This window comes from Pseudomonas mendocina (assembly GCF_003008615.1).
GTDB classification, from domain to species: Bacteria; Pseudomonadota; Gammaproteobacteria; order Pseudomonadales; family Pseudomonadaceae; genus Aquipseudomonas; species Aquipseudomonas mendocina_C.
The window spans coordinates 3622117-3737459 of record NZ_CP027657.1 but is presented as its reverse complement, the minus strand read 5'-3'; the positions used below and the strand labels follow the sequence as shown (position 1 = coordinate 3737459).

103 protein-coding genes and 2 tRNA genes (2 of these 105 only partly in view) are annotated in these 115343 nt (G+C 64.2%); 75 read left to right on the top strand and 30 right to left on the bottom strand.

Annotated features, from left to right (window positions below):
- From C7A17_RS17480 to C7A17_RS17375, 22 genes are all read left to right on the top strand, one after another.
- Positions 1-518, top strand: the 3' portion of a protein-coding gene (locus C7A17_RS17480) for a response regulator transcription factor (protein WP_106739208.1). It extends 148 nt beyond the left edge of the window; the window shows 518 of its 666 coding nt (coding positions 149-666); its start codon lies off the left edge, out of view; it ends in the stop codon at positions 516-518.
- The gene (locus C7A17_RS17475; protein WP_106739207.1) at positions 505-1917 is read left to right on the top strand and encodes a sensor histidine kinase; all 1413 of its coding nucleotides are present in this window, start codon (positions 505-507) and stop codon (positions 1915-1917) included. Before C7A17_RS17480 ends, C7A17_RS17475 begins: the two co-directional genes overlap by 14 nt.
- A 352-nt stretch (positions 1918-2269) precedes the next feature.
- Positions 2270-2470 (top strand): Flp family type IVb pilin, encoded by a 201-nt coding sequence (locus C7A17_RS17470; RefSeq protein ID WP_106739206.1) that lies wholly within the window; start codon positions 2270-2272, stop codon positions 2468-2470.
- A 22-nt stretch (positions 2471-2492) separates the two neighbouring features.
- Positions 2493-3053 carry an A24 family peptidase gene (locus tag C7A17_RS17465; RefSeq protein ID WP_106739205.1) on the top strand — a complete coding sequence of 187 codons (561 nt, stop codon included), beginning with the start codon at positions 2493-2495 and terminating at the stop codon, positions 3051-3053.
- A gap of 14 nt (positions 3054-3067) precedes the next feature.
- A complete protein-coding gene (cpaB, locus tag C7A17_RS17460) occupies positions 3068-4099 on the top strand; it encodes a Flp pilus assembly protein CpaB (protein ID WP_106739204.1) in 1032 nt (343 codons plus the stop codon).
- A 47-nt stretch (positions 4100-4146) separates the two neighbouring features.
- Positions 4147-5679, top strand: a complete 1533-nt coding sequence (locus C7A17_RS17455) for a type II and III secretion system protein family protein (protein ID WP_199796337.1) — start codon at positions 4147-4149, stop codon at positions 5677-5679.
- A gap of 11 nt (positions 5680-5690) precedes the next feature.
- Positions 5691-6341, top strand: a complete 651-nt coding sequence (locus C7A17_RS17450) for a CpaD family pilus assembly lipoprotein (RefSeq protein ID WP_106739203.1) — start codon at positions 5691-5693, stop codon at positions 6339-6341.
- Positions 6342-6508: 167 nt separating this feature from the next.
- On the top strand, positions 6509-7729 hold the full coding sequence (locus tag C7A17_RS17445) for a histidine kinase (protein ID WP_158704675.1): 1221 nt from the start codon (positions 6509-6511) through the stop codon (positions 7727-7729).
- A 13-nt stretch (positions 7730-7742) separates the two neighbouring features.
- Positions 7743-9107: a CpaF family protein gene (locus tag C7A17_RS17440; RefSeq protein WP_106739202.1), complete on the top strand. Its 1365-nt coding sequence runs from the start codon at positions 7743-7745 to the stop codon at positions 9105-9107.
- On the top strand, positions 9107-10096 hold the full coding sequence (locus C7A17_RS17435) for a type II secretion system F family protein (protein WP_199796336.1): 990 nt from the start codon (positions 9107-9109) through the stop codon (positions 10094-10096). The genes C7A17_RS17440 and C7A17_RS17435 overlap by 1 nt, the downstream gene beginning before the upstream one ends.
- Positions 10093-11055 carry a type II secretion system F family protein gene (locus C7A17_RS17430; protein WP_106739201.1) on the top strand — a complete coding sequence of 321 codons (963 nt, stop codon included), beginning with the start codon at positions 10093-10095 and terminating at the stop codon, positions 11053-11055. Before C7A17_RS17435 ends, C7A17_RS17430 begins: the two co-directional genes overlap by 4 nt.
- 14 nt (positions 11056-11069) lie before the next feature.
- Entirely contained in the window at positions 11070-11921 is an 852-nt protein-coding gene (locus C7A17_RS17425) for a tetratricopeptide repeat protein (RefSeq protein WP_158704674.1), read from the top strand.
- Positions 11921-12436, top strand: coding sequence for a TadE/TadG family type IV pilus assembly protein (locus C7A17_RS17420; RefSeq protein ID WP_106739199.1), 516 nt, complete (start codon positions 11921-11923; stop codon positions 12434-12436). The genes C7A17_RS17425 and C7A17_RS17420 overlap by 1 nt, the downstream gene beginning before the upstream one ends.
- A complete protein-coding gene (locus tag C7A17_RS17415) occupies positions 12433-13017 on the top strand; it encodes a TadE/TadG family type IV pilus assembly protein (RefSeq protein WP_106739198.1) in 585 nt (194 codons plus the stop codon). The genes C7A17_RS17420 and C7A17_RS17415 overlap by 4 nt, the downstream gene beginning before the upstream one ends.
- A gap of 205 nt (positions 13018-13222) precedes the next feature.
- A complete protein-coding gene (locus tag C7A17_RS17410) occupies positions 13223-13642 on the top strand; it encodes a YbaN family protein (protein ID WP_106742998.1) in 420 nt (139 codons plus the stop codon).
- 376 nt (positions 13643-14018) lie between these two features.
- Positions 14019-15620, top strand: a complete 1602-nt coding sequence (locus C7A17_RS17405; protein ID WP_106739197.1) for a Tad domain-containing protein — start codon at positions 14019-14021, stop codon at positions 15618-15620.
- A gap of 54 nt (positions 15621-15674) precedes the next feature.
- Complete coding sequence (locus C7A17_RS17400) at positions 15675-24071, top strand: beta-propeller fold lactonase family protein (protein ID WP_106739196.1); 8397 nt, start codon at positions 15675-15677, stop codon at positions 24069-24071.
- Positions 24072-24094: 23 nt separating this feature from the next.
- The gene (locus C7A17_RS17395) at positions 24095-25807 is read left to right on the top strand and encodes a TolC family protein (protein WP_106739195.1); all 1713 of its coding nucleotides are present in this window, start codon (positions 24095-24097) and stop codon (positions 25805-25807) included.
- 130 nt (positions 25808-25937) lie between these two features.
- Positions 25938-26687, top strand: coding sequence for an efflux RND transporter periplasmic adaptor subunit (locus tag C7A17_RS17390; protein ID WP_106739194.1), 750 nt, complete (start codon positions 25938-25940; stop codon positions 26685-26687).
- Entirely contained in the window at positions 26684-28039 is a 1356-nt protein-coding gene (locus tag C7A17_RS17385) for an efflux RND transporter periplasmic adaptor subunit (protein WP_199796335.1), read from the top strand. The genes C7A17_RS17390 and C7A17_RS17385 overlap by 4 nt, the downstream gene beginning before the upstream one ends.
- Before the next feature lie 107 nt (positions 28040-28146).
- On the top strand, positions 28147-30294 hold the full coding sequence (locus C7A17_RS17380) for an HlyD family efflux transporter periplasmic adaptor subunit (protein WP_106739193.1): 2148 nt from the start codon (positions 28147-28149) through the stop codon (positions 30292-30294).
- A 249-nt stretch (positions 30295-30543) separates the two neighbouring features.
- Positions 30544-31137: a biliverdin-producing heme oxygenase gene (locus C7A17_RS17375; protein WP_106739192.1), complete on the top strand. Its 594-nt coding sequence runs from the start codon at positions 30544-30546 to the stop codon at positions 31135-31137.
- Positions 31138-31165: 28 nt separating this feature from the next.
- On the opposite strand, the gene C7A17_RS17370 is transcribed toward C7A17_RS17375, so the two are convergent.
- Positions 31166-32047: a LysR family transcriptional regulator gene (locus C7A17_RS17370; protein ID WP_106739191.1), complete on the bottom strand. Its 882-nt coding sequence runs from the start codon at positions 32045-32047 to the stop codon at positions 31166-31168.
- A gap of 121 nt (positions 32048-32168) precedes the next feature.
- Here C7A17_RS17370 and C7A17_RS17365 point away from each other — a divergent pair, with 121 nt between their 5' ends.
- The 4 genes from C7A17_RS17365 (at position 32169) to C7A17_RS17350 (ending at position 36398) form a co-directional block, all read left to right on the top strand.
- Positions 32169-32867, top strand: a complete 699-nt coding sequence (locus C7A17_RS17365; protein ID WP_106739190.1) for a CoA transferase subunit A — start codon at positions 32169-32171, stop codon at positions 32865-32867.
- A gap of 10 nt (positions 32868-32877) precedes the next feature.
- A complete protein-coding gene (locus C7A17_RS17360) occupies positions 32878-33534 on the top strand; it encodes a CoA transferase subunit B (RefSeq protein WP_106739189.1) in 657 nt (218 codons plus the stop codon).
- A 146-nt stretch (positions 33535-33680) separates the two neighbouring features.
- Entirely contained in the window at positions 33681-34862 is a 1182-nt protein-coding gene (locus C7A17_RS17355) for an acetyl-CoA C-acetyltransferase (protein WP_106739188.1), read from the top strand.
- 192 nt (positions 34863-35054) lie between these two features.
- Complete coding sequence (locus C7A17_RS17350) at positions 35055-36398, top strand: short-chain fatty acid transporter (protein WP_106739187.1); 1344 nt, start codon at positions 35055-35057, stop codon at positions 36396-36398.
- Between the two features lie 117 nt (positions 36399-36515).
- Here C7A17_RS17350 and C7A17_RS17345 read toward each other — a convergent pair whose 3' ends face one another.
- The 3 genes from C7A17_RS17345 to C7A17_RS17335 form a co-directional block, all read right to left on the bottom strand.
- Positions 36516-39122 (bottom strand): LuxR C-terminal-related transcriptional regulator, encoded by a 2607-nt coding sequence (locus C7A17_RS17345; protein WP_106739186.1) that lies wholly within the window; start codon positions 39120-39122, stop codon positions 36516-36518.
- A gap of 169 nt (positions 39123-39291) precedes the next feature.
- A complete protein-coding gene (locus tag C7A17_RS17340; RefSeq protein ID WP_234035812.1) occupies positions 39292-40659 on the bottom strand; it encodes a DUF1329 domain-containing protein in 1368 nt (455 codons plus the stop codon).
- A 27-nt stretch (positions 40660-40686) separates the two neighbouring features.
- Positions 40687-42480: a DUF1302 domain-containing protein gene (locus C7A17_RS17335; RefSeq protein WP_106739184.1), complete on the bottom strand. Its 1794-nt coding sequence runs from the start codon at positions 42478-42480 to the stop codon at positions 40687-40689.
- 241 nt (positions 42481-42721) lie between these two features.
- Between C7A17_RS17335 and C7A17_RS17330 the strand changes: the two genes are divergently transcribed.
- The gene (locus tag C7A17_RS17330; protein WP_106739183.1) at positions 42722-43006 is read left to right on the top strand and encodes a hypothetical protein; all 285 of its coding nucleotides are present in this window, start codon (positions 42722-42724) and stop codon (positions 43004-43006) included.
- A gap of 6 nt (positions 43007-43012) precedes the next feature.
- On the opposite strand, the gene C7A17_RS17325 is transcribed toward C7A17_RS17330, so the two are convergent.
- The 6 genes from C7A17_RS17325 to C7A17_RS17300 form a co-directional block, all read right to left on the bottom strand.
- Positions 43013-44161: a phospholipase D-like domain-containing protein gene (locus C7A17_RS17325; RefSeq protein ID WP_106739182.1), complete on the bottom strand. Its 1149-nt coding sequence runs from the start codon at positions 44159-44161 to the stop codon at positions 43013-43015.
- A gap of 7 nt (positions 44162-44168) precedes the next feature.
- On the bottom strand, positions 44169-44726 hold the full coding sequence (locus tag C7A17_RS17320) for a YceI family protein (RefSeq protein WP_106739181.1): 558 nt from the start codon (positions 44724-44726) through the stop codon (positions 44169-44171).
- A 224-nt stretch (positions 44727-44950) separates the two neighbouring features.
- Positions 44951-45271, bottom strand: coding sequence for an amidase (locus C7A17_RS17315; RefSeq protein ID WP_106739180.1), 321 nt, complete (start codon positions 45269-45271; stop codon positions 44951-44953).
- The gene (locus C7A17_RS17310; protein WP_106739179.1) at positions 45268-46386 is read right to left on the bottom strand and encodes a serine hydrolase domain-containing protein; all 1119 of its coding nucleotides are present in this window, start codon (positions 46384-46386) and stop codon (positions 45268-45270) included. Before C7A17_RS17310 ends, C7A17_RS17315 begins: the two co-directional genes overlap by 4 nt.
- An 83-nt stretch (positions 46387-46469) precedes the next feature.
- Positions 46470-47255, bottom strand: coding sequence for an oxygen-binding di-iron domain-containing protein (locus C7A17_RS17305; RefSeq protein WP_106739178.1), 786 nt, complete (start codon positions 47253-47255; stop codon positions 46470-46472).
- 66 nt (positions 47256-47321) lie between these two features.
- Positions 47322-48212: an acyl-CoA dehydrogenase family protein gene (locus C7A17_RS17300; RefSeq protein WP_106739177.1), complete on the bottom strand. Its 891-nt coding sequence runs from the start codon at positions 48210-48212 to the stop codon at positions 47322-47324.
- A 147-nt stretch (positions 48213-48359) separates the two neighbouring features.
- Here C7A17_RS17300 and olsB point away from each other — a divergent pair, with 147 nt between their 5' ends.
- Together olsB and C7A17_RS17290 are read left to right on the top strand one after the other, a co-directional pair.
- A complete protein-coding gene (gene olsB, locus C7A17_RS17295; protein ID WP_106739176.1) occupies positions 48360-49091 on the top strand; it encodes an L-ornithine N(alpha)-acyltransferase in 732 nt (243 codons plus the stop codon).
- Between the two features lie 78 nt (positions 49092-49169).
- Positions 49170-49940, top strand: a complete 771-nt coding sequence (locus C7A17_RS17290; RefSeq protein ID WP_106739175.1) for a lysophospholipid acyltransferase family protein — start codon at positions 49170-49172, stop codon at positions 49938-49940.
- A gap of 217 nt (positions 49941-50157) precedes the next feature.
- Here C7A17_RS17290 and C7A17_RS17285 read toward each other — a convergent pair whose 3' ends face one another.
- Positions 50158-51006 carry a universal stress protein gene (locus C7A17_RS17285; RefSeq protein WP_106739174.1) on the bottom strand — a complete coding sequence of 283 codons (849 nt, stop codon included), beginning with the start codon at positions 51004-51006 and terminating at the stop codon, positions 50158-50160.
- Between the two features lie 170 nt (positions 51007-51176).
- On the opposite strand from C7A17_RS17285, the gene C7A17_RS17280 reads away from it, so the two are divergent.
- Positions 51177-53894: a cation-transporting P-type ATPase gene (locus tag C7A17_RS17280; RefSeq protein ID WP_106739173.1), complete on the top strand. Its 2718-nt coding sequence runs from the start codon at positions 51177-51179 to the stop codon at positions 53892-53894.
- 177 nt (positions 53895-54071) lie between these two features.
- Here the strand turns inward: C7A17_RS17280 and C7A17_RS17275 are convergent, their stop codons facing one another.
- A complete protein-coding gene (locus tag C7A17_RS17275; protein ID WP_106739172.1) occupies positions 54072-54671 on the bottom strand; it encodes an acyl carrier protein phosphodiesterase in 600 nt (199 codons plus the stop codon).
- A 126-nt stretch (positions 54672-54797) separates the two neighbouring features.
- Here C7A17_RS17275 and C7A17_RS17270 point away from each other — a divergent pair, with 126 nt between their 5' ends.
- Positions 54798-55100, top strand: coding sequence for an ArsR/SmtB family transcription factor (locus tag C7A17_RS17270; protein ID WP_106742993.1), 303 nt, complete (start codon positions 54798-54800; stop codon positions 55098-55100).
- 27 nt (positions 55101-55127) lie between these two features.
- Positions 55128-56177 carry an alkene reductase gene (locus tag C7A17_RS17265; RefSeq protein WP_106739171.1) on the top strand — a complete coding sequence of 350 codons (1050 nt, stop codon included), beginning with the start codon at positions 55128-55130 and terminating at the stop codon, positions 56175-56177.
- Between the two features lie 279 nt (positions 56178-56456).
- Here the strand turns inward: C7A17_RS17265 and C7A17_RS17260 are convergent, their stop codons facing one another.
- Positions 56457-57311, bottom strand: a complete 855-nt coding sequence (locus C7A17_RS17260) for an ATPase (protein ID WP_106739170.1) — start codon at positions 57309-57311, stop codon at positions 56457-56459.
- 357 nt (positions 57312-57668) lie between these two features.
- On the opposite strand from C7A17_RS17260, the gene C7A17_RS17255 reads away from it, so the two are divergent.
- Entirely contained in the window at positions 57669-57956 is a 288-nt protein-coding gene (locus tag C7A17_RS17255; protein ID WP_106739169.1) for a hypothetical protein, read from the top strand.
- On the opposite strand, the gene C7A17_RS17250 is transcribed toward C7A17_RS17255, so the two are convergent.
- Positions 57947-58945, bottom strand: a complete 999-nt coding sequence (locus tag C7A17_RS17250; protein ID WP_106739168.1) for an NAD-dependent epimerase/dehydratase family protein — start codon at positions 58943-58945, stop codon at positions 57947-57949. The two genes, C7A17_RS17255 and C7A17_RS17250, sit on opposite strands and share 10 nt — an antisense overlap.
- Before the next feature lie 97 nt (positions 58946-59042).
- The gene (locus C7A17_RS17245; protein ID WP_106739167.1) at positions 59043-59939 is read right to left on the bottom strand and encodes a LysR family transcriptional regulator ArgP; all 897 of its coding nucleotides are present in this window, start codon (positions 59937-59939) and stop codon (positions 59043-59045) included.
- Between the two features lie 94 nt (positions 59940-60033).
- Here C7A17_RS17245 and C7A17_RS17240 point away from each other — a divergent pair, with 94 nt between their 5' ends.
- The 5 genes from C7A17_RS17240 (at position 60034) to C7A17_RS17220 (ending at position 62649) form a co-directional block, all read left to right on the top strand.
- Entirely contained in the window at positions 60034-60447 is a 414-nt protein-coding gene (locus C7A17_RS17240) for an ACT domain-containing protein (protein ID WP_106739166.1), read from the top strand.
- Entirely contained in the window at positions 60447-61049 is a 603-nt protein-coding gene (locus C7A17_RS17235) for a LysE/ArgO family amino acid transporter (protein ID WP_106739165.1), read from the top strand. The genes C7A17_RS17240 and C7A17_RS17235 overlap by 1 nt, the downstream gene beginning before the upstream one ends.
- Positions 61050-61099: 50 nt before the next feature.
- Entirely contained in the window at positions 61100-62056 is a 957-nt protein-coding gene (locus C7A17_RS17230; RefSeq protein ID WP_106739164.1) for a LysR family transcriptional regulator, read from the top strand.
- A 91-nt stretch (positions 62057-62147) separates the two neighbouring features.
- Positions 62148-62333, top strand: coding sequence for a hypothetical protein (locus tag C7A17_RS17225; RefSeq protein ID WP_106739163.1), 186 nt, complete (start codon positions 62148-62150; stop codon positions 62331-62333).
- A gap of 88 nt (positions 62334-62421) precedes the next feature.
- Positions 62422-62649 carry a DUF2790 domain-containing protein gene (locus C7A17_RS17220; RefSeq protein WP_106739162.1) on the top strand — a complete coding sequence of 76 codons (228 nt, stop codon included), beginning with the start codon at positions 62422-62424 and terminating at the stop codon, positions 62647-62649.
- Between the two features lie 104 nt (positions 62650-62753).
- Here the strand turns inward: C7A17_RS17220 and C7A17_RS17215 are convergent, their stop codons facing one another.
- On the bottom strand, positions 62754-63242 hold the full coding sequence (locus tag C7A17_RS17215; RefSeq protein ID WP_234035811.1) for a lipocalin-like domain-containing protein: 489 nt from the start codon (positions 63240-63242) through the stop codon (positions 62754-62756).
- Positions 63243-63418: 176 nt separating this feature from the next.
- On the opposite strand from C7A17_RS17215, the gene C7A17_RS17210 reads away from it, so the two are divergent.
- From C7A17_RS17210 to C7A17_RS17180, 7 genes are all read left to right on the top strand, one after another.
- Positions 63419-64360: a LysR family transcriptional regulator gene (locus C7A17_RS17210; RefSeq protein WP_106739160.1), complete on the top strand. Its 942-nt coding sequence runs from the start codon at positions 63419-63421 to the stop codon at positions 64358-64360.
- Positions 64361-64782: 422 nt separating this feature from the next.
- On the top strand, positions 64783-68718 hold the full coding sequence (putA, locus tag C7A17_RS17205; RefSeq protein WP_106739159.1) for a trifunctional transcriptional regulator/proline dehydrogenase/L-glutamate gamma-semialdehyde dehydrogenase: 3936 nt from the start codon (positions 64783-64785) through the stop codon (positions 68716-68718).
- Positions 68719-69149: 431 nt separating this feature from the next.
- Positions 69150-70577: an arginine-ornithine antiporter gene (gene arcD, locus C7A17_RS17200; RefSeq protein ID WP_106739158.1), complete on the top strand. Its 1428-nt coding sequence runs from the start codon at positions 69150-69152 to the stop codon at positions 70575-70577.
- Positions 70578-70595: 18 nt separating this feature from the next.
- Complete coding sequence (gene arcA / locus C7A17_RS17195; RefSeq protein ID WP_106739157.1) at positions 70596-71846, top strand: arginine deiminase; 1251 nt, start codon at positions 70596-70598, stop codon at positions 71844-71846.
- A 64-nt stretch (positions 71847-71910) separates the two neighbouring features.
- The gene (locus C7A17_RS17190; RefSeq protein ID WP_106739156.1) at positions 71911-72921 is read left to right on the top strand and encodes an ornithine carbamoyltransferase; all 1011 of its coding nucleotides are present in this window, start codon (positions 71911-71913) and stop codon (positions 72919-72921) included.
- 298 nt (positions 72922-73219) lie between these two features.
- The gene (arcC, locus tag C7A17_RS17185) at positions 73220-74146 is read left to right on the top strand and encodes a carbamate kinase (RefSeq protein ID WP_106739155.1); all 927 of its coding nucleotides are present in this window, start codon (positions 73220-73222) and stop codon (positions 74144-74146) included.
- Positions 74147-74157: 11 nt separating this feature from the next.
- On the top strand, positions 74158-74523 hold the full coding sequence (locus C7A17_RS17180; protein WP_106742991.1) for a DUF5064 family protein: 366 nt from the start codon (positions 74158-74160) through the stop codon (positions 74521-74523).
- Positions 74524-74652: 129 nt separating this feature from the next.
- Here the strand turns inward: C7A17_RS17180 and lpdA are convergent, their stop codons facing one another.
- Entirely contained in the window at positions 74653-76053 is a 1401-nt protein-coding gene (gene lpdA, locus C7A17_RS17175) for a dihydrolipoyl dehydrogenase (RefSeq protein WP_106739154.1), read from the bottom strand.
- A gap of 15 nt (positions 76054-76068) precedes the next feature.
- Positions 76069-77268 carry a Bcr/CflA family efflux MFS transporter gene (locus C7A17_RS17170; protein WP_106739153.1) on the bottom strand — a complete coding sequence of 400 codons (1200 nt, stop codon included), beginning with the start codon at positions 77266-77268 and terminating at the stop codon, positions 76069-76071.
- 95 nt (positions 77269-77363) lie between these two features.
- On the opposite strand from C7A17_RS17170, the gene C7A17_RS17165 reads away from it, so the two are divergent.
- Complete coding sequence (locus tag C7A17_RS17165; RefSeq protein WP_106739152.1) at positions 77364-77933, top strand: PaaI family thioesterase; 570 nt, start codon at positions 77364-77366, stop codon at positions 77931-77933.
- A gap of 29 nt (positions 77934-77962) precedes the next feature.
- Positions 77963-78529, top strand: coding sequence for a TetR/AcrR family transcriptional regulator (locus tag C7A17_RS17160; RefSeq protein ID WP_106739151.1), 567 nt, complete (start codon positions 77963-77965; stop codon positions 78527-78529).
- 145 nt (positions 78530-78674) lie between these two features.
- Here C7A17_RS17160 and C7A17_RS17155 read toward each other — a convergent pair whose 3' ends face one another.
- The gene (locus tag C7A17_RS17155; RefSeq protein WP_106739150.1) at positions 78675-79469 is read right to left on the bottom strand and encodes an SDR family NAD(P)-dependent oxidoreductase; all 795 of its coding nucleotides are present in this window, start codon (positions 79467-79469) and stop codon (positions 78675-78677) included.
- Positions 79470-79825: 356 nt separating this feature from the next.
- Between C7A17_RS17155 and C7A17_RS17150 the strand changes: the two genes are divergently transcribed.
- From C7A17_RS17150 to C7A17_RS17140, 3 genes are all read left to right on the top strand, one after another.
- Positions 79826-80632, top strand: a complete 807-nt coding sequence (locus C7A17_RS17150) for an outer membrane protein OmpK (protein ID WP_106739149.1) — start codon at positions 79826-79828, stop codon at positions 80630-80632.
- Positions 80633-80753: 121 nt separating this feature from the next.
- Positions 80754-81599, top strand: a complete 846-nt coding sequence (locus tag C7A17_RS17145; RefSeq protein WP_106739148.1) for an EamA family transporter — start codon at positions 80754-80756, stop codon at positions 81597-81599.
- Between the two features lie 54 nt (positions 81600-81653).
- Entirely contained in the window at positions 81654-82127 is a 474-nt protein-coding gene (locus C7A17_RS17140) for an LEA/WHy family protein (RefSeq protein WP_106739147.1), read from the top strand.
- A 23-nt stretch (positions 82128-82150) separates the two neighbouring features.
- On the opposite strand, the gene C7A17_RS17135 is transcribed toward C7A17_RS17140, so the two are convergent.
- A complete protein-coding gene (locus C7A17_RS17135) occupies positions 82151-82945 on the bottom strand; it encodes a gamma-glutamyl-gamma-aminobutyrate hydrolase family protein (RefSeq protein ID WP_106739146.1) in 795 nt (264 codons plus the stop codon).
- Positions 82946-83410: 465 nt separating this feature from the next.
- Between C7A17_RS17135 and C7A17_RS17130 the strand changes: the two genes are divergently transcribed.
- On the top strand, positions 83411-83752 hold the full coding sequence (locus C7A17_RS17130) for a zinc ribbon domain-containing protein YjdM (RefSeq protein ID WP_106739145.1): 342 nt from the start codon (positions 83411-83413) through the stop codon (positions 83750-83752).
- Positions 83753-83826: 74 nt separating this feature from the next.
- A complete protein-coding gene (locus C7A17_RS17125; RefSeq protein ID WP_106739144.1) occupies positions 83827-84549 on the top strand; it encodes a substrate-binding periplasmic protein in 723 nt (240 codons plus the stop codon).
- A 98-nt stretch (positions 84550-84647) separates the two neighbouring features.
- Here C7A17_RS17125 and C7A17_RS17120 read toward each other — a convergent pair whose 3' ends face one another.
- The 4 genes from C7A17_RS17120 to C7A17_RS17100 form a co-directional block, all read right to left on the bottom strand.
- Positions 84648-85424, bottom strand: coding sequence for a hypothetical protein (locus C7A17_RS17120; protein WP_234035810.1), 777 nt, complete (start codon positions 85422-85424; stop codon positions 84648-84650).
- Between the two features lie 143 nt (positions 85425-85567).
- The gene (locus tag C7A17_RS17115; RefSeq protein WP_106739143.1) at positions 85568-86899 is read right to left on the bottom strand and encodes a spinster family MFS transporter; all 1332 of its coding nucleotides are present in this window, start codon (positions 86897-86899) and stop codon (positions 85568-85570) included.
- Between the two features lie 562 nt (positions 86900-87461).
- Positions 87462-88484: a ferrochelatase gene (gene hemH / locus C7A17_RS17105; RefSeq protein WP_106739142.1), complete on the bottom strand. Its 1023-nt coding sequence runs from the start codon at positions 88482-88484 to the stop codon at positions 87462-87464.
- 12 nt (positions 88485-88496) lie between these two features.
- Complete coding sequence (locus C7A17_RS17100) at positions 88497-89399, bottom strand: TIGR01777 family oxidoreductase (protein WP_106739141.1); 903 nt, start codon at positions 89397-89399, stop codon at positions 88497-88499.
- A gap of 191 nt (positions 89400-89590) precedes the next feature.
- Between C7A17_RS17100 and C7A17_RS17095 the strand changes: the two genes are divergently transcribed.
- The 14 genes from C7A17_RS17095 (at position 89591) to C7A17_RS17030 (ending at position 102345) form a co-directional block, all read left to right on the top strand.
- Positions 89591-90577 carry an NAD(P)/FAD-dependent oxidoreductase gene (locus tag C7A17_RS17095; RefSeq protein WP_106739140.1) on the top strand — a complete coding sequence of 329 codons (987 nt, stop codon included), beginning with the start codon at positions 89591-89593 and terminating at the stop codon, positions 90575-90577.
- The gene (locus C7A17_RS17090) at positions 90574-90798 is read left to right on the top strand and encodes a TIGR02450 family Trp-rich protein (protein ID WP_106739139.1); all 225 of its coding nucleotides are present in this window, start codon (positions 90574-90576) and stop codon (positions 90796-90798) included. The genes C7A17_RS17095 and C7A17_RS17090 overlap by 4 nt, the downstream gene beginning before the upstream one ends.
- Positions 90799-90979: 181 nt before the next feature.
- Positions 90980-91930 (top strand): YbgA family protein, encoded by a 951-nt coding sequence (locus C7A17_RS17085; RefSeq protein ID WP_106742986.1) that lies wholly within the window; start codon positions 90980-90982, stop codon positions 91928-91930.
- A 4-nt stretch (positions 91931-91934) separates the two neighbouring features.
- Positions 91935-92891 carry a MerR family transcriptional regulator gene (locus tag C7A17_RS17080; protein WP_106739138.1) on the top strand — a complete coding sequence of 319 codons (957 nt, stop codon included), beginning with the start codon at positions 91935-91937 and terminating at the stop codon, positions 92889-92891.
- The gene (phrB, locus tag C7A17_RS17075; protein ID WP_106739137.1) at positions 92879-94315 is read left to right on the top strand and encodes a deoxyribodipyrimidine photo-lyase; all 1437 of its coding nucleotides are present in this window, start codon (positions 92879-92881) and stop codon (positions 94313-94315) included. Before C7A17_RS17080 ends, phrB begins: the two co-directional genes overlap by 13 nt.
- Positions 94312-94734: a nuclear transport factor 2 family protein gene (locus C7A17_RS17070; RefSeq protein WP_106739136.1), complete on the top strand. Its 423-nt coding sequence runs from the start codon at positions 94312-94314 to the stop codon at positions 94732-94734. The genes phrB and C7A17_RS17070 overlap by 4 nt, the downstream gene beginning before the upstream one ends.
- Positions 94731-95486 carry an SDR family NAD(P)-dependent oxidoreductase gene (locus C7A17_RS17065; protein WP_106739135.1) on the top strand — a complete coding sequence of 252 codons (756 nt, stop codon included), beginning with the start codon at positions 94731-94733 and terminating at the stop codon, positions 95484-95486. The genes C7A17_RS17070 and C7A17_RS17065 overlap by 4 nt, the downstream gene beginning before the upstream one ends.
- Positions 95483-96730 (top strand): NAD(P)/FAD-dependent oxidoreductase, encoded by a 1248-nt coding sequence (locus C7A17_RS17060; RefSeq protein ID WP_106739134.1) that lies wholly within the window; start codon positions 95483-95485, stop codon positions 96728-96730. Before C7A17_RS17065 ends, C7A17_RS17060 begins: the two co-directional genes overlap by 4 nt.
- Positions 96730-97530, top strand: coding sequence for a DUF1365 domain-containing protein (locus C7A17_RS17055; protein WP_106739133.1), 801 nt, complete (start codon positions 96730-96732; stop codon positions 97528-97530). Before C7A17_RS17060 ends, C7A17_RS17055 begins: the two co-directional genes overlap by 1 nt.
- The gene (locus C7A17_RS17050; protein ID WP_106739132.1) at positions 97517-98797 is read left to right on the top strand and encodes an SAM-dependent methyltransferase; all 1281 of its coding nucleotides are present in this window, start codon (positions 97517-97519) and stop codon (positions 98795-98797) included. Before C7A17_RS17055 ends, C7A17_RS17050 begins: the two co-directional genes overlap by 14 nt.
- 52 nt (positions 98798-98849) lie before the next feature.
- Positions 98850-99368: a DUF2878 domain-containing protein gene (locus C7A17_RS17045; protein WP_106739131.1), complete on the top strand. Its 519-nt coding sequence runs from the start codon at positions 98850-98852 to the stop codon at positions 99366-99368.
- A gap of 60 nt (positions 99369-99428) precedes the next feature.
- Positions 99429-99743: a YkgJ family cysteine cluster protein gene (locus tag C7A17_RS17040; protein WP_106739130.1), complete on the top strand. Its 315-nt coding sequence runs from the start codon at positions 99429-99431 to the stop codon at positions 99741-99743.
- A 553-nt stretch (positions 99744-100296) separates the two neighbouring features.
- Positions 100297-101430 carry an HPP family protein gene (locus C7A17_RS17035; protein WP_106739129.1) on the top strand — a complete coding sequence of 378 codons (1134 nt, stop codon included), beginning with the start codon at positions 100297-100299 and terminating at the stop codon, positions 101428-101430.
- A 54-nt stretch (positions 101431-101484) separates the two neighbouring features.
- Positions 101485-102345, top strand: coding sequence for a LysR family transcriptional regulator (locus C7A17_RS17030; protein WP_106739128.1), 861 nt, complete (start codon positions 101485-101487; stop codon positions 102343-102345).
- Between the two features lie 106 nt (positions 102346-102451).
- Here C7A17_RS17030 and C7A17_RS17025 read toward each other — a convergent pair whose 3' ends face one another.
- From C7A17_RS17025 to hemA, 6 genes are all read right to left on the bottom strand, one after another.
- Positions 102452-102967 (bottom strand): acyloxyacyl hydrolase, encoded by a 516-nt coding sequence (locus C7A17_RS17025; RefSeq protein ID WP_106739127.1) that lies wholly within the window; start codon positions 102965-102967, stop codon positions 102452-102454.
- Between the two features lie 96 nt (positions 102968-103063).
- Complete coding sequence (gene murI, locus C7A17_RS17020; RefSeq protein ID WP_106739126.1) at positions 103064-103852, bottom strand: glutamate racemase; 789 nt, start codon at positions 103850-103852, stop codon at positions 103064-103066.
- Positions 103842-104594: a molybdopterin-synthase adenylyltransferase MoeB gene (locus C7A17_RS17015; RefSeq protein ID WP_106739125.1), complete on the bottom strand. Its 753-nt coding sequence runs from the start codon at positions 104592-104594 to the stop codon at positions 103842-103844. The genes murI and C7A17_RS17015 overlap by 11 nt, the downstream gene beginning before the upstream one ends.
- 4 nt (positions 104595-104598) lie before the next feature.
- The gene (prmC, locus tag C7A17_RS17010) at positions 104599-105432 is read right to left on the bottom strand and encodes a peptide chain release factor N(5)-glutamine methyltransferase (RefSeq protein WP_106739124.1); all 834 of its coding nucleotides are present in this window, start codon (positions 105430-105432) and stop codon (positions 104599-104601) included.
- 140 nt (positions 105433-105572) lie between these two features.
- Positions 105573-106655: a peptide chain release factor 1 gene (prfA, locus tag C7A17_RS17005; protein ID WP_106739123.1), complete on the bottom strand. Its 1083-nt coding sequence runs from the start codon at positions 106653-106655 to the stop codon at positions 105573-105575.
- Positions 106652-107932, bottom strand: a complete 1281-nt coding sequence (hemA, locus tag C7A17_RS17000) for a glutamyl-tRNA reductase (protein WP_106739122.1) — start codon at positions 107930-107932, stop codon at positions 106652-106654. The genes prfA and hemA overlap by 4 nt, the downstream gene beginning before the upstream one ends.
- A 209-nt stretch (positions 107933-108141) precedes the next feature.
- On the opposite strand from hemA, the gene C7A17_RS16995 reads away from it, so the two are divergent.
- From C7A17_RS16995 to ychF, 9 genes are all read left to right on the top strand, one after another.
- Complete coding sequence (locus tag C7A17_RS16995) at positions 108142-109869, top strand: tetratricopeptide repeat protein (RefSeq protein WP_106739121.1); 1728 nt, start codon at positions 108142-108144, stop codon at positions 109867-109869.
- Positions 109866-110483 carry a lipoprotein insertase outer membrane protein LolB gene (lolB, locus tag C7A17_RS16990; protein ID WP_106739120.1) on the top strand — a complete coding sequence of 206 codons (618 nt, stop codon included), beginning with the start codon at positions 109866-109868 and terminating at the stop codon, positions 110481-110483. Before C7A17_RS16995 ends, lolB begins: the two co-directional genes overlap by 4 nt.
- A 430-nt stretch (positions 110484-110913) precedes the next feature.
- Entirely contained in the window at positions 110914-111813 is a 900-nt protein-coding gene (gene ispE, locus C7A17_RS16985) for a 4-(cytidine 5'-diphospho)-2-C-methyl-D-erythritol kinase (RefSeq protein WP_394337045.1), read from the top strand.
- Between the two features lie 26 nt (positions 111814-111839).
- Positions 111840-111914: transfer RNA gene (locus C7A17_RS16980), tRNA-Gln, on the top strand.
- A gap of 56 nt (positions 111915-111970) precedes the next feature.
- Positions 111971-112045: transfer RNA gene (locus tag C7A17_RS16975), tRNA-Gln, on the top strand.
- 46 nt (positions 112046-112091) lie between these two features.
- Positions 112092-113033, top strand: coding sequence for a ribose-phosphate pyrophosphokinase (locus C7A17_RS16970; RefSeq protein WP_106739119.1), 942 nt, complete (start codon positions 112092-112094; stop codon positions 113031-113033).
- A 108-nt stretch (positions 113034-113141) separates the two neighbouring features.
- The gene (locus tag C7A17_RS16965) at positions 113142-113747 is read left to right on the top strand and encodes a 50S ribosomal protein L25/general stress protein Ctc (RefSeq protein ID WP_106739118.1); all 606 of its coding nucleotides are present in this window, start codon (positions 113142-113144) and stop codon (positions 113745-113747) included.
- Positions 113748-113816: 69 nt separating this feature from the next.
- Positions 113817-114407: an aminoacyl-tRNA hydrolase gene (gene pth / locus C7A17_RS16960; RefSeq protein WP_106739117.1), complete on the top strand. Its 591-nt coding sequence runs from the start codon at positions 113817-113819 to the stop codon at positions 114405-114407.
- Between the two features lie 35 nt (positions 114408-114442).
- A protein-coding gene (gene ychF, locus C7A17_RS16955) for a redox-regulated ATPase YchF (RefSeq protein ID WP_106739116.1) crosses the window boundary here: on the top strand, positions 114443-115343 show its 5' portion. The gene runs 200 nt beyond the window's last position; only the first 901 of its 1101 coding nucleotides appear in the window; the start codon lies at positions 114443-114445; the stop codon falls past the right edge of the window.

Below are 115343 nucleotides of genomic sequence, written 5' to 3'. Positions count from 1 at the left end.
TCGATCGTGTGCTGCCGAAAATGGATGGCATCGAAGTGTTGACCCGTCTGCATGGCCGCCCGCGTCCGCCGATCCTGATTCTTTCCGCCAACGACCAGACCAGCGACCGCGTCGAAGGCCTGCGCGCCGGCGCCGACGACTACCTCGGCAAACCGTTCGATTTCACCGAGCTGCTGCTACGCCTGGAGCTGCTTGCGCGACGCCACCAGAGCAGCGCGCAGGATGAAATCCTGCACATCGAAGACCTGCAGATCGACCTCGCCCGCCGTACGGTGATGCGCGGCCAGCAGCGCATCGACCTGACCGACAAGGAGTTCAAACTGCTCCAGGTACTCGCCGAGCACCAGGGCCAGACGGTGACCCGCAGCATGCTGCTGGAACGCGTATGGGGCTACCACTTCGATCCGCAGACCAACCTGATCGACGTGCACCTGTCCAAGCTGCGCAACAAGATCGACAAGGGCTTCCAGCGGCAAATGATCCGCACCATCCGCGCGATAGGCTATGTCCTTGGTTAACGTGTTCAGCCTCAAGCAACTCTTCGCCACCAGCAACTTCCGCCAAGCCTCGACCATCGCTTTCATCTGTCTGCTCATCGCGCTGACATCGATCATTTTCAGCAACCACCTGCTGGAACTGGTCATGCGCAGCCATGTGCGCGACATGATCCTCAACGATGTGCGCTCGCAGCAGTTACATGGTCGCCTGCTGCGCGCCGAGCACGTGGTCGCGGCGCTGAAGTACCGCGAGCCCTTCGAGAACCGCAAGGAACGCCACGCGATCGTCGTCGATGACATGGGCCGCCCACTGTATGGCGACAGGCAGCTACTCCCCGGCCTGGCCTGCCAGGGCGAATGCAACGGCAACTGGCGTCACGCGACGCTCAGAGACGTCGAAGGCAACGAGACCGAGATTCTCGGTCTGCTGGTGCCACTGGCTGACGGTGGTCGCTATTTCAGCGCCTACGATCTGCGCCCGATGCTCGAGCGCACCCGCATCATTCCGCTGATAGCCGGCGCCGGCCTGCTCCTGGTGCTGCTGTTGATCCTGCTGATCAGCCTGCCATTCAGCCGTCGTAACCTGGCACGCATCAACCTGATCCACGATGCGCTGTTTCGCTACGCCAGCGGCGATCACAGTGCCCGTGCACCGAGCGCACGCGACGGCGACGAATTCGACCAACTCGGCGGCGAGATCAACCTCAGCCTGCAGCGCATCGACCGCTTGATGGAAGAGGTGAAAACCGTCACCAGCCACATCGCCCATGAACTGCGCACGCCGCTGACGCGCCTGCAGAGCCGCCTGCTCAGCGTCTCGGAAAAACTCGAAGGCGAATCCCGCGATGAACTGCTGCGCGCCGTGCAGGACAGCGAACGCATCCAGAGCCTGTTCCGCGCGGTGATGCGCGTCGGCGAGGTCGAGACCGGGCGCTGTGCCCACCACTTCGAAGCGATCAAGGCGCGCCGGCTGCTGGAAGACGTGCGCGAGTACTACCTGCCGATGGCCGAGGAGCGCGAATGCCCGCTGCTGATCGAGTGCGCACCGGAGCACTGCATCTACGGCGACGCGGCGCTACTGTTCCAGGCCCTGGCGAACCTGGTGGACAACGCCCTGAAGTATTCGCCGAGCGGCTCGCCCATCGTGCTGGCCGCCGGCTCGGTGCGTGATCGCCAAACGATGAGCGTGGCCGACCGTGGCAAGGGCATCCCACGAGAGCTGAACGCCAAGGCCATGGAGCGTTTCAGCCGACTCGACACCAGCGGCAACATCCCCGGCAATGGCCTTGGCCTGACCCTGACGCGGGCGATCTGCGACCTGCATGGCGGCCGCCTGGTGCTGGCCGACAATCAGCCCGGGCTGCGCGCCATCCTCGAGATCAAGTCGGCGCCCATCGGCGTGGAGAAACGCCTGCCTTGAGGCTAATGCCAGTCAGTTAAGCGTCAGGATGAGGTTACGCAGGGTGTCGCGGGGCCGCCTAGGCCGTGCGCACCAATGGTGGTGGCGCCGGCATTTCGGTGCGCACGGCGCACCCTACAAAGGCCATCCGTGACAGACATTACGTCTTGTCTGATCGGCATCATGCCTTGAGGCCGCCTTCAACCTGGCGCAGACATCGCCAGCAGCTTCGCGCCCACAAAGGGGCAATCGAGACGGTGCAACAGCTCTTCCTTAAGCATTCTTAATGAAGCCGCACTTGCCTCGCAATTGAGAACAAATCTTAATATCACCTGCTCAATAACTCTGTTTCCCTCTAGCTGACGGAGCCGTCATGTACAATCGCATCAAGCACTTCCTCGCCGACGAAAGCGGCGTTACCGCCATCGAGTACGGCATCCTGGCAGCCGCCATGGCTGCCGCTATCGGCATCATCTTCGGCTCCGACGGCGTGTTCGTGACCGCCCTGAAGGAGCGCTTCTCCTCCATCGCCGACCAGATCACCAACACCAACAACCCTGGCTCCGCCAAGTAAGCAGAGCAGCCGGGAGCGCGGTATGGACAACACCTTCATCATCATCGCCCTGCTACCCGCACTGCTGTTCGTGGTCGGCTCCGATCTGCTCTATCGGCGCATCCACAACCTGCTGATTCTGGTGTTGCTGGCCCTGTGGCTGGTGTTGCCGATCACCGCTGTACTCGGCCTCGGCCCCTGGGGCGAGATGAGCAGCAGCGAACTGTTCGATCAGGTGATCTATGGACTGCTTGGTGCGGCCCTGGTGCTGGTCATCGGCTTCGGCCTGTTCTACCTGGGACGGGTCGGCGCTGGCGACGTCAAGCTGGTGGCTGCCGTCAGCCTGTGGATGTGCCAGACCAACCAGATGGCCTTCCTCATCGTCACCGCCCTCACGGGTGGGCTGCTGGCGCTGGGCCTGCCGTTGCTGAACCAGATAGAACAGTACCTCGCCCTGCGTTGGCAGCGACTCGGCGCGGCGTTTCCACGACTGAACATTCCGGTGCCCGTCGTGCTCACCGACCAGCGCCCGCAAGGCCTGCCCTACGGCGTGGCCATCGCCATCGGCGCGTTCTACACCCTGTTCGTCCCCATTCATTCCTAAACACGGTTCATGCCATGAAAACCCCTTCCGCCCTTCTGCTGGCAGGCACCCTGTTGGTCGCCGGTAGCGCCGCCCTATTGGCCCGTGTACTGCTGACACCACCGCCACCACCGCCCGTGGTCGAGAAACCTGTCGAAGCCTCCAAGCCGACCTACCCAGCCGTACTGGTCGCCAGCCGTGACCTGCGCCCAGGTGATTTCATCGACGCCAGCGCAGTGGAATGGAAGGCCAGCGACAATGCTTACGACGAGCGCCTCTACTACACCCGCGGCAGCGAAGCCGCCAGCCAGCTGACTGGCGCTGGCGTACGCCTCCCGGTAGCGGCAGGCACCCCGCTGACCAGCGCCCTGCTGGTCAAACCCAACGAGCCTGGTTTCATCGCCACGGTGATCACGCCCGGCATGCGCGCGATCACCGTGCCCACCAGCCAGACGGCCAGCCAGTACAGCATGCTGACCTCGGGTGATCGGGTAGACGTGGTGGTCAACCTCCAGCGTGAGAATGAGCAAGATACCGGCATCATCCAGAACGGCGATCTGATGAAGGTGCTGATCCGGCACACCGAAGGGGAAGCGTCCGAGCAACGCCAGCGCATGATCCGCCAGGTACTGGGGGCTACTTCGCAATCTCCGGTGCCACGCCTGGCGGCACAGACCCTGCTGCAGAACGTTCGCGTACTGTCGCTCAACAACCGTGTACGCAGCCCCCTGCAACAGCGCCCGGAAGAAACTGAAAAGAGCAGGAAGAACCCTGACGCCTACCCCAATCCCTGGGCAGAAACCGTCACCCTGGAAGTGCCGCCGGCCTATGCCGAGCGCCTCGCGCTGGCCAGCCAGATAGGCACCTTGCAACTGGTTCTGCGCAGCAGCCAGGACATTGGCGACGGCCTGGTGCGCCCCGGCACCGGCAAGGTCACCACCCTGGCGCAAACCACCAGTGTTTATAGCGCCAGCACACCAGCCAAGCAGTCCTTCGACAAAGCGCCATCGGCCAGGGTCTTCCACGGCGATGCCAGAAACGACGTGTATTTCGACGACTACAAGTGATGCGGCCGAACGCTCAGCTCACTTCTGCCAACTAGAGAAACCGACACATGAAGTTCGCGCTCAAACACCTTGCCTTGCCGCTGGCCTGCCTGCTCGCCACTCCGGAGCTGGCGCATGCCGAATCCCAGGATGAGGCAGACCTGCCCGTCGCCGAGTCCGACACCTACAACCCCGATCTGGACATGGCCTTCGCGCGTGACTACTACGCGCAAATGGGCCAGAGCGCAGAACCCGAGAAGCCTGCAGTACGCCAGTTGCGCGGCAAGCTGAGGACAGTCGAGGAAACCGAGACGATCCAACTGATGCTCAACCAAGGCCGACTGCTGCAACTGCCGCGCGAAGCCACCAACGTGATGGTGGCCAACCCGAACATCGCCAGCTTCCAGATGGCCTCGCCCGGCAGTGTCTTCGTCTTCGCCAAGACCCCAGGCAGCACCACGCTGTACGCCCTCGATGCCAATGACGAAGTGGTGGTCGCCATCCGCCTGGTCTCCAGCCAGGACACCGCCGCCCTGACCCGCCTGAGCACGCAGATCGCCGAGCAGATCCCCGGCGCCAAGGTCGAGTTCGTGCCATCGGGCAGCAGCCTGATCGTGCGCGGCAGCGTACGCACACCGCAGCAAGCCAAGCAGGTGATGGACAGCGTAGAAGCCACGCTGGGCGCCAGCTCCAGCCAAGGTAGCGGCGCGCGTCCGCAACCGCAGGGCGGCGGCAATGGCCAGCCGGCTCCGCGCGTGATCAATCAGCTCAAGGTCGAACTGTCCGCGCAGGTCAATATCAGCGTGCGCATCGTCGAGGTGTCGCGCAGCCTGACCACCTCGCTGGGCCTGAACTGGGAAGCGACCTTCGCCAGCAACCGAGGCAATGCGCTGTTCCGTACCGGCAACAGCATCTTCGACGCCGCCACCAACCGCCTGACCGACACCGTGACCGACGCCACCGGACCGATCCTCGGTGGTGGCCGCACACGTGGCCGTTCCAGCGTTTCGGCGCTGCTCACCGCGCTGTCCAACGACGGCCTGGCGACCATCCTGGCCGAGCCCAACCTGACCGCCATGTCCGGCGAGACCGCCGGTTTCGCCGCCGGTGGCGAGGTGCCCATCGTCACCTTCGTCAACAACAGCGTGAACATCGATTACAAGCAGTACGGCGTGATCATGCGCATGACCCCGACCCTGCTGTCGCCGAATCGCATCAGCCTGCACGTCGCTCCGGAAGTCAGCGACCTGTCCGATGACGGTGCCGTGCAACTGGATGGTTTCACCATCCCGGCCTTCAAGGTACGCCGCGCCGACACCACCGTCGAAGTCGCCAGCGGCCAGAGCTTCGCCCTCGCCGGCATGCTGCGCAGCACCATCAACCAGCAGGTCACCAGCGTGCCGGGACTGAAGAGCCTGCCCGTGCTGGGCCGCTTCTTCGAGACCGAAACCAGCGAACAGAGCGACAGCGAGCTGGTGATCATCGCCACCGCCTACGTGGTCGAGCCGACCGCCGCCGGCGCCCTGCAGACCCCAGGCCGTGGCATCCGCGCCCTGGACAACATGATTCCCGCCCAGGCCACCGCCGGCTATCTGTTCTGAGGAGAATCGTCATGCCCGTTCGTCCCCTGCTTTCCCTGCTGGCGCTCTCCGTCCTGCTGGTCGGTTGCGACCGTCAGCTCAACCAGATGCGCGAACACCGCTTCACCCCCTATAAAACCGCCCAGGCGCCAACCGTCGCCCCTTCAGCACTGGTTGCCTCGCTGAAGGCCAACGGCAACGGCAGCTTCACGGCCGAATCACTGGACAACCTCAACACCCTGCTGCGTGTGCAGGGTCGCCTGCGCCAGCAGACCCTGACCCTGCAGCCCTACACGCCATCCGGCGAGCGCCTGGCCCAGCGTCTGACTGGCGTGTTACGCGAACAGGGTGCTGTGGCTGAACAGGTCATCGTCCTGCCGTCGCGCCTGGAAGCACCAGAAGCCCAGGAATGGGATCTGCAGGTGGTCTCCGAAGCCCTGGTGGTCAAGGTACCGGACTGCACCATCGCCGATCAGCAAGCCTGGACGGTCAAGCCTTACCAGGCCGTCGGTCCGCTGGGCTGCGCCAACCGTGCCAACCTCGCCGCGATGGTTTCCGACCCACGTGATCTGGTGCGCCCACAGGCGCTGGATGGCGGCGACGGCATCAATGCGGTGAACGCCGTGGGCCGTTACCACGACGACGAAGTCCGCGAACTGCTCGACATCGACTTCCAGGACTGAACAGCCATGTCCGCGTCAGCCGTTGCACACCTTGTACTGTATGAGCGGCCGGGCGGCGTACCGCTTCAGCCGCGAAGCGCTACAGCCGAGGATTTCGCGGCTAAAGCCGCTCCTACGGAAGCCGACCGAACACGCGGATATGGCCCCGAAGCAAAGAGACTCGTGACATGAACGACACCACGCAAACGCTCAACAACGACTCGTCCAGCCTGATGCTGTTCGCTGCCAACGCCGAAGAAGCCGGGCGCTTTGGCGAACAACTGCTGCGTCTCGGCCAGGACGCCAGCCAGGCCCGCGCCGGCGGCATCGCCGCCGCCATCGCCTGGAGCCGTGACAACCGGCCGCCACAGGTGCTGATCGTCGACATAGACGGCGACGCCATGCCGCTGCAGTCGCTGGCCGAGCTGGGTGAAGTCTGCGACCCGGCCTGTCACATCGTGGTGATCGGCAGCAAACAGGACGTCGATTTGTATCGCACCCTGCTGCACAGCGGCGTGTTCGACTACCTGATCAAGCCCGTGCCGCTGGATCTGCTGGCGGCCACCCTGGGCCGCGCCCGTGCCGGCCATGCCACCAGCCATGGCGCCCGCAGCGGCCGCACCATCGCCATCAGCGGGGCTTCCGGTGGCTGCGGTGTAAGCACCGTGGTCGCCGGCCTGGCGCAGATTCTCTCGCAGGATCGGCACATGGCCACCGCCGTGGTCGACTTCGACCGCCACAATGGCGATCAGAGTCTGCTGCTGGGTTACGAAGGCGACGCCGGCCTGGCCGGTGCGCTGAGCAGCGGTGAGATCGACAGCCGTCTGCTGCAACGTGCCATGGGCCAGATCAACGAACGCCTGCACCTGCTGGCCCAGGCACCGACCCTGCGCCCCGAGCAGAACTTCAGCAGCGAACACCTGCTGTTTCTCGGCGCCAACCTCTGCCACATGTTCAACCAGGTGATCTGGGATCTGCCGGCCGGTCGCCCGCACGGCACCCTCGATGTACTGGCCCACGCGCAGACACGCATCCTGCTCACCGACCTGACCGTGCAGGACGCGCGCAATCTGCACCGCCTGCTGCGCGAGATCGGCGACGAAAGCGAGGGTCAGCACCTGCTGCTGGTGGCCAACGCCGCCCGAGGCAACCACGGCGGTGTGGTCGAGCGCAGCCAGTTCGAGGATTTCATCGAGCGTCGCATCGACCTGCAACTGCCCTACGCCGGCCCTTCGCTGGCCGGCAGCCTGCTCGCCGGCTCGCTCAATCTGGCCGCCGCGCCAGCGCTGCAACTGGCCCTGCAGGATCTGGCCGACCTGGCCACCGGGCACACGCCCAAACGCGCCACGGTCGCCCCCAGCAACCTGCTGACACGCCTCAAACGCGTACTGAACCGCCAAGCGGCCTGAGGGGACTTCGCGCATGCTTATCCGCCACCCGCAAAAGAACCGCGAACTGCGCCAGTCGACCCAGGCCGAACAGACCCCGACGGCGCAGCAGGACGTACGCGCCACCAGCGTGCAGCGCAACGCCCAGACCAAGCCGGTCGACAACGCCAGCACGCAGAACCGCAAGCTGATCCGCGGCTACCTGTACGACCAGATCGACCCGCTCAAGGCCGCCGCCATGGGCCGCGACAAGCTGCGTGTGCAGATCGAGTCGCTGATCCGCCGCATCTGCGATGACAACCGCCTGCAACTGTCGCGTCAGGAAGAGGAAGCCATCGCCGAGGAAATGCTCAACGAGATGATCGGCATAGGCCCGATCCAGCCGTTGCTGCACGACGACTCGGTGAACGACATCCTGGTCAACGGTGCCGGCCAGGTGTTCGTCGAACGTTACGGCAAGCTGGAGCTGTCGCCGATCACCTTCGTCGACGAAGAGCACGTGCTCAACACCGCCCAACGCATCGCCGCCGCCGTGGGCCGACGGATCGACGAGAGCCACCCGATGGTCGACGCGCGCCTGACCGACGGCAGCCGGGTCAACGTCATCACCTACCCGCTGGCCATCGACGGCACCAGCATCTCCATCCGCAAGTTCATGCGCCGCAACATGTCGCTGGAAATCCTCGCCGAGCGTGGCGCGCTGTCCATGGAAATGGTCGAGGTGCTCAAACGGGCCATGGTGGCCAAGCTCAACATCATCGTCTCCGGCGGTACCGGCGCGGGCAAGACCACCCTGCTCAACGCGCTGTCGCAGAACATCAGCGATGAAGACCGCATCATCACCATCGAAGACGCCGCCGAACTGCAACTGCAGCAGGTTCACGTGGTGCGCCTGGAAACCCGCCCGGTCAGCGCCGAAGGCACTGGCAAGGTCGACCAGCGCGACCTGGTGCGCAACGCCCTGCGTATGCGCCCGGATCGCATCATCCTCGGCGAGGTGCGTGGCGGCGAGTGCTTCGACATGCTCCAGGCGATGAACACCGGCCACGACGGCTCGCTCTGCACCGTGCACGCCAACACCCCGCGCGACGCCATCATGCGCCTGGAGAACATGGTGATGATGGCCAGCATGCAGCTGCCGCTGGAAGCCATCCGCCGGCAGATCGCCAGCGCGGTGAACCTGATCGTGCAGGTCGAGCGCATGCGCGACGGTGGCCGTCGCATCGTTTCGATCACCGAGGTCTGCGGTATGGAGAACGACGTGATCCAGACCCAGGAGCTGTTCGCCTTCAAGACCAGCAGCGTCGATGCCCAGGGCCGCCTGGTCGGCCAGTACATCGCCAGCGGTCAGCGCCCGCACTTCTACAACGCCCACGCGCACCTGTTCGAGGGTCACTGATGGACGCCGTACTCGATCTGCTGACCCTGCTGGTGTTCCTTGCCGTGGTGCTCGCCGTGCTGGCAGCACGCAGCCTGAGCCGGCGCAACGTGCCGGACAAGGTCGTGCTACAGCGCCTGGAGAAGCTCAAGGGTGAGCTGGTTGGCCAGGCCATCAAGAGCAGCCCGCCGTTGTCGGTCGACGGCATTCTCAAGGAAATGGAGAACGCCCCCTTCGCCGACCTGCCGCTGATCGGCCCGCGTATCGCCAATATCTGGATGGGTATCAGCGTGCTCGGCTGGCGCCAGAGCCTGCCGATGCGCGTGGCCCTGACCGCCCTGGCCAGCCTGATCGGCGGCGTGCTGCTGGGCAAGGAAACCCCGTTGCCGCTGCTGGCCAGCCTGCTGCTGACCCTGGTGTTCTTCACCGTGCTGGCGACCCTGGGCTACCGCAAGGGGCTGGACAAGCACCTGGCCGAACTCAAGCAGAGCCTGCCGGAAGCCATCGACGCCATCACCCGTACCGCTCGCGCCGGCGTGCCGGTGAGCAACGCCTTCGCCCTGGTCGCACCGAACATCGCCGGGCCGCTGGCGGTGGAGTTCGCCCTGATCGACAACTGGCTGCGCCTCGGTGTGCCGCTGCGCCAGGCCATGCAGGACTCGGCCAGGCGTATCCCGCTCAACGAGTACCGCTTCTTCGCGGTGATCCTGATCATCAACCAGGAAGCTGGTGGCCGCCTGGGCGAGACCCTGGATCGCCTGTCAGGCACCCTGCGTGACCGCCACGAGCTGCACCTGAAGATCCAGGCCAAGACCTCCGAGGCCCGCGCCTCGGCGAAGATCGTCGCCTCGCTGGTGCCATTCGCCCTCGGCTACATGTACCTGAACTCGCCGCGCGACTTTCACTTTCTGCTCAACGATGCGACCGGCAACCTCGTGCTGTTCTATTCCTTCGGCAGTGTGGCGCTGGGCCTGGTCATCACCCACCTGATGGTAAGGAGGGTGACATGACCACCCTGTTCGACGATCCCCTGGCCATCAGTGCCCTGGCCATCCTGCTGGCCGGTATCGGCCTGCTGCTGATCGGCCTGCATCACCGCAGCCAACTGGCGCCACTGCGCCAGCGTTTGCGGGTCGATGCACCTGCGGCAATACCCAGTGTTCGCCAGGACGACATCCTGCGCGGCCAGGGCTTGCAACTGCCGCCGCGTCTACAAGCGTTGCTGGTGCCGATGGCGCGTTTCGGCGAAGGCCTCGCCGGTACCGACAACGACCGGCAGAAGCTGCGGCGTCTGCTGATCATGGCTGGTTTCCGCAGCCAGGAAGCCCTGGGCCTGCTGATGATTGGCAAATACGCTCTTGGCCTGCTGCTGGCAATGATCATGCTGTTCGGCGTACTGGAACCCGGCTCGCGCCTGGGCATGAATGGCCTGGCCGGCGGCCTGCTGGCGCTGTTCGCCGGCACCACCGCGCCGGAACTGTGGCTGAAGATGCGCAGCGCCAAACGCGGCGAACGCCTGTCGCGCAGCCTGCCCGACGGCCTCGACCTGATGGTGATCTGCGCCGAGGCCGGCCTGCCGCTGGGCCGCGTGCTGCAGGTGGTGTCCAAGGAGCTGGCGCTGTCGTCGCCGGAACTGGCCGACGAGCTGCGCTACACCTACGCCGAACTACAGATTCTCAGCGACCGCCCGCGCGCCCTGCTCAACCTGGCCGAGCGCACGGGTGTGAGCGGCATCGAAAGCATGGTCGCCACCCTGATCCAGGCCGAGCGCTACGGCACGCCGCTGTCGCAGGCGCTGCGCACCATTTCCGAGGAAAGCCGCAAGACGCTGATCCTCAACCTCGAAGAGCGCGCCGGCAAGCTGCCTGCACAACTGAGCGTGCCCCTGATGACCCTGATCCTGCCGCCTATCGTGGCGATGATGGGCGCACCGGCGATGGTGCGCGTCATCCGCCTGCTCAGCCAATGATGCGAGACTTCTTCATGCCTGCGTACCGCGTTGCCCTGCTGCCTTTGCTGTTCACCCTGACCCTAAGTGGCTGCGCCAGCCTGTCTTCGGTTTCCCAACCATCCCTGGACAAGGAGGCCGGCGAGGCGCTGCGCCTGGCCCACACCCTGCGCGACAACCAGCGCCTGCAGGCGGCCTACGAGGTCTATGCGCGCATGGACGAACGCGGCCAGCTCAGGGGCAGCTACCTGCTCGAATACGCCAGCGTCGCCGCCACCGTGCGCCCGGCCGGCGAAGCACTGGCCCTGTACCAACGCACCCGCCAGGAGCTGGGCGGCGATCCGAGCGCCCTTCCAGCCGAACAGGCACAAGCCCTGTGCAACGGTCTTGGCCGTGCGCGCCTGAGCCTGGGCCAGGCAACATTGGCCGAGCGCGACTTCCGCTGCGCGGTGCAGGCCGTGCCGCATGACCTGCAGGCGCTCAACGGCCTGGGTGTCGCCTACAACCTGCAGAAACGTGACGGCGACGCCCGCGAGCAATTCCAGAAAGCCCTGGAGATCGACCCCAGCTACACGCCGGCGCTGAACAACCTGGCCCTGTCCTGGCTGGCCAGCGGCGACAGCGGCAAAGCCATCGGCCTGCTCAACCAGGCGCGCAGCCAGGGCGACATTTCCCTGCAGTTGAACCTGGCACTGGCCTACGTTTTCTCCGGGCATGAGGACACCGCCCAGGCAGTGTTGCTGGAGAACATGGAGGCGCAATACGCCGGACAGATCCTCCAGCAGTTCCGCACCGCACGCGCCCGCGTCGACGCGGGTGCACCACTGGCCAGCGAACTGCTCGCCGCCAGTCAGCAACCATTGGCCCTGAGCGAGCAAGCCGAGTGATGCGACAGGTCTCATTCCGTGCCCTGCTGCGAGGGCAGCAAGGCGTTACCGCAGTGGAGACCGCGCTGATCCTGCCGGTTCTGCTGTTCGGCGTGATGATGCTGTTCGAACTGGCGCGCATCAGCCTGATGATCGGCGTCGGCAGCCTGGCCCTGGAGCGAGCCCTGCAGGACTTTCGCCAGGATCGTGCCTTCTACGCGCAAACGCCTGAAGTGCTGCAGGCCGCCATCGAGCAACGCCTGATCGACTCATCCTATGGTTTTCTCACCGAGGACAACTTTCAGGTGGATGTGCTGGCCTTCGATAACCTGCGCCAGTTCGGCGGCGGCGCGGCGGACAAGGAACAGGACGCGCTGGATACGTCGCCGCCCGTACTCAGCGTCACCGTCGACCTGACCCAGGTGTTCATGACGCCGCTGCCAGCCCTGTTCGGCCTCGGCGATGCCTTCCAGTACCAGTACCGCCAACTGCTGGGCAGCCTGACCAGTGAAAAGGACGTGGAGGAGGACGAATGAGGCTGATTTCACGGCGCAAGCAGCGCGGCAATGCCCTGCTCGAAGGCGCACTGATCATGCCGTTGCTGATCGGCACGGCGATCATCATCGGCGACCTGTACAACATCAACCAGGCCCGCGCCTACATGGAGCAATCGGCCCACAGCGTCGCCAGCATCCTGGCCATGCAGAGCCGCCTGGACAAGGACAGCCTGCAGGCGCTGACCGAACAGACCGCCGCAGCCGGAGCGCTTGGCCAATATGAGATGGTCATCAGCCGGGTCATGCTCGACCGCAGCATGCCCTGGAAGCCGCTGTATCGCGGCAATGCCGAAGGCATCTGCCCGGAGCTGTCGAGCGATGGTCGCTACAGCGGCGAACTGCCCGAGGAAGTACCAGCCGCCGACGAGGACGAAGCGCCGGTGACCGCCTCCATGATGGTCGTGCAGCTGTGTCGCAACAGCGACAACCTGGCGCTGAGCAGCGCCCTGATCGCCGACAAGGACATCCACACCATCTCCTTCGCGCGCATGAGCTACAACGTCATCGAACTGGACGAACCGCTCAGCGAAGAAGTCGGCCTCAAGGACGAAGACAGCTGAGCCAACTCGTGGGAACGGGCGTGCCCGCGAAGCGTCAACCCTCACCACGCCTGCCGAGCCAGCCGGCTCGGCAGGCGTGACAAACATGAACGCCTCTTAACTTGCCTAGCGACTGCCCAGCCCGTCTACTTGACCACTCCCGTTGTGTGGCGTCGCAAAGAACCGACGGGTGTACGCCTCCATTGCTGTGCGGATCATCCCTGAAATGCCTACACCTGCTGCAAACCAGCCTGCCACCGGTCGCGCCAAGCGACTCTGCTACCTGGCGCTGGCCTACCTGAGTCTGGGCATGGCCATCCTCGGCGCGATCCTGCCGGGCCTGCCGACCACCGAATTCGTCCTGCTGGCCGCCTGGGCCTCGAGCAAGAGTTCGCCGCGCCTGAATCGCTGGCTGCACCAACATCGTGTGTTCGGGCCGATCCTCAACAACTGGGCCAACGGTGGTGTGATCGCCCGCCGTCACAAGTTCTACGCCAGCATCAGCATGCTCGCCTGCTTTGCCCTGCTGCTGTGGCACGAGCCACCGCTGTGGCTGCTGCTAAGCGCTGGCGGCGGCATGTTCTGCGGTGCCTGCTGGATCTGGTCACGACCCGAGTCGTTGCCGGTGGAGGGCAGGTCGGCCTGAGCGCCCCCTTTTCGCGGCTGAAGCCGCTCCTACGAGGTTAGGGAGCGCCGTGAATCCATGCATCCGTAGGAGCGGCTTCAGCCGCGAAAGAACCGAATGCCACATGCCGACATAGCGCTGCACAGACCCGCGCGCTGCAACGGCGGCGTACCGTGCGGGCTCACATGACCCCATGTGTTCGCTCCCTTAAGCATTCTTAATGAAACGATCATTGCTCGCGATTGGGAATAATTCTTATCTTTACCACTACGCGCCCACGCTCTCAGTCGGGCACTCAGTGAAAGGCAAGATTTCCGATGCGTGCACCCTCCTTTTCCACTCGGCATCTCTTCTCGGGAATCCCTGTTTCTGAAGCTCTGCACGGCGAGCGTCATTCATGATCCACGCTCGCCAGCAACGCGGCAGCATCGCGCCCTTCATGGTTCTGGCCCTGGGCGGCGCCCTGCTCGCCACCGCCTACGCCATCGACACCAGCCGCCTGACCAACAGCGCCGCGCAGATCAAGCGGGCCACCGACATGGCCGCGTTGGCCGTGGGTCACGAGCGCCTGGCCAGTGGTGAAAAGCCGCTGGAAGACTTCAAGAAGCTGGCCTACGGCTACGTCGTCAACAACCTGGGCCTGGACAGCACCCTGGCCGCGCAGATCGACGAAGAGAAGCTCGCCCTCAGCGAGCAGAAGGACGATCAAGGCCGCACTCGCTACAAGGTCGAGGTCACCTTCCAGGCAGATGCCGACCTGCTTGGCGTGGAGCCACGCGACCTGCTCATACACTCCACCGTGGAGGTGCAGCCGAGTGCTCTCGAAGTGGCGCTGACCCTGCCCAACTCGGGTTCGGAAAACGAGCGTAACCTCGACGTACTGCGCCGCCTGAGCATGCGCTTCGCCGAGAACCTGGTGAAGGATCGCGACGATGCCTGGCTGGCGCTGGTGCCCTTCAGCCAGTCGGTGAACGTTTCGCCCGATTACACCAACCCCGACAGCCGCGCGCCGGCCGGCCCCAGTGCCAATCACCTGCAACGCCTGAACAGCTGGTCGATGCCCTCGGCGCTGCGTCCCATCGAACTCACCTCACTGTTCCGTTCCGGCTACGCCGGCCTGCATGACCGCCGCATCCCGGATCGTCGCGCCAACCTGCTGTGCATGTACCGCGGCCTGAGCCGTGGCGAGAACTACCACTGGGATGACGCGCCGAGCGGCCAGTTCCGCATCTACTACCGCCACGACCTGCCAGAAAATGGCAGTCCAGGCGCCAACCCGATCCGCTGGATCGGCCCCAACCCCATGTTCGGCCAGGCCACCGGCGTCAACGACACGCGCTGGATGGTCGCCGACCGCGGCTGCCCGTCAGCCCCCCTGCTGCCCCTGACCAACGACCTGGACAAGATCGAGGAGCGCCTCGATCAGATGTCCACCCGCTTCAATACCAACTACGCCATCGCCATGGGCTGGAGCGCCATGGCACTCGCCCCGGCGTTCCGCGGCAGCGCTGGCTGGAACCTGTCGGACGATCTGCCCAAGGACTTCAAGGACGACGGCGGCGACAGCTACAAGGCCATCGTCATGCTGGTCAACACCACCGGTGAGCGCTGGTTCGACAGTGACGCCTACAACGCCTATATCGGCCAGGCCATCGATGGAGAAACCGGCAGCGATGGCGAAAACCTGAGCCTGAGGACGCAGCGCTTCGCGCGCCTGTGCGACAGCTTCCGCGAGCGCAAGCTGCGTTTCTTCATGATCGCCATCGGCCAGGACGAGATAGAGAACAACGACCTGAACGCCGAAGGCACGATCGACGGTGCCTCGCAATTCCGTCGTATCGCCGGCCCCGGTCTGGCGCGCTGCGCCGTCAAGAGCGGTGACATCACCTACCTCCAGGGATTCGACTTCGCTGCCGCCGAAGGCCGCATTCAAAGTCGCCTGGACGAGATTCTCGAAGACATTCGCCAACAGGGCTCCTACGTACGCCTGGTCGAGTAGCCCTGACGCCGCACGCCCTTCTCATTTTCACCTTCACTGTCCTGGAAGACTGCCATGACCACACGCAAGCCATCGCAACGCTATTTCCGCGCCCTGGCCCTGGAGCCGCGCATACTGCTCGACGCCGCGGCCGTTACCACCGCAGCGGAAGTGGCGGCACAGGCCGAGGTGCCAGCGACTGCCGAGGCGCCGGGCGTCGAGGCGACGCCGGTCAACAACACGCTCACCATCACCGACAGCACCACCAGCTTCCCAGCGGTCGATCTGTTCGCGGACGTCAATGTCTTTCAGGAAACCAGTGGCCTCGACGAGCTGGCCGACCTGGTCATCACCATCGATCGCACCGGCAGCAATCAGGCGCTGGTGATCGACGGCAAGGTCATCGAGCTGGTGGCCGGTAGCGGTACTACGCGAGCAGGCGACACTGGCTACGTCTACAGCGTGAGCGTTTCCGGCAGCACCACGACCATCACGCTATCGCTCAATTCGTTCGCGCCAGACCCGCAGGACGTCGGCACCCTGATCGACACCATCGCCTACCAGGCGCTCGACAAGTCCGTCGCCAGCGGCACCGTTACCGTCACCCTGCAGAGCCTGAGCGACGACGGCGGCCAGAGCACTGATCTGAGCGCGATCAAGGCCACGGTCGAGGTCGACAGCCAGGTCAACGTACCACCGGTGATTTCCGGCGACGTGCTCAAGGAAGCCGAAGCGCTGAATACCGGCGTACTGGCCGGTTCCACCGAAGTGGCCTATTCGGCCGATGGCAAGTACGTCTACGCAGCCGGCTCGAACAGCAGCATCAGCGTGTTCGAAGTCGGCGATACCGGTAGCCTGGTATTGAAGCAGACACTGACCGGTGTTCAGGATCTGGGCACGGTCAAGCACCTGGTCGTGAGCGCCGATGGCAAGTCGATCTACACCGCCTCAGGCAGTGGCAACCTGGTACTGCTCAACGTCAACGCCGATGGCACGCTGAGCTACGGCGCCAGCATCGCGGTGGGCTCCAGCGTGACCGGCGGCATCGCCATCTCCGATGACGGCAAGCAGTTGTTCGTCGGCAGCCAGTACAACGGCCTGTACGTGTACGACCGCGATACCAGCACCGGAGCCCTGACACTGATCCACCGCCCCGACGGCCGCAGCGGCATGGTCACCACCTCCGGCGACTACGTCTACGTGACCTACGCTGGGGCCGGCATCGTGACGCCGCCCAGCCTGTCGGTCTATCTGCGCAGCGCCTCGGGCACAGGCGCCCTGACCTTGGTCGACAGCATCAACATCAGCGCCGTCGGCACCGACCTAGTGGCCTCCGAAGATGGCCGCTACCTGTATGTGGCCACCAGCAGCGGGCTCACTCTCTACCAACTGGGCACCGACAACAGGCTCACCCAGACCAATGTGATCAGCGGCATCCAGACCGGCAGCCTGTCGCTCAATACCGAAGGTAACCGCCTGTATGTCACGGCCACCAACGGAACCGTGCATATCTACAGCGTTGCGGCCAATGGCAGCCTGACCGACATGGGCACGCTGACCAGCGCGACCAATGGCCAGGAGATCGCCGTATCCGCTGACGGCCAGTCCATCGTGGTTTCCGGCAATGGCCTGAGCCGCTTCTCCTCGATCCAGACGCTGATCCGTGGCGAAGCGATCACCCTGGCCAGCGGCCTGACCCTCAGCGACGCCAACTTCGACCGCCTGGCCGGCGGCTCCGGTGACTACAGCGGCGGCCAACTGGTCATCGAGCGCGCAGGCGGCGCCTCCGCCAATGACGTATTCGGCTTTGCCGATGGCAACGACCTGATCCTGGAAAATGGCACGCTGTTCAAGGCCGGGGAAGCCATCGCCACCTTCACCCAAAGCGGCGGCACACTGACCATCACTTTCCTCGCCGGCACCAGCCGCGCCGATGCCAACGCCGTGCTGCGCCAGCTGACCTACAGCAACGCAGGCACGGATGCCAATGGCAGCGTGGTAACTCTGCAGCTGCGCGCCAACGATGGCCAGGCCGACAGTCAGGTGATCGATCTTGAGGTGTTACTGACCCGCAATACCGCTCCGCAACTGACCACCACACCGGTCACAGGGGCGGCCTACGACACCAGCGGTACTCTCGTTGCGCTGTTCAGGGACACGACCGTCAGCACCGGCGAGGTCGGCCAGTCGATCATCCAGCTGACTCTCAACCTCGATGGGCTGAACGGTGTCGCCAACGAATTCATCATCGTTGCCGGCACGCACATCGACCTGTCGCAGTCCGCCAGCGGCAACGCAGGCGCCTACACCTATACCTACACGCGCAGCGGTGACAGCGCCACGCTGGTCATCGACAGCAGCGGCATCAACTCCGCCACGGCACAGGCCCTGGTCAACGGCCTCACCTACGTCAACGACACACGCGAAGCCACCACCGGCACCCGCACCATCACCCTGACCAGCATTCGCGACAACGGCGGCAACGCTGGCGGCGGCGACGACACCGGCGAACCCGGTATCAGCGCCAGCATCACCCTGGCCATCAACAATGCGCCGCAATGGCAGGCCGAGGTCAGCGACCCTGATCGCACCCTGTACTACGCCGACGGCACGCTGAACGGCTACACCGATCGCGTCACCGACATGGTGTTGTCCGCCGATGGCAAGACGCTGATCATCAGCGGCAGCACCGGTGACAACACTGGTGGCACCAGCTACCTGCGGATCTATTCTCGCGATACCGCCACTGGCGAGCTGACCCTGGTGCAGACCTTCACCCAGGGTGCCAGCGACAACCCGGCCACCGAAGCCATCGAGGTCAACGGCCTCAACGCCATCACCAGCATGGCCATGCACGGCAACAACCTCTACCTCGCCGGGAATACTGGCGATGCCGCCATCTACTCGCTGGTGCGCTTCACCTACGATGCCGCAAGCGGCCAGTACAGCTACGCCGGCATCGTCGCCACCCAGGGCGTCGCCGGCGTCACCGGCCTGGACGCACAGATATCCGAGATCGTGATCTCGGCGGACGGCACGTCGCTGTACACCATCAACGGCGTTTCGACCATCGATGGCGCGACGGGGAAATCCGTACTGACGCAGTTCTCCATCGATCCGCAATCCGGCGCCCTCAGCTACCTGGGCGCTTACCAGGGCGGCTCGGCCGAACTCGGCATGAACGCACCGACCGGCATCGCCGTGTCCCCTGACGGCACCTCGGTCTATGTCAGCAATCGCAGCAACAGCATGCTCACGGTATTCACCCGTGACACCCAGAGCGGCGCGCTGACCTACGCCGGATTCATCAACGCCAGCACGATCGCTGCCGACACCGACAGCGCTACCCAGCCCAGCGACAATCGCTATCTGCTGGAGCTGCAGGACATCGTCATCTCTCCGGACGGCAAGTACGTCTATGTCGGTTCAGGACAGCAGGCGACCCTGACGGTCTTCAGTCGTGACAGCGCAGACGGCAGCCTGACCTATGCCGGCACCCTGGCGCTCTACCCGTACGTGAATTCCCTGGCAATCCGCGAGATCGCCATGTCCAGCGACGGCTCCGCCATCTATGTCGGCTTCAACGGCGGCCCGTTGGCCGTGCTCAGCCGTGACAGCATCACGGGGGCCGTGGCCTTCATCAGCAGTCTCAACGTCGGCGCACGCAGCAACCAGATCGCCGTTACCCCCGATGGCCTGAACATCTACACCGGGCGCAGCCAGTTCACCACGGGCGTGGCCGTGCTCTCCGCCCTGCCCAACGCCAATTACGTTGCCAGCCGTCCGAGCACGCCATTCGCCGAGGGTGTCAGCTTCTCCGATGCCGACTTCGACGCCGCGAACGATTACCAGGGCGCAGAACTGACCATCAGCCGCAACGGCAGCGCCTCGGCGAACGACCTGTTCGGTTTCAAGGACGGCGCCGGCCTGAGCCTGGTCGGCAACCAGATCATGCAAGGCGCGACCGCCATCGCTGAGTTCGCCTCCGCAGACGGCAAGCTGACCATCCGCTTCATCGCCGAGGTCGACAAGGCCACGGCCAACCAGGTACTGCAACAGATCACCTACCGCAACGACAGTGCCGAGGCACCGACACGCGTCGACCTGAAGCTGAGCATCGGCGATGGCGGCAAGAGCAGCGACACTGTTCTGGTACTGCTGCTGAGCGCACCCGAACCGGTGCTGGCGGCCAGCGGCAACGCTGCCTCGATCACCCTCGGTGGTGGCAGCCTGCCGGGCCAGGTCGACCTGTTCGAGCAGGTCTCGATCAGTCTCGGCGAAGACGGAGAGCCACTCACCGACCTGCTTCTCACGGTCGATCGCAGCGGTGCCGACCAGGCACTGATCATCGACGGCGAGACCATCACCCTGCAGGCCGGCAGCGGCCACACCAGTACCAATGGTTACCAGTACACAGTCGAAGTGAATGATGGCGTTACCAGCATCCGTATCCGCATCGACTCCTCGACCAGCGGTGCCACACCAGAATCCGCCGCCACGCTAATCGACGGCATCGCCTACAAGGTGCTGGCCGACACTGCCAGCGCCGGTACCGTCACCATCACCCTGGCCAGCCTGAGCGATAGCAGCGACCAGATCGAACCGGGCATCAGCGCCAGCGTCACCGTACGTGACCAGCGCCAGCTCCCCACGCTGGGCGCAGAAACTGGCGCACTCGACTATGCCGACCTGCTCACCCTGCTCGATGGCACTGGCAACAACCAGTTGCAAGGCATCCAGGGCATCACGGTCATCGGCGACAAGGTCTACGTGGTGCGTTCGACAACCGACTTTGTGTATGACGAAGAGACCCAGACCGGCTCGGATATCGCCATCAACACCCTCTTCGTCTACCAACGCGCGGCGGATGGCTCGCTGCAACTGCTCGAAAGCCAGGAAGTCACCGGGTTGAGCGGTGCGGCAACGTTGCATGCGTCGGATGACGGCAACACCCTCTATCTGACCGGTGCCGACGGCATCGCCCTGTTCAACGCCAGCGACCTGCAGCAACTCGGCACCTTCGGCGCCGACATCGGCCTGATCAGCGATGTCGTGGCCCAGGGCGACAAGGTCTATGTGACCGCCGACAGCAAGCTGTTGGTATTCACCCGCAGCGGCGCCAGCCTGACCCTGGAGCAGACGCTGGAAGATGCCGGCGACAGCGGCATGCAACTCGACGGGGCCAACGCCATCAGCCTCTCGCCCGATGGCAAGACCCTGTACGTCGCCACCTCAGGCGGCAGCACGCTGGTCAGCGTGTTCAGCATCGCCGCCGACGGTTCGCTGACCTTCAGGCAAGCGGTCGCCGGTGCCAATGCAGCCGAATTCGGTCACTACGCCTCTGCGCTCAACCTGTCGGCCGACGGCAAGACGCTCTATGTGATCGACAACAACTCGCTGTTGCACGTGCTCGATGTCGCGGCCGATGGCAGCCTGAACGCCACGGCCGCCCTCGAGTTGGGAGAGAACAGCGAGATCACCGTCAAGGACGTGATCGTTTCGCCAGATGGCAAGAGCCTGGTGGTGATCGGCGACCTGGGCTTCAGCGCAAGCTGGAACAAGTACGGAATCTTCCTCTACAGCCGAGCTGAAGACGGTTCCCTCAGTCTGGTTCAGAAAGTCGAAGGCTTCGGCGACTACGCCAACTATCAAGGCACCACCTTCAACGAGGTGCGCCGCGCCACGTTCAGCTCCGATGGCACGCAGCTCTATCTGACCGGCATCTTCGTTAAATCCGGCTGGAACGAAGGTGTGCTGGTCGTCGACCTGAAGCCCGTCACCCGCACCTTCACCGAAGGCGGCGAAGCCGTCGCCATTCTTCCCGGCGGCAACCTGAGCGACCCGCAGCTCGACGCAGCAGGCAACTACCAGGGCGCCAGCCTGGTGATCGAGCGCAGCGGCGGCGCCCAGGACGGCGATGCCTTCACCTTCCTCGCCGGCAACGGACTGGAGCTGAAGGACGACGGCACGATCTGGAAAGGCGCTAGCGCGATTGCAACATTCGTCGAGGCCAATGGCACGCTGACCATCACCTTCCTCGCCGGTGTCAGCCAGGCCGACGCCCAACTCGTCCTGCGTCAGGTGGCCTATGCCTCCAGCAGCAACGACCCGGAACAAGCCGGCAAGAACGCGACATTCAGGATCGTTTTCGACGATGGCGAGAACAACCAGGCGCAGTTCGATGCCGGAGTGATCCTGGAAGGCATCAACGATCCCGCCGTGGTCAGCACCTCGCCTCTAAACCCGATCTTCACTGCCGGTGACGCGCCGGTCAGGCTGTTCGAGAACACCCAGATCGACACGGTAGAAACCGGCCAGGGCATCTGGAAGGTGCAGGTTGTTCTGAGCGGGATTGCCGCCGGCGACATTCTGGGCATCGGTGACGAACGGATCAGCGACCTGAGCACCCTCGCCGGCAAAGGCGTCCAGACCCTGCCATCGGGCCAGGCCTACAATCTGTACGCCGATGGTGACGATCTGATCCTCGACCTTTTCCTGCCCGAGGCCTCCGGCACGCCAAAGCAGGCTCAGGCCCTGATCGACAGCCTGTCCTTCGCCAGCGACAGCACGGCCCCCGAGGGCACCCGCACCATCGGCCTGCAGATCATCGAGGATGACTACAGCACACGCAGCACCTTCTCCGAACAGGCCACCATCACCCTGCGCTCCGAGGCAGGCGCCGAGCCCATCCCGCCAACTGCCAGCGCCACGGGCAGCGATAGCACGATCCGCATCGGCAGCGACGGCAGCCTGCCTGGCGATGTCGACCTGTTCAGTGACGTGAGCGTCTCGGCCGGGCTCGATAGCAGTGAAATCGAGCGCCTGGTCATCAGCGTGGATCGCACTGGCGGCAACCAGGCTCTGGTCATCGGGGGAACGCAGATTGCCCTCACCACAGGCGACGGCGTCGGCAACGGCTATCTCTACGAAGTGACCGTAAGCGGCGATACCACCACCCTGTCCATCACGTTCACCGGCCAGAGCAGCGCCGAAGTCGGCACCCTGATCGATGGCATCGCCTATCGCGTGATGGACAGCAGCGCCGACAGCGGCGAGGTGACCGTCACCCTGGGCGAAATCCACAACAGCGACAACCTCGAAGCCGAGCCCGGCATCAGCGCCAAGGTCACCCTGGCGAGCAACACAGACCCGCAGGCCAACCCTGGCGACTTCGTTCTGGTCGATGCCAAGGCCGGGCAGCACTACAGCATCCAGCTGCCTGCCAATCTGTTCAGCGACACCGATGGCGACACCCTGACCTGGACGATCGATGGACTGCCCAGTGGGCTGAGCTTCGACCCGCTCACCCGTACCCTGTCCGGAATCGTGCAGGCGATGGGCAGCCACGACCTGACCCTCAAGGTCAGCGATGGCTGGGGCGGTGAAGGCGAGATCGAGCTGACCCTCGACGTGGTCAACTCCGAGCCGGTGGCCAACGAACAGTTCTCGCTGGGTAACGCGACGCCGGGCCAGGCCTATGCAGTCACCCTGCCGGACAACCTGTTCAGCGACGCCAACGACAGCGAGCTGAGCTGGGAAATCGTTGACCTGCCGGAGTGGCTCAGCTTCGACGCCGACACCCGGACCCTGTCAGGTACCGCGCCGGAGACCACGGGCAGCTACAGCATCACCCTCAAGGCCAGCGATGCCCATGGTGGTAGCGCCACGCTCACCCTGGCACTGCGTGTCGCCAACGCCGAGCCGACAGCCAGCGAAACCGTGCTGCCGGAGCTGAGCACTGGCTTCCAGCAACTGCCTGGCAACTCGCCCACGAACACCTTCGGCGGGCCTGCGCTGAACGCGCCGCTGTTCCAGTCGAGCGACGCCCCGGGCGAGAACCCAGTAGAGGCCACCGCTGCGGCGCAACCGGCGCCGACCTCGCAAGGCCTGTTGCGTGGCAGCGGCAGTGGCCTGGCAGACGGCCGCGGCTCACTCAGCGAACAACTGGCCAGTGCCGACGGCGTGCTCACCGACAGCGGCCAGCAGAACACACGCGGCAGCTTCAGCTTCGATGGCACCACCCTGCGCAGCAACGTCGACCTGACTCTGGGTGACGGCCGCAGCATCAGCCTGCAGTTGCCCGTCGAGCTGCCCGAGGGCGGCACGGTTCAGCGCGTCACCCTGGCCAACGGCCTGCCGTTACCGAGCTGGGCGAGCTTCGATGCGCGTACCGGCGAACTGCGCATCGACCGCGAACGCCTGCAACGTGACGGCGTGCTGCGCCTGACCCTGATCAGCCGCGATGGCGAAGGCAAGGAGCAACGCACGCCAATGGAAGTGCGTGCGGCACAGGCTCCAGCCAACGCTGAACGCGAGACGCCAGCAGAAGCGGCGGCGCAAGCCGAGTCGCTGCCCGAACGCCTGCGCCAGGACACGTCCAGCGCCCTGCTCAGTGATGCCCTCGACCTGCTCGACCAATTGAGCGACCTGGCTGGGGAGCCAGTCGCTGCCACCCTTCGACACACTGCCTGAACACTGCCAAGGATCTACGCACGATGAACCGCCCAACCTTCAATCGCCCCACCCTGCATCTGGCCATCGCCTGTGCCGTGCTGGGTCTTTCCGCCTGCGCCGTGACGCCCGAGGCGCTCACCCCCGAGCAACAACTGGCCGAAGCCCAGAGCGATCGCCGCACCATGTTCGATGCCCAGGAACCGGTGACCCGTGCCATCGGCCTGGAAGAAGCCATGGCGCGCGCCGTGAAGTACAACCTGCAACAGCGCCTGGGCCTGATGCAGCGAGCCCTGGAAGACAACACCCTGAGCGTCAGCAACCTCAACCTGCTTCCGCAACTGGCGGCCAACGCCGGCTGGAAAGGCCGTGACAACGTCTCCGGTTCGTCCAGCGAATCGGTCACCACCGGCCGCGAATCGCTGGAACCATCGACCAGCAGCGACCGCTCCAGCCGCGACGCCAGCCTGCGCCTGTCGTGGAACGTGCTCGACTTCGGCGTCAGCTACTTCAGTGCCAAGGCCCAGGCCAACAAGGTACTGGCCGCCGAGGAAGCGCGGCGCAAGGTGGTCGCCGATATCGTCCAGCAGGTACGTGAAGCCTATTGGCAGGCCGCCAGCGCCGAGCGCCTGCAACCGGAAGTGGTGCGCGCCCTGAGTGACGCCCGCGGCGCTCTGGAACAGGCCCGCCAGACCGAGCGTCAGCGCCTGGTCGCGCCACTGGAGTCGCTGCGCTATCAGAAGAGCCTGCTGGAGATGATTCGCCAGCTGGAAGTGGTCGAGGGCGAACTGGCCGTATCCAAGGCGCGCCTGGCCAGCCTGATGAACCTGCCGCCGGCCACCGAATTCAGCCTGGTTCTGCCGAACGACGCCAGCTACGCCCAGCCGCAACTGACCTACAACCTGGCCGATCTGGAGGTCACCTCCATGACCCAGCGCCCGGAAATCCGCAGCGAGAGCTACCAGGCGCGCAACGCCGTGCTGGAAACCCGCGCCGCGATGCTCAAGCTGCTGCCGGGCGCCAACCTGTTCGTCGGCGCCAACTACGACAGCAACAGCTACCTGGTCAACGACAACTGGGCCGACGCCGGCCTGCAAGTCAGCTGGAACCTGTTCAACGTGCTGGCCTACCCGGCTGTGAAGCGATCCGGTGAAGCGCGCCTGCAGGTTGCCGAGTTGCGCCGCCAGGCCATGCGCATGGCCGTGCTCACCCAGGTCAACGTCGCCTGGCGCGAGTTCGAGCGCTCCAGCCAGGTGTTCGCCCGATCCAACGAGCTGCAACAGGTACAGCGCGGCATCTTCCGGCAGAGCGAGAGCGCCTACTCCAGCCAGGCGCAGAGCCGCCTGGAGCGCGTACGCACGGCAACCGAGACGGTACTGGCCACGCGCACCCGCGACCGCGCCTTCGCCGAACTGCAGGTCGCTCACGGCGCCGTCTACCAGGCTGCCGGCCTCGATCCGCTGCCAGAGAAAATCGCCGGCAGCAGCGTCGCTGAGCTGACCCGCGCCATCGTCGGCAACGCCCAGCGCCTGGATCAGGGCCAGGGCACCGTACCGGCCGGCATCGCCGCCGCCCAGCAAGTCCCTTATGGCACGTCCGCTCCCCTGGTGGTCAGCGCCGCGCCGACAGCCCCCGCTGCACCGCTGATCGCCGCGACCGAACCGCAGCGCAAGGTACTGCGCCTGGACATGTGGGAAAGCCTCGGCTCGCTGCGCGGCGCCGAGCTGGTGCCCGTGGAGAGCGTTCGTGACCGTTAAGCCAAACCAGGGCAATCGCATGAAAGTTTTTTGTAGGAGCGGATTCATCCGCGAAAATGGCAGTCTCCACGCGATTTTTTTCGCGGCTGAAGCCACAGCGCAGCGCCGCCTATTCACGCCTACCCCTGCCATGCGTTTGCCCCGCTATTGGCCATCGGTGCTGGCGATCCTGATCGCCACCGCCGCGAACATGGCCCATGCCGAAGAAACCGGCGAGCTGCGCGTGCAGCTCAGCCCGGTGCGCCAGACCGTGCTGTCCAGCGAGCTGGCCGGCAAGCTCACCGAGCTGACGGTCAAGGAAGGCGATTCGTTCAAGGAAGGCCAGCGCCTGGCCGGCTTCGACTGCTCGGTACAGCGCGCCCAGCTGACCCGCAGCGAAGCCGCCCAACGCGGTGCGCAGAAGAAGCTCGACGTGGCCAAACGCCTCGACGCGCTGGAATCCATCAGCCAGGCCGAAGTCGCCCAGGCCCAGGCCGACCTGGCCGTAGCCCAGGCGGAAAGCGGTGTCGGCCGCGCCATGCTCAAGCGCTGCAACCTCGATGCGCCCTTTGCCGGGCGCGTTTCGCAGCGCATGGCTCAGCGTTACCAGCACGTTGCCGAAGGCACCGAGCTGCTGGCCATCTACGACGACAGCGCCTACCAGCTGGAGCTGATCGTACCGTCGGCCTGGATGGCCTGGCTCAAGCCCGGTGTCGACTTCAAGGTACGTCTGGATGAAACCAGCCAGGACTACCCCGCACAGATCGAACGCCTGGGCGCGGCCATCGACCCGCTCAGCCAGTCGCTCAAGGTGTTCGCCCGCATCACTGGCGACACCGCCGGCCTGCTGCCGGGAATGAGCGGCGTGGCCCTGCTGCAGGCACCCGGAGCCGGTTCGTGAATGCCAACGTGACGCCCCTGCGCGACAAGCGTGCCGAACGCCTGGCGCTGCTGCTGCAACTGGAACGTCGTGCCCGCGCCGAGGAGGATCTGCTGGGCTTAAGCTTTCTCATGGTCAACGACAGCCGCCAGTTGCTCGACTACCGCGAGGCGCTGCTGTGGCACGCCGACGAGGGGCGGATCACCGCCTGCTCGGGCCTGGCCCAGGTGGAAGCCAACGCGCCCTTCATGCTGTTTCTCGCTCGCCTGTGCCAGGGCTGGAAAGCCCAACCCTGGGCTGCCGAGCTGCATGAACTGAGCGCGGCGGATAGCCCCGAGCAAAGCCGCCACGAATGGCACGAATACCTCGCCGAACATCTGCTCTGGGTGCCACTGAGGCGCCGTGGCGGCGAGCTGCTCGGCTGCCTGCTGCTCAGCCGTGAACAAGCGCTGACGCGCCCCGAACGCGCCCTGCTGGAACTGCTGCAGGATGCCTATGCCCACGCCTGGGCCGGCCTGGGCGGGAGCAAGCGCAGCAGCAGCGTCAGTTGGCTGCGCAAACGCCCACGCCGCGTGGTGCTGTTCGCCGTGGCGGCTCTGGTCGCCCTCGCCCTGCTACCTGTGCGGCAAACCGTGCTGGCACCAGCGGAAATCGTCCCGCGTGAACCGGCCGTATTGCGCGCGCCGCTACAGGCCGTGGTCGAAGGCATGCTGGTGCAGCCCAACCAGCCGGTGAAAGCCGGCGACCCGCTGGTGCAACTGGACAAACGCGAGCTGGAAAACCGCCTGGAGTCGGCCCGTCAGGGTTTGGCCGCTGCCGATGCGCAACTGCGCCAGACCCGCCAGCAGGCGCTGTTCGACGAGCGTGCCAAGGCTGGCCTGGCTGAGCTGATCACTCGCCGCGACCAGGCCCGCGCCGATGTCGACTACCTGCAGAACAATCTGGAACGTTCGCTGATCCTGGCACCGCGCGACGGCGTGGCGATCTTCGACGACCCCAGCGACTGGATCGGCCGCCCGGTGTCGATGGGCGAACGCATCATGCAGGTAGCCGACCCACACGACGCGCGCCTGGAAATCCACCTGCCGGTCGGCGATGCCATCGCTCTGCAACCCGGCGCCGAGACCCGCCTGTTTCTCAACAGCCAGCCCGGCAGCCCGCTGCAAGCCACCCTGCAACGCCACGGCTACCGCGCCACCCCGGCCGCCGACGGCAGCATGGCCTACCGCCTGGACGCTGCTTTCGACGAGGCCGATCCACGTGTGCGCGTCGGCCTCAAGGGCACCGCCAAGCTCTACGGCCAGCGCACCCTGCTGTTCAACTACGTGATGCGCCGGCCGCTGGCTGCACTGCGCGTTTATCTGGGCTGGTAGCCGATGCCATTCATCACCAGCGGTGCGCACGGCGCACCCTACCCGATGCTCGCCGCTCCCCGTAGGGTGCGCCATGCGCACCACACCGCTTCCGGGCAGCGCTGCCAATGACCCTCGCCGCCGCCCTCCCCGGCCAGCCCCAGCGGCAACCACTGCCGGCGTTGCGCCGTACCCTGCGCCTGCACCCAGGCCCACGCTCACGCGATGGCTCGCCAAGCTGGACGCTGGAAGACCACGCCCGAGGTCGCTTCTACCGGATCGGCTGGGCCGAGGCGGAAATCCTTGCGCGCTGGGAATTGGGCAACGCCGACGCGGTGGCCATAGCCGTCAGCCGAGAGACCACCCTGGCCCTGGCCAGGGACGACGTCGAAGGCTTCGTGCAATTTCTGCGCAACGTGCAACTGGTGGAGGTCGAGGGGGAACAGGCCATCGCCGACCTGCGCCGCCGCGCCAGCGCCGGCAAGGGCGGCAGCTGGGCCTCCTGGCTGCTGAGCAACTACCTGTCGATCCGCATTCCGCTGCTACGCCCGGACGCCTTTCTCACGCGCACCTACCCACGCGTGGCGCCGCTGTTCAGCCGTGGCTTCGCCATCACCACAGCGGTGGCCGCGCTGCTCGGCCTGTACCTGGCGGCGCGCCAGTGGGACAGCTTCGTGCACACCTTCCTGCACTTCTTCAGTCTGGAAGGCGCGGCGCTGGCCGCCATCACCCTGAGCCTGACCAAGGTGCTGCACGAGTTCGGCCACGCTTACACCTGCAAACGCTACGGCTGCCGCGTGCCAACCATGGGCGTAGCCTTTCTGGTGCTGTGGCCAGTGCTTTACACCGATGCCAGCGGCGCCTGGCGCCTGACCAAACGGCGTCAGCGCCTGGCCATCGGCGCCGCCGGCATGGGTGTGGAGCTGTGCCTGGCGGCCTGGGCCACGCTGGCGTGGAGCTTCCTGCCTGACGGCATGCTGCGCAGCGCCGCCTTCATGCTGGCCAGCACCACCTGGATTCTCACCCTGGCGGTGAACCTCAACCCGCTGATGCGCTTCGACGGCTACTTCCTGTTCTCCGACCTGATCGACGTGCCCAACCTGCAGGAACGTGCTTTCGAACTGGCACGCTGGCGCCTGCGCGAATCCCTGTTCGGCTTCGGTGACACGCCACCGGAGCACTTCGAGCCCTGGCTGCACCGCGTGCTGCTGGGCTACGCCTTCGCCACCTGGGTGTATCGCTTCTTCCTGTTTCTCGGCATCGCCGTGCTGGTCTACCACTTCGCCTTCAAACTGCTGGGCCTGCTGCTGTTCGCCGTGGAGATCGTCCACTTCATCCTGCGCCCGATCTTCAATGAACTGCGCCACTGGCAGCAACGCCGCAAGGACTACCGCATGAACCGCAACACCCTGATCAGCGGCAGCGTGCTGCTGGCCTCGCTGCTACTTGCCGCCCTGCCCTGGCGCAGCCATGTCGAAGCGCCGGCGTTGCTGCGCGCCGAGCGACAGGCGATCCTGCTTGCCCCGCTGGGCGCGCGCCTGCAGGCCATCGAGGTCGAACCCGGCCAGCCGATCAGCGCCGGCCAGACACTATTCCGCCTGCAGGCACCCGATCTGGAGCATGAGCTGGCCAGCCTGGAACGGGAAATCGAGCTGCTGCGCCGGCAGAGCAGCTTCCAGCTACGCGCTGCCGAAGAGTCCGCACGTCAGACCGTGGCCCGCGAGGAACTGAGCGTGGCCCTGGAACGCCGCGCTGCGCTGCACCAGCGCCTCGACCAGTTGCAGGTACGCGCGCCCTTCGACGGCATGCTGGTAGACAGCGCCGAGCCGCTGGAGGTGGGCGAATGGCTGCCGGCCGGCGAATGGCTGGGCACGCTGGCAGGCGGCGACAGTGAACGTATCGAGGCCTTCGTCAGTGAGAGCGACCGCGAGCGCCTGCAGATCGGCGCCGAGGCCTGGTTCCTGCCAGAAGACCCGTGGCGACCGCGTCGGCAACTGGTCATCGAAGATATCGGCCAGACCGCCGTGCGCAAGCTGACCTCCGCGCCTGAGCTGGCCTCGGTGTACCAGGGCAGCATCGCCAGCCAGTTCGACGAGCAGCGTGTGCCAGTGCCTGAACAGGCGCTGTATCGCGTTTTGTTGCGCCCGCAGGATGGCGGCGCGGTACAGGCAGAAACCCTGCGTGGCAGCGCCAGCATCACGGCCGAATCACGCAGCCCGCTGCTGCAAGCCTGGCGCTGGAGCATGGCGGTACTGATTCGCGAATTGGCGTTCTGAGCGCAACCACCGCGCCGCCCCCTTCGCGGCTGAAGCCGCTCCTACACGCACCAACGCCTCCCTTGTAGGAGCGGCTTCAGCCGCGAAATTCTGCCGGGATCGAAGCCGAAAGCGGAGCGCCGCCGAGTCGGGCCGACAAGAGCCCAGGCCCAGCCAAAGCCTTAAGTATTCTTAATGATCTGAGAATTGTTCCTAACTGCTGCGGAACCCATCATCGACCGGTCATTTTTCACCCCCGGTACACCCAAGATGAATGCCATCGTCCAAAGCATCCCCGAACTGCCCCTGAGCAAACGCCTGAAATCCGGGACTACCCGCGACCACGACACTGTCGACAACCTGGTAATGAGCTCGCGCCCCTTTGAAAGCCATGAGCGCTATGCCTATTTCCTGAACCTGCAACACCGCTTCCACGGTGCAATCAACTGGTTGTACGCGGACGAAGAACTGAATCGGTTGCTGCCTGGCCTGCAGGAGCTGCCGCGCTTCGATGCGGTATGCGCCGACCTCACCGATCTTGGTCTGCCAGTACCGGCTGAGCCGCAACCGATTCGTCCTGCCAGCACCTACGCCGCCGTGGGCTGGCTGTATTGCGCGGAAGGCTCGAACCTCGGTGCCGCCTTCCTGTTCAAGCAAACGCAGAAGATCGGCCTCGATAGCGAAAAAGGCGCTCGCCACCTGGCGCCGCACCCGGACGGCCGTGCCATGCACTGGCGCCAGTTCGTCGCCCTGCTCGACGGCCTGGAGCTGAGCGACACCCAGCGCGATGAAGCCATCCAGGGCGCGGTAGACGCCTTCGATTTCTACCGCTCGACACTGCGCGAGATCTTCCCGGCCAACTGATCGACCTGTCACGCCAGAGCCCCTATCGCTAGCGGGCCTGGTGCAGCAGGGTTTCACTCAACGCCTGCGCCGCGCTGGACAGCTGATGCCCAGCCTGGTGCAGCAGCCCCACCCGGCGCGATACCTGCGGCTCGCTCAGCGGCAGGCAGCGCGCCCCCAGTTCTTCCATCTGCTGTCGACACAGCTGCGGCACGGCGCTGACACCGAGACCTTCGGCGACCATGCGTCCGACCGTCACCAACTGATGACTTTCGAACGCCACCGGCAGCTTGCCGTGGCGGGCAATCACGCTGTCTTCCAGCAGCAGGCGCACTGCCGAGGGTCGTTGCAGAGTGATGAAGGGCTGCTCCAGCAACTGCGCCCAGGTCAGCGCGGACTGCCCGGCCAACTCGCTGCCAGCGGGCACTACGGCGACGAAGCGGTCGTCGTACAGCGGGGTGAACTGCAGGCCGTCGAGGGTGGACGGCTCGAAGGCGATACCGAGTTCGACGCGGCCATCGCGCACCATGTCCATCACCTGCTCGTTGATCACGTCATGCACCGTCACGTTGACCCGTGGGTAAGCGTCGCGGAAGGCACGCAGCGCTGCCGGCAGACGGTTGCCGGCGAACGACGGCATGGCCGCCACCGCCACCTTGCCCATCTGCAGGGTGAAGTGCTGGTGCAACAGATCCTCGGCATTGTCCCAGTCCGCCAGCAGGCGCACGGCGATGGGCAACAGCGTCTCGCCCTCCGGCGTCAGCGCCACGCTGCGGGTGGTGCGCACCAGCAACTGACCACCGAGCGATTGCTCCAGGTTCTTGACCGCCAGGCTCAGCGCCGGCTGCGACAGGTGCAGGCGCTCGCAGGCCTGGGCGAAGCTCAGGCTCTGCGCCACGGCGAGGAAGGCACGTAGCTGCTTGACGGTCATTGATTTGTTTTCCAGATCAATCAAGAGGAAAAACAAACTTAACAAATAAACCCACAGCGCTGAAGCTTGCACTCACCCCGGCAGTGCACCTGCCCCATAACGACAAGAGAGGCAGCCTCGAATGAGCGGACTCGACAAACGCGTCGGCAGCTATGCAGAAGCCCTGGACGGCCTGCAGGACGGCATGACGGTGCTGGCCGGTGGTTTCGGCCTGTGCGGCATCCCCGAGAACCTGATCAATGAGATCCGCCGCCGTGGCGTTCGCGACCTGACCGTGGTGTCCAACAACTGCGGCGTCGACGGCTTCGGCCTCGGCGTGCTGCTGGAAGACCGGCAGATTCGCAAGATGATCGCCTCCTATGTCGGTGAGAACGCCCTGTTCGAACAGCAACTGCTCTCCGGCGAACTGGAAGTCGAACTCACCCCGCAAGGCACCCTGGCCGAGAAGCTGCGCGCTGGCGGCGCCGGCATCCCCGCCTTCTTCACCGCCACCGGCTACGGCACCCCGGTCGCCGAAGGCAAGGAAGCGCGCGAGATCAATGGCCGCCACTACATCCTCGAACCGGCCATCACCGGCGACTTCGCCATCGTCAAAGGCTGGAAGGCCGACCACTTCGGCAACGTGGTCTACCGCCACACCGCGCAGAACTTCAACCCGGTGGTCGCCACCGCCGGACGCATCACCGTGGTCGAGGTCGAGGAGATCGTCGAGCCCGGTGAACTCGACCCAACGCGGATTCACACCCCCGGCATCTACGTCGACCGGCTGATCTGCGGCAGCTTCGAGAAACGCATCGAAAAACGCACCCTGCGCAGTTGAGGACAAGAGCATGGCACTGACCCGTGAACAAATGGCCCAGCGCGTAGCCCGCGAGCTGCAGGACGGCTTCTACGTCAACCTCGGCATCGGCATCCCGACCCTGGTGGCCAACTACGTACCCGAAGGCATGCAGGTGATGCTGCAATCGGAGAACGGCCTGCTCGGCATGGGCGCCTTCCCCACCGAAGAGGAAGTCGATGCCGACATGATCAACGCCGGCAAACAGACCGTCACCGCGATCAAGGGCGCGGCGATCTTCGACTCGGCGCAATCGTTCGCCATGATCCGTGGCGGCCACGTCGACCTGACCGTGCTCGGCGCCTTCGAGGTGGACGTACGCGGCAACATCGCCTCGTGGATGATTCCCGGCAAGCTGGTCAAGGGCATGGGCGGCGCCATGGATCTGGTGGCCGGCGCCGACAACATCATCGTCACCATGACCCACGCCTCCAAGGACGGCGAGTCGAAGCTGCTGGAGCACTGCAGCCTGCCGCTGACCGGCTGTGGCTGCATCCGCAAGGTGCTGACCGACCTGGCCTATCTGGAGATCGAGAACAACGCCTTCATCCTGCGCGAACGCGCGCCGGGCGTGAGCGTCGAGGAAATCGTCGCCAGGACGGCCGGCAAGCTGATCGTCCCCGAGCATGTCCCCGAGATGCAGTTCTAGGTTGTCTACCGTTCTGTAGGCGCCACCACGCATGGCGTCTACAGAGCGTTTTTCTGCATTGTAGGAGGCGCTTTAGCGGCGAGCCTTTCTCGTCGCGGCTAAAGCCCCTCCCACAATACGCGGCCCATCAGCCAAGAGGATTTCCCATGCAAGACGTCGTCATCGTAGCCGCCACCCGCACCGCCATCGGCAGCTTCCAGGGCAGCCTGGCCGACATCCCCGCGCCGGAACTCGGCGCCATCGTCATCAAGCGCCTGCTGGAACAGACCGGTATCGACGGCGCCCTGGTCGATGAAGTGATCCTCGGCCAGGTGCTTACCGCAGGCAGTGGCCAGAACCCCGCGCGCCAGGCCGTGATCCGCGCCGGCCTGCCCCATGTCGTGCCGGCCATGACCCTGAACAAGGTCTGCGGCTCGGGCCTGAAAGCCCTGCACCTGGCTGCCCAGGCCATCCGCTGCGGCGATGCCGAGGTGATCATCGCTGGCGGCATGGAGAACATGAGCCTGTCGCCCTACGTGCTGCCGAAAGCCCGGACCGGCTTGCGCATGGGCCATGCGCAGATGCTCGACAGCATGATCGTCGACGGCCTGTGGGACGCCTTCAACGACTACCACATGGGCATCACCGCCGAGAACCTAGTGGAGAAGTATGGGATTTCCCGCGAAGCCCAGGACGCCTTCGCCGCAGCCTCGCAACAGAAGGCCGTAGCCGCCATCGAATCCGGTCGCTTTGACGCCGAAATCACCCCGGTGATGATCCCGCAGCGCAAGGGCGATCCCGTCGCCTTCGCCCGTGACGAGCAACCACGCGCCGGCACCACTGCCGAGTCGCTGGCCAAACTCAAGCCGGCGTTCAAGAAGGACGGCAGCGTCACCGCCGGCAACGCCTCCAGCCTCAACGACGGCGCCGCTGCCGTACTGCTGATGAGCGCGGCCAAGGCCAAGGCATTGGGCCTGCCGGTGCTGGCGAAGATCGCCGCTTACGCCAACGCTGGCGTCGACCCGGCGATCATGGGCATCGGCCCGGTCTCGGCCACCCGCCGCTGTCTGGAGAAAGCCAGCTGGAGCCTGGCCGATCTGGATCTGATCGAAGCCAACGAAGCCTTCGCCGCCCAGGCGCTGTCGGTCGGCCAGGAACTGGGCTGGGACGCCGACAAGGTCAACGTCAACGGCGGCGCCATCGCCCTCGGCCACCCCATCGGTGCCTCGGGCTGCCGCGTGCTGGTCAGCCTGCTGCACGAGATGATTCGTCGTGATGCCAAGAAAGGCCTGGCCACGCTGTGCATCGGCGGCGGCCAGGGCGTCGCGCTGGCCATCGAACGCGAGTAAGCAGCGAGGAAACGTAGGGCGGGTGCAACCCGCCACCACAGGAGCCGGCGGGTTACACCCGCCCTACGGATCAACATAACCACCAGCTCGGCCTCGGCCGGGCTTTGTCATATCACCTGCAACTCCCAGGCATAACCAACCTCGAATGCCTGATCAAAGCCCTTACACAAGCATAAGAAAGAGGCGTCACCCATGTTCAATACCCTCACCCGCATGAGCGTGAGCCTGGTACAGAAGTACCTGCCCTCGCCCTTCGTGTTCTCTGCACTCCTGACCTTGGGAGTTCTCCTGGCCGGTATCTTCTCCACCGGCCAATCGCTACCCGCCATGGTGCAACACTGGAGCAGCGGCTTCTGGACGCTGCTCGGCTTCGCCATGCAAATGTCGCTGATCTTCGTCACCGGCCACGCCCTGGCCAGTGCGCCGATCATCAACCGTAAACTCGACCGCCTGGCCGGTATGGCCCGCACGCCGGGTCAGGCGATCATCATGGTGACCCTGGTGGCACTGGTCGGCTGCTGGGTCAACTGGGGCTTCGGCCTGGTCATTGGCGCCGTGTTCGCCCGCGCCCTGGCGCGCCAGGTCGAGGGCGTGGATTACCCACTGTTGGTGGCCTCGGCCTATTCCGGCTTCCTGGTCTGGCATGGCGGCCTGGCCGGGTCGATTCCGCTGTCGATGGCTACCGGCGGCCCGGATCTGGCGCGCATGACCGCCGGCGTGCTGAGCGACCCGGTGGGCATCAGTGAAACCCTGTTCAGCACCCTGAACCTGACCATCGTCGCGCTGCTGGTGATCGGTCTGCCCTTGCTCAACCGCGCCATGCACCCACGCCAGGGCGCCAAGGTCGCCGACCCGGCCAAGCTGGTAGAAGCGCGCGCCGAACTGCCGGCCCGTGAAACCCCGGCACAACGCCTGGACGACAGCCGCATCCTCGGCCTGGCCCTGGTAGCCATGGCCGGCATCTATCTGTTCAACCACTTCGCCAGCAAGGGCTTCGTGCTTGGCCTGGATGTGGTGATCGCCATCTTCCTGTTCAGCGGCCTGCTGATGCACGGCACCCCGGAGCGCTACATGCGCGCAGTGGACGAAAGCGTGCGCGGTATCGGCGGCATCGTTCTGCTGTTCCCCTTCTACGCCGGGATCATGGGCATGATGATGGGCGCCAATGCCGACGGTATTTCTCTCGGCCGGCAGATCACCGAAGCATTCATTTCCTGGTCGTCGGCCGACACCTTCCCGCTGCTGGCCTTCCTCAGCGCGGGCGTGGTCAACGTGTTCGTACCGTCGGGTGGCGGCCAGTGGGCCGTGCAGGGGCCGATCATGCTGCCGGCTGCCGAAGCGCTGGGCGTGTCGACCACTGTCACCGCCATGGCGATTGCCTGGGGTGACGCCTGGACCAACATGATCCAGCCGTTCTGGGCGTTGCCGCTGCTGGGCATCGTCGGCCTCGGTGCCCGCGACATCATGGGCTACTGCCTGATCATGCTGCTGTACTCGGGCATCGTCATCAGCGGCGCGTTCTACTTCCTCGGCTGACCTGCACCGCTCTCGACAGCCCACCCTCCCGTAGGGTGGGCTTCAGCCCACCAGCCCTGCCCATCCGCACGGTTCTGCCTGCAAAAGGATGCCGCGCCCGATACGGACATAACCCGCTCAATCCCCCATCAACCCCTGCGCCTTGGCCATGGCTACCGCTTGAGTGCGCCTCTGCACCCCCAACTTGACGTTGATGCGCCGCGCATGGGTCTTGACCGTGTGCAGCGAGATGAACAGGCGGTCGGCGATTTCCTGGTTGGAATAACCCTGCGCGATCAGTTGCAACACCGCCAGCTCGCGCGAGCTGAGCAAGGCGGTACCGGCACTGGCTGGCTCCCCCAGCGCAGGCGCCGGCTCGAACAAGCGCTGATGCAGGCTCTGTCCTGCCTCACTCGGCAACAGGCACTCCAGCCACTGCGCCTGACGCTGTTGCAGCTCCTGTAACGGCCGTAGCAGGCGCAACTGCCGCGCCTCGCCAAGCGCCTGCTGCAACAGGCTGTCGGCCTGCTCCTGCTGACCTTGCACGAGCAGCGCCTCGGCCAGGCTGACCCGACATTCGCAGGCCAGGCTACGGTGCCCGGCAAGCTGGCACTCATCCAGCAACAGGCGCAATGCATGCTCGGCGGCAGTGTGGTGGCCGAGCAACAGATCGCTGATCGCCAGATAGCGACGCAGGCGCGGCAGCAGGTCATAGAACTCCGACGGCGCCAACTGCTGGCGTTGCTGCAACTGCTGCAGCGTCTGGGCGAACAACTCACGCGCGCGCCCGGTCTGGCCCTGACGCAGCAACAGCCGCCCTGCCTGCAACTGCAGCACACAGCGATAACGCACTTCCGGCACGTGCGACCACTGCATCACCCGCTCGGCCTGCTGCAACCACTGATGCGCCTCGTCGAGATCGCCACGGCTCTCCGCCAGCTCCAGCAGGCCGAGATAGCCAGAGATGATGTAGGCATCCTCGCAATGCTCGGCTTCCTGCAGCCCCAGGCGATATGCCTGCTGCGCCGCTTCATCCAGGCCCTGACGCGCCAGCAGGCTGGCCCGTACCAGCAGCAGGCGGGCGACCACCGGGCTGTGACTGAAGCGCTCGCGCAGCAGCGCCAGGGACTGCTCGGCCAACTCGGCCGCGCGTCCGGCCTCGCCACGCATCTGCAACAGCAGACAGTGATCGGTATTGAGCAGCGCTTCGAAGATCAGGCTGCCGTGCAGCCGTGCCAGGCGCAGGCCCTGATCCAGCGCCTGTTTGGCCTGCTCCAGGGCATGCTCGGCCATGTGCTGCTGGGCCAGCGCCTGGTAGCAGAGCACGCGCTGCGACCAACTGCCCTCGTCCAGCATCTGCAGGGCTTCCTGACAGTGCATCCGCGCATCGCGCCGTCCGCATTGCCGGGCCAGTACCCCCATCAACGCCTGCCAATGAGCGACCAGTTTGCGCTGGCGGCGTTCATCGGGTTGCGGCATGAAATGCGCCAGCCCCTTGATGCAGGCGCTGGCTTCGTCGAAACGGGCGCAGATGATCAGCGCCCAGGCCTGCAACACGATCAGCCGTGGCGAACTGGCAAACAGCCAATCCGGCAACTCTTCGCGCCACTGCAGCAGTTGCGCCACCGAATGCCCCTGCAGCAACTGCTCCTGACTGAAGCGCTGCAGATAGTTGACTGCGACCTCGACCTGCCCAGCCTGCAAGGCATGTTCGACGGCTTCGCGAATATCGCCGTGCTGAGCGAACCACTGGCAGGCGCGTATATGAATCGAGGCTGGCAGCGGAGCGCCTGGCAAGCGCCGCAACACTTCGGCCAGCGGCCGCCACAGGCGAAACCAGGTGCCGCTGCTGTCGAGGCTGCGCACGAACAGCTGGCGCCGCTGCAGTTCGGCCAGCAGCTCACTGCCGCGGCCTTCGAGCAGGTGCTCGCAGAGCGACAGGGAAAAACGCGGCAGCAAGGCCAAGGCATGCAGATCGCCGCGCAGCTCCTCGTCCAGATCGAGCAGCACCTCGCGCTGTACGTAATCGCGCAGCACCGGGCAGCCATCCTGCAGACGCTGACGCAGCGCATCCTCGTCGGCATCGAGCAGCAAAAGTCGGATCGCCGCCAGCCAGCCTTCGCTGCGTTGCAGCAGCGTCTGCCGACAGTCCTCGGCAAGGCTCACTTGCAGCGCCACCAGCAACTCGCTCAGCGCCGTGTCGTCCAGCGCCAGCTCCTCCCCCTTGAGTTCCAGCAGATCGCCCTGCAGCAACAACCGTGGCAGGTTCCAGGCCGGTGCACGGCGGCTGGCGACCCACCAGGTGACCTGCTGTGGCGCCGCAGCGAACAGCCGGTCGAGGCAGGTATCGAGCGCATCGTCGGCCTGACGCGGGTAATCGTCGATGAACACCCACAGGCGTCCCGCACGCGCGTGCAGCAGATCGAGCAATGCTGCTTCGCTGGCCTCCTCCATTGGCACCTGCAGGGCGGCGGCCAGTCGCTTGCACAGCTGTGCCGGCGTCAGGCTACGGCCACCGAGGTCGAGCCATACCCGTTCGACGGCCGTCGGCGTGTGGCGTGCGCACTGGCCGAGCAGCACGCTCTTGCCGGTACCGGCAGGCGCACACAGCAGGAGCAGGCGCGCTTCGCTGGCGAGCAGACGCTGCAGCAATGCAGGACGGGAAACCACGCATGGCGGCAGCCGTGGCAAATCGGCAGGTTGTAGCGGCACCGCGCTTGGGCGGGCGATGGCGAGGGTCGGCATGGCAGCGGTTCTCTCTGCTTGTCATTGTTGAACCACCCGGTGATGGTACCCCGCTCACCTCTCACGACCACCCCTTGTCGCTTATGGCGCGAGATTCACGCGAGACCGGCACGCAGCAAAAAGCCGGTGCAGCACAGGGCGGCACCGGCTTCGTTCGAACGTGCCGGGTTCAGCGCACGCCGGCGTTACGCAGGGCTGCCGGAGTGAAGTCCTTGGCCGAGGCCTGGGTGCCGTACTGAATCGACATCTTCTCCTCGTTGGCCATGCCGACCGCGACGTAGCGACCAGCGATGACGTCGTACAGCGCTTCCAGAGCGTAGACCGGAATCTTCTGCGCATAGTGCTGCAGCAACATCGCCTCGCCGACACGCCAGAGCTGACCACGACCGTCGTAGTGCTCGGACAGGGCGATCTGCCAGGAGTCCTCGTCGACATAGAAGCGGCGCTTGGCGTAGATGTTGCGCTCGCCGGACTTCAGCGTCGCCTCCACTTCCCACACGCGGTGCAACTCATAGCGAGTCAGATCCTGATTGATATGCCCGGCCTTGAGGATGTCGGCGTATTTCACGCTCGGCAGCGCCAGACGATAGTTGTTGTAGGGGATGAACAGTTCGCGCTTGCCCACCAGCTTCCAGTCGTAGCGATCCGGCGCACCGTTGAACATGTCGAAGTTGTCCGAGGTACGCAGGCCGTCCGACGCGGTACCGGGGCCGTCGTAAGCCACCTGTGGCGCCCGCCGCACACGACGCTGGCCGGCGTTGTACAGCCAGGCCATGCGCGGCTCGGCGACCTGATCGAGCGAGTCGTGCACCAGCAGCACGTTACCGGCCAGACGCGCGGGAGCGGTGACCCGCTGCTTGAAGAACAGCAGCGCGTTTTCCGCCTTGCCTGGATCGACGTCGGGGATGTTCTCCGGGAACGCCACTTCATCCTCGAAGTGCACCAGGGTGTAGGCGCCGTTGGCCTGCGGCGAAGCCTGCACGATGCTGCGCTTGAGGTTGCCACCGCGATAACGGGTGATGTGGTTCCACACCACCTCCAGGCCGTTCTGCGGAATCGGGAAGGCGTAATAGCGGCTGTCGGTGAAACCGGTCAGGCCGTTGCCGCCATCGCGCAGCCCGGTTTTCAACGCGCTGGTCTTGGCTGCGGCATTGATCGCATCCGGCACCGCCGTGCTGCGGTGCGTCGGGTACACCGGCATGCGGTAGGTTTCCGGGTAGCGGGCGAACATCGCCAGTTGCCCCGCCGACAACTGCTCGCGGTACTGCTCCAGGTTCTGCGCGGTGATGGTGAACAGCGGTTGTTCGCCAGCAAAGGGGTCACTGAGAAAACCGCGCGCATCGACCTGCCCGGCATCGCTGGCCATACCGCCCGTCCAGGCGGGGATGGTACCGGCCGCGTTGCCAGCCATCTCGCCGCCCAACGGGGTCAGGCTGGTGCCGAGCTTGGCCGCCTCCTGCTCGCTGACTGCGGCCAGCACACCGCTGGCCAACAGGCTCAGGGACAGTGCGCCGAGCATCTTCAGGGTTGTATTCATCTGCATTCCTCAACTGATCCTGATGGCCTAGAAGCTCACGCCGAAGCTGAGCGCCAGGAAGTCGCGGTCGACCGCGACGTTGTAATCGCCGCCGAAGAAGTCGGTGTACGACAGGCTGGCGGTGTAGGTATTGCGGTAGTCGGCGTCGATACCGAAGCTCACGGCCTTGGCCCCCTCGTTGAACAGGCCGTTGGGGCCGTAGCCGTCGACGTCGTGCGACCAGGAGATGTTCGGCTTGAGGTTCACCCCGGCGAACACGTTGCTGTACTCCCAGATGCCGCGCACGCGGTAACCCCAGGAAGTGCTGGTGACGAAGCCATTGGTATCGCCGCGGAAGCCATAGGCGCCGAACAGCGAATCGCGGCCATAACGCAGGTCTTCACGGCTCTCCAGCCCACCGACATGGGCCATGCCGATCTCGCCCACCAAAGTGAAGCGCCCTGCGCCCATCACCTGATCGAAGAAATGGGTGAAGGTGGTCTGCACCTGAGTGACTTCCTTGCGCCGATAACCGACGTTGTCCTGGCCCGGCCCTGCCGAGACCGGCGCAGTGCCGGGGGCGATGGGGTTGAGCAGGCTCAGGGTCATGTCGGTGGTGTTGATCTGCAGCGGCAGGTTCGGCCGGTAGCTGAGTTCCCCCGCCCAGGCGGTGCCGGTGGGCAAGGTGGTGGAGAAGCTCAGGCCGTACAGACGGATGTCCTCGGGGTATTCGAGGTAGTAGCGCCCATTACCGAGCATCACGCTCTGTGCCAACCCCGCGCCGCTACCTGGGGCGATGCCCTCGGCGGTGCCGATGATCCCCGGCAACGCAGCCAGGGTCGCCAGGCCGGCATTCTGCGTGCTGACGATGGGCGTGCGGCTGTGATAGTTCATGAAGTACAGGCCGTACTCGGTCTCGTCCCCCAGCCAGCGCAGGGCCAGGCCCCACTGGCCGCTGTCACGCGCATCACGATCACCGGCGCGCGGCAGGATCACCCCTTCGCTGTCGACCTGGAAACCCTGGCCAAACGCGGCGGCGACTGGCTGCAACGGCGCGATGGCCGGCGAACCGATGTGATAGCCATTGTCGCAGCCATCGGCGGCCACATCGGCAGTGGAGAAGAAGGTGCCGCAGTTGTCGAGGATGGTCTGATCCCACTCCAATTGGTAGAAAGCCTCCATGCTCAGGCGGTCGCTGAGGCTCTGCGACAGGTAGAGCATGTTCACCGGAATCAGCCCTTCCTTGATCTCCGCGCCGGGGCGACGGAAGGCGGCCACGTCGATGGGGTTGATCGAGTTGATGCTGTTGCCAATGAAAGTGCTCTCACCCCAGCTCACCACCTGCTTGCCGACCCGCACGGTACCGGGCAGATCGCCGATGGCGTAGTTGTGATAGAGGAAGGCATCGAGGATTTCCGCCCCGGAGGCCTTGGCGCCCTCCTTGCGGTTGTGGTCGTCGATGTCCTTGAACAGGCGGCTCTCGTCCTTCAGCTCGAAGTCGTACCAGTACTTGCCGCGAACGAAGACGCCGGTGTCGCGATAACGCAGTTCGAGATCGTGGATGCCCTTGAAGATCTTCGAGAAGGTCTCGCCCTTCTTGAAGTTCAGGCGACCATCGTCACCGGTCTGCGCCTGGCCCTGGCCACCGTTGTTGGGGCCGATCAGATCGCGATCCGGACTGCGCATCGACCAGCTGGCGCCGACCGACAGCGAGCTGTCGAACTGCCCTTCGATCTCACCGATATTGAAATTGACGGCCTGCGCCGGAGCGGCGAAACCGACGGCGACGGCCAAAGCCAAGGTGTGCGGCTGGAATAGTCCGGGCCCTGTTGTTCTTGTCATGCGGGTCTCCTGATGTAGGGGTACAACTGCAGGGAACCCTACGCAGCGACCACAGCCCGGATAAGCGCACCAAGGAGGGATTTCATCTGTCGCCCGAAAGGATGAACGCCGCCCTGGCGCGGGCGCGCACAGGCCGACCTCGGCTTGCTGAATGACGGATCATCAGGGGGATGGGGAACTTTCCTAGGCGTCGCCCTGCAGGCATGCTGCGCAGCTGCCCAACACAGGAGCGACAAAGGTCATGGAAATACTGCTGAAACTCTTCGCCACAGTGGGCCTGGGCACGGGTATGGTCTTCGCCCTTTTGCCCGGCTCGTTCGGCTTGCTCAACTATCGTCGCGAGCACGCCAATACCGGGCGCAGCCGCCTGGCTACGCTCACCTGGTGGGGGTTGGTGCTGACCCACCCACTTGCGCTGTACCAGTTGTGGCTGAGCGACGCTTACCCGTACCTATGGCTACTGGTGCCACTGCCTCTGCACCTGCTTTTCTTCAGCCTGTTCGGCCGCAACCTCAGTACTCGGTGACGCGGCTCAGCGCCACCGATCGAGCAGATTCACCGCCAGGCGATCCAGCCAGCCCCACAGGCGCTGTTGCGCGCGGCGCCACCAGGGACGCTGGCGCCAATCCTTGAGGGTGATCTCGCGGCTGAGGTCGAAGTCCTCGACGAAGCTGGCCGCCACTGCGCGGGTGAAGTCCGGATCGAGTGCCTCGACATTGGCGTCGAGGTTGAAGCGCAGGTTCCAGTGATCGAAGTTGCACGAACCGACGCTGACCCAGTCGTCCACCAGCACCATTTTCAGGTGCAGAAAGCGCGGCTGGTATTCGAAGATGCGCACACCGGCCTTGAGCAATCTGGGGTAGTAGCGCTGCCCGGCAAACCGCACCGGCGGGTGATCGGTGTTGCGTCCGGCCAGCAGCAGGCGAACTTCGACGCCGCGTGCTGCCGCACGGCGCAGTGCGCGGCGGATCTTCCAGGTCGGCAGGAAATACGGCGTAGCCAGCCAGACCCGCTGCTTGGCCCCCCGCAGTGCACGCAGCAGCGACAGCAGGATGTCGCGATGCTGCGCGGCGTCGGCATAAGCCACACGCCCCAGGCCAGTGCCCACGGGTGGACATTCGGGTAGCGTCAAAGGGGCCGGTTGATGGCTAGGGCGCCAGGAAAAACGCGCGCGCCACTGATGCTCGAACAACTGCTGCCAGTCACCCACCAAAGGCCCCTCGATCTCCACCATGGCTTCATGCCAAGGACTGATCGGAGCATCCGGCAACCAGAACTCGTCGGTGGAACCCGTACCGCCGACATAAGCCAGGCGACTGTCCACCACCAGCAACTTGCGGTGGTCGCGGTGGAAGTTGCGAATGCCACGGCGCCAGCGCACCGGGTTGTACCAGCGCAGTTGCACGCCAGCAGCCTGCAAGCGCTCACGCAGGGGCGCACCGAGGCCGGCGGCGCCATAGGCGTCGAACAGCCCACGCACGACCACACCACGAGCGGCAGCCTGGCACAGAACCTCGATCAGTCGTTCGCTGCAGTGTCCGTCCTCGACCAGATACAACTCGATCTCGACCTGACGCTCGGCGGCCTCGATGGCGGCGAGCATGCGCGGGAAGAACACCTGCCCATCGAGCAACAACTCGAAGCGGTTACCCCCGCGCCAGGGAAAGATGGTGCCGCGCATCAGGTGATCAGCGCGCCGTGAAGATCAGCACGGCGCCAACCGGCCCCGACAGGCTGATGGCAGGCAGATCCGCAATCTTGCGCAATGCCTCGATGCCGCTGGCCAGACCATAGTCCTCGGCATGCGGCACCAGCGGCGCCAGGGTCACCACCTGAAAACGGCGGTCGTCGAGGCGGGTCACCAGCAGCTCCGACTCCAGCTCGCGCGTACGTTCGTTGAGTGTCAATTGCAGCGGCAGACGCAGTTCCAGCTGCGCGCCAGGCGCCAGATCGGTGAGCAAGGGCAGGTTGACCTGGGCGCTGATGCGCGCCTCGGGCAGGCGCGCGGTGTCGAACAGCATGGCGCGCAGGGCAATGCCGGTACTCAGCGAATCGAGATCGATGCGTAGGCGAACGCGGCCATCGCCGCCGATCTGCCCATGCAGGGTGAGGAAACGGTGTACTTCCGACTGACTGCCGGAATGGGTGGAGATGAACGACAGCCGCGAGGACTCGTTGTCCAGGTACCAGTCGGCGTGAACGGGCAAGGCAACGGCAAGCAGCAGGGCGAATAGCGAACGGCGCATGAGAGCTCGAATAACGGCATGACCAGGCCGCAACGATAGTCGCCATGGCCTGCCTTGCAAAGTCCGGTGCAAGAATGGCCAGGCCAGGCGGCTTCAGCCGCGAATCAGTGAACCGTAGGGCGGGTGCAACCCGCCACCGAGATCTGGCGGGTTTCACCCGCCCTACGCAGCCCCATGACCCGGATGCAATCCGGTGATGGCTTGCACGGTATCCGGGCTACGCTTCATTCGTTCGGCAGCAGTTGGCAACCCTGCCGCTCACCCAGCCAGGCGGCGCTGTGGGTACGGCCGAGGCCGCTGGCAGTCACGCGCTTTGCACTCTCGTCGTCGAGCAGGCTGCTGATCGGTACGTACTGCGCGACATAGCCTTCGCAATAGGCCGCCGGATTGCCGCTGACATAACGGCAGGAGCAGTACTCCTTGGCCGTGTAGGCGCCGATGATGTCGGGGAATGCGGCCAGGTGCGCACGGTTCGGCCAGGCCCAGGCCAGCAGCACAATCAGCAACAGCGCCAGCACACTGAGAATCGGATGGCGGCGAATCATGGCTGCACCTCCGCGGCAAAGGCCGCACGCACGCGCTTGAGCAGTTCGTTGTGCTGGAAGCTGCCATCGCGATCATCGGCATAACGCACGACCAGCAGATCCTCTTTCGGCATCACGTACAAACCCTGCCCCCAATGTCCGAGCGCCGCGATGGTGTCGGCCGGAGCATCCGGCCACGGGCGCTTGCTGCCCGGCAGCTCGGCGTTGAGCCACCAGTGCCCGCCAGGCACCGCATCGCCCGCCTTGGCCAGTTGCGCCTGGTAACCGGCAAAAGGCGTGGCAACGAAATCGACCCAGGCCGCCGGCAGCAGCTGACGCTCGCCCCAACGGCCACCGCGCTGCATCAGCAGGCCGACACGGGCCAGGTCACGGGCAGTCATATAGGCGTAGGACGAAGCCACGAAAGTGCCGCTGGCATCACGCTCCCACACCGCACTGGTAATGCCCAACGGTTCGAACAGCGCCGTCCAGGGATAATCGGCATAGGCCTGCTCGCCAACCATCCCGCGCAGTGCGGCGGCCAGCACGTTGCTGTCGCCACTGGAATAACGAAAGCGCGTACCCGGTGTAGCATCGGCCGCATGAGCGGCGGTGAACGCGGCCATGTCGCCCCTGCCACGGGTGTAGAGCATGGCCACCACCGAGGACTTCAGCGGCGCGTACTCGTAGTCCTCTTCCCAGGCCAGCCCCGAGGCCCAGTTGAGCAGGTGACCGATCTTGATCTGCGGGTGCTCGGCCATCGCCGGGTAGTACTGCGCCGCCGGAGCATCGAGCTTGAAGCGTCCTTCGCCATAGGCCACGCCGAGGGTGGTGGCGAGCAGGCTCTTGGCCATCGACCAGGAGAGGTGCGCGGTCTGCGCCGTGGTCGGCTCGGCATAACGCTCGTAGACGATCTGCCCGTCGCGTATCACCAGCAAGGCGTCGGTGCGAATGCCCTTGCGCTCGGCTTCATCGCGCGCGGGAAAGGCGTAGCGCTCGAGGTCGGTCAGTGCGGCGCTCTCGGCGCGGGGCTGGGTCTGCCAGTCGGGTTGTGGCCAGTTTTCCGCTTGGGCGGCAGTGGCGAACAGGCTGAAACCGAGCACCAGGCTCAGTCGGCGAAGGAAAGAAGTGGGCATGGGCGGCCTCGATCAGGAATCGAGGCGCACCCTAGCACGCCCATGATGACCGCTTGAAGCGACGAAAACGCCATCGCCAGCCTTCATTTGGGCAGTTGGTAATCCTCCGGCCCCATCAGGTCGAGGCCGCATTCGAGGTTCTCGATCCAGTAGAGGAAGGCGCTGATCATCTCCGCGCCCACGAACGGCCGACCGTGCTGCGGCACGATCATCGCCACGTCCATTTCACGCACCATCGCCGCCCACAGGCGACAGGCCTTGTTGCCGGCCATGTAGCGGCGATGGAAGGCCTCCATGTTCGGCACGTGATTGACGAAGTCGCGCACCGGCGAGGCGTCGTCCACCATCGACGCGCCCATGTCGCCGGAAAAGAGAATCTTGCTGATCGGGTCATACACCTGGAAGTTGCCCACCGAGTGCAGGAAGTGCGCCGGCACCGCCTTGAGCGTACAACGGCCCAATGGAATGCTCTGGCCGCGATCCGGTAGCGCGATGATGCGGTCATAGGTGTTGATGCCACGGCTCAGCACCAGGTAGTTGGCGGTGAGGTGCGGCAGGAAACGCGCCCACAGCTTGGAGCAGATCACCCGCGCGCGCGTGTGCAGCAGCCACTTGTCCAGCGAAGCGATGATGTCCGGATCCTGGTGCGAGGCGAAGATGTAGGTCAGATCCTGCACTGGGATGTGCTTGGACAGCTCCAGCGAGAGCGGCGTATAGGTCAGGTCACCGCCCGGATCGAGCAGCAGGTACTGCTCATGGTCGGTGATCAGGAACTGGTTGGACTGCACGCCCTCGCCGCTGACCAGGTCATCGAACATCAGGCATTGGTGGTGGCCGTTATCGAACAGCACGATGGGCTCGCGGCGCATGGAAACCTCGTAGAAGAAACGCGAGGCAACCTTATGCGCACACCCTCGGCACGGTACTGATATGGATCAAGAGCCGGCGACAATCTGCCGCGCTTTGTCCAGGCGCTTGCTGCGCGCCGCCTCGGCAATGCGCAGCAAACCCTTGTCGCGTTGCCACAGATCGGCCCAGTGCACAGGGCCGGCAGCGAAGGCCGCCTCCAGCTCGTCGGCCAATGCCTGCTGCTGGGCGAACAGCCCGGCCAGCAGCAGGTGCGTGGTCGGCGCATTGGGCGCCTGCCGCACCACCTCGGCACAACCGGCCAGCAGTGCCTGCAAACGCAATAGCAGGGATTCGGGCCAGGCGCTTTCGCGGCCTACACCGAACAACCAGGCCGCCACGGCCGCGAGAACGTGCGCGTCTTCCAGCGTGCGAAAGGGTTTGACGTAGTCGTCCCAGCCATCGCCGGCCAGGCGCTCGCCCTGCGCCTGATCCAGATGCAAACGGGCATGGCCGATATCCGGCATCAGCGGCAAAGCCGGCAGCGGCTCGATGCGCACGCCCGGCGCGCCCTGGCGCACCACGCCAAGGGCTAGCCGTGGCGACTCCTCGGTGCCCTCCTCGCGCGCCGCCACCAGCAACCAGTCGGCACATTCGGCGGCGGTGACGAAGTCCTTGCGACCGCTGATGTACAGGCCATAGATGCGCGTACTCATGTCCGCCGGACGGGTGCTGCGGTTCTCCGTCACGCACAAGGCACCAGCCGTCCACGGTGCCGCCGGCCACAGCACGCGTAGCGCAGCCTGGTAACCGGCGAGAAAGGCCAGCCCCGGCGTGGCCGCCTGCAAACCACCCACCAGCGCCAGCTCGAAGGGCTGTGGCGTACCGCCCAGGCGCGCCAGCAGGCGCGCGTACCAGTCCTCCAGCCCCGCCTCGGCAGTCAGGCGCTCGATGGGCTGAAACAGGCTCGACCAGGGCATCGCAGAGCTCCTCGCAGCCGCAGTCGGGCCGCCGTCACATAAGCATCAAAAAAGCTTCACGGTGGTGACACCGCAGCTACCTAGCCTGAGCTTGCCCAACAAGATCGACCGGCTGCAAGCACCCAGCCGGCACACGGAGGATCTGGCATGACTCAAACCGCTCGCCGCCTACAGGCCGAACGCCTGCAAGGCCCCGCCGCCCTGCGTGAAGCTCAGGCCTTGCGCTACCGCGTGTTCAGCGCGGAATTCGACGCCAAGCTCAACGGCGCCGAACTGGGTCTGGACATGGATGACTACGACATCCACTGCCGCCATATCGGTGTGCGTGACCTGAAAAGCGGCGAACTGGTGGCCACCACCCGTCTGCTCGACCACCAGGCCGCCGCCGGTCTCGGTCGCTACTACAGCGAAGAGGAATTCGCCCTGCATGGCCTGGCCAAGCTGGAAGGCCCGGTGCTGGAAATCGGCCGTACCTGCGTGGCCCATGCCTACCGCAACGGAGGCACCATCGCCGTGCTCTGGGGCGAGCTGGCCGAAGTGCTCAACGAAGGCGGCTACCGCTACCTGATGGGCTGCGCCAGCATCTCCATGCAGGACGGCGGCATCCAGGCACAAGCCATCATGCAGCGCCTGCGTGAGCGTTACCTGTGCACCGAGCACCTGCGCGCCGAGCCGAAACATCCGCTGCCGCAGCTGGATCTGCCGGGCAACGTCATCGCCGAGATGCCGCCGCTGCTCAAGGCCTACATGCGCCTGGGGGCGAAGATCTGCGGCGAGCCCTGCTGGGATCGCGACTTCCAGGTGGCCGACGTGTTCATCCTGCTCAAGCGCGACGAGTTGTGCCCGCGTTACGCCCGGCACTTCAAGGCTGCTGTCTGACGCAGACAGGCGGACGCTACTTGCATCACCTACCCCGGCCCTGTAAACAGAGGCCGGCTTTTTCATCTGGAGTTCACGATGACCCGACTGCGTCTTTCCCTGCGTCTGCTGCATCTGAGCCTGGTGATCGCCTTCGGCACGCTGCTGGCCGCAGTCGTCAGCCTCTGCGAACGCGCGGTGCGACATGACCTGATGTCCCTGCGCCAACGCCTGACGCGCTGGTTCCTCGCACGCCTGCGCGGCGCCCTGCCATTTCGCGTGCGCATCGAGGGCGAGCTGCCGGCCCAGCCAATGTTGTGGGTCGCCAATCATGTGTCGTGGACGGACATTCCGCTGCTTGGCGCCCTGCAGCCAATCTCCTTTCTGTCCAAGGCGGAAGTGCGCGCCTGGCCGCTGGCCGGTTGGCTGGCGCACAAGGGCGGCACCCTGTTCATCCGCCGCGGCGCAGGCGACAGCGGACAGATCGGCCAGCAGCTCACCCAGCACCTGCAGCGCGGGCGTCATCTGTTGATCTTCCCCGAGGGCACCACCACCGACGGCCTGGCCCTGCGCACCTTCCATGGTCGCCTGCTGAGCAGTGCCATCGACAGCGGCGTGGCCATCCAGCCGGTGGCCATTCGTTACCTGCGTGACGGCCAACCTTGCTCGGTGGTGCCCTTCACCGGCGATGACGACATGCTTTCGCACCTGCTGCGCCTGCTCTCCAGTTCGGCCTGCGAGGTGGAAATCCGTCTGCTGCAGCCAATCCCCAGCGATACCCGCAGCCGCAACGAACTGGCTCGTCATAGCCAGGCCTCGATTGCTGCGGCATTGCAGCTGGAATCGTCCCAGGAACAGGCCGCGGCTTAATACCGATCAGATAAGACGTAGTGTTTGGCACGGATGGCCTTTGTCGGGGGGCGTAGGGCCGCCCAGACCGTGCGCCGCGAAATGCCGGCGCCACTGTCATTGGTGCGCACGGCGCACCCTACGTAACTGAAGCCGCGTAGGTTTGCTTCGGGCATGCTCGGTCGGCCCCCTCTCCCGCAAGCGGGAGAGGGGAAGTCAACGACGTGTCAAACCGTCATCAACGGGCCGGCGGGACGATCAGTGCATCGACGTCCTGGGTGGCCAGCAAGCGGCTGGCAACGCTGCCCAGCACCAGACGCGACACCCCTTCGCGGGCATGAGTGCCAAGTACCAGCAGATCGGCAGAGGAACGCTTCAGCGCTTCGTCGATGACCGACTCTGGCGAACCGAGATGAATCTGCAACCGCTCTGGCGCAAGGGTCAAACCATCCTGGCCCAGGCGTTCGATGATCTGTTTGTGCAGATCCTCACGCTGGGTTTCCAGCACCTGAGCGCTCAGGCTCGCTTCCAGCATCACCCCGGGCGATACCGGCTCGAGCGCACTGGCCGCATCGAAGTTCTGCGGATCGAGCAGGCCCAGGTCGCGGGCACGGCTGGCAGCCTGCAGCGAGGTACGTGACAGATCCAGCGCCAGCAACGCGTGCTTGTACTCACGAGTGACCGGGCCGTTGACGCGCAGTACCGGCAGATGACTGGCGCGCACCACACGCTCGAGCGTGGTGCCGACGAAGAAGTCCCGCAGCGACGATTTGCGATGCGCGCCCACCACCAGCAGCTCGGCGCTGCAACCTTGCGCGCTCTCGACCAGTACCTCGGCGACATCACCGCTGGCGACGATCATCCGTGGCTTGCTGCCAGCCTGCTCGGCCAGGCGCTCGGCCTGGGCCTGCAGCAGGGTTTCGGCCTGCTGCACCTGGCTTGCCACGTGCTCAGCCGGCGCGTCGTCGTCGATCACATGGACCAGCGTCCATTCCCCGCCACCCTGGCGACGGATCAATTGCACGGCGCGCTGCAGTGCATGGGCTGAGCGCTCGGATAGGTCGGTTGCCACCATGATCTTGATCATCTTCTTTCCTCCATTCGTGTCATGACCGGATACATTGAGCCTCGATAGGTCTCGCCGATCCTTGATGCAGATCAGGCTCCGGGTTCGAAAGCCGACTAGGGTTCAAAGGGCTCGGTTTCCCTTCGCACGAAGTGGAACCAGATCCTGGCGCCCGAAGGAGACTAATCCCCATGGAAAATCGACTTCCTGGACATACTGACCACATCTGGCACCAACTGACTCCGCAACAGGCACTCGAGGCTCAGCAGAGCACCTCGTCAGGGCTCAGTGAGCACGAAGCCCACGAGCGCCTGCAACGCCATGGCCCCAATCGTCTGCCATCGCCGAAACGCCGCGGCCCGCTGCTGCGCCTGCTGTACCAGTTTCACAACGTACTGCTGTACATGATGCTCGGCGCCGCGCTGATCACCGCCCTGCTCGGCCACTGGGTCGATACCTCGGTGATCCTCGCCGCGGTGCTGATCAACGTGATCATCGGCTTCATCCAGGAAGGCAAGGCGGAGAACGCACTCGACGCCATCCGCAACATGCTCTCGCCCCACGCCATGGTGCTGCGCAACGGCGAGCGCCACGAAATCGATGCCGAACGGCTGGTGCCCGGCGACGTGGTGTTGCTGGTATCCGGTGACAAGGTGCCGGCCGACCTGCGCCTGCTCAGCGTGAAGAACCTGCTGGTGGAAGAAGCGGCGCTGACCGGCGAATCGGTGCCGGTAGAAAAATCCGTGGCCCACTGCCAGGCCGACGCCGCGCTCGGCGACCGTCGCTGCATGGCCTACTCCGGCACCCTGGTCAGCAGCGGCCAGGCCACCGGCCTGGTGGTGGCCACCGGCGCGGACACCGAACTGGGCCGCATCGGCGCCATGCTGCAACAGGTGCAGGCGCTGTCCACACCGCTGCTACGGCAGATCGAACAGTTCAGCCGCTGGCTGGCGGTGATCATCCTGATCCTGGCGCTGGCCACCTTCATCCTCGGCATTCTCTGGCACGGGCAGAACCCCGGCGAGATGTTCATGATGGTGGTGGCGCTCACCGCCTCGGCCATTCCCGAAGGCCTGCCGGCGATCATGACCGTGATCCTCGCCTTGGGCGTACAGCGCATGGCCGGGCACAACGCCATCGTCCGTCGCCTGCCGGCGGTGGAAACCCTCGGATCGGTGACGGTGATCTGCTCGGACAAGACCGGCACCCTGACCCGCAACGAAATGACCGTGCAACGCGTGGTCAGCGCCAGCCGCATCCTCGACATCAGCGGCGTCGGCTATGCCCCGGAAGGCGCCTTCCATCAGGGCGGCAAGCTGCTCGAACCCGATAGCGCGTTGCTGGAGATCACCCGCGCGGCGCAGCTGTGCAACGACGGCCGTCTGCAACAGGACGCTGCCGGCCACTGGCTGCTGCACGGCGACCCGACCGAAGGCGCGCTGCTCACCCTGGCGCTGAAAAGCGGCCTCGATATCCAGAGTCTGCACACGCAATTGCCACGCAGCGACGCGATTCCGTTCGAGTCGGAACACCGCTTCATGGCCACCCTGCATCACGATCACGCCGGCCACGGACTGATCCTGCTCAAGGGCGCTCCCGAGCGCGTGTTGGAAATGTGCGCCAGCCAGCGCGGCGCCGACGGCAGCAACGCGCCGCTGGATGCCGATTACTGGCGCCGCCAGGCCACCGACCTGGCCGCCCGAGGCCTGCGCCTGCTGGCCCTGGCCAGCAAACCGGCCACAGCCGAGCAGCGCACGCTCAGGTTCGACGACGTGGAGAACGGCCTGACCCTGCTGGCGCTGGTCGGCATCATCGACCCACCACGCGAGGAGGCCATCGCCGCCGTCGCCGAATGCCAGCGCGCCGGCATCCGGGTGAAGATGATCACCGGCGATCATGCCGAAACCGCCCGCGCCATTGGTGCACAACTGGGTATCGGCGTCGGTCTGCCAGCGATGACCGGTGCGGAGCTGGAGTTGCTCGACGACCGTCGCCTGCGTGAGGTGCTGCCCAATATCGAGGTGTTCGCCCGCGCCAGCCCGGAGCACAAGCTGCGCCTGGTGCAGAGCATGCAGGACAGCGGCCAGGTGGTGGCGATGACCGGCGACGGGGTCAACGACGCCCCGGCCCTCAAGCGCGCCGACGTCGGCGTAGCCATGGGCCTGAAGGGCACCGAGGCGGCCAAGGAAGCCGCCGAGGTGGTACTGGCCGACGACAACTTCGCCACCATCGCCGGCGCCGTGCGCGAGGGCCGGGCGATCTACGACAACCTGAAGAAATTCATCCTCTTCGCCCTGCCCACCAACGGCGGCCAGTCGCTGATCGTGATCTTCGCCATCCTGTTCCAGGTGGTGCTGCCACTGACCCCGGCGCAGGTGCTGTGGATCAACATGGTCACCTCCAGCACCCTGGGCCTGGCGCTGGCCTTCGAACCCACCGAACGCGGCCTGATGAACCGAGCGCCGCGCGCGCCGAACGAGCCGCTGTTGTCCGGCTTCTTCATCTGGCGCGTGGTGATGGTCTCGGTGCTGATCGCCGGGGCGGGCATCGGCCTGTTCCTCTGGGAACTGGAGCTGGGCAAAAGCCTGGAAAGCGCCCGCACCACAGCGGTCAATGCCGTGGTGATGTGCGAGATGTTCTACCTGCTCAACAGCCGCAGCATCTTCGGTTCGGTACTCAGCCGCGAAGCCCTGCTGGGCAACCGCGCCGTACTGGCGACCATCGCCCTGTGCCTGGTGTTGCAACTGCTGTTCACCTACGCCCCGCCGTTACAGGGCGTATTCGGCTCGGTGGGGATGAGCCTGGATGAATGGCTACGGGTTTTGCTGGCTGGCCTGGCGCTGTTCAGCGTGGCGGAATTGGAGAAATGGGTGGTGCGGCGCTTTGGCTTGCACGCGCAGGCAACCTGAGCCGTGGCGGGATTTCAGTGATGATTGTCGCGTCTAAAGCCCTCCCACAGCGCCCGACGCGAAACCTTGCGGGAGGCGCTTTAGCGGCGACCGTCGCAGCGGCGAAATCGCTGGTGCGCACGGCGCACCCTACGGATGCCGGGAAACTCCCGTAGGGTGCGCCATGCGCACCGCCTCTCAAGCGCTCCCGGTTTGCCTCGAACCTACAAGCTCGGTCTCGGCGAAGGCCATCAGCTCAGGGTAGAAGGCGCGAAAGTCCTCGCTGAGCGGTTCGTACAGGCGCTCCAGTTCCGCCAGGCTGCCATCGAGCAACTGCGGTTTGGACAAGCGTCGCTGCATACCGGCGATCACCTGCTCCAGCACGGCGAATTCGCGGTAGCTGCCGAGCCAGTCCTGCGCCGCCATACGCGGCGCCATCAACGCCAGGCGTCCCGGCAGCTCAGGCTCGGCGGCAAGTACCTGGTAAACCCGGTCGGTGAAATGCTCCAGCGGCTGCGCCGCGTACGCCGACCAGTCACGGGCCAGGCAATGATCGAAGAACAGATCCAGCAACATGCCGGCCGTTCTCCGCCGCTGTTCCGGGAAACGTGCACGAGCCCGTGCCTGCAACGGGTGGCTGTCGGTAAAGGCATCGATGCGTCGATGCAGGCGAATGGCGGCCTCGATTTGCGCTGGCCAACGCCCGACCAGCGGGCCTTTGACGAAATCGCCATAGAGGCTGCCGAGCAGTTGTGGCGCTGCGTCGCCGCCGAGGTGCAGATGAGCCAGGTAGTTCATCCCGTGAGCTTAACCCCGCCGGCAGGACAATCGAAGTGGCTGATGGAGACTATCGGAACAATCGATCTGTATATCGCTCAGAGACGATATAAGGTTCGCCACATGACGATACGCAACGACAACACCATGGACATCGACCTCGACGCCATCATCAAGGCCCTCGCCCACCCGGTTCGCCGCGACATCCTCGACTGGTTGAAGGAGCCCGAGCAGCACTTCGCCGAACAGGATCACCCGCTGGAGATCGGCGTGTGCGCCGGCAAGATATTCCTGCGTACCGGGCTGTCGCAATCCACCGTTTCCGCCCATCTGACCACCTTGCAGCGCGCCGGTCTGGTGACCAGCCGCAAGGTCGGCCAGTGGCACTTCTTCAAGCGCAACGACGAGCTGATCCAGGCTTTCGTCGAGCGCCTTGGCCAGCAACTCTGAATCGCCCCCTTACCTCGGAGAACCACCATGTCCACACTGTTCGACCCCATCCAGATCGGTGATCTGCACCTGAACAACCGCATCATCATGGCCCCGCTGACCCGCTGCCGCGCCGACGAAGGCCGCGTACCCAACGCGCTGATGGCCGAGTACTACACACAGCGTGCCTCGGCTGGCCTGATCATCAGCGAAGCCACCGCCGTCACGCCGATGGGCGTCGGCTACCCGGACACTCCCGGCATCTGGTCGGATGAGCAGATTCGTGGCTGGAGCAATATCACCAAGGCTGTGCATGCCAACGGCGGCAAGATCGTCCTGCAGCTGTGGCACGTCGGCCGTATTTCCGACCCGATCTACCTGAACGGCGAACTGCCAGTGGCACCGAGCGCGATCAAACCGGCCGGCCATGTCAGCCTGGTGCGTCCGATCAAGGAGTTCGTCACCCCGCGTGCCCTGGAGACCGAAGAGATCGCCGATATCGTCGAGGCCTATCGCCAGGGCGCCGAGAACGCCATGGCGGCCGGTTTCGATGGTGTGGAAATCCACGGTGCCAACGGTTACCTGCTCGACCAGTTCCTGCAGAGCAGCACCAACCAACGCACCGACCGCTACGGTGGCAGCGTTGAGAATCGTGCACGTCTGCTGCTGGAAGTGACCGATGCGGCCATCTCGGTGTGGGGCGCCGGCCGTGTCGGCGTGCACCTGGCACCGCGTGCGGATTCCCATGACATGGGCGATGCCAACCGTGCCGAGACCTTCGGCTACGTGGCTCGCGAACTGGGCAAACGCGGCATCGCCTTCATCTGCGCCCGTGAAAAGGCAGGTGACGACAGCCTGACGCCGCAGCTGAAGAAGGAATTCGGCGGCGTGTTCATCGCCAACGAACGCTTCACCAAGGATCAGGCCAACGCCTGGCTGGCCGAGGGCAAAGCCGATGCCGTGGCCTTCGGCATTCCCTTCATCGCCAACCCGGACCTGCCCGAGCGCCTGGCGCAGGATGCACCGCTGAACGAGCCGCACCCGGAAACTTTCTACGGTTCCGGCCCGGTCGGCTATATCGACTACCCGCGCCTGTAACGCACTTCATGTAGGGTGCGCCACGCGCACCAACCGGGCGAGACGAACAATGTCGATGCGCGCCCCGCGACACCCTACGACCGGAAAGAAACGAACAAGCCCCGCATTGCGGGGCTTGTTCGTTTAGCGAAGTGCCTCAGAACCTGTTCACGATCTTGCGAGCTAGAGCCATACAAGGCAAAAACAGGCGAGGACGCGGAGTTTACAAGCTGTAAATGAGCAGTCCGAGCCTGTTTTTAACGCAGTAAGGCCGACGCGCAGCAGATCGTGAACAGGTTCTCAGCGCTGATTGAGCTGCTGCTGCAGATTCACCACCTGGCTTTGCAGGGTGCTGATGTTGCGCGTCATCTGCGCGCGGAAGGCATCGAACTCGGCGGTATTCGGGCCCGCACTGGCGGCGGCGGCCGGACGATTGTCCAGCTCGCTGCGCAGCACCAGCAGATCCTGCTCCAGGCTACGGATGGCCTGGCTCGGGTTGCCCTGCTTCTTCAGCGCATCGATATCAGTGCTCAGCGTCTTGATACGGGTATCGAGCTTGGCCAGTTCGGCCTGGGTCGCCTTGGCATCGCCTTGTGCGGCCTTCAACGCGGTCTGCTCGCTGGTCAGCGCCTGCAGACGCTTGTCGAACTCGGCACTGGCACCGATGCCACTCTTGAGCTCCGTGCCCAACTGATCGATGCGCTTGTCCAGCGCGGCTTGCGCCGTGGCGCTCTGTTGCTGTTGCTTGCTCAGCTCGGCCAGGCGGTTCTCCAGTTGCCGAACCTGCAGCTTGAGCGCCTCGCTGCCGCTGGTGACGTTGGATTCGGTCGCCACCACCTTGCCGGAAATATCCTGGATACGCCCGGCGGCTTCCTCGCTGATGCGCGCGAAACTTTCCTGGGTCGCCACCAGACGCTGCTCCATCAGACCGATCTGCTGCAGGCTCCACCACCCAAGGCCGGCCAGGGCAATGCTCAGCGCCCCCACCAATGCCCACAGCGGCCCGGTGCTCGGGGCCTTGCCAACCGCTGCGCGGTTGCTGGGTGCACGGCTGCTGCGCGGGGTCGGTTCGTCGCGTGGCTCGACGAAATCCTCGCGGCGCTCCGTGGTCAGGCTGGGCAGATTGTCGAGCTCGTCATTGGCATCGTTGCGCATGATCAGACCTATGTTGGAACGGATAAACGGAAATGCCGCGCAGTATACCGATTCGCCATCACACCATCAGTGCCGCGCCAAGGAGGTGCGCAGCGCACCGACGAAGGGCGCGACAGGGCCATCGACCCGTCTGCAGCCCAGCAGTTCCGCAAAACTTGAACTGGTACGCACTTTGCTTTTTCCCCTGTCGTGAACACGCCTACCGCGCGTCGCTCACAAGCCAGCAGGCGGCCTAAAAGTTCTGCAAAGCGATACCGCACGAATGCGTGTTACAGCCGGTAGGAAGAGGCTGTTCAGGTCACGGAAGGTGAGGAATGCCGAAGCCCGTGGCCCTTCAACCAAACGGGGGAAGTCACAATGGAACTGAACAAAGAAGTACTGGACTGCATGAAAGCGCTGCGCCGCCGTCTACGCGAAGAGCTGGAGGTGGATATACGTCTGAGCCAGCCCAATGCGATTGGCGCCATGCTCGATGGCAGCCTGAAGTCCATCGACGAAGAAACTCGCCGTCTCGGTCAACGCCTGGCCGAACTCTCCGCTCAAGCCCAGCGCCCGAACAGCACGCCCATCGCAGCGGTGGAACTACCGGTCGGCACTCCGTCCGGCGCCGTGCGGATCTATCGCGGTCAGCGCGTCTACGCCTGATGCCCCATCTGCACCTGCCACCAGGTGCAGAACTCATCCAGTGCATCCCACAGCCCCGCCCTGGGTTCGTAGCCAAGATACTCGCGGGCACGGTCGATGTTCAGGGAGAAATCCCTGGCCATCACCGCTACCCCCAGGCGAAACAGGCTCGGCTCCGGCCGCCCAGGCAGCAGTCGGCAAACACCTTCATTGAGCGTCGCAGCGGCATAGGCCAGCGGGAATGGCATATGTCGGGTCACCGGCGGCAGCTCCAGTCGGCGCAGCACGTAATTGACCACGTCCCACAGCGGTACCGGCGTGCCGTTGCTGATGTTGTACACCTGACCAAGCGCCGGGCCGCCGACCTGCAGTGAGCTGAGCAGGGCAGCATTGAGGTTGTGCACGTTGGTGAAATCGACCTTGTTCAGGCCATTGCCGATGATCGCCAGGCGCCCCTTGCGCTGCATGCCGATCAGCCGCGGGAAGATGCTGGTATCGCCCGCACCAGTGACGAAGCGCGGGCGCAGGGCAATCACCTCCAGGCCGAATTCCTGGGCGGCGAACACCTGCTGCTCGGCCAGGTACTTGGTCTTGCCGTAGTGATCGGAGAAGCGCTTGGGCACCTGCTCCTCACGAATATCGACATGCGAACGCCCATCGAAGTAGATCGATGGCGAGGACAGATGCACCAGGCGCCGCACCTTCTGTTTCAGGCAGGCGTCGACGACATTCTCGGTGACCGTCACATTGGCCTGATGGAAATGCGCATAGTCGCCCCACACCCCCACCGCACCCGCGCAATGCACCACGGCCTCGACATCCTGGCACAACGCCTGGGCAAGCTCGGGATCGCCCAGATCGCCCTGGACGAATTCGGCGCCACGCTTGATCAGGTGCTGCACGCCCTCGGCGCGCCGGCCGTTGACCCGTACAGTCAAGCCCTGCTCGAGAGCGAAACGCGCGAAGCGCCCACCGATGAAACCACTCGCGCCGGTGACCAGAATCCTCATCGCATCCCCCTGTGGTTCTTGTATTGGGCGCACTCTAGCAGCGCTTAGCCCACCCTGCCCTGTCGGTGGCGGCCAGAACTACGACCCTGCAGGCCGCTCATTGGTGCAATGGCACCAGCACCGAAGCGGAGTAGCGACGCAGCTGTTCGGTCAAGTCGTTGAGCAACTCGCCGCCATTGCGCCAGTGGTGCCAGTACAGCGGCACATCGATGAAGCGCTCGGGTATCAGATCCACCAGCCTGCCGCTGGCCAGCTCTTCTCGCACCTGCAATTGCGGCACCAGGCCCCAGCCCAGGCCGCCTTCGGTCAGGCGCACGAAGCCTTCGGACGAAGGGCACAGGTGGTAGGCGAAAGCACCTGTCACGCCCAATCCTGCCAGGTAGCGATGCTGCAACTGATCATCCGGGCCATAGACGATGGCCGGCGCACGGGCCAGCGCCTCGGCACTGACGCCAGCGGAGAAATGCCGGGCAATGAAAGCCGGGCTGGCCAGCGCGCGATAACGCATCGCCCCCAATGCCAGGCTGCGCGCGCCAGCCACCGGCCGTTCGGCAGCACATACGCAGCCGGCGACTTCGCCTGCGCGCATGCGCTTGAGGCCGACCTCCTGATCCTCCACCACCAGTTCCATCAGCACCTGCTGGGCGGCGCAGAAGTCGGCGGTCGCCGCCGCCCACCAGGTAGCCAGGCTGTCGGCGTTGATGGCGATGCGCAAACGCTCGGGCAAGGCCTGCTCATCCAGCCCCGGCACCTGGCCTTGCAAATCGCGTTCGAGCAGACGCACCTGCTGCACATGGTTGAGCAGACGCCGGCCGATTTCGGTGGGTGCTGGCGGTGTCGCGCGAACCAACACCGGTTGGCCGACCCGCGCTTCGAGCAACTTGATGCGCTGCGACACCGCCGACTGCGACAGCCCCAGTACCTGCGCAGCCCGCTCGAAACCGGCCTGCTCCACCACTGCCGCCAGCGCGGCCAGAAGTTTGTAATCGAACAATCGATTTTCCTAATGAGTGATCAGCAATATTGCTTTCTCTTATACATCTGGACGCCGCAGACTCGCCAGCATTCAGCCCAATCAGGAGTCCACCATGTCAGGCGAAACCGATCTCGCACGCCTGCTGCACAGCATGACGCCGCAACTCAACCCAGGTGAATACGTATTCTGCTGCGTACCTGCCGATCATGACTGCAGCGCCCTGCAGCCAGTCGCCAGCATGCGTGAGCGCGAAGGCCTGAGCCTGGTGCTGACACGCGAAGTCGCCGATGCCCATGGCCTGCGCTACGACTACGTCGCGGCCTGGATCACCCTTGACGTGCATTCCTCGCTGGCCGCTGTCGGGCTGACCGCTTCCTTCTCCGCCGCACTGGCGCAAGCAGGCATCAGCTGCAACGTGGTCGCCGGCTTTCATCATGACCATCTCTTCGTGCCCAGCGAGCGCGCCGAGCGGGCGCTGTCCACCCTGCGCGCCCTGTCGGCCGCGTCCATGCCGGAGCCCGTGTGATGTGGCAGAGCTATAGCAACGGCCTGCTGGTGGCCATCGGCCTGATCATGGCCATCGGAGCGCAGAACGCCTTCGTTCTGGCGCAGAGCCTGCGCCGTGAACATCACCTACCGGTAGCGGCGCTGTGCATCGTCTGCGATGCCCTGCTGGTGGCCGCCGGAGTTTTCGGTCTGGCCACCCTGCTGGCGCAGAGCCCGACTTTATTGGCCATCGCCCGCTGGGGCGGGGCCGCTTTCCTGATCTGGTACGGCAGCCAGGCCCTGCTACGCGCGGCGCGCCCGCAAGCGTTGCAAGCGGCAGGCAATGAACCGCGCTCGCTGCGTGCGGTAATGCTGGCGGCCCTTGCGGTCACCCTGCTCAACCCGCACGTCTATCTGGATACCGTGTTGCTGATCGGTTCGCTCGGTGCCCAGCAACCCGAACCCGGCGCCTATGCGGCCGGCGCGGCCAGTGCCTCCTTTCTCTGGTTCAGCGCCCTGGCGCTCGGCGCTGCCTGGCTCGCACCCTGGCTGGCCAGACCACTGACCTGGCGCCTGATCGATCTGGGCGTGGCAGCAATGATGTTCGCCGTGGCGGCGCAGCTGATCTTCGGCGCACTCTAGCCCCGCAGTCGCGCATAATGCGCCTGGTTCCTCTTACGCCAGGAGCAACAATGGACACTTTGCACGGCATGCGCGTATTCGTTCAGGTGGTCGAGCGCGGCAGCTTCACCGCTGCCGCCCAGGTGCTCGACCTGTCCACCGCGCAAGTGTCGCGCCTGATCGCCGATCTCGAACAACACCTCGAAGCACGCCTGCTGCAGCGCACCACACGGCGCCTGGCATTGACCGAGACCGGCGAACGCTACCTGGAGCGCTGCCGGCAGATCCTCGGCCAGATCGACGAAGCCGACGCCGAGGCGCGTGGCGCGCATCGTACGCCCAGCGGCCGTCTGCGCGTGCACACCATGACCGGTCTCGGCCTGCAGCACATCACCCCGCTGATCGCCCGCTATGCCGAACGACACCCTCAGGTCGTGGTGGAGCTGACCCTGGCCCAGCGCACCCCGGATCTGCTCGAAGACGGCCATGACGTGACCATCGCCTTCGCCCGCGACCTGCCTGATTCGCAATTGGTTGCACAGCGCCTGGGCGCGATCCACAGCGTTATCTGCGCAGCCCCCAGCTACCTGGCTCAATACGGGATTCCCGAGCACCCGGCTGACCTGCAGCGACATCGTCACCTGCGCCTGACCGACCCGCTGTACCGCGGCCAATGGGATTTCGGTGACGAACAGTTGGAGGCGCTACCGGCCGAATGCTTCCAGGTCAACGTCGCCGAAGCACTGGTCAAGGCGGCCCAGGCCGGCATGGGTTTCTGCCTGCTGCCCTCGTTCGTCGCCAGCCAGCCGCTGCGCGAAGGACGCCTGCTGCGCATCCTGCCGCAGCACCGGCTGCGCGCGCTGAACATCTACGCGATGTATCCGTCGCGGCGCTTCCTCGATGCCAAGACCCGCACCTGGGTGGAGTTTCTCAAGGCCGAGCTGCCGCCGCTGCTGTTGGGCGACGAGGCGGTATTGGAAGATGCGCAGTACTGGGCAAGTGCAGAGAAACTGTTGCGCCAAAGGTAATGGTCATTCACCCGGAGCGCGCTTTTTCCCACCTCGACGCCTCACTAGGATGACTTCGAACCCACGAAGAATTCGCACGAGGATCGCCCCCATGAAAAACCTTCTGACTGCCACTGCCCTTTCCCTCGGTGTCCTGCTCGCCAGCCAGGCCAGCTTCGCCGATGAGTCCCCGGCTTTCATCGCCCACGTCCAGGCTCACCTACAGGCGCACAAGGCACAACGCACCGAGCAACAGGCGCAAGCGAACAGCGCGCACAAGGCCGACCAGCAAGGCTGATCGACGCTTGCCTGACGCCGGTCTCCCCCGCTCCTGACCTGCGTCCCTCGGGCCACTCCCCGGCCCTTTTGAATCACCGGAGGTCATCATGAAACGTATCGCCTGCCTGCTCGCCCTTGCCTGCGCCAGCACCCTGGCACAGGCGGAATCGCCCGAGACCTATCACTACGGCATGCACCTGGACATCGCCAAGGTCATCAGCCAGACCCTGCCGCAAGGCTGCCAGGTGGGCGAAGCCCGCATGGTCTACCTGGACTCCAAGGGCGAACGCCACACCCTGATCTACCAGCGCATTGGCGAAGACTGTCGCTACTGACGCTTTCGGGCGTCACTCGCCCGCTGCTCCGTCATCACACAGCATCCGTCCTCCCTGCCCAGGCGCAGCGACAATGGGCCCATCGCGGCGAAGCAACGGCGGCGTTACCTGGCCCGTACGAACTCGGCGCTGAAACGCCCGCCGTCGGGACGGGTGAAGGTCTCGTACATGCGCTCACCGTCGACCTTCAACTGCAGCTCCTGCGTCGTCCGCACACCACCGACCCAGTTGGGGAAAGTGGCCCCCTCGACACGGTTGCCGGCAAACTGCCCCTGCTCATCGACGCTGTAGGTACCGAAAAAACCGATGCTCGACGCCATGACGCGACGGTTCTCGTCGTCGCTGCCATCGCCACGCACGTCCGAGCGAAAGCGCGGCGTATCGCCGTCGGTCAATACCTCGACGAAGTGCATATCAGGCGTGAACACCAACATGCCCTGCGGGTTTTCGCCGTAAGGACGCTCGATCCGACCATTCGTTTCCAGGGTCGCGGAGACCATGCGCCAGGTGCCTGCCACCTGATTGACGTCGCTTCGCGCCGGCTCGCGTTCGCTGGCCACGGCCATGAGGGAAACCCCAATCAGGCCAGCCATCAGCGCCACCTGCGACGACGACCTGATCCTATCGATCAGGCCTGGCCCGAATGAGGTTCGTGTATTCGACTCAGTGTTCATCGGCAATCTCCTGTGAGGTGATAACGATGGTATGAGGCGACTCGAACTATGATAAGACGCACCAATACGAACGACCTCGTGAAGAATATTCACCAATGAGCCACGCCAACCTCTCCGACCTCAAGGCCTTCGTCCAGGTGGCGCAGCAACGCAGCTTTCAAAAGGCGGCGGATTCTCTGGGGGTCTCGCGCTCGTCCCTCAGCCATGCACTCAAGGGGCTCGAGCAGCGCCTGGGGGTTCGCTTGCTGCACCGCACCACCCGCAGCGTGGCAATGACGGAAGCCGGAGAGCAGTTGCTGCAACGTCTGATCCCGCTGCTGCAGGAGCTGGACGAGGCGCTGGATGCGGTCAGCCATGGCCCCGAGGAGCTCGCCGGTACACTGCGTATCAACGCCAGCAAAGGCGGGGCACGCTGGCTGCTCGGCCACGTGGTGCCGACCTTCCTGCAACGCCACCCCCATGTCGAACTCGACCTGGTCAGTGAAGGCAGGTTGGTGGATATCGTCGCCGAAGGTTTCGATGCCGGCGTGCGCCTGGCCGAGTCGGTACCCAAGGACATGGTGGCCGTACCGTTCGGAGGTGACGTGCGTTTCGTCACGGTCGCATCCGAAGGTTATGTGCACGCTTTCGGCCGGCCCGCCATGCCAGACGAACTCAGGTTGCATCGCTGCATTCGCCAACGGCTGCCCAGCGGCAAGCGCTATCGCTGGGAGTTCGAGCGCGGCACGGAGCAACTCGCTCTCGATGTTCCGGGCACCCTGAGCCTGGACGACAACGACCTGCTGGTCGAGGCAGCTTGCGCGGGATTGGGGATCGCCTACGTCCCGCATGCCTTCGCGCGACAGGCACTGGAGGATGGCCGCCTGACGCTGTTGCTCGAAGACTGGACGCCGCCTTCACCGGGCCTGTACCTGTACTACTCCAGCTATCGCCATGTGCCGGCCCAGTTGCAGGCGTTCATCGCCATCATCCGCGAGGCGAACGAGGCACTGGCCGCCGACGACCGGGCGCCGAGCCCAACAACACGCGACAACTGACGGGTCTATCCTGAAGCGGTACTACCGAGTCGCGATGCCGTTCAGCACTGCGCGAAGCGCCATTCGTGTGCACCCTGAAACGGGTAGCACCAAGGTTGCACCGCAATGGCGCAACAATCCATGCAGAGCCGTAACCGGCCGTTCTACTGGGGCTGCAAGAATCATTGCGCAGGAGGCTCGGTACGCTGCAAGCCCCAGTGAATCCGGCTTTGGAGTGAACGAGAAAGAGGCAAGCGTACGTCTGTCGGCTCACGCGAGATATTGGTTGCACCTGGTTGCACCCAGCGTTGAGCAGGTTTAATCTCGCGCAGCTTCCGGTACCCGTCATCCACAGACGGCAACCCTTCGGGCCGTCGCAGGCGACGTCGAAATTGCCCCAGGCAATTTTTTACCGTGCATTACCTGAATAATAGGATTCCCCCATGGCCACCACGACTCTTGGCGTAAAACTCGACGATGCCACCCGCGACCGCCTGAAACAGGCTGCGCAATCGATCGACCGCACCCCTCACTGGCTGATCAAGCAGGCGATCTTCAACTATCTGGAGCAGATCGAAGGCGGCCTCACCCCCGCCGAGCGCTCCGGCCTGGCCGCCGCTGCCGGTGAAGAAGCGCTGGAGTCGCTGAGCGAGCAAGGCCTGCAGGTATTCCTCGATTTCGCCGAAAGCATCCTCCCGCAGTCGGTACTGCGCGCCGCCATCACCTCGGCCTATCGCCGCCCGGAAACCGAAGCGGTACCAATGCTGCTGGAACAGGCCCGCCTGCCCAAGGATCTCTCCGACGCCACCCAGAAGCTGGCCCTGAGCATTGCCGAGAAGCTGCGCAACCAGAAGAGCGCCGGTGGCCGTCAGGGTCTGGTGCAGGGTCTGCTGCAGGAGTTCTCGCTGTCGTCGCAGGAAGGCGTGGCACTGATGTGCCTGGCCGAAGCCCTGCTGCGCATTCCAGACAAAGCCACCCGCGATGCGCTGATCCGCGACAAGATTGCCAACGGCAACTGGAGCCAGCACCTCGGCCAGAGCCCGTCGATGTTCGTCAACGCCGCCAGCTGGGGCCTGCTGATTACCGGCAAGCTGGTATCGACGCACAACGAGGCCGGCCTCTCCAATTCGCTCAACCGCCTGATCGGCAAGAGCGGCGAACCGGTGATCCGCAAGGGCGTGGACATGGCCATGCGCCTGATGGGCGAGCAGTTCGTCACCGGCGAAACCATCGGCGAAGCCCTGGCCAACGCCACCTCCCTGGAAAGCAAAGGCTTCCGCTACTCCTATGACATGCTCGGCGAAGCCGCGCTGACCGAGGAAGACGCCAAGCGCTACCTGGCCTCCTACGAGCAGGCCATCCACGCCATCGGCAAGGCCTCCCACGGCCGCGGCATCTACGAAGGCCCGGGCATCTCGATCAAGCTCTCGGCCCTGCACCCGCGCTACAGCCGCGCGCAGTACGACCGGGTGATGGAAGAGCTGTACCCGATCCTGCTGAGCCTGACCCAACTGGCCAAGCAGTACGACATCGGCATCAACATCGATGCCGAGGAAGCCGACCGCCTGGAGCTGTCGCTGGATCTGCTCGAGCGCATGTGCTTCGAGCCGAGCCTGGCCGGCTGGAACGGTATCGGCTTCGTCATCCAGGCCTATCAGAAGCGCTGCCCGTATGCGATCGACTACGTCATCGACCTGGCCAAGCGCAGCCGCCATCGCCTGATGATCCGCCTGGTGAAGGGCGCCTACTGGGACAGCGAAATCAAGATGGCCCAGGTCAATGGCCTGGAAGGCTACCCGGTGTACACCCGCAAGCCGTACACCGACGTCTCCTACATCGCCTGCGCCCGCAAGCTGCTGGCCGCGCCGGAAGCCATCTACCCGCAGTTCGCCACCCACAACGCCCACTCGCTGTCGGCCATCTACCACCTTGCCGGGCAGAACTACTACCCGGGTCAGTACGAGTTCCAGTGCCTGCACGGCATGGGCGAGCCGCTGTACGAGCAAGTGGTGGGCAAGGTTGCCGATGGCAAGCTGAACCGTCCGTGCCGCATCTACGCCCCGGTGGGCAGCCACGAAACCCTGCTGGCCTACCTGGTACGCCGCCTGCTGGAAAACGGCGCCAACACCAGCTTCGTCAACCGCATCGCCGACAACAGCATCTCGCTCAAGGAGCTGGTACTCGACCCGGTGCAGCAGATCGAGCAGATGGCCGCGCAGGAAGGCACCGTCGGCCTGCCACACCCGCGCATCCCGTTGCCGCGTGACCTGTACGGCAAGGCCCGCACCAACTCCGCCGGCCTCGACCTTGCCAACGAACACCGCCTCGGCTCGCTGTCCTCGGCCCTGCTGTCGACCGCCAACCAAAACTACCTGGCCGAACCGATGCTCGGTTGCGACAGCGGCAACGCCGGCGAAGTCGAGCCGCTACGCAACCCGGCCGACCATCGCGACCTGGTCGGCCATGTGCGCGAGGCGAGCATCCAGGACGTCGACAACGCCCTGCGCTGCGCACTGTCCAGCGGGCCGATCTGGCAATCCACCCTGCCGGGCGAGCGCGCCGCCGTGCTGGAACGCGCCGCCGACCTGATGGAAGCCGAGCTGCAACAACTGATGGGCCTGCTGGTACGTGAATCCGGCAAGACCTTCGCCAATGCCATCGCCGAAGTCCGCGAAGCCGTCGATTTCCTGCGCTACTACGCCGCCCAGGCGCGCAGCTTCGGCAATGACAGCCATCGCCCGCTGGGCCCGGTGGTGTGCATCAGCCCGTGGAACTTTCCCCTGGCAATCTTCAGCGGTCAGGTTGCCGCCGCCCTGGCTGCGGGTAACACCGTGCTGGCCAAGCCGGCCGAACAGACGCCGCTGATCGCCGCACAAGCCGTGCGTATCCTGCTCGAAGCCGGTGTACCGGCCGGTGCCGTACAACTGCTGCCGGGCCGCGGCGAAACCGTCGGCGCGCGCCTGGTCGGCGACGAGCGCGTACGCGGGGTGATGTTCACCGGCTCCACCGAAGTGGCCGGCATCCTCCAGCGCAACATCGCGGGTCGCCTGGATGCCCAGGGCCGCAGCGTTCCGCTGATCGCCGAGACCGGCGGCCTCAACGCCATGATCGTCGACTCCTCGGCACTGACCGAACAGGTGGTGATGGACGTGGTCGCCTCCGCCTTCGACAGCGCCGGCCAGCGCTGCTCGGCCCTGCGCGTGCTGTGCGTGCAGGACGACGTGGCCGACCGCGTGCTGACCATGCTCAAGGGCGCCATGGCCGAATACACCGTGGGCAACCCCGAGCGTCTGAACACCGACATCGGCCCGGTGATCGACGCCGAAGCCAAGGGCAATATCGAGACGCACATCCAGAAGATGCGCGACAAGGGCCGCAAGGTGTTCCAGCTGGCGCGCGCCGATGGCGAAAGCATCAAGCGCGGCACCTTCGTCCTGCCGACGCTGATCGAGCTGGACAGCTTCGATGAAATGAAACGCGAGATCTTCGGCCCGGTGCTGCACGTGGTGCGCTACGCCCGTGCCGACCTGGGCACCTTGCTGCAGCAGATCAACGACAGTGGTTACGGCCTGACGCTCGGCGTGCACACGCGCATCGACGAGACCATTGCCCAGGTGGTCGGCACCGCCAAGGTCGGCAACCTGTACGTCAACCGCAACATCGTCGGCGCAGTGGTCGGCGTGCAACCGTTCGGCGGTGAAGGCCTGTCCGGCACCGGCCCGAAAGCCGGTGGCCCGCTGTACCTGTACCGCCTGCTGTCGACTCGTCCGCAGGATGCCGTGGCCCAGTACCTGCAACACGACGACGTGCAGACCCTGCCGGTTCCGGCCGAGCTGGACAAGGCACGCAGCGCCTTCAGCGACTGGGCAAGCAAGCAGGAGCCAGCCATCGCCGCCCTGTTCGAGCAGTACCGCAACCTGTCGCAGAGCTACAGCAGCCACACCCTCACCGGCCCGACCGGCGAGCGCAACAGCTACACCCTGCTGCCGCGCGAGCACGTGCTGAACCTGGCCGACGAGCGTGGCGACCTGCTCAGCCAACTGGCCGCCACCCTCGCAGTCGGTAGCCAGGCCGTCTGGCTGGAAAGCCATCGCGCGCTGTACAGCGAGCTACCGAAGGAAGTGCAGAAGCGCATCCAGCTGGTCGCGGACTGGAGCAGTGAAGAAGTCGGGCTGGACGCCATCCTCCATCACGGCGACTCCGATCAGCTGCGTGCGGTGGGCGAACAGGCGGCTCAGCGCAAAGGCGCCATCGTCGCGGTTCACGGCCTGAACAAGGGCGAAACCGACATCGCACTGGAACGCCTGCTGATCGAACACGCCCTGTCCGTGAACACGGCGGCAGCCGGCGGCAATGCCAGCCTGATGACCATCGGCTGACGATCATCGCCTGGCAACACCGTGGAAAGCTGGCTGAAAGCTTTCCACGGCATGCTGTATCCACACGGCGCGACTGCCCGCAGGGGCTACCCGCCCAGCGTCGTGTTCTCTCCTCCTGACCTTCGGGTCTGCGCCAGCCTACCCGGCAGGCGCTTCGAGCGGGGCCAACCGCCCCGCCCATTTCCTCCCGCCTCGCTGATTACGCATCTCAACTGGCCATCATTGTATTGGCGGAATATCGGACTATGGTTTCAGGGACTGGCGCATCCCCGCGCCAGCCTGAGCAGTAGTCCTGGTGCTCATCAGGTGCTCGGCAACGCCTGTAACACGGATGTGCGTTGACGAATCCTGACTTTTGATTCAAGTCATGATGTTCTGCTCGCCAAACGCGCTCAATACCTATGTCCCCCTGTGACACGGAGGTAATTGAGATGTCTGATTCGACGCAAAAACTCCGCCTCGCCGCATTGATAGCGCTGGTAGTCGGCTCAATGGTCGGCGGCGGTATCTTCTCCCTTCCACAAAACATCGCAGCCAGTGCCAGTGCTGGCGCCACTCTGGTCGGCTGGTTGATCACCGGGGTCGGCATGCTGACCCTGGCGTTCGTGTTCCAGACCCTGGCCAACCGCAAGCCCGAACTCGACGGCGGGGTGTATGCCTACGCCAAAGCGGGTTTCGGCGACTACATGGGCTTCTCCTCGGCCTGGGGCTACTGGATCAGTGCCTGGATCGGCAACGTCAGCTACATGGTGCTGCTGTTCTCCACCCTGGGTTACTTCTTCCCGGTATTCGGTGAAGGCAACACCCTGCCAGCGGTGATCTGCGCCTCGGTATTGCTCTGGCTGCTGCACTTCCTGGTGCTGCGCGGGATCAAGGAGGCGGCGTTCATCAACACCGTCACCACCATCGCCAAGATGCTGCCGCTGGCGCTGTTCATCGTCATCGCCGCCATCGCCTTCAAGTTCGACGTCTACACCGCGGACTTCTGGGGCCGTGGCAACAGCGAACTGGGCAGCGTGATGGATCAGGTGCGCAACATGATGCTGGTCACCGTCTGGGTGTTCATCGGCATCGAGGGTGCAAGCATCTTCTCGGCCCGCGCCGAGAAACGCAGCGACGTCGGCAAGGCCACGGTGATCGGCTTCGTCGGCGTGCTTCTGCTGCTGGTGCTGGTCAACGTGCTCAGCCAGGGCATCCTCGCCCAGGCCGAACTGGCCGGGTTGAAGAACCCGTCCATGGCCGGCGTGCTGGAACACGTGGTCGGCCCCTGGGGCGCGCAGCTGATTTCCATCGGCCTGATCGTCTCCCTGGCTGGGGCGCTGCTGTCGTGGACGCTGCTGTGCGCCGAGATTCTCTTCGCCAGCGCCCGCGACCACACCATGCCGGAGTTCCTGCGCAAGGAGAACGTCAACCACGTTCCGGCCAACGCGCTGTGGCTGTCCAACGGGCTGATCCAGCTGTTCTTGATCATCACCCTGTTCAACGCATCCACGTATCTCAGCCTGCTGTACCTGGCCACCTCGATGATCCTGGTGCCGTACTTCTGGTCCAGCGCCTACGCGGTACTACTGGCGGCGCGCGGCGAGACCTACGAGAACGCCGCCGGTGAGCGCAACAAGGATCTGTTCATTGCGCTGATCTCCACTCTGTACGCGGTGTGGCTGGTATACGCCGCCGGCGTTCAGTACCTGCTGCTCTCGGCATTGCTCTATGCCCCTGGCGCGATTCTCTTCGCCAAGGCCAAGCGCGAGCTGGGACAACCCATTTTCACCGGCCTGGAAAAATTGATTTTCACGGCCGTGCTGATCGGTGCCGTCATTGCGGCCTATGGCCTGTACGACGGTTTCCTGAGTCTCTAGACAGAGAAGGAGTTCGACATGAGCAAGAAAGCCCTCGGCGTTCATTCCGAAGCCGGCAAACTGCACAAGGTGATGGTCTGCTCTCCAGGCCTGGCCCACCTGCGCCTGACCCCAGCCAACTGCGACGAGTTGCTGTTCGACGACGTGATCTGGGTATCGCAGGCCAAACGCGACCATTTCGACTTCATGACCAAGATGCGCGAACGCGGCATCGAAGTGGTGGAAATGCACAACCTGCTCGAGGAAACGGTGCGCAACCCGGAGGCACTGAAGTGGATCCTCGACCGCAAGATCACGCCCGACAGCGTCGGCTTCGGCCTACTCGGTGAAGTGCGCGATTTCATCGAGGGGCTGGAGGCACGACGCATCGCCGAATACCTGATCGGTGGTGTGTCCGGCGCGGATCTGGCTAGGCACAAGGATTCCGAAGCCGCGAAGATGTTCAATTCTTACCTGGGTGAGGCCAGCTTCATCTTCCCACCGCTGCCCAACACCCAGTTCACCCGCGATACCACCTGCTGGATCTACGGCGGCGTCACCCTCAACCCCATGTACTGGCCGGCGCGCCGCCAGGAAACCCTGCTGACCAGCGCCATCTACAAGTTCCATCCAGACTTTGCCGGTGAGCAGTTCGAGATCTGGTACGGCGACCCGGACAAGGATCACGGTGCCGCCACGCTTGAAGGCGGTGACGTGATGCCTATCGGCAATGGCACCGTACTGATCGGCATGGGCGAACGCACCTCGCACCAGGCCATCGGCCAGGTAGCACGCGCCTTGTTCGCCAAGGGGGCGGCCGAGCGGGTGGTCGTCGCCGGACTCGGCCGTTCACGCGCGGCCATGCACCTGGACACCGTGTTCAGCTTCTGCGACCGCGACCTGGTAACCATCTTCCCGGAAGTGGCCAACTCCATCGTGCCCTTCACCCTGCGCCCTGATGAAAGCCGCTCCGGCGGCATCGACGTGCGCCGTGAGGACAAGCCGTTCGTCGACGTGGTCGCCGAATCCCTCGGTCTGAAAAAACTGCGCGTGGTGGAAACCGGCGGCGACGCCTACGAGGCCGAGCGCGAGCAGTGGGACGACGGCAACAACGTGGTCTGCCTGGAGCCCGGCGTGGTGATCGGCTACGACCGCAACACCTACACCAACACCTTGCTGCGCAAGGCCGGCGTCGAGGTCATCACCATCAGCGCCAGCGAACTGGGACGCGGCCGTGGCGGTGGTCACTGCATGACCTGCCCGATCATCCGCGACCCCATCGACTACTGATCCAGCCAGCCCCGGCAGCCACCCGCCGCCGGGGCGTTTCGACTGCCTAAAAGGAGAAAGAACCATGGCTTTCAACATGCACAACCGCAACCTGCTCAGCCTGATGCACCACAGCACTCGCGAGCTGCGTTACCTCCTCGACCTGTCGCGCGATCTGAAGCGCGCCAAGTACACCGGCACGGAGCAGCAGCACCTGACCCGCAAGAACATCGCGCTGATCTTCGAGAAGACCTCGACCCGCACCCGCTGCGCCTTCGAAGTGGCGGCCTACGACCAGGGCGCCAACGTCACCTACATCGACCCCAACTCCTCGCAGATCGGCCACAAGGAAAGCATGAAGGACACCGCTCGCGTGCTCGGGCGCATGTACGACGCCATCGAGTACCGCGGCTTCAAGCAGGAGATCGTCGAGGAACTGGCCACCTATGCCGGCGTGCCGGTGTTCAACGGTCTGACCGACGAGTACCACCCCACGCAGATGCTCGCCGACGTGCTGACCATGCGTGAGCACAGCGACAAGCCACTGCACGACATTTCCTACGCCTACCTCGGTGACGCGCGCAACAACATGGGCAACTCGCTGCTGCTGATCGGCGCCAAGCTCGGCATGGACGTACGCATCGCCGCGCCCAAGGCGCTCTGGCCGCACGATGACCATGTCGCCGCCTGCAAGAAATTCGCCGAAGAAAGCGGTGCCCGCATCCTGTTGACCGAAGACCCGAAGGAAGCGGTCAAGGGCGTGGACTTCGTCCACACCGACGTATGGGTATCGATGGGTGAGCCGGTGGAAGCCTGGGGCGAACGCATCAAGGAACTGCTGCCCTATCAGGTCAACGCCGAGATCATGAAGGCCGCCGGCAACCCACGGGTGAAATTCATGCACTGCCTGCCCGCCTTCCACAACAGCGAAACCAAGGTCGGCAAGCAGATCGCCGAGCAGTATCCGGATCTTAAGAACGGCATCGAGGTTACCGAAGACGTCTTCGAGTCGCCCTGGAACATCGCCTTCGAGCAAGCGGAAAACCGCATGCACACCATCAAGGCGATATTGGTCGCGACCCTCGCGGATATCTGAGAACCGACCGAAAGTCTGCTGCGCGTCGGCACTGCTGCGTTAAAAACAGGATCGGAATGCTCATGTACAAAAGTACAGTCGCCCGCGACTCCGACCGTTCCTCCCTGTTTTTGCCTTGCATTGCTCTAGCTCACAAGACTTTAAGCCGGTTCTGACCACACGTAGCCCGGATGCAATCCGGGGATGGGCTTGTTTCCCCTCTCCCATTAATGGGAGAGGGGCCGGGGGAGAGGGTCTGGCCGGCGACGCCGAGCACAGACCACGCCCCGGATTCAACCCGAACGACAAGGAGGACACCATGCGACTCGTAATCGCTCTGGGCGGTAACGCCCTGCTTCGTCGCGGCGAAGCCATGACCGCGGAAAACCAGCGTGACAACGTGCGCGTCGCCTGTCAGCAGATCGCCAAGGCGGCACCCGGCAACGAGCTGGTGATCGCCCATGGCAACGGCCCGCAGGTCGGTCTGCTGGCCCTGCAAGGCAACGCCTACGACGCCGCCAACCCCTACCCGCTGGACGTACTCGGCGCCGAAACCGAAGGCATGATCGGCTACATGATCGAACAGGAACTGGGCAACCTGCTGCCCTTCGAAGTGCCCTTCGCCACCCTGCTGACCCAGGTGGAAGTGGACAGCGCCGACCCGGCATTCCAGAAACCGAGCAAGCCCATCGGCCCCGTCTACACCAAGGCAGAGGCCGAGCGCCTGGCCGCCGAGAAAGGCTGGAACATCGCCCCGGACGGCGACAAGTTCCGCCGCGTGGTGGCCAGCCCACGGCCGCAGCGCATCTTCGAAATCCGCCCGATCAAATGGCTGCTGGAAAAGGGCAGCGTGGTGATCTGCGCTGGCGGCGGCGGCATCCCGACGATGTACGACGGCAACCAGCTGCGCGGTGTCGAAGCAGTGATCGACAAGGATCTGTGCTCGGCGCTATTGGCCGAACAGCTCAATGCGGATCTGCTGGTTATCGCCACCGATGTCGACGCCGCCTACGTGGACTGGGGCAAGCCGACGCAGAAATCCATCGCCGAGGCCCATCCCGATGAAATCGAGAAACTGGGCTTCGCTGCAGGTTCCATGGGGCCCAAGGTGCAGGCTGCCTGCGAGTTCGCGCGCAATACCGGCAACAGCGCAGTGATCGGCTCGCTGGAAAACATCGAGGCCATCGTTCAGGGCACCTCCGGGACACGCGTCACGGTGGACTGCAACGGCATCGTCTATCGCTGAGGGCTTCGATGATGTTCACCCCAGGTCATATACACCGCGATAACCTCGACCGCCCCGAACACCTGCGCCAGGTACCGCCGTTTTCGGTCGACTTCTACTACGAGGTACGCCAGGATCCACAACAGGGGCCGATGCTGCATATGCGCCTGGCCGGTGAAGTGCGCGGGAAACACTTCGACGAAGAGTTCGAACTGCACCGCGACGTCGCCTTCAACTTCGCCAGCGTCGCCACCCGCGTGGCTGCGCGCCATGGCCTGCCGCTCAATGCCAGCCCGGTAATGCGCGGACACGAAGAGTACGACAAGGTATTCGCCGACATCCGCGCCAAGCTGCACGCCAAACCCGGCGAACCGGTAAACCTCGATCACGTGCTCTGACGCCGCGCATAGCCCGGATTACATCCGGGCTATGCGCCTCCCGTTGGGTGCGCCGCGCGCACCGATGCAACGGCGCCATCAGGCTAACGCCCGGTGCTCATGGACGGCCCCGCGCACGCCGCCCCGTTTTCAGGCCTGCATCGTCCAGCCATGCACGCCCATTGCCGCCTGACGCCCTGCTTCCGAGCGGGTCGGGTGTGGGTGGCAGGTCAGCGCGATGTCCTCGGCCGAGGCGGAGAACTCCATGGCCACGCAGTACTCGCCGATCAACTCGCCCACGCTCGGGCCGATCATGTGCACGCCGAGAATCTGGTCGGTATTGGCGTCGGCGAGAATCTTCACGAAACCTTCGGTCTCGTGGTTGATCTTCGCCCGGCTGTTGGCGGTGAAGGGAAACTTGCCGACCTTGTAGGCACGGCCTTCGGCCTTCAGTTCCTCCTCGCCCTTGCCGACGCTGGCCACCTCCGGACGGGTGTAGATCACGCCGGGAATCACCCCGTAGTTGACCTCCGCCGCATGCCCGGCGATGCGTTCGATGCAGGCCACGGCCTCATCTTCGGCCTTGTGCGCGAGCATCGGCCCGGAAGTGACGTCGCCGATCACCCACACACCGGGCACGCCGCTCTGGTGCTTGTCATTGCCGAGCATGCCGCGCTTGTCGGTATTCAGGCCGACGCTCTCCAGGCCGAGGTCTTTGGTGTAGGGCCGCCTGCCAATGGCCACCAGCACGTAATCGGCTTCCAGGGTTTGCGCCGCGCCACCGGCTGCCGCCTCCAGGTTCAGGCTGACGCCTGACTTGCCAGCCTTGGCGCCGGTGACCTTGGTGCCGAGCTTGAAGCTCATACCCTGTTTGCTCAGGGTACGCTGCAAGGTCTTGGCGGTCTCGCCGTCCAGGCCTGGGCAGATGCGGTCGAGGTATTCCACCACGGTGACCTGACTGCCCAGACGGCGCCATACCGAGCCCAGTTCCAGGCCGATCACACCCGCACCGATCACCACCAGATGCTTGGGCACCTCCGCCAGCGACAGCGCGCCGGTGGAGTCGAGAATGCGTGCATTGTCGATGGTCACACCTGGCAACGGCGTCGGCTCGGAGCCAGTAGCGATGACGATGTTCTTCGTCTCCAGCACGCGCTCGCCGCCCTCGCTCAGCTTGACCTGCACCCGCCCAGGGCCATCGATACGTCCCCAGCCCTTGACCCACTCCACCTTGTTCTTGCGAAACAGGAACTCCACGCCCTTGGTCAGCGCTTCGACGCTGTCGGCCTTCTGCTTCATCATCTGCACCAGGTTGAGCGTCGGGGTGACCTCAACGCCCAATGCACTGAGCTCGCCATCGGCCGCCGCCTCGTAGAGTTCGGAGGCATGCAACAAGGCCTTGGACGGCATGCAGCCGACGTTCAGACAGGTGCCGCCCAGCGTTTCGCGCCCTTCCACACAGGCCACCTTGAGACCCAATTGGCCGGCACGAATCGCGGCGTTGTAACCGCCAGGGCCGGCGCCGATGATGACCACGTCATAGCTGCTCATTGCTTTGTCCTCGAATCAGGGAAGTTTGCCGGCCACCGCAGCCGTAACGGCTGGGCGGGTGCGCAGAAGGTGGAAGAACAGAAACGCCAGCACGGCGAACAGCGCATTCAAGGCAACCATAGGCCAGGCAGAGCCATCCTGCAGCGCGCTCAGCAGCAGACCAGCCAGGGTGGCGCCCGCCATTTGCGAGAAGCCCATCAATCCTGCCGCCAATCCGGCGCGCTGCGGATTGGGAATCACCGCACCGGCCACGGCGGCCGGCAGCAACATACCGCCACCCAGCGTCACCAGCACCTGCGGCAGCGACAGTCCCAGCAGCGAGAGGCCGAACAGCAGGTAGAGCGCCAGGGTCAGCAGCGACCCAAGCAGCACCAGCGCCACACCGATACCCACCACACGTTGCGGCCCCAGACGCTGCACATTGCGCAGGGTGAATAACGCACCACCGAGCAGGCCGGAAACGATCAGGGCGAAGGTCAGCCCGTATTGCGCGGCACTCAGCCCCAGCAGGCCGATGTACACCGAGGACGAGCCGGCCACCACGACGAACATCGAGCCGTACGTGCAGGCGATGGTCAGCGCCAGAGCACGGCAACTGGGCCACACCTGCCGGTAACTGGCCCACAGGCCGTTGAGCCGACCAGCCTGGGGATCGCGCTGCAGATGGCTCTCGCGGTAGCTGGTGAACACGGAGAGCAACGCCAGGCTACCGAGCACCACAGTCGCCAGCAGTGGCGCGCGCCAGCCGCCGTACTGGGTCAGCAGGCCACCGACCACCGGCGACAGCACGATGGCCGCGAACATGCCCAGCACGGTCAGCGCCAGGGCCGGACCCGCCTGCTCCTGCCACACATCACGCACAATGGCCCGCGCCAGCACCAGTGCCGCGCAGGCCCCCAGCCCTTGCAGCACACGCATGCCGATCAGCACCTCGATGTTCGGCGCCAGCAGCATGCCCAGGGTCGCCAGCAGATAAAGGCTCAAACCGGTGAGCAGTACCGGACGCCGTCCCAGCCGATCCGACAGCGGCCCCAGCAGCAACTGGCCAAGACCAAAGGCACCGACGAACAGCGACAGCGCCAGCAGGCTGCTGCCAGGCTTGGCATGCAGTCCGAGCTCCATTTCTCCCAGCGCGGGAATCAGTAACTGCGTGGAGGTTTCACCCAATGCGGTGAGCAGCATCAGGATGACCAACAGAACACGGGAAGGCTGCATGGCAGAACTCCGATCGACAACGACTGGCGGCTATTTATATTTCGACCATAATATGAAACATTGAATGTCGTCCATAATATTTGCCAGGAGCCCGCATGACCGCCTTATCTCGAGATGCCCGCCTCGCCGCCTGGATTGCCGAAGAACAGGCGGTGCGCAACCAGCTCGCCGCACCCGGCACCCTCAGCCTGGCGGAAGTAGCCGCCATGACGCCGATGGATTTCTTCGACGGCATCGGCCGTGGCGACCTGCCCTCACCACCGATCAACGCCGTACTCGATTTCACCCCGGTGCAATGGGCCAGCGGCCTGTTCGTCTTCCAGGGCGCCCCCGACCAGCGCCACTACAACCCACTGGGCAGCGTGCACGGTGGTTACATCGCCACCCTGCTCGACTCCTGCATGGGCTGCGCCGTGCACACCTTGCTCAAACCCGGCCAGGGTTACACCACTGCCGACCTGCGGGTGAGCTACATCCGCGCGCTACGCAGTGAAGCCGGCCCGGTACGCGCCGAGGGCCGGATCATCCACCTCGGTCGCTCCACTGCATTGGCCGAAGGTCGTCTGTATGACGTCGACGAGCGTCTCTACGCCGTTGCCTCCACCACCTGCCTGATCCTGGACATGAACGCCCCGCGCCAGAACATCGACGCAGGTGTAAGATGACATCCAGCATCTGATAGACGAGAAAGCCCATGCGCTATTCGGAAGACCACAAGGCCAAGACCCATCAACGCATCATCGAAGAAGCCGCCCTGCGCTTTCGCCGCGATGGCGTCGGTGCCACCGGCCTGCAGCCGCTGATGAAGGCCCTGGGCCTGACCCATGGCGGCTTCTATGCCCACTTCAAGTCCAAGGACGATCTGGTGGAAACTGCCCTGCAACATGCCGTGCAGACGCTGGAAAGCAGCACGGCCGAAGCGCTGGAAGGCGCCGAATCACCGTTGCAGCTGTTCATCCAACGCTACCTGTCCGACCTGCATCGCACCAATCCTGGCGCCGGCTGCCCGTTGCCGACCATGTCCGCAGAACTGGGCCAACGTGGCGAACCCAGCGCCACTACCGATGCGATGGTGCGCAATCGCCTGGCGCTGATCGAGAAAAACCTGGAAGGCGAGGATGCGGAAGACGAAAGCGTGCTGATGCTCTCGGCCATGGTCGGCGCCCTGCTGCTGTCGCGCAGCGTCAAGGATCCGGAGCTGTCCGACCGTTTGCTGAAAACGACCCGCCGCCTGCTGATAGAGCAGGCGCAGAAGCCGTAACGACTGACGCCTGACAGTTGCGTAGGGTGCGCTGTGCGCACCGGGGTCGCTCAGGTTCAACGAAACGCGCAGCAGTCGAGCTGTTCAAGACCGCGAACCACACCCGGTGCGCGCAGCGCACCCTACAGCCACATGCCGACCAGCGTCACTTGTAACGCGCAGCTGCCTGGTTACGCGACAGGTTCGGGCCGAGTACACCGCGTGCCTTGACGAAGGCATCCCAATCGGCAGCATCGGGCAGAGACGGAATGGTCACCAGTTCCTGCTGATCGAAGCCGGCCAGCGCCGCATCGACCATCTCGCCCACCTCCATGATCATCGACGGTGGCAGCGCCGAGGCATCGGTGCCGCTGCGCTCCCAGATCTCGGTGCGGGTCACGCCCGGCATCACCGCCTGCAACTGCACGCCGCTGCCACGCAATTCGCCAGCCAGGGTCTGGGTCAGGCTCAGCACGTAAGCCTTGGTGGCGCTGTATACGGCGTTGAACATTTCCGGCGCCAGCGCCACCACCGAACCCAGGTTGATGATGCCGCCACGTCCGGCAGCAGAGAAATTCGCCGCTGCAGCCGCCGCCAGGCGGGTCAGGGCAACCACGTTGAGCTGAATCATGGTCTCGGCCTGATCCAGATCGGCTGCTGCCAGCGGGCCGTTCATGGCAACACCGGCGTTGTTGACCAACAGCGCGATGGTCGCGTCCTCACGCAAGCGCTGCTCCACCTGGAGTACGTCCGTCTTGCGCGTCAGGTCGGCCGGCATCACTTCGACCTCGACACCGTATTCGCTGCGCAGGCGCTCGGCCAGTGCATTGAGGCGCTGGGCATCACGCGCCACCAGCAGCAAGTCGTAACCACGCCGAGCCAGGCGTTCGGCATAGGTGGCACCGATGCCGGTCGAGGCACCAGTGATCAGAGCAGTTCCGGGGGTGGCTTGGGCATTCATGGTGAATCTCCTGGGGTGTGATGAGTGAGAGGGCATCCTCCCACCGATTAAATTACAGTCATAATTTAATTTTCATATTACGACCATAATTAAACTAATCAAGCACACCGCTGAAAAAGCACCGGCGCCTCCGCCAGACGGCAGCGCACCAAGTTATGGCTGTTTTTGTCCTTTCGGTCAGAAAACAGTGCAACGAACGCGCTGACATTGGCCCTTGATCTCCGTGCATCCGATTGATTTGCCAGGGATATGCACAATCACGAGAATTGGCGCCGTTTTTGCTCTAGCAGCACCAGCCTGACCAGGCGGACAGGTTTAAAAATCATAACGACACGTCTTAACCACCAGGAGCTTCCATGAATCGCACCCTCTCTTCGCTGGCGCTTGCCGGCGGTCTGCTGGCGGGCAGCCAGGCCATTGCCGGTGACCTGATGCAGTGGCAGAACAACAGCCTGACCTACCTCTACGGCCAGGATTTCAAGATCGACCCGGAAATCCAGCAGACCGTCACCTTCGAGCACGCCAGCGGCTGGAGCTTCGGCGATCTGTTCTTCTTCACCGATTTCATCAAGTACAACACCGATGCCAAGAACGGTGACGGCGACGGCCACACCTACTACGGCGAATTCAGCCCGCGCCTGTCGTTCGGCAAGATCAGCGGTGCCGACCTTTCCTTCGGCCCGATCAAGGACGTGCTGCTGGCCTTCACCTACGAATTTGGCGAGAAGGATGTCGATGCCTACCTGCTCGGCCCGGCGTTCGACCTGGACATCCCCGGCTTCGATTACTTCCAGCTCAACACCTACCTGCGCAAGCCGGACGGCAGCCGCCCAGGCAAGAATGTCTGGCAGATCACCCCGGTGTGGAGCTACACCATCCCGGTGGGCGAATCGGACATCCTCATCGACGGTTTCATGGACTGGGTGGTGGACAACGACAGCAATCGTCGTGGCGACTACCACGCCAACCTGCACTTCAACCCGCAGATCAAGTACGACCTGGGCAAGGCGCTGAAGTGGGGCGAAAAGCAGCTCTACGTTGGCATCGAATACGACTACTGGAAGAACAAGTACGGCATCAAGGACGGCGGCTTCGTCAGCGAGAACTTCGTGGGCTCGACCGACCAGAACACCGCAAGCCTGCTGGTCAAAGTGCACTTCTGACCGAGGTCTCCCCGCCTGAGTGGCCAAGGTCGCAGGGACTTGCGACCTTCTGCCAATGCCCTCGGGCAGCCTGACGTGGTTAGCTGCCCGGCATCACCAGACCTTCACCCAAGGATGGCCGATGCCACCGCGTATCCTGCTGTTTACCTGCCTTGCCATGCTGGCCTTCGCCGGCAACTCGTTGCTGTGCCGCCTGGCGCTGCGTGAAACCGAAATCGATGCAGCCAGCTTCACGGCGATCCGCCTGCTCTGCGGCGCGCTGACGCTCTGGCTGTTGCTCAGGCTGAAACAGTCCAGGCAGCCCATCGCCGGCAACTGGTTCGGCGCATTGGCGCTGTTCACCTATGCGGCAGCCTTCTCCTTCGCCTATCTACAACTGGATACCGGTACCGGCGCCCTGCTGCTGTTCGGCGCCGTACAGTTGAGCATGCTGCTCTGGGGCCTGCTGCGTGGCGAGCGCCTGGGCCTGCTTGCCAGTCTCGGTACGGCCCTGGCCAGCTTCGGCCTGCTCGCACTGCTGCTACCCGGCGCCAGCGCACCACCTTTATCGGCAGCATTGCTGATGCTGCTGGCCGGCGTCGCCTGGGGTACGTATTCGCTGCTCGGTCGCGGCCTGGGCGACCCGCTGGCAGTGACTGCCGGTAACTTTCTGCGCGCGTCACCACTAGCGGTGCTGCTGGCGTTGGTGCTGCTGCCGCAACTGACCTGGGATGCGCCCGGCTTGTGCTATGCGCTGCTGTCAGGCGCCATTACCTCGGGGGTGGGTTATGCCATCTGGTACAGCGCCCTGCCCGGCCTGCGCGCCAGCCAGGCCGCCACGGTGCAACTGAGCGTGCCAATTCTCGCCATGTTGGGGGGCAGCCTGCTGCTGAGCGAGGCGCTGTCCCTGCGCCTGACATTGAGCGCGGTCGCCGTGCTCGGCGGTATCGCGCTGGTGCTGGGCGCGAAACAACGCGCCGGGAGCTAATGAGGCACACAGCGGTCTTCTATCTTGAACCCATAATGTCCAGGGAAGACTGTCATGCCTCGTCTGCTTCGTCTTTGCTTCATCAGCCTGATCGCGGCAAGCCTGGGCGCCTGCGCCAGCCTGGGCAATCGTGATCCGCTACGGGTCGACCTGGTCGGCCTGGAGCCCTTGCCCGGTCAAGGCCTGGAAGTACGCTTCGCGGTCAAACTGCGGGTACAGAACCCCAACGACAGCGCGGTGAGCTTCAACGGCATGGCACTGGATCTGGATGTGAACGGGCAGCCTCTGGCCAGTGGCGTGAGTGACCAGAGCGGCAGCGTACCGCGCTTTGGCGAGACGGTACTCAGCATACCGGTGAGCATTTCCGCGTTTTCGGTGATGCGCCAGGCCTGGGGCGTCGCCGGTTATCAACCCGGCCAGGAAGTGCCCTACATGCTGCGCGGCAAGCTCGCCGATGGCCTGTTCGGCACCCGCCGCTTCAGTGACAGCGGCATCTTGAACTGGCCACAGCCGCCAAGCCCCTACTGACGCAGGAGCCGACGGCGCTTGGCTCAGGCAGCCTGACGAGGATTACGCGAAGCGACTCGGCGATGACAGGCGTCACCGAAGGCCTGGAAGATCTTCACCGAATCCGGGTTCTTCGCCGCCTGCCATTCCGGATGCCATTGCACGGCGAACAGGAAGGGCGACAAGCTCGGCGCATGGATTGCTTCGATCAGACCATCCTCGGCGGTAGCCAGCACTTCCAGCCCCTTGCCCAGCTGGCGAATGGCCTGGCCGTGCAAGGAGTTGACGCGAATCTCCTGCTTGCCCATCAGCTCGGCGAACCAGCTGCCGGTCACCGGACGCACGCTATGGCTGGGTGCGTACTGCACCTCGACCGGATCATCCGGGTTTTCACGATGGTCGTTGAAACCCGGCTCGACGTAGACCTTCTGGTAGATATCACCGCCCAGCGCCACGTTGATTTCCTGCATACCGCGACAGATGCCGAAGATCGGCAGACCGCGGGCGATGGCCGCACGGATCAGGGGCAAATCGAACAGGTCGCGGTCACGATCCTGACCCTTGTCTGGCGTCTCGTTCTCCTGGCCATAGAGCGCCGGGTCGATGTTGCTGCCAGCGCCGGTCAGGTACACACCGTCGGCCATATCCAGATACTGCTCGAGGTCATCGATACCGCAGCAGGTCGGTACCAGCAGTGGCACGCAACCGGAGAACTCGACCAGAGGCTGAATGTATTTGTGGGTCATTACTTGATAGTCGTGGCCCTTGCGCTCTTGAGCGCCCATGGACATCAACACGACGGGCTTGCGAGGGGTGTTGCGGATCTTGTTGTCGGACATACGTCACCTTGGGACAGGCCGGGCCTATCGTTGCTGTGCAGGCCGGTGGCCAGCAGAACGCTCTGCTGTAGCACTTGTGGCCTGTTTGGCTAACCCCGTGCACCGAGACTCATCCTGAGCCTGAGTGCCGCCTTCCGACGGCGGCTCGAACCGAGTCATCTCCATCCAGAGAGGGGAACAGCGCAGCTGTCCAGTACCCGATTCGGCAACGGAATCTGCTGTCAGTCTGCCCGAGCCGTAAAATATGTCAAACGATTCGACATAAAATAGTTGAACACGATCTGCGGCACAGCCCTGATTAACGCCCGTTAATAGGCAGCCATACGGCATACCTGGACAATAGACCGCGGACGTAAAGTCCAATATTTTTAACACGCGCCTTCACTCGCGCCACGCCCAGGAGCGGCGCTCGTGAACAAAACCCTATATAATCTGCGGTTTATTCATAATCACCGAGGACAAGCCTTGACCGCTCTGCCGCCCTGCCCCAAATGCAACTCCGAATACACCTACGAAGATGGCACGCAACTGGTCTGCCCCGAATGCGCCCACGAATGGAAAGCCGGCGAGAGCGCCGAGAGCGGCGATGACGCACGCGTAATCAAGGACTCGGTCGGCAACCTGCTACAGGATGGCGACACCATCACCGTGATCAAGGATCTCAAGGTCAAAGGCTCGTCGCTGGTGGTCAAGGTCGGCACCAAGGTGAAGAACATCCGCCTGGTAGACGGCGATCACGACATCGACTGCAAGATCGACGGCATCGGCGCAATGAAGCTCAAGTCGGAGTTCGTCCGCAAGGTTTGATCCCTCTTGCATCAGCCGTTTACCTCGCAGAAATTGACTAGCCTGATCACAGGCCAGTCATGAGGTAACCCGCCATGCGCTATCTGCTGCTTGCTCTGCTGGTAACGAGCACCTCCCTGGCAGCAGAACCCTGGCGGGTGGTGGGCGACGAACAGTTCGCCCCCTACAGCTTCGTCACTACCGAAGACGACACGCCGCGCGGACTCGACGTCGAACTGGTGGATGCTGTGCTGCGCGAAGCCAAGGTCAACTACGACATTCGCCTGTATCCCTGGGAGCGGGTCAAACGCATGCTCGACCGCGGTGAGGTGCAGATGGCCTTTCAGTTCGCCGGCACCCCACTGCGCCAGCAGCAATACGAACTGGTCGGCCCGCTGCGCAGCGGTTCGACCGTGTTCATGACCACCGCCAAGACCGCTCTCAGCGACTGGAAAAGCCTGGATGATCTGTCTCCGTACGTGATCGGCCAGGTACGCGGCTATGCCTACGAGGAAAATTTCGACCGTGCCGATCTGGCACGCGACACCACGGCGCAGAATCCTCGGCAACTGGTCTCGATGCTGCTGGCCGGACGCATCGACATCATCGTCGGCGACCGCGTGCAGTTGCAGTATTTCGTGCGCGAACAACGTGCCCAGGAACAGGTGCGCATCCTGCCCCGCCCACTGATCCAGATGCCGCGCTTCGTCGCCTTCGCCAAGGGCGATAGCGAACGTGCCCGGCAATTCTCCGAAGCGCTGGTGCGCCTGCGCAAGAGCGGTACGCTGGGCAAGATCGAACAACGCTGGACACACTGAGGCCTCTTCAGAAACCACTCCGGCGCGTCGCTCTACCTCCCGCATCCATGCAGTCGTGGGCTGCCATCGCCTAGGTTTTCAGAGGTGCCTGAGCGGCGCTATTGCACCGGCAGGAAATTCAGCAGCAGCAGGCTTTGCGCATAGTTTGCGCCCATGCGCCGGTAACGCTCCTCCAGCACATGGGTGATCAGATCCAGGCGCGCCACCATCTTGCCGAACTCCACCGCATAGCTGAGGTTGTTGCCCTGCTCGGAGAACTCGTTGGACAGCAGCAGCGGGCGCCCCGTCGCATCACGACGCTGCCCCAGCATCCAGGCAGCCTTCTCCAGATTACGCGCGGCATTGTGGATGAACTGCGCATTGAAGCTGTCGGTCAGGTAGAACTCCGTGCGGCCACCATGAGCGGTCACCAGCATGCTACCGATGGCGTAGGTGAAAGCCGCTACGCGATCGCCCTGGAATGCCGGACTCAATGAATAATCCAGCGCCGCGACATCGCGCCGGCCCCCCAGCGTCGGCCAGTCCTGGTTGTGTTCGATGGCGTACTGGATCGCCCGCTCGGCCGCCGCTGCGTCAGGCAGCGCATTCTTACGCCACTCCCGTGGGTTACGCTGATACAGCTTGTTCATCAGCCGGTACAGGCTGTTGAGGTTGTTGCGCATGGCCAGCGTCGCCATGCGGTCTACGTCGGTCTGCAACAACTCGGCCGGTTTCACCGGATTGCGCGTATTGATGATGGAATCATTGTCCAGACGGCCACTGCAGCCGCCGGTCAGCAGCAACAGAAGAGCGAGCCCCGGTAGCCATAACCGTTGCCAAAATACCGAGCTGTCGATTGGCCTGCCATGCGCGGCAGACACTGGCCTCACTCCCATGCGGAGGTTCCCTGGCTGGCACGCGCCGAAATGGCGCGCGCAACACTCAGAACCTCAGTAAAGCGCAAAAATTCCACGCTGCCTGTGCCCTGGCGCATAAACCGTGCCGATCATTGCGCGGCACGGCAGAAAAATGCGCCTGCTCAGGCCGGATTGGCGGCCCATTGCTCCAGCCGCGTCACGCTCTCACGATAGGGCTTGAGGCTCTTGGCCAGCAGGATGATCGACATCAGCACCGCCAGAGTGGTGACGATCAGCAGCGAATAGCGCAGCGCAGCGTCATCGGCGAAGACGAAGTCGGTCACCAGCGCCACCGCCGTCGGACCTACCCCAAGGCCGATCAGGGTGATGACGAACAGGTAGATGGCCGAGGCCTGACCGCGCATCGAATTGGGCATGATTTCCTGGATCGCCGCGGGCGCCACACCGAACGGCATGCTCAGGCAGAACACCGTGGGCGCCATAAGCACACTGGCCCAGAACGCGGTGTCCATCAGCGGGAACAACACCACCATCGGCAGGGCACCCAGCGCGGCATAGAGGCCGACACGCATGTTGGCATCGCTGCGCCCGCGCTTGGCCATCCAGTCCGCCAGGCGGCCACCGAAGACGATGCCCAGGCAGCCGAACACCGCCACGATGCTGCCGTAGACGATGCCGACCTGGCCGGCGTCCCAACCATAGGTGCGGATATAGAAGGTCGGCACCCAGGCCGCACTGCCATAGCCGGCGAAGGCCAGGCCGGCGAAGCCGAAGTTGTGCAGCAGCACGGTGCGGCGGTTGGCACGAATGTAACGCCCCACCTCACTGAGCGGCACCGCCACACCCGCCCCCGCACCACGCCGGGCAGGTTCCTTGACCGCCAGCATCAGCAGGGTGAACAGCACACCGGCAACCCCAAGAATGAGGAAGATCAACTGCCACGGGCGCACTTCGCCCAGCACTGGCAGCGTCACGTCGCCCTGTGCCGAGGCGAACTGGATGACCAGGCCACCGACCAGGAAGGCCAGCCCCGACCCCAGGTAGACGCCCATGGAATAGACGCTGATGGCCGTGGCCCGGCGCTCGGCGGGGAAGCTGTCGGCAATCAGCGAGTAAGCTGCCGGCGACAGCGCCGCCTCGCCCACACCGACACCGATGCGGCAGAGCAGGAACTGCCAGTACATCTTGGCCATGCCACACGCGGCGGTGGCAGCGCTCCAGAACAGCACACCGATAGCGATCAGCCCACGGCGGCTGCGGGTATCGGCCACACGCCCGAGGGGAATGCCACAAACGGTATAGAACAGGGCGAAGGACAGCCCCATCAACAAGCTCATCTGCGTGTCATTGATCGCCAGGTCGCGGCGAATGGGCTCGACCAACAGATTGAGAATCTGCCGATCGACGAAAGACAGGACGTAAGCCACCATCAGGATGGCGACAGTGACCCAGGCTCGGGTACTGGAGGGATAGCCGTTATTGTTGTTATGCACGGACGCTCTCCTCGGCACCGCTTGGGGTGCTTCTAAAAACGTAGGCGAGGCAGTCAGCGCAAGGCGCAACGACCAGCGGGAGTAACAGCCGAAGGCTGGCCCGCAGGGTGAGCGCCAGCGAATCAAACAGGCAAAAAAGCGCAGTTTACGAGCTGTAAATGAGCATTTTGAGCGTGTTTTTAACGCAGCGATGACAACGCAGATAGTTTTTAGAAGTGCCCTTGACGCGATGCGCGGTGGTTGAAAGAGCCGCCAGCTTAGGACGATATAAACGGCAGTGAGTATCGCTCGAAGGTGTTATCAGAGCGGCGAATGCTTCATACCCGCCAAGGCGAATGCCTCGCCTCGGCGGTCACTGAGCCACGCAAAGGGCACCTCTAAAACGTAGGCGAGGCAGCCAGCACAAGGCGCAACGACCAGCGGGAGTAACAGCCGAAGGCTGGCCCGCAGGGTGAGCGCCAGCGAATCAAACAGGCGAAAAGCGTAGTTTACGGGCTGTAAATGAGCATATTGAGCCTGTTTTTAACGCAGTGATGGCAACGCAGGTAGCTTTTGAGGTGGCCTAAAGGGACACTGGTGCTCGCTCACAGAGCACCTTCAATGCCGCTGCCCAATCGGGATGATCATTCAGGCAGGGCACCAGTTGCAGGCTCTCACCACCCGCCTCGACGAACTGTTCACGGCCACGGTCGCCGATCTCCTCGAGGGTCTCGATGCAGTCGGCGACGAACGCCGGGCACATCACCAGCAGCTTCTTCACGCCTTGCGCGGCCAGCTCATCCAGACGGGTCTCGGTATAGGGCTCGATCCATTTGGCACGCCCCAGGCGCGACTGGAAGCTCACCGACCACTGCTCCGGACGCAGCCCCATGCGCTGGGCGAACAGCTCGGCGCTACGCAGGCATTGCGCGCGGTAACAGTTGGCGAGAACCTGCGGTGAAGCCGTGCGGCAGCAGTCCTCCCCCTTGAGGCAATGGCCGCTGGGATCGAGCTTGTGCAGATGCCGCTCCGGCAGGCCGTGGAAGCTCAGCAGCAGGTGGTCGAAATCCTGCTCCAGATAAGGTTTGGCACTGGCGACCAGCGCATCGAGGTACTCGGGTTGGTCATAGAACGGCGGCAAGGTGGACAGTCGCAGCGACAGGCCATGCTCGCGGATCACCCGCTTGACCTCCTCGATCACCGTGGTGGTGGTGCTGTCGGCGAACTGCGGATACAAGGGTGCCAGGGTGACCTCACGGATGCCCTGCTTGGCCAGACGCAGCAGGGTCGACTCGATGGACGGCTCGCCATAGCGCATGGCCAACTCCACTGGGCCTTGGCTCCACTGCGCCTTCATCGCCTCCTGCAGACGGCGGCTGAGCACGACCAGCGGCGAACCCTCGTCCCACCAGATAGAGGCATAGGCATGCGCCGACGCGGCAGGACGCTTGATCAGGATCAGCGACACCAGCAGTCGACGCAGCGGCCAGGGCAGATCGATCACGTAAGGATCCATCAGGAACTGATTGAGGTAACGGCGGACATCGGCTACTTCGGTAGACGCAGGCGAACCCAGGTTAACCAGCAACAATGCGTGATCGGTCATGCGAAATCCTAGTCAGTGATGGCCCAGCAAATCCACCAGGGCCACATCCAGATGGGTAAAACGGAAACTGAAGCCGGCCTCGAGCAAACGCATCGGTACGGCACGCTGGCCACCGAGCAACAAACCGGACATCTCGCCCAGGCCAGCCCGCAAGGCGAAAGCCGGCACCGGGAGTAACGTCGGACGGCTCAGCGCCTGCCCCATGGCCTTGGTGAACTCGGCGTTACGTGCCGGTAATGGCGCGCAGGCATTATAAGGACCGCGGGCCTCGCTGTGCTGCAAGAGAAAATCCATCAGGGCGATTTGATCGGCGAAATGAATCCATGGCATCCACTGCCGCCCATCGCCGAGACGGCCACCGAGGCCCAGCTTGAAGGGCAACAGCAGGCGCTTGAGCATGCCGCCGTCCGGGTTCAGCACCAGGCCGGTGCGCACCAGCACCACACGAATGCCCAGCGCCTCGGCACGTAACGCAGTTTCCTCCCAGGCGCCGCACAACTGCGCGGCGAAGTCATCGCTGACCCGCGGAGTATTTTCGTTCAGTTCCTGTTCGCCGCCGTCGCCGTACCAGCCCACCGCCGAACCGGACAACAGCACCGCCGGCCGCTGCTCGCGACTGTGCAGCCAGGCCAGCAGTTGCTCGGTCAGACCGATGCGGCTGGCCCACAGCAGGGCCTTGCGTTTCTTGCTCCAGGGCCGATCGGCAATCGGCGCCCCAGCCAGGTTGACCACGGCATCCAGCGGTTCATCGGTCAGTTCTTCCAACCGGCCAATCCCACGAACGCTCGGCCCGCACAACTCGGCGACCTTGGCCGGCTCGCGACTCCAGACAGTCAGGCGGTGGCCCTGTTCAGCCCAGTACGCACAGAGCGCACGGCCGATCATGCCGGTACCGCCGGTCAGCAGGATATGCATGGCATCCTCCTCGCATGGCAATGGATGAGAGTCTTTTTTCAGACACACACGTGCCTTTATCGATTGCCGCGTTTGTCCTAAACCTAAAGACAGGGAGTGCCACTCACGGCATCAGCTATACATGAAAACATTCTTGTATAGCTTTTGTCCAAAACGTAGCCTGTAATGCATTCAGCGCTGACGAGGTCATCATGAACGCACCCATCGCCATCATCGGTACCGGCCTGGCGGGACTTTCCGCCGCACAGGCCCTGCACGCCGCAGGACTGGAGATCGAGCTGTTCGACAAAAGCCGTGGCAGTGGCGGGCGCATGGCCAGCAAACGCAGTGACGCGGGTAGCCTGGATCTGGGTACCCAATACTTCACCGCCCGTGATCGCCGCTTCGTCGAAGTGGTGCAGCAGTGGCAAGCACGCGGCTGGGTCGCTCAGTGGGCACCGGATCTGTACAACGCTCAGGACGGCCAGCTCAGCGCGTCGCCGGATGAACAACTACGCTGGGTCGGCGCACCGCGCATGAGCGCCATCACCCGCGCCCTGCTCGGCGCCCTGCCGGTACACTTCAGTTGCCGCATCGCCGAAGTGTTTCGCGGCGACCGCCACTGGAACCTGCTGGACACGGAAGGCAACAGCCATGGCCCCTTCAGCCACGTGATCATCGCTACACCCGCCCCTCAGGCCAGCGCCCTGCTGGCAGCCGCGCCCAAACTGGCGGGCGCTGCCGCCAGCGTGGTCATGGAGCCGACCTGGGCCGTCGCCCTGGGCTTCGACGCGGCGTTGGAAACCCGCGTGGAAGGCTGCTTCGTGCAGGACAGCTCACTCGACTGGATCGCCCGTAACCGCAGCAAGCCGGGCCGTGACACTCACCTCGACACCTGGGTGCTGCACGCCACCAGCGCCTGGAGTCGACAACACCTGGATCTGCCCAAGGAAGCGGTGATCGAGCAACTGCATGGCGCCTTCGCCGAGCTGATCGGCTGCGCAGTGCCACCACCGAGTTTCACCCTTGCCCACCGCTGGCTCTATGCCCGTCCGGCACAGGCACACCAGTGGGGTGCCCTGGCCGATGCCGACCTGGGGCTGTACGCCTGTGGCGACTGGTGCCTCTCCGGGCGAGTCGAGGGGGCCTGGCTCAGCGGCCAGGACGCCGCCCGCCGCCTGCTCGAACACCTGGCATGAACGCATCACGCCGCCTCAACCCGCGCAAGTTGCTGCTGTCGAAATGGACGGCGGCACAACCACAGAACCGTGAGCGCCACTTCCTGGTTACCGAACTGATTCGCGACGAGGACGACAACATCCTCGCCGTCGAGCTGCAGGCAGTACTGACCAAACGCAGTCAGGCGCTCGACTGGCATCAGTTACTGGATACCCAGCGCTGGCTGCAAGGCTGGCACTGACTCCTCCCCCACTCTCGCTCTCCTGCATCACTGCACCTCATGGTGCGATGAGAGCCTTGCCTGCGCGCCGCAAAGCGATACCAAAGCTGTACAAATAATTTGACTTGTACAACAAGAAACCTATGATGAACACAAGTTGTACATGTGCAACACGATGTACAAGGCCATCAGAGGTCACGCCATGCAGTCGAACAAAGCCAAACTCGGAATCAGCGCCTGCCTGATGGGTGCCGAAGTGCGCTACAACGGTGGCCACAAGCTGTCGCGCCTGTGCAGCCGCAGCCTCAACGAGCACTTCGATTTCATCCCAGTGTGCCCAGAGGTCGGCATTGGCATGCCCGTTCCGCGCGAACCCATTCGCCTGGTCGGCGACCCACAGTCGCCGCGCGCTGTCGGTACCGTCGACCGCTCACGTGACGTGACCGATGCACTGGCTGCCTATGCACAACGCATGGCCGATGACCTGCAGGGCATCAGTGGCTTCATCTTCATGCAACAGTCGCCGTCCTGCGGCCTGGAACGAGTCAAGGTCTATCAGGAAGGTGGTCGCCCCAGCGAACCGGGCCGCGGCATCTTCGCCGCCACCTTCTGCGCCCTTCATCCGGATCTGCCGGTGGAGGAAGACGGCCGTCTCAATGACCCGGTACTGCGCGAGAACTTCATCACCCGCGTCTATGCCCACGCCGAGTGGCTACGCCTGTTGCAGCAAGGCCTCAGCCGCCGCGCACTGATCGCCTACCACTCGCGCTACAAGTACCTGCTGATGGCCACCGACCCGGCACGCTACAAATCGCTCGGGCAACTGCTCGGCAACCTGGCTCGGCATGACCTGGCCGAACTGGCGCCGCACTACTTCAGCGAACTCATGGCAGCCCTGAAAAAGTGCGCCACCCGAGGCACGCACAGCAATGTGCTGCAGCACCTCAGTGGCTACCTCAAACGCACCTTGAGCAGCGATGAAAAACAGGAAATGCAGCAACTGATCGGCCAGTACCGCGCCGGCATCGTGCCGCTGGTGGTGCCGCTGACGCTGCTCAAGCATCACTTCCGCCGACATCCGGATCGCTACATCGCCAGCCAGGCTTACCTGCAGCCGCACCCGGAACCCCTCAGCCTGCGCAACGCACTCTAAGCCGATGACAAACGCACAACTCGCCGACGAAGAAGTCGGGCACGACTACCGCCAAGCGCTGGACGAAGGCTTCCTGCCCATTCGCGAAGTGGCACGCAGCACCGGCATCAACGCCGTGACCCTGCGTGCCTGGGAGCGCCGTTACGGCCTGATCGTGCCGTACCGCACGCCCAAGGGGCATCGCCTGTATTCGCCAGCCAACCTCGAACGCATCGCAGCCATCCTCGCCTGGCTGTCCCGCGGCGTCGCCGTTGGCCAGGTCAAGGCGCTGCTCGACCATAACCAGGCACCGCAACCCGCGAGCAGCGACAACTGGTCGTGCCTGCGGGCCGAACTGCTCGACTGCATCACCGCGCTCAACGAGCGACGTCTGGATGATCGCTTCAATGCCAGCCTGACGCTGTATCCCGCCAGCACCCTGGTCGAGCAACTGCTCTGGCCCCTGCTCGGCGAGCTCGATCAACGTTGGCAAGGGCAGTTCGGCGCCCGCCTGGAGCAGGTGTTCTTCTTCTCCTGGCTGCGCAGCAAACTGGCCACTCGCGTTTACCACAGCAATCGCCAGGTTGGAGGCGCGCCATTGCTGCTGATCAATCTCGGCGAGGCGCCCATGGAGCCCGGCCTGTGGCTGAGCGCCTGGCTGGCCAGCGCCAGCGACTGCCCGGTGGAGGTGTTCGACTGGCCGCTACCGCCCCATGAATTGCTCACCGCCCTGGAGCATGTAGCCCCGCGCGCCCTGCTGCTATACGCCGATCAGGCCCTGGACAACACCCTGCTGCGCCGGCATCTGCCGCGCCTGGCCGAGCAATCCCCGGTACCGCTACTGATCGCCGGCCCGGCTGCCCACATTCACCGCGACGCGCTGGCCGGCCTGCACTCGGCGACCGACCCGCTCGCCGCGCATGCCTGGCTGCTCAGCCACGGCCTGCTCGGCGCCCAAGAGGTAACCCCATGCAGCAACTGATGTGGTTCCGCAGTGACCTGCGGATCCAGGACAACACCGCCCTGACTCGTGCCATGAACAGCGGTGCAACCATCGCCCTGTATCTGATCACGCCCGGCCAATGGCGGCGCCATGACGATGCCGCGTGCAAGGTGGACTTCTGGCTGCGCAACCTGGAGCAGCTCAGCCGGGGCCTGGCTGAACTCAACGTTCCCTTGCTGGTGCGGCACTGTGACAGCTGGGAGCAGGCACCTGGCGTGATCGCCGAAATCTGCCACCAGCACAACATCTGCGCCGTGCACGTCAACGACGAATACGGTATCAACGAGAGCCAGCGTGACTATCGTGTGGAGGCCTACCTCGGCCAGCAGGCGATTGCCTGGCATAACCATCTCGATCAGCTGTTCTTCCAGCCGGGTAGTGTGCTGACTCGATCCGGCAGTTATTTCCAGGTCTACAGTCAGTTCCGCAAGGTCTGCTACGAGCGCTTGCACAGCGCCCTGCCCAGCCCACTCGCAAGCCCGCGTGCGCAGACGCCACAGGCGCTGGCCGCCGATCCGCTGCCGCAGGCGGTGGACGGTTTCGAAACGCCCAGCACCGAGCTGCAGGCACTCTGGCCGGCTGGCGAACAAGCCGCTCAGCAGCGCCTGGCGCGTTTCACCGATGAGCAGATCGCCTACTACCAGAACGAGCGCGACTTCCCTGCCCTTCCTGGTACCAGCCAACTGTCGGCTTATCTCGCTGCTGGCGTACTGTCGCCACGCCAGTGCCTGCATGCAGCACTGGCTGCCAACCAGGGCGAGTTCGACAGTGGCAATCCCGGCGTCATCACCTGGATAAACGAACTGCTCTGGCGCGAGTTCTACAAGCACATCCTGGTCGGCTATCCGCGCGTCTCCCGGCATCGCGCCTTCCGCCTGGAAACCGAAGCCGTACCGTGGCGCCATGCCCCGGAAGAACTGGCCGCCTGGCAGGAAGGCCGCACCGGCCTGCCGATCATCGATGCCGCCATGCGCCAACTGCGCGAGACCGGCTGGATGCACAATCGCCTGCGCATGGTCGTCGCCATGTTCCTGACCAAGAACCTGCTGATCGACTGGCGTGAAGGCGAGCGCTTCTTCATGCGCCATCTGATCGACGGTGACCTGGCCGCGAACAACGGCGGCTGGCAATGGAGCGCCTCCACCGGAACCGATGCCGCGCCCTACTTCCGCATCTTCAACCCGATCAGCCAGTCACAGAAATTCGACCCCGAGGGGCGCTTCATCCGCCACTGGGTGCCGGAACTGGCAGGCCTGAACAAGCGCGATATCCATGATCCATCAACGCTCGGCGGGCTGTTCGCGCCAGCCGGTTATCCGCGTCCGATCGTCGACCTGGCGCGCTCGCGCGAGCGCGCTTTGGCTGCCTTCAAGAACCTCGTCAACCCGGAGGTTCCAGCATGAGCGATTTCCTGCGCCACTTCGCCGAACGCTTTGCCATGCTGAACAAGGACAACCTGCATCTGTTGAGTGAGCTATACAGCGACGATGTGGTATTCCGCGACCCCCTGCATGAAGTGCATGGACTGACGGCCATGCAGGATTACTTCGCCGAGCTGTACGCCAACGTCGAGGCACTGCATTTCGAATTTCACGGTTTCGACCGGGTCGAGGCCTGCGAAGGCTACCTGCGCTGGAGCATGCGCTATCGCCACCCGCGTCTGCGTGGCGGCGCCGAGATTACCGTCGAAGGCTGCTCGCACCTGCTCTGGCGCGACAAGGTTTACCAGCACCGCGACTACTTCGATGCCGGTGCTTTGCTATATGAACACCTGCCCGTGCTCGGTGGCGTCATCGCCTGGCTGAAAAGGAGGCTGGCATGAAACGTATCTGGCTTACAGGCGCCAGCAGCGGTATTGGCGCGGCACTGGCAGAACGGCTGCTACGCGATGGACATCGGCTGGCTCTTAGCGCCCGCAGCAGCGGCCCACTGCAGGATTTCGCCACCCGCTACGGTGATCAGGTGCTGGTCGCGCCAGGCGATCTGACAGACCCCGCTCAGGTACGGGCCATCGGTGAACGTATCGCCCAGCAGTGGGGGGCGCTGGATTGCGCGATTCTCAATGCCGGCACCTGCGAGTACGTCGATGTACGCCAGTTCGAGGCGGCCATGATCGAGCGCGTGGTCCGCGCCAACCTGTTCTCTGCCAGCCATTGCATCGAAGCGGCGCTGCCATTGCTGCGTCGTGGCAATCGTCCGCATCTGGTCGGTGTCGGCAGTTCGGTGACCTTTCTGCCGCTGCCACGCGCCGAGGCCTACGGCGCCTCCAAGGCTGCCATGCGCTACCTGATGCAGACGTTGCGCATCGACCTGGCCAGCGAAGGCATCGACGTCACCCTGGTCAGCCCCGGCTTCGTCGATACGCCGCTGACGCAGAAAAACGACTTCCCGATGCCCATGCGCTGGCCAGTCGAACGCGCCGCGCAGCACATCGCCGAGCGTCTGGACAAGCGTCCGCACGAGATCGCTTTTCCTACCCCTTTCATCGCCGTACTGAAGCTGCTCGGCAGCCTGCCCAGCCGCCTGCAACTGGCCATTGGTCGCCGCCTGGCGCGTAACGAGGAACACGCATGAGAATCGCCATCATCGGCAGCGGTATCGCCGGTCTGACCTGCGCCTATTTGCTCAATCGCCAGCACGATATCCAGGTGTTCGAGGCCAGCGACTGGATCGGCGGCCATACCCACACCGTCGACGTCACGGTGAACGGCCGCGAGTACGCGGTCGATACCGGCTTCATCGTATTCAACGACTGGACCTACCCCAACTTCATCCGCCTGCTGGAGCAGATCGGCGTCGGTTTCAAGCCCGCCGAAATGAGCTTCTCGGTCAGCGACCCGCGCACCGGCGTGGAGTACAACGGCCACGACCTCAACACCCTGTTCGCCCAGCGCCGTAACCTGCTGTCGCCGGCGTTCTGGGGCATGCTGCGCGACATCCTGCGCTTCAATCGCCAATCCCAGGAAGACCTGGCCAATGGCCGCATCGACAGCGAGACGACACTCGGCGAGTACCTCGAGCGCAACGGCTATGGCCAGCGCTTCATCGAACACTACATCGTGCCCATGGGCTCAGCCATCTGGTCGATGTCGCTGGCCGACATGCTCGCCTTCCCGCTGCAGTTCTTCGTGCGCTTCTGCAAGAACCACGGCCTGCTGTCGGTCAGCGACCGTCCCCAATGGCAGGTGATCGAAGGCGGCTCGCGCAGCTACGTGGCCCCCTTGACCGCCAGCTTCGCCGAGCGCATCCGCCTCAACTGCCCGGTCAGCCGCGTCGTGCGCGACCAGGACGGCGTCACCCTGCACAGCGCCGCCGGCCAGGAGCGCTTCGACAAGGTGGTATTCGCCTGCCACAGCGACCAGGCCCTGGCCCTGCTGGATCAGGCCAGCCAGCAGGAATGGGAAATCCTCGGCGCCCTGCCCTACGCCAACAACGACGTGGTGCTGCACACCGACACCCGCCTGTTGCCCAAGCGCAAGCTGGCCTGGGCCAGCTGGAACTATCGCCTGGGTGGGCCGAGCGATCAGTTGGCTGCCGTCACCTACAACATGAACATCCTGCAGGGCATAGAAAGCGACACCACCTTCTGCATCAGCCTCAACCAGACTGCCGCCATCGACCCGACAAGAATCCTCGCACGCTTTCAGTACGCCCACCCGCAATACAGCCTGGCAGGTACCGCTGCACAGGCGCGCTGGGAAGAATTGCTCGGTGCCCAACACAGCTACTTCTGCGGCGCTTACTGGGCCAATGGCTTCCACGAAGACGGCGTGGTCAGTGCGCTGCGCGTGGCCCGCGCTTTCGGGGAAACGCTGTAATGCACAGCGCCCTGTATAGCGGCTGGGTGCAGCATCGTCGCTTCGCCCCGCGCGCGCATGCCTTTCGCTACCGCATGGGTCTGCTGTACCTCGACCTGAGCGAACAAGCGCAGCTGTTCGCCCTGTCGCCGCTGGCCGGCAACGGCCGCTGGGCGCCATTCGCCTTTCGCGAAACCGACTACCTGCCCGAGCACACCCGCCAGGGCACGCCGCTGCATGAGGCAGTACGCAACCGCGTGGAAGAGGCGCTGGGCTCGCGGCCAATGGGTCGCATCTGCCTGCTGACGCAACCGCGCAGTTGGGGCCTGGCGTTCAATCCGGCGAGTTTCTTCTACTGCTTCGACGAAAGCGAGACGCTCATGGCGATTCTCTGCGAAGTCAGCAATACCCCCTGGCGCCAGCGTTATCACTACGTGCTGCCCGCCAGCGGCGAAGGCCGTCATCAGGTTCGTGTCGACAAGGCCTTCCACGTTTCGCCGTTCCTGCCGCGAGAGCTGGAGTACCGCATGAGCTTCAGCCCGGTAGGGGAACGTCTGGGCATCCACATGGCCGACTGGCAGGGCGAAAACAAGGTGTTCGACGCCAGCCTCAGCCTGCACCGTCAACCGCTGACCCGCGCCAACCTGCACCGCTACCTGCTGACCTTCCCCTGGATGACCGGCAAGACCCTTGCCGCCATCTACTGGCAGGCCCTGCGCCTGCTGCTCAAACGTATACCGATTTTCGACCACAGCCCCGCGCAAGGCAGCTTCAGTGTTGCCCGCCCGCACGTGAAGGACATGCCCCATGAAAAGCTCTAGCCTGACCTCCACCAGAAGCCTGGTACGCAGCGGCAACGGCATTGGTGCCGGCCTGCTGCGACGCGCCGTGCTGCGCCAGCTGGAAAACCTGCAACACGGCCTGCTGCTGATTCAGGAAGGCAACGACACTCTGCATTTCGGCCAACCACAGAGCGACCTGCGCGCCGAAATCAAGGTCAGCGATCCGGCCGTCTGGGGCCTGGTTGCCGGTAACGGCTCGATCGGCGCAGGCGAAGCCTATATCCATGGCTACTGGAGCACGCCTGATCTCACCGCGGTAATCCGTATCTTCGTCGCCAACCTCGACGTACTCGACGCCATGGAAGGTGGCCTGGCACGCCTGGGCCGGCCGTTGATCCAGGGCCTGCACTGGCTCAACCGCAACACCCGCCAGGGCTCGAGGCGCAATATCGCGGCGCACTATGACCTGGGCAACGACCTGTTCGAGCAGTTTCTCGATCCGACCATGATGTACTCCGCAGCGATGTTCCTGCGTGACAACGACAGCCTGGAACAGGCGCAGCTCAACAAGCTCGAACGCATCTGCGAGAAACTCGCGCTGCAGCCGTCCGATCACCTGCTGGAAATCGGTACCGGCTGGGGCAGCATGGCCATCTACGCCGCGACCCATTACGGCTGCCGGGTCACCACCACCACTCTGTCGCGTGAGCAATACGCCTACACCGAGCGACGCATCCGTGAGCTGGGCCTGGCAGATCGCATCACCCTGCTGCTGGAGGACTACCGCGACCTCAATGGCCAGTACGACAAGCTGGTCTCTATCGAGATGATCGAAGCCGTCGGCCACCGTTTCCTGCCCACCTACTTCGAGCAGTGCGCACGCCTGCTCAAGCCCGAAGGACTGATGCTGCTGCAAGCCATCACCATTCGTGACCAGCGTTACGAGCAGGCTTGCCAGTCGGTCGATTTCATCCAGCGCTACATCTTCCCCGGCGGCGCCCTGCCCTCGGTACACAAGATGCTGGAAGTGGTGAGCCGCCATACCGATCTCAACCTGCACCACATGGAAGATTTCGGCCTGCACTACGCGCGTACCCTGCGCCTGTGGCACGACAACCTGCGCCAGGCCCGCCAGCGCCTGGAGCAACTGGGCTACGACGACTACTTCTACCGGCTGTGGGAGTTCTACCTGTGTTACTGCGAGGGCGGCTTCCTCGAGCGCACCATCGGCACCGCGCAACTGCTGCTGGCCAAGGCCGGCGCCAGGCCGCTGCCACATTATGTACAGCCTTCGACGTTGGCCTGAGGGATTCAGTGCCCTAGACTGCGCCGCCTGGATCATCCACAGGGAAGCCGCAATGCCCAGACTGCTCGCCAATGCCATCCTCTTCCAGCTCGGCTGGTTCGCCTGCGTGCTCGGCGGCGACGGGCCCTGGTTGCTGGTCGTGGCAGTCGCGCTGGCCGTGCACCTGTTCTGGGTAAGCAGTTGGGCAGCAGAGGGCAAGTTGCTGCTCAGCATTTTCCTGTTCGGCTGTGCGGTGGATAGCTTCCTGCTGCATCTGGGCGTCTTCGATTTCGGCGAGCCGCGCACGCTGATCCCCCTGTGGCTGGCGTCGCTATGGCTGCTCCTGGGCACAACCCTCAATCACTGCCTGGCCTGGAGCGCGCAACCCTGGTGGCGCGCCAGCCTGCTCGGTGCCATCGGCGGGCCCATGGCCTATTACGCGGGCGCGCAACTGGGCGGTGTACAACTGCCACTGGGCAACGTCACGACACTGGGGCTGCTGGCGATAATCTGGGCCATGGTACTTCCGGTGTTGCACGGTTTCGCCAGGCTCTACCGCCTTCAGTACCAACAGCGACAGCGCCTGCAGTGACACCCCCAGGACGACGAAGCCACACCTGCAAGGCGCCCGTCTCACGTAGACTGTGCGCCCATGAATGACACCATCCCCCTCCGCCAATTGCCGAGCGAGCCCAGCGTCAGCTGCAGCACCTGCGCGGCCTGCTGCTGCCAGCTGGAAGTCATGCTGATCGGTGATACCGGCGTGCCACAACGCTATATCGAGACTGACGACTGGGGCGGCGAAGTGATGCGCCGCCTGGACGATGGGTGGTGCATAGCGCTGGATCGCGACAGCATGCGCTGCACCATCTACGCCCAGCGCCCACTGATCTGCCGTGAGTTCGAACTGGGCGCCGCCGAATGCCTGGAAGAACGACGCGGCATCGCCACCGCCTATACGCAGTGAAATTGCACATATGAATCTTAATGATCAGATAGTGCAATTTAACGAATATCAACGAGCGACTCTGCGTTAGTTCACCGCTCTCCAAGGCTCACCGCCACTCGAACAAAGCCCCAGGACAGTGCATCCAAGCACGCCAGGCGGCATTTGATATCAAAAAAATAGAATACAAACGTCTTTATTATTAATTAGTCGCCCCCATCGTCATCACGCACAATTTCGGTGCTTCCTTCAGCGAATCGATCCGCACGTTCACAGCCAGGCGAAGCGCCAGCGCCGAGCGATGGAAGGGACATGCCTGAAATTCTCAGCAAAACGGAATCACGATGGCTCACCTTGCGACTGCCCCGACGATGACAATGATCAGCTCGTCCGCCGCCTCACCCTCACCTCCCTGTTCGCTTGCCTGATCACACAGCCACTCGACGAACACTCGGCCAAGGATCACCTGCTCGCCTGAACGTCCTTCGCCCAGGGATGGGCGTCCCGATGTGCCGCCTGCGGCACTTTGTCGGCTCTTCAACAGTGAGGAGCCTTCTTTTTTCTTCCGGACACCATGAACACATCATCACGCCTGCACCAATGGTGCCGCGCTTTTCTTCCTGAGGCTCCGCACACACGCTCACGGGAATGGCTGCGTGCGGCACTCGGCGCCAGCCTGGGGTTTACCTTCGCCACCTGGTTGTGCAGCCAGCTCTTCGGCCTGCAGTTGGCCGTGCATTTCTCCGGGCCGCTGGCCGCTTCGGCGGTATTGCTGTTCGCCGTGTCCTCCGGCGCACTGGCGCAGCCCTGGTCGATTCTCGGCAGCTACCTGTGTGCCACGCTGGTCGGCGTGCTGGTCGGCCACTTGCTCGATCACAGCCTGCTCGGCGCCGCGCTGGCGATAGGCCTGAGCTTGCTGCTGATGTGCCCGCTACGCTGTCTCCATCCACCAGGCGGTGCCATCGCCTTCTGCGTGGTGTTCGCGCCGATGATTCCGGGGGTGCCCAACTGGTATCCAGCCCTGACGGTGGTGATCGCCGCACTGGCCCTGCTCGGTTGCGCACTGCTCTACAACAACCTCACCGGCAGGCGCTACCCACGCCAAAGTGCAGCAGCGCCCGATGCACATCACACTGGCGACCCGTCCCCAGGCGAGCGTATGGGCATTCGCGGCACCGACCTCGACCAGGCCCTCGACGAACTCGGCGCCTTCGTCGACGTGACCCGCGAGGATCTGGAGCTGATCGTGAAAAATACCGAGCGCTACGCGCTGCGCCGCAGCATGGGCGGCATCTGCGCCGGCCAGGTGATGTCCCGTGACCTGGTCTGCGCCGCGCCGAACACCAGCATCAAGCAGGGGCTGCACCTGCTGCGCCACCATCACCTCAAGGCACTGCCGATTCTTGACCGCAATCGGCAACTGGTCGGTATCGTCAGCCTGAGCGATCTGGTCGCGCCCCTGCATAGCCGCCCAGCCAGGCGCTTCGGCCTGTTCGAGCGCAAGCCACGGCCGCGCCTGGGCGAGCTGATGAGCAGCCCGGTGCGCTGTACCACTGTCGATACGCACGTCGCCGATCTGATCGACGTACTGTCCGACCGCGGCCTGCATTGTCTGCCGGTGCTGGAGAACAACAAGCTGGTGGGGATCATCACCCAGACGGATCTGATCGCAGCCCTGCAACGAGAGCTCCTGGCCCATTTCGACTAATCACCACAGCCCGTAAACTGCAGCCTCTGCCCGCTCCCGGAGCATCAACGCGACATGGACATCGATCTCACCCGCACCTTTCTGGAAATCGTTCGCAGCGGCAGTTTCATCGCCGCCGCCGAACGCCTGCATGTCACCCAGACGGCCATCACCGCGCGTGTCCAGAAGCTGGAGGGCCACCTCAATTGCACGCTGTTCGTGCGTAACCGCGCCGGTGCCAAGTTGACAGCGGACGGCGAGGCTTTCGTCTCCTACGCCAACCAGATCCTGCAGACCTGGGAAGCGGCGCAGCGCGAACTGCCGCTGCCGGACGGCTACCACAACGTGCTGCGTATCGGTGGTGAGATCAGCCTGTGCAATCCGTTGATGCTGCACTGGGTCAGCCGCATCCGCGCCAATATCGATCAGTACGCCGTGCACACTCATATCGGCGATGGCCAGGAACTGCTGCGCCAACTGGAGCTGGGCGTGCTGGATGCCGCCCTGGTCTACCAGCCGACCTACTGGCCGGGTATGCAGGTAGAACAGCTGCTGGAGGAAAAACTGATTCTGGTGCGCGCGAAAAAGGCCGAGCCCTACGTATACGTCGACTGGGGCGAGGCCTTCCGCCTGCAACACGACAGAGCGCTACCGGATCAGGCCAAGGCGCCGGTGTCCTTCAACCTTGGCCCGCTGGCCTTGCAGTACATCCTCGAACATGGCGGCTCCGGCTACTTCCGCACGCGGGTGGTGCAGAGTTACCTGGACAAGAAGGTGCTCAAGCGTGTGCCGCGTGCGCCGGAATTCAACTACCCGACCTACCTGGTGTATTCCCGCGAGCGCGACTCTGTCGTACTGCAGCAGGCTTTCGAACTGCTGCGCGAAACCGTCGCCGAAGATACCGATTGGTCGCAGCGCTGGGATCCGATGATCTGAGCCACACCTGAAACGAAATCGCCCCTCATCTAGAGGGGCGATTTCGTTGTAGCGCTGCCGAAACAACCTTTCGATTCGGTGGGCTGAAGCAGATCGTGAACAGGTCTCAGAAGCTCATGCGGTAGTGCAGCGTATAGGCTTCGACGCCATCGTTAGGCTGCTTGATACCGGCGTTGGAGTAGTGGAGCGCGCGCAGACCGATTTCCTGACCGGAAAAGCGCAGGCCAACGCCAATGCGGTCTTCGAACTGGAAGGACGACCCCAGGCGATTGTCTTCCAGCTCGGTGCTGGCGAACGCCGCCACACCGATACCGGCCTCGATGTAGGGGCGCACGGTCTCGCCAGCAAACTCATAGACGAACACCGGAGCGAACGACAGGCTGTGGTTGCTCGCAGTCTTGTCGCCATCCCAGTAGGTGTAACCCAGATCCCAATAGCCGGTCAGGCGACCAACACTGCTCTGCAGCCAGCTGGTATTCCAGTCCCACTGCGCGCCCAGACGGTAAACCATGGTGGAGTCGCCACTCTGACCAATGGCTGCGGTCACGTCCGCAGCTTGCGCAGATCCAATCACCGCGAATGACAACGTCGCAGCTGCAGCTAAGGCACACAACTTCTTCATGAGTTCTTCCTTAATTGGCGGGAGATTTTTATCAGGCTCGCTACAAAAATATAGAAATATTCGGTATCAGGGAAAGCCTGATACGCAAAAAACTCACTATAGCGAAAGAACTTCGGCCTGTTCACCCAGCAAAATCGGCAATACTCGGCAAAGTTGCGCAGTCTCGCCACTGCTCCAGTAACGGGTCGGTTGCACGGATGCGGTCGCCAGCAGACCGTCCTGGATCAATAACCGTTGCAGTTGTCGTGCGACTGCCGCGCCTGTGTCGATCAGGGTCACCGACTCCGGCACGAGTTCGTGCAGCAACGGACGCAGGAATGGATAGTGCGTACAGCCTAGGATCAGCGTGTCGCAGCCTTCGGCCAGCAACGGCGAGACATAGCCTTGCAGCAACGCCCGTGTGGCTGGCGCCTGCAGCTCGCCTGCCTCGATGCATTCCACCAACCCCGGACAGGGCTGCGTGATCACCCGCACGTCATTGGCGAAACGATCGAGCAAAGCGGCGAACTTGGCACTCTTGAGCGTGCCGGTAGTAGCCAGCACACCGACCACACCACTGCGCGTCGCAGCCGCTGCTGGCTTCACGGCCGGCTCCATGCCGACGATAGGTAGATGCGGATAACGCGCGCGTAGCTCAGCGCCGGCTGCCGCCGTGGCGGTATTGCAGGCCAGCACCAGCGCCTTGGCGCCCTGCGCCAGCAGGTGCTCGATGATCACCACGCAGCGTTCGCGAATGTACTCGGGGCTCTTCTCGCCATAGGGCACATGGCCGCTGTCGGCGACGTAAAGCAGCGACTCGTTCGGCAACAGCTGACGAATCTCGCGCAGCACCGACAGGCCGCCGACGCCGGAGTCGAAAACGCCAATCGGCGCGTTACTGGGCATCGCCGCAGACACCGCAGGCCGGGTCGCGCTTGACCCGCAGCTCGCGAAAACGCGTGCCCAGCGCATCGATCAGCAACAGGCGGCCCACCAGCGGCTCACCGAAACCGGCCAACAGCTTGAGTGCCTCCAGTGCCTGCAGGCTGCCGACCAGCCCCACCAGCGGACCGACCACGCCGGCTTCGCTGCAGGTCAGCTCGGCTTCGCTGCCGTGACCATAAAGGCAGTGATAGCAGGGGCTGGCGGCGTTACGTGGATCGAACACCGACAGCTGGCCTTCCAGGCGAATCGCCGCGCCAGAAACCAGCGGCTTGCCGCCCGCGACGCAGGCCGCGTTGACAGCCTCACGCGTGGCGAAATTGTCAGAGCAGTCCAGTACCAGATCGACACCGCTCACGGCAGCCGCCAGCGAGTCGGCGTCCAGTGCCTGGCGATGCGGCACCAGGCTGATCTGTGGGTTGATCGCTGCCAGGCGCGCCATGGCCGAATCCACCTTGGCCTGGCCGATGCTGGCGGTGTCGTGGGCAATCTGCCGCTGCAGGTTGGTCAAATCCACCGTATCGAAGTCGGCCAGGTGCAACTCGCCGACCCCGGCAGCGGCCAGGTACAGGGCCACTGGCGAGCCCAGCCCGCCCATGCCGACGATCAGCACACGACCCTGCTTGAGGCGCAGTTGCCCTTCCACATCGATCTGTTTCAGCAGAATCTGCCGGCTATAGCGCAGCAGCTCATCATCGCTCAGCATCTGATCACTCACGGTCGAAACGTCCCAAACTGATGCGCTCGTGACCGGCTAGGTCACGCCGGCTGTGCACCTCGACGAAGCCTTCGGCAGCAAGCAGCGCGCGCACGTCAGAGGCCTGGTCGAAGCCATGTTCCAACAGCAACCAGCCACCCTCCAGCAAATGCTGCGGCGCGGCCTGGATGATCGCACGAATGTCGTCCAGCCCGTCGCTGCCGGCTACCAGCGCGCTACTCGGCTCGAAGCGCACGTCGCCCTGGTCGAGATGATGATCATCGGCGCGGATATAAGGTGGGTTGCTCAGGATCAGGCCGTAACGCTGTCCGGCCAACGCAGAGAACCAGTGGCTCTGCACGAAGCTGGCGTTGCCCAGGTTCAGGCGCTGGCGATTGCGCTCGGCCAGCGCTACGGCATCCTCGACACGATCCACACCCGTTACTTGCCAGGCTGGGCGCTCGCTGGCCAGGGCCAGGGCAATGGCACCAGTACCGGTGCCCAGGTCGAGCACCGCCAGCGGTGCGGCGGGTAGCCGTTCGAGCGCGGCTTCCACCAGCAGCTCGGTATCCGGACGTGGGATCAGGGTGTGCGGCGCTACTTCCAGATCGAGGCTCCAGAAGCCCTGGCGCCCAAGGATGTAGGCCACCGGCTCGCCGCTTCGACGGCGCTGCATGAACGCGTTGAATTGCGCCTGCTGAGCTGCGTCCAGCTCACGCTCCGGCCAAGTGCGTAAATAGCTACGTGGTTTGCCCAGCGCGGCCGCCAACAGCAACTCGGCGTCCAGCCGCGGCGTCGGCGAGTCGGGCAGATCAGCGGTAGTGAGCAGGGATTCGATGGTGGCCATATTTCTCTCGTAGCCCGGATGCAATCCGGGAAGTATGTCCCCGGACTGCATCCGGGCTACGGTTATGGTGCGCACGGCGCACCCTACGGTATACGCGGCGTAGGGTGCGCCATGCGCACCGCAATGACCTCAAGCGAAACTCAGTCGCCCAGTGCCGCCAACTGATCGGCCTGGTATTCGGCCAGCAGCGGTTCGATCACCGCCTCCACGCCACCTGCCATCACTTCGTTCAGCGAATAGAGGGTCAGGTTGATGCGATGGTCGGTCACCCGGCCCTGCGGAAAATTGTAGGTACGGATACGCTCGGAACGGTCGCCGGAGCCCACCAGCAGCTTGCGCGTTTCGGAGATTTCCTTGTGCGCCGCCGCTTCCTGCTGATCCTGCAGCTTGGCCGCCAGCCAGGCCATGGCCTTGGCGCGGTTCTTGTGCTGCGAGCGCTCTTCCTGGCATTCCACCACCGTGCCGGTAGGAATGTGGGTGATGCGGATCGCCGAATCGGTGGTATTGACGTGCTGACCACCAGCGCCGGAGCTGCGGTAGGTATCCACACGCAGATCGGCCGGGTTGATCTCGATGGCCGCCTGCTCGTCCGGCTCCGGTAACACCGCCACGGTGCAGGCCGAGGTATGGATGCGGCCCTGCGACTCGGTTTCCGGCACGCGCTGTACGCGGTGCGCGCCGGACTCGAACTTGAGCTTGGCGTAGACATTGTCGCCTTCGACGCGGGCGATCACTTCCTTGAAGCCGCCGTGCTCGCCTTCGTTGGCCGACAGCACCTCCACCCGCCAGCCCTGCTTCTCGGCGTAGCGCGAATACATGCGGAACAGGTCGCCAGAGAAGATCGCTGCCTCGTCGCCACCGGTGCCGGCGCGCACCTCCAGGTAGACGTTGCGCCCGTCATTGGGGTCTTTCGGCAGCAACATGCGCTGCAGACGGTCTTCCAGGTCGACCAGTGCCTCCTTGGCCTGGGCTACCTCTTCCTCGGCCATCTCACGCAGATCCGGATCGCTGTCCTTGAGCAGCGCCTGGGCGCCTTCGAGGTCGCTCTGCACCTTGCGCAGCTCGCGGAAGGTGGCGATCACCGGCTCGATCTCGGCGTATTCCTTGGAGTAGGCACGGAACTGGGTCTGCTTGGAAATCACCTCGGCGTCGCCGAGCAGCGCCGTCAACTCCTCGAAGCGATCGCTGAGGTTGTCGAGCTTGTTCAACAGTGAAGCTTTCATTGCAGACCTTTGTCCTGCGGCGCGCTCTCGTCGAGGGCGAACAATTCCTGAGCCAGGCTGAGCGCATCGATGCGCCCCTCGGCGGTGAGTTTCTTCATGCGCACGCTGGGAGCATGCAGCAGCTTGTTGGTCAGGCCGCGCGCCAGTTGCGCCAGCACGTCTTCAGGGTTGCTGCCGTTGGCCAGCATGCGCTGCGCCTTGGCCAGTTCCTCGTCACGCAGACGCTCGGCCTGCTGGCGATAGGCCCTGAGCACATCCACAGCGGCCAGCTCGCGCAGGCGCTGCATGAAATCGTCGGTGCCGGCGGCCACCAGTTCCTCGGCGGCCTGCGCCGCGCCCTGGCGGCTCTTGAGGTTTTCCTCAATGACTTCGTGCAGGTCATCGACGGTGTAGAGGTAGACGTCGTCCAGCTCGCCGACCTGCGACTCGATATCGCGCGGCACGGCGATGTCGACCATGAAAATCGGCTTGTGCTTGCGTTTTTTCAGCGCACTTTCCACCGCGCCCTTGCCGAGGATCGGCAGTTGGCTGGCCGTGGAGCTGATGACGATATCGCTGTGCGCCAGCTCTTCGGGAATGTCCGACAGCAGCACCGCGTGCGCGCCGAATTGCTCGGCCAACTGGCTGGCACGCTCCAGAGTACGGTTGGCGACGACGATGCGCTTGATCCCCTGGTCGTGCAGATGGCGCGCCACCAGGCTGATGGTCTCGCCAGCGCCGATCAGCAGCGCCTGGCTGCGGTGCAGGTCGGCGAAGATCTGCTTGGCCAGGCTGACAGCGGCGAAGGCCACGGACACCGGGTTCTCACCGATGGCGGTATCGGTGCGCACGGTCTTGGCTGTGCTGAAGGTGGCCTGGAACAACCGGCCGAGCAGCGGCCCGACGGTGCCGGCCTCGCGCGCCACAGCATAGGCGGACTTGAGCTGGCCGAGAATCTGCGGCTCGCCCAGCACCATCGAATCCAGCCCGCAGGCCACGCGCATCATATGGCGTACCGCCTCGTCCTCGCTGTGCACGTAGGCACAGGCACGCAGTTCGTCGACGCTCAGGCGGTGGTAGTCGGCCAGCCACTGCAGCACTTCGTCGCTGCTCAGCTGATCCTGCTCCAGGTACAACTCGCTGCGGTTGCAGGTGGAGAGGATCGCCGCCTCGCGGCTGGGCGTCAGCCGACACAGCTGCTGCAGAGCCTCGACCAGTTGCTCCGGGGTGAAGGCAACGCGCTCGCGCACCTCTACCGAGGCGGTCTTGTGGTTGATACCGAGGGCGATAAAGGCCATGCAGGGTCGCTGAGGGGCAATACGGAAGCCGACAATTGTCCTACTTCGCTTCCGAGAGAACAACTCCCGCGACCGATTGTCCCAATAGACAGTTCGCCGCATCGTCCAGGCCAGTGGGCTTGCCCCGAGGCTTGTGTCATGATGCCGCGAACGTCGCAGGGCACGAGCCAGCACGGCCGTCGCCCCGGAATAACGCACGACAAGGCACTATGAACAGACCCCTCGCGTTAGTCACTGCAATTGCCCTTCTCAGCGGCTGCCAAACCTTCGCCCCCAGCGAGCCAGACGGCACGCCACCGGTACAGGAAGCCGACCAGACCACCCAGCTGGAACCGAGTGAATACGGCTCGTTCAGCCAGGAAACCCTGTTCGCCCTGCTCACCGCCGAATTGGCCGGCCAGCGCAATCGCTTCGACATTGCCCTCGGCAACTACGTGCAGCAAGCGCAGATCACGGGCGACGCCGGCGTTGCCGAGCGCGCCTTCCGCATTGCCGAATACCTGGGTGCCGAACAGCCAGCGTTGGACAGCGCGCTGATCTGGGCCAAGAACGCGCCGAACAACATCGACGCGCAGCGCGCCGCCGCCGTGCAACTGGCACGCGCCGGCCGCTATGACGAATCCATGACCTACATGGAACAGGTGCTGCAACGTCAGGGCGACACCCATTTCGACTTCCTCGCCCTGTCTGCCGCGGAAACCGACCCGGACACCCGCGCCGGCCTGCTGCAAGGCTTCGACCGCCTGTTGAGCAAGAACCCGGACAACAGCCAGCTGCTGTTCGGCAAGGCCATCCTCCTGCAGCAGGACGGTCGCACCGAGGAAGCCTTGAAGTTGCTGGAGGATCAACCGGCCAGCCAGACCGAGGTTTCGCCGATCCTGCTGCGCGCTCGCCTGCTGCAAAGCCTCGGCCGCGGTAACGAAGCGCTGCCGCTGCTGCAAAAAGGCATTCGCCAGAATCCGGACGACAAACGCCTGCGCCTGACCTACGCCCGCCTGCTGGTCGAGCAGGATCGCCTGGACGATGCCAAGGGCGAGTTCTCCAAGCTGGTGCAGGAAAACCCCAACGACGATGACCTGCGCTTCTCCCTGGCACTGGTGTGCCTGGAGGCCGAGGCCTGGGAAGAGGCCATCGTTTACCTGCAAGAACTGGTCGAACGACGCAGCCATGTCGACGCCGCCCACTACAACCTGGGCCGCGCCTACGAGGCGCTGGACGACATCGACAGCGCTCTGCAGGAATACAGCCTGGTTGGCCCGAGCAACGACTACCTGCCGGCTCAGCAACGCCAGGCCGCGTTGCTGTTCGACCAGCACCGCGACGAAGAAGCCAGCGCACGCCTGGCCCAGGCCCGCGACGCCCAGCCCGACTACGCCATCCAGCTGTACCTGATCGAAGCCGAAGGGCTGAGCAACCGCAGCCAGGTCGAAGCCGCCTGGAACACGATCAACCAGGGCCTGGAACAGTTCCCCAACGACCTGAACCTGCTCTATACCCGTGCCATGCTGGCGGAAAAGCGTGGCGACCTGGCCCAACTGGAAACCGACCTGCGCTACATCATCAAGCGCGAGCCGGAACACGCCATGGCCCTCAACGCCCTCGGCTATACCCTGGCCGATCGCACCACCCGCTACGAAGAAGCCCGCGACCTGATCGAGAAAGCGCACCAGCTCAACCCGGAAGACCCGGCCATTCTCGACAGCCTCGGCTGGGTGAATTACCGCCTGGGCAACCTCGACGAGGCCGAACGCCTGCTGCGCCTTGCCCTGGAGCGCTTCCCCGACCACGAAGTCGCCGCACACCTGGGCGAAGTGCTCTGGGCCCAGGGCAAACAGCGTGAAGCCAAGCGCGTCTGGCGCGACGCCTTCGCCGATGCGCCCGACAGCCCAATCCTGCGCGACACCCTGTTGCGCCTGACCGGTTCCGAGACCCTTTGATGCTTCGTCACCTGCTCGTATTCAGCCTTATCGCCCTGCTCGCCGGCTGCGCAGGCCTCACCTCGCGCGAAGCGGTGGAAGGCCAGGGCAACCCTGCCGACTGGCAGGCCCACAAGAAACAGATCGCCCAGCTCGACGGCTGGCAGATCAACGGCAAGATCGGCATTCGCGCCCCGCGCGACTCCGGCAGCGCGACGCTGTTCTGGCTGCAGCGCCAGGACTACTACGACATCCGCCTTTCCGGCCCACTCGGTGGCGGCGCCGCACGCCTGACCGGCCGCCCCGGCGACATCCTGCTGGAAGTCTCCAACCGCGGCCGCTACCAGGCCGAGTCCCCGGAAGCGCTGCTGCGTGAACAACTGCGCCTCGACCTGCCAGTGTCCAACCTGCTCTGGTGGATTCGCGGCCTCCCCGCGCCGGACAGCCGCAGCCGCATCACTCTCGACAGCGACAGCCACCTGGCGCGCCTGGAACAGGACGGTTGGCAGGTCGAGTACCAGCGCTACGCCGAGCAGAATGGCTACGCCCTTCCTGAACGCTTGAAGCTGTACGGCCAGGATCTGGAAATCACCCTGGTGATCAAGGATTGGCAGCCACGCCAACTCGGCCAGTAACGCCCCATCGCCCTCTCCCCTGGCCCCTCTCCCGCAAGCGGGAGAGGGGAGCCCCCCTCAACGCACACACCACCATTCCCTGCAGGAGCGGCTGGGCGGTATTCCGTTTCAGCCGCGAAGCACTCCCCTGCAAACTCAACGGATACCACCACACCGGCAATCCGGAGCGCCCCCAAACACCCGTCCCGGATTGCATCCGGGCTACGCACGTCAACAGCACAGCAGACACAGCAGACACAGCAACACCGTAGCCCGGATGAAATCCGGGGCAATCCCCAGACTACGAACCTGACAACACCACCTCCCTGCAAACGGGAAAGCTCCCGACACCACCGCTCCCGCAGGAGCGGCTAGGCCGCATTCCGTTTCAGCCACGATGGCCATCTGACGCGCCGCACCTGTCGATGCATTTCCCGGATAGAATCGTCACATGCCTCACGACGACGCCCCTGCCCCGACCATGACCGCCATACCCGCCCAAGCCGAACTGATCCTGCCCGCACCGGCCAAGCTCAACCTGATGCTGCACATCCTCGGCCGCCGCGCCGACGGCTATCACGAGCTGCAGACCCTGTTCCAGTTTCTCGACCATGGCGACGAACTCGGCTTCGCCCTACGCCAGGACGGCGAGATTCGCCTGCACACGCCCATCGACGGAGTAGCGCACGACAGCAACCTGATCGTGCGCGCCGCGCGTCGCTTGCAGGAAGTCAGCGGCACCCACCTGGGCGCGGACATCTGGCTCGACAAGCGCCTGCCCATGGGCGGCGGTATCGGCGGCGGCAGCTCGGACGCCGCCACCACCCTGCTCGGTCTCGACCACCTGTGGAACACGCAACTCGGCGAAGGTCGCCTGGCCGAGCTGGGCCTGACGCTGGGCGCCGACGTACCGGTTTTCGTGCGTGGCCGTGCAGCCTTCGCCGAAGGCGTTGGCGAACGCCTCACTGCGGTCGAACTGGAGGAACCCTGGTTCCTCGTCGCAGTACCGCAAGTCTTTGTCAGCACAGCAGAAGTTTTCACCGACCCTGAGTTGACACGCGATACGCCGCCCATTAAAGTTCGCAGCCTTCTTGCGGGGGGTGGTCGAAACGACTGCCAGCCGGTGGTTGAGAGGCGTTACCCAGAGGTTCGTAACGCCTTGATCTTGCTGAACAAATTTGTTCCGACAAGATTAACCGGCACTGGAGCTTGCGTATTTGGGAGCTTCCCAAATCGGGACGATGCTGATAAAGTCGCCCGCCAACTTCCAGGCACTCTGCCGAGCTTTGTCGCTCAAGGTCGCAACATCTCGATGCTGCACCGAAAGCTCCAAGCATTGGCCAAGAAGTGAATGCCAAGCATTCGGTTATACGATACAGGGGCGTCGCCAAGCGGTAAGGCACCAGGTTTTGATCCTGGCATGCGTTGGTTCGAATCCAGCCGCCCCTGCCATAACCTTCCACGGAAGGCATCGTCAACCGAGTCAAACAGCATTCGATACTGAATATAGGGGCGTCGCCAAGCGGTAAGGCACCAGGTTTTGATCCTGGCATGCGTTGGTTCGAATCCAGCCGCCCCTGCCATTTTCCATACCCATCCAGGTATACCCCCAGCCGGCAGGTACTGCGCGTGTCCAAGATGATGGTCTTCACGGGGAACGCAAACCCCGATCTGGCGCGACGGATCGTTCGTCAGCTGCACATTCCCCTCGGCGATGCTTCGGTCGGTAAATTCTCCGACGGCGAAATCATGATCGAAATCAACGAGAACGTCCGTGGTAAGGACGTCTTCCTGATTCAGCCGACCTGTGCACCCACCAACGATAACCTGATGGAACTGGTCGTGATGGCTGACGCCTTCCGTCGTTCCTCGGCTACCCGCATCACCGCGGTCATCCCCTACTTCGGCTACGCCCGTCAGGATCGCCGTCCGCGTTCTGCACGTGTGGCGATCAGCGCCAAAGTAGTGGCCGACATGCTCACCGTGGTCGGTATCGACCGCGTACTGACCGTCGACCTGCACGCCGACCAGATCCAGGGCTTCTTCGACATCCCGGTGGACAACATCTACGGCTCCCCGGTACTGGTCGATGACATCGAAGACCAGCGCTTCGAAAACCTCATGATCGTTTCCCCGGACATCGGCGGCGTCGTTCGCGCTCGCGCCGTGGCCAAGAGCCTGGGCGTCGACCTGGCCATCATCGACAAGCGTCGTGAGAAGGCCAACCAGTCCGAAGTGATGCACATCATCGGTGACGTCGAAGGCCGTACCTGCATCCTCGTCGACGACATGGTCGACACCGCCGGCACCCTGTGCCACGCGGCCAAGGCCCTGAAAGATCGCGGCGCAGCCAAGGTTTACGCCTACTGCACCCACCCGGTACTGTCCGGTCGCGCGATCGAGAACATCGAAAATTCCTCGCTGGACGAACTGGTGGTCACCAACACCATCCCGCTGTCCGCGGCTGCACAGTCCTGCTCGCGTATTCGCCAGCTCGACATCGCCCCGGTTGTCGCTGAAGCGGTTCGCCGCATCAGCAATGAAGAATCGATCAGCGCCATGTTCCGCTAAGGAACATCCGCTGACGTAAAGCGCCCCGCCACGTGCGGGGCTTTTTGCCCTACCGCCCCAACGCTGGTCGCAAGCGTAAAGGCGGTTTGGTTATTTTGGAGAAGTGAAATGACTGTTGAATTTGCCCTGAATGCCGAAGTGCGTTCCGACCTGGGGAAAGGTGCGAGCCGCCGCCTGCGTCGTAACGCCAGCCTGGTTCCTGCCGTAATCTACGGCGGCGAAAAAGCCCCGCAATCCATCAGCCTGCTGGCCAAAGACCTGGCCAAGCTGCTGGAAAACGAAGCTGCCTTCAGCCACGTGCTGAGCCTGGACGTTGCCGGCGCCAAAGAAAGCGTCGTCATCAAAGCCCTACAGCGTCACCCGGCCAAGGGTTTCGTTCTGCACGCTGACTTCCAGCGCGTCGTTGCCGGTCAGAAACTGAGCGCCCACGTACCCCTGCACTTCATCAACGAAGCAACCTCCGTTGGCGTGAAGCAGCAAGGTGGCGAAGTTTCCCACACCATCAACGAAGTCGAAGTTTCCTGCCTGCCGAAAGACCTGCCGGAATTCATCGAAGTCGACCTGGCTGCCGTAGAAGTCGGTCAGAACCTGCACCTGTCCGACCTGAAACTGCCGAAAGGCGTTGAGCTGGTCGCACTGGCTCACGGTAACGACCTGGCAGTGGCCAACATCCACGCCAGCCGCGTGAAAGACGAAGAAGGCACTGCCGAGTAATCCACTCGCAGCGTCGGAAACCGATCCGGTAGGCGACACTCCGGATCATTTCCTAGAAAGGGCTCCTGTATGACTGCCGTACAACTGATCGTTGGCCTGGGTAACCCGGGCCCCGAATACGACCAGACCCGGCACAATGCAGGGGCCCTTTTCGTTGAGCGCCTGGCCGAAAGCCAGCGCGTCAACCTGAGCGTAGATCGCAAGTATTTCGGCCTGGTGGGCAAGTTCGTCCATCAGGGTCGCGAAGTTCGTCTGCTCATCCCCACCACCTTCATGAACCGCAGCGGCCAGGCCGTGGCGGCGTTGGCGAATTTCTTCAAGATCAAGCCTGAAGAAATCCTGGTGGCCCACGACGAACTCGACATGCCCCCCGGCGTCGCCAAACTCAAACAGGGTGGCGGGCACGGCGGGCATAACGGGCTGCGCGACATCATCGCCCAGCTCGGCAACCAGAATAACTTCCACCGCCTGCGGCTCGGCATCGGCCACCCCGGGCACGCCAGCCTGGTTTCCGGTTTCGTCCTCGGCCGCGCCCCGCGCAGCGAGCAGGAACTGCTGGACAAGAGCATCGACTTCGCCCTCGACGTCCTGCCGGAAATACTCGCTGGCGACTGGGCCGTCGCCATGCGCAAGCTGCACAGCCAGAAAGCCACTTCTTAACCTTATTCACCGCCTTTGGCGCGAGGGACAACACCATGGGATTCAATTGCGGCATCGTCGGCCTGCCCAACGTCGGCAAGTCCACCCTGTTCAATGCCCTCACCAAATCCGGTATCGCGGCCGAGAACTTCCCGTTCTGCACCATCGAGCCGAACAGCGGTATCGTGCCAATGCCAGACCCGCGCCTCGATGCCCTGGCCGAAATCGTCAAACCCGAGCGCATGATCCCCACCACCATGGAGTTCGTCGACATCGCCGGCCTGGTCGCGGGCGCCTCGAAAGGTGAAGGCCTGGGCAACAAGTTCCTCGCCAACATCCGCGAGACCGACGCCATCGCCCACGTGGTGCGCTGCTTCGAAGACGACAACGTCATCCATGTCGCCAACAGCGTCGACCCCAAGCGTGACATCGAGATCATCGACCTCGAACTGATCATGGCCGACCTCGACAGCTGCGAGAAGCAACTGCAACGCGTGGCCCGCACCGCCAAAGGTGGCGACAAGGAATCCGTGGCGCAGAAAGCGCTGCTGGAAAAACTCATCCCGCACCTCACCGAAGGCAAGCCAGCGCGCAGCCTGCTCAAAGACCTGGGTGACGACGAGAAGCGCCTGGCCAAGACCTTCCACCTGCTCACCACCAAGCCGGTGATGTACATCGCCAACGTCGCCGAAGACGGCTTCGAGAACAACCCGCTGCTCGACGTGGTGCAAGCCATCGCCGACGCCGAAGGCGCCATCGTCGTACCGGTGTGCAACAAGATCGAAGCCGAGATCGCCGAACTGGACGATCTGGAAGAAATGCAGATGTTCCTCGAAACCATGGGCATGGAAGAGCCGGGCCTGAACCGCGTGATCCGCGCCGGTTACTCGCTGCTCAACCTGCAGACCTACTTCACCGCTGGCGTGAAGGAAGTGCGTGCCTGGACCGTCAAGGTCG

Coding starts and splice junctions, on each gene's coding strand:
- C7A17_RS17305 (WP_106739178.1), bottom strand. CDS start 47,255: ATGCGCCGCGAGCCCATCGTGCTGTTCGATAACGGCCACCACCAATGC.
- C7A17_RS17415 (WP_106739198.1), top strand. CDS start 12,433: ATGAGGCTGATTTCACGGCGCAAGCAGCGCGGCAATGCCCTGCTCGAA.
- C7A17_RS17395 (WP_106739195.1), top strand. CDS start 24,095: ATGAACCGCCCAACCTTCAATCGCCCCACCCTGCATCTGGCCATCGCC.
- C7A17_RS17340 (WP_234035812.1), bottom strand. CDS start 40,659: ATGAATACAACCCTGAAGATGCTCGGCGCACTGTCCCTGAGCCTGTTG.
- C7A17_RS17170 (WP_106739153.1), bottom strand. CDS start 77,268: ATGCAGCCTTCCCGTGTTCTGTTGGTCATCCTGATGCTGCTCACCGCA.
- C7A17_RS17445 (WP_158704675.1), top strand. CDS start 6,509: ATGAACGACACCACGCAAACGCTCAACAACGACTCGTCCAGCCTGATG.
- C7A17_RS17060 (WP_106739134.1), top strand. CDS start 95,483: ATGAGAATCGCCATCATCGGCAGCGGTATCGCCGGTCTGACCTGCGCC.
- C7A17_RS17035 (WP_106739129.1), top strand. CDS start 100,297: ATGAACACATCATCACGCCTGCACCAATGGTGCCGCGCTTTTCTTCCT.
- C7A17_RS17350 (WP_106739187.1), top strand. CDS start 35,055: ATGTTCAATACCCTCACCCGCATGAGCGTGAGCCTGGTACAGAAGTAC.
- C7A17_RS17400 (WP_106739196.1), top strand. CDS start 15,675: ATGACCACACGCAAGCCATCGCAACGCTATTTCCGCGCCCTGGCCCTG.
- C7A17_RS17270 (WP_106742993.1), top strand. CDS start 54,798: ATGGACATCGACCTCGACGCCATCATCAAGGCCCTCGCCCACCCGGTT.
- C7A17_RS17055 (WP_106739133.1), top strand. CDS start 96,730: ATGCACAGCGCCCTGTATAGCGGCTGGGTGCAGCATCGTCGCTTCGCC.
- C7A17_RS17465 (WP_106739205.1), top strand. CDS start 2,493: ATGGACAACACCTTCATCATCATCGCCCTGCTACCCGCACTGCTGTTC.
- C7A17_RS17320 (WP_106739181.1), bottom strand. CDS start 44,726: ATGCGCCGTTCGCTATTCGCCCTGCTGCTTGCCGTTGCCTTGCCCGTT.
- C7A17_RS17425 (WP_158704674.1), top strand. CDS start 11,070: ATGCCTGCGTACCGCGTTGCCCTGCTGCCTTTGCTGTTCACCCTGACC.
- C7A17_RS17040 (WP_106739130.1), top strand. CDS start 99,429: ATGAATGACACCATCCCCCTCCGCCAATTGCCGAGCGAGCCCAGCGTC.
- C7A17_RS17090 (WP_106739139.1), top strand. CDS start 90,574: ATGAACGCATCACGCCGCCTCAACCCGCGCAAGTTGCTGCTGTCGAAA.
- C7A17_RS17275 (WP_106739172.1), bottom strand. CDS start 54,671: ATGAACTACCTGGCTCATCTGCACCTCGGCGGCGACGCAGCGCCACAA.
- C7A17_RS17190 (WP_106739156.1), top strand. CDS start 71,911: ATGGCTTTCAACATGCACAACCGCAACCTGCTCAGCCTGATGCACCAC.
- C7A17_RS17250 (WP_106739168.1), bottom strand. CDS start 58,945: ATGAGGATTCTGGTCACCGGCGCGAGTGGTTTCATCGGTGGGCGCTTC.
- C7A17_RS17235 (WP_106739165.1), top strand. CDS start 60,447: ATGTGGCAGAGCTATAGCAACGGCCTGCTGGTGGCCATCGGCCTGATC.
- C7A17_RS17065 (WP_106739135.1), top strand. CDS start 94,731: ATGAAACGTATCTGGCTTACAGGCGCCAGCAGCGGTATTGGCGCGGCA.
- prmC (WP_106739124.1), bottom strand. CDS start 105,432: ATGGCCACCATCGAATCCCTGCTCACTACCGCTGATCTGCCCGACTCG.
- phrB (WP_106739137.1), top strand. CDS start 92,879: ATGCAGCAACTGATGTGGTTCCGCAGTGACCTGCGGATCCAGGACAAC.
- C7A17_RS17160 (WP_106739151.1), top strand. CDS start 77,963: ATGCGCTATTCGGAAGACCACAAGGCCAAGACCCATCAACGCATCATC.
- C7A17_RS16995 (WP_106739121.1), top strand. CDS start 108,142: ATGAACAGACCCCTCGCGTTAGTCACTGCAATTGCCCTTCTCAGCGGC.
- hemH (WP_106739142.1), bottom strand. CDS start 88,484: ATGACCGATCACGCATTGTTGCTGGTTAACCTGGGTTCGCCTGCGTCT.
- C7A17_RS17475 (WP_106739207.1), top strand. CDS start 505: ATGTCCTTGGTTAACGTGTTCAGCCTCAAGCAACTCTTCGCCACCAGC.
- C7A17_RS17430 (WP_106739201.1), top strand. CDS start 10,093: ATGACCACCCTGTTCGACGATCCCCTGGCCATCAGTGCCCTGGCCATC.
- C7A17_RS17435 (WP_199796336.1), top strand. CDS start 9,107: ATGGACGCCGTACTCGATCTGCTGACCCTGCTGGTGTTCCTTGCCGTG.
- arcC (WP_106739155.1), top strand. CDS start 73,220: ATGCGACTCGTAATCGCTCTGGGCGGTAACGCCCTGCTTCGTCGCGGC.
- C7A17_RS17355 (WP_106739188.1), top strand. CDS start 33,681: ATGCAAGACGTCGTCATCGTAGCCGCCACCCGCACCGCCATCGGCAGC.
- C7A17_RS17440 (WP_106739202.1), top strand. CDS start 7,743: ATGCTTATCCGCCACCCGCAAAAGAACCGCGAACTGCGCCAGTCGACC.
- C7A17_RS17265 (WP_106739171.1), top strand. CDS start 55,128: ATGTCCACACTGTTCGACCCCATCCAGATCGGTGATCTGCACCTGAAC.
- C7A17_RS17260 (WP_106739170.1), bottom strand. CDS start 57,311: ATGCGCAACGATGCCAATGACGAGCTCGACAATCTGCCCAGCCTGACC.
- C7A17_RS17220 (WP_106739162.1), top strand. CDS start 62,422: ATGAAACGTATCGCCTGCCTGCTCGCCCTTGCCTGCGCCAGCACCCTG.
- C7A17_RS17470 (WP_106739206.1), top strand. CDS start 2,270: ATGTACAATCGCATCAAGCACTTCCTCGCCGACGAAAGCGGCGTTACC.
- C7A17_RS17325 (WP_106739182.1), bottom strand. CDS start 44,161: ATGCGCGGCACCATCTTTCCCTGGCGCGGGGGTAACCGCTTCGAGTTG.
- C7A17_RS17280 (WP_106739173.1), top strand. CDS start 51,177: ATGGAAAATCGACTTCCTGGACATACTGACCACATCTGGCACCAACTG.
- C7A17_RS17365 (WP_106739190.1), top strand. CDS start 32,169: ATGAGCGGACTCGACAAACGCGTCGGCAGCTATGCAGAAGCCCTGGAC.
- C7A17_RS17380 (WP_106739193.1), top strand. CDS start 28,147: ATGACCCTCGCCGCCGCCCTCCCCGGCCAGCCCCAGCGGCAACCACTG.
- pth (WP_106739117.1), top strand. CDS start 113,817: ATGACTGCCGTACAACTGATCGTTGGCCTGGGTAACCCGGGCCCCGAA.
- C7A17_RS17370 (WP_106739191.1), bottom strand. CDS start 32,047: ATGACCGTCAAGCAGCTACGTGCCTTCCTCGCCGTGGCGCAGAGCCTG.
- C7A17_RS17330 (WP_106739183.1), top strand. CDS start 42,722: ATGGAAATACTGCTGAAACTCTTCGCCACAGTGGGCCTGGGCACGGGT.
- arcD (WP_106739158.1), top strand. CDS start 69,150: ATGTCTGATTCGACGCAAAAACTCCGCCTCGCCGCATTGATAGCGCTG.
- C7A17_RS17070 (WP_106739136.1), top strand. CDS start 94,312: ATGAGCGATTTCCTGCGCCACTTCGCCGAACGCTTTGCCATGCTGAAC.
- C7A17_RS17210 (WP_106739160.1), top strand. CDS start 63,419: ATGAGCCACGCCAACCTCTCCGACCTCAAGGCCTTCGTCCAGGTGGCG.
- ispE (WP_394337045.1), top strand. CDS start 110,914: ATGCCTCACGACGACGCCCCTGCCCCGACCATGACCGCCATACCCGCC.
- olsB (WP_106739176.1), top strand. CDS start 48,360: ATGACTCAAACCGCTCGCCGCCTACAGGCCGAACGCCTGCAAGGCCCC.
- C7A17_RS16965 (WP_106739118.1), top strand. CDS start 113,142: ATGACTGTTGAATTTGCCCTGAATGCCGAAGTGCGTTCCGACCTGGGG.
- C7A17_RS17335 (WP_106739184.1), bottom strand. CDS start 42,480: ATGACAAGAACAACAGGGCCCGGACTATTCCAGCCGCACACCTTGGCT.
- C7A17_RS17050 (WP_106739132.1), top strand. CDS start 97,517: ATGAAAAGCTCTAGCCTGACCTCCACCAGAAGCCTGGTACGCAGCGGC.
- hemA (WP_106739122.1), bottom strand. CDS start 107,932: ATGGCCTTTATCGCCCTCGGTATCAACCACAAGACCGCCTCGGTAGAG.
- C7A17_RS17145 (WP_106739148.1), top strand. CDS start 80,754: ATGCCACCGCGTATCCTGCTGTTTACCTGCCTTGCCATGCTGGCCTTC.
- C7A17_RS17140 (WP_106739147.1), top strand. CDS start 81,654: ATGCCTCGTCTGCTTCGTCTTTGCTTCATCAGCCTGATCGCGGCAAGC.
- C7A17_RS17410 (WP_106742998.1), top strand. CDS start 13,223: ATGCCTACACCTGCTGCAAACCAGCCTGCCACCGGTCGCGCCAAGCGA.
- lpdA (WP_106739154.1), bottom strand. CDS start 76,053: ATGAGCAGCTATGACGTGGTCATCATCGGCGCCGGCCCTGGCGGTTAC.
- C7A17_RS17240 (WP_106739166.1), top strand. CDS start 60,034: ATGTCAGGCGAAACCGATCTCGCACGCCTGCTGCACAGCATGACGCCG.
- C7A17_RS17150 (WP_106739149.1), top strand. CDS start 79,826: ATGAATCGCACCCTCTCTTCGCTGGCGCTTGCCGGCGGTCTGCTGGCG.
- C7A17_RS17030 (WP_106739128.1), top strand. CDS start 101,485: ATGGACATCGATCTCACCCGCACCTTTCTGGAAATCGTTCGCAGCGGC.
- C7A17_RS17375 (WP_106739192.1), top strand. CDS start 30,544: ATGAATGCCATCGTCCAAAGCATCCCCGAACTGCCCCTGAGCAAACGC.
- C7A17_RS17455 (WP_199796337.1), top strand. CDS start 4,147: ATGAAGTTCGCGCTCAAACACCTTGCCTTGCCGCTGGCCTGCCTGCTC.
- C7A17_RS17165 (WP_106739152.1), top strand. CDS start 77,364: ATGACCGCCTTATCTCGAGATGCCCGCCTCGCCGCCTGGATTGCCGAA.
- murI (WP_106739126.1), bottom strand. CDS start 103,852: ATGCCCAGTAACGCGCCGATTGGCGTTTTCGACTCCGGCGTCGGCGGC.
- cpaB (WP_106739204.1), top strand. CDS start 3,068: ATGAAAACCCCTTCCGCCCTTCTGCTGGCAGGCACCCTGTTGGTCGCC.
- C7A17_RS17310 (WP_106739179.1), bottom strand. CDS start 46,386: ATGCCCACTTCTTTCCTTCGCCGACTGAGCCTGGTGCTCGGTTTCAGC.
- C7A17_RS17290 (WP_106739175.1), top strand. CDS start 49,170: ATGACCCGACTGCGTCTTTCCCTGCGTCTGCTGCATCTGAGCCTGGTG.
- C7A17_RS17180 (WP_106742991.1), top strand. CDS start 74,158: ATGTTCACCCCAGGTCATATACACCGCGATAACCTCGACCGCCCCGAA.
- C7A17_RS17080 (WP_106739138.1), top strand. CDS start 91,935: ATGACAAACGCACAACTCGCCGACGAAGAAGTCGGGCACGACTACCGC.
- C7A17_RS17085 (WP_106742986.1), top strand. CDS start 90,980: ATGCAGTCGAACAAAGCCAAACTCGGAATCAGCGCCTGCCTGATGGGT.
- prfA (WP_106739123.1), bottom strand. CDS start 106,655: ATGAAAGCTTCACTGTTGAACAAGCTCGACAACCTCAGCGATCGCTTC.
- C7A17_RS17420 (WP_106739199.1), top strand. CDS start 11,921: ATGCGACAGGTCTCATTCCGTGCCCTGCTGCGAGGGCAGCAAGGCGTT.
- C7A17_RS17285 (WP_106739174.1), bottom strand. CDS start 51,006: ATGATCAAGATCATGGTGGCAACCGACCTATCCGAGCGCTCAGCCCAT.
- C7A17_RS17345 (WP_106739186.1), bottom strand. CDS start 39,122: ATGCCGACCCTCGCCATCGCCCGCCCAAGCGCGGTGCCGCTACAACCT.
- C7A17_RS17315 (WP_106739180.1), bottom strand. CDS start 45,271: ATGATTCGCCGCCATCCGATTCTCAGTGTGCTGGCGCTGTTGCTGATT.
- C7A17_RS17225 (WP_106739163.1), top strand. CDS start 62,148: ATGAAAAACCTTCTGACTGCCACTGCCCTTTCCCTCGGTGTCCTGCTC.
- putA (WP_106739159.1), top strand. CDS start 64,783: ATGGCCACCACGACTCTTGGCGTAAAACTCGACGATGCCACCCGCGAC.
- C7A17_RS17120 (WP_234035810.1), bottom strand. CDS start 85,424: ATGGGAGTGAGGCCAGTGTCTGCCGCGCATGGCAGGCCAATCGACAGC.
- C7A17_RS17045 (WP_106739131.1), top strand. CDS start 98,850: ATGCCCAGACTGCTCGCCAATGCCATCCTCTTCCAGCTCGGCTGGTTC.
- C7A17_RS17230 (WP_106739164.1), top strand. CDS start 61,100: ATGGACACTTTGCACGGCATGCGCGTATTCGTTCAGGTGGTCGAGCGC.
- C7A17_RS17095 (WP_106739140.1), top strand. CDS start 89,591: ATGAACGCACCCATCGCCATCATCGGTACCGGCCTGGCGGGACTTTCC.
- C7A17_RS17300 (WP_106739177.1), bottom strand. CDS start 48,212: ATGCCCTGGTCGAGCCTGTTTCAGCCCATCGAGCGCCTGACTGCCGAG.
- C7A17_RS17125 (WP_106739144.1), top strand. CDS start 83,827: ATGCGCTATCTGCTGCTTGCTCTGCTGGTAACGAGCACCTCCCTGGCA.
- C7A17_RS17025 (WP_106739127.1), bottom strand. CDS start 102,967: ATGAAGAAGTTGTGTGCCTTAGCTGCAGCTGCGACGTTGTCATTCGCG.
- C7A17_RS17360 (WP_106739189.1), top strand. CDS start 32,878: ATGGCACTGACCCGTGAACAAATGGCCCAGCGCGTAGCCCGCGAGCTG.
- C7A17_RS17390 (WP_106739194.1), top strand. CDS start 25,938: ATGCGTTTGCCCCGCTATTGGCCATCGGTGCTGGCGATCCTGATCGCC.
- C7A17_RS17215 (WP_234035811.1), bottom strand. CDS start 63,242: ATGGCTGGCCTGATTGGGGTTTCCCTCATGGCCGTGGCCAGCGAACGC.
- C7A17_RS17255 (WP_106739169.1), top strand. CDS start 57,669: ATGGAACTGAACAAAGAAGTACTGGACTGCATGAAAGCGCTGCGCCGC.
- C7A17_RS17015 (WP_106739125.1), bottom strand. CDS start 104,594: ATGCTGAGCGATGATGAGCTGCTGCGCTATAGCCGGCAGATTCTGCTG.
- C7A17_RS17450 (WP_106739203.1), top strand. CDS start 5,691: ATGCCCGTTCGTCCCCTGCTTTCCCTGCTGGCGCTCTCCGTCCTGCTG.
- C7A17_RS17135 (WP_106739146.1), bottom strand. CDS start 82,945: ATGTCCGACAACAAGATCCGCAACACCCCTCGCAAGCCCGTCGTGTTG.
- arcA (WP_106739157.1), top strand. CDS start 70,596: ATGAGCAAGAAAGCCCTCGGCGTTCATTCCGAAGCCGGCAAACTGCAC.
- C7A17_RS17155 (WP_106739150.1), bottom strand. CDS start 79,469: ATGAATGCCCAAGCCACCCCCGGAACTGCTCTGATCACTGGTGCCTCG.
- C7A17_RS17100 (WP_106739141.1), bottom strand. CDS start 89,399: ATGCATATCCTGCTGACCGGCGGTACCGGCATGATCGGCCGTGCGCTC.
- C7A17_RS17405 (WP_106739197.1), top strand. CDS start 14,019: ATGATCCACGCTCGCCAGCAACGCGGCAGCATCGCGCCCTTCATGGTT.